General features: G+C 42.8%; 91 protein-coding genes, 1 tRNA gene and 2 pseudogenes (2 of these 94 only partly in view). 49 read left to right on the plus strand and 45 right to left on the minus strand.

Going from position 1 to position 115,343, the window contains the following annotated elements:
• The 22 genes from BC643_RS05475 to BC643_RS05580 form a co-directional block, all read left to right on the plus strand.
• Window positions 1-1,346, plus strand: partial view of an ABC-F family ATP-binding cassette domain-containing protein gene (locus tag BC643_RS05475; protein ID WP_120272136.1) — the 3' portion only. 271 nt of this gene lie to the left of the window's left edge; only the last 1,346 of its 1,617 coding nucleotides appear in the window; its start codon lies beyond the left edge, outside the window; it ends in the stop codon at window positions 1,344-1,346.
• A 205-nt stretch (window positions 1,347-1,551) separates the two neighbouring features.
• Window positions 1,552-2,346: a 3'(2'),5'-bisphosphate nucleotidase CysQ gene (gene cysQ, locus BC643_RS05480; protein ID WP_120272137.1), complete on the plus strand. Its 795-nt coding sequence runs from the start codon at window positions 1,552-1,554 to the stop codon at window positions 2,344-2,346.
• Between the two features lie 11 nt (window positions 2,347-2,357).
• Window positions 2,358-2,966, plus strand: coding sequence for an adenylyl-sulfate kinase (gene cysC, locus BC643_RS05485; protein WP_120272138.1), 609 nt, complete (start codon window positions 2,358-2,360; stop codon window positions 2,964-2,966).
• A gap of 11 nt (window positions 2,967-2,977) precedes the next feature.
• Complete coding sequence (locus BC643_RS05490) at window positions 2,978-3,838, plus strand: sulfotransferase (RefSeq protein WP_120272139.1); 861 nt, start codon at window positions 2,978-2,980, stop codon at window positions 3,836-3,838.
• A 291-nt stretch (window positions 3,839-4,129) separates the two neighbouring features.
• Window positions 4,130-6,547, plus strand: a complete 2,418-nt coding sequence (locus BC643_RS05495; protein ID WP_120272140.1) for an SLBB domain-containing protein — start codon at window positions 4,130-4,132, stop codon at window positions 6,545-6,547.
• Between the two features lie 37 nt (window positions 6,548-6,584).
• Window positions 6,585-7,709 (plus strand): Wzz/FepE/Etk N-terminal domain-containing protein, encoded by a 1,125-nt coding sequence (locus BC643_RS05500; RefSeq protein WP_120272141.1) that lies wholly within the window; start codon window positions 6,585-6,587, stop codon window positions 7,707-7,709.
• 341 nt (window positions 7,710-8,050) lie between these two features.
• The gene (locus BC643_RS05505) at window positions 8,051-9,493 is read left to right on the plus strand and encodes a UDP-glucose 6-dehydrogenase (RefSeq protein ID WP_120272142.1); all 1,443 of its coding nucleotides are present in this window, start codon (window positions 8,051-8,053) and stop codon (window positions 9,491-9,493) included.
• A 481-nt stretch (window positions 9,494-9,974) separates the two neighbouring features.
• Entirely contained in the window at window positions 9,975-11,189 is a 1,215-nt protein-coding gene (locus BC643_RS05510) for a polysaccharide pyruvyl transferase family protein (protein ID WP_120272143.1), read from the plus strand.
• A 7-nt stretch (window positions 11,190-11,196) separates the two neighbouring features.
• Complete coding sequence (locus BC643_RS05515; RefSeq protein ID WP_120272144.1) at window positions 11,197-12,390, plus strand: Coenzyme F420 hydrogenase/dehydrogenase, beta subunit C-terminal domain; 1,194 nt, start codon at window positions 11,197-11,199, stop codon at window positions 12,388-12,390.
• Entirely contained in the window at window positions 12,390-12,983 is a 594-nt protein-coding gene (locus BC643_RS23730) for a CatB-related O-acetyltransferase (RefSeq protein WP_120272145.1), read from the plus strand. The genes BC643_RS05515 and BC643_RS23730 overlap by 1 nt, the downstream gene beginning before the upstream one ends.
• Window positions 12,973-14,481, plus strand: a complete 1,509-nt coding sequence (locus BC643_RS05525) for a lipopolysaccharide biosynthesis protein (RefSeq protein ID WP_120272146.1) — start codon at window positions 12,973-12,975, stop codon at window positions 14,479-14,481. Before BC643_RS23730 ends, BC643_RS05525 begins: the two co-directional genes overlap by 11 nt.
• A 6-nt stretch (window positions 14,482-14,487) precedes the next feature.
• Entirely contained in the window at window positions 14,488-15,384 is an 897-nt protein-coding gene (locus tag BC643_RS05530) for a glycosyltransferase (protein ID WP_120272147.1), read from the plus strand.
• Window positions 15,374-16,570: an oligosaccharide repeat unit polymerase gene (gene wzy, locus BC643_RS05535; RefSeq protein WP_120272148.1), complete on the plus strand. Its 1,197-nt coding sequence runs from the start codon at window positions 15,374-15,376 to the stop codon at window positions 16,568-16,570. Before BC643_RS05530 ends, wzy begins: the two co-directional genes overlap by 11 nt.
• Window positions 16,571-16,594: 24 nt before the next feature.
• Complete coding sequence (locus BC643_RS05540) at window positions 16,595-17,764, plus strand: glycosyltransferase (RefSeq protein WP_120272149.1); 1,170 nt, start codon at window positions 16,595-16,597, stop codon at window positions 17,762-17,764.
• Window positions 17,765-17,926: 162 nt separating this feature from the next.
• A complete protein-coding gene (locus tag BC643_RS05545; RefSeq protein ID WP_170154465.1) occupies window positions 17,927-18,898 on the plus strand; it encodes a glycosyltransferase family 4 protein in 972 nt (323 codons plus the stop codon).
• Window positions 18,899-18,933: 35 nt separating this feature from the next.
• The gene (locus tag BC643_RS05550) at window positions 18,934-19,899 is read left to right on the plus strand and encodes an NAD-dependent epimerase/dehydratase family protein (protein ID WP_120272151.1); all 966 of its coding nucleotides are present in this window, start codon (window positions 18,934-18,936) and stop codon (window positions 19,897-19,899) included.
• The gene (locus BC643_RS05555) at window positions 19,899-20,642 is read left to right on the plus strand and encodes a glycosyltransferase family 2 protein (protein ID WP_120272152.1); all 744 of its coding nucleotides are present in this window, start codon (window positions 19,899-19,901) and stop codon (window positions 20,640-20,642) included. Before BC643_RS05550 ends, BC643_RS05555 begins: the two co-directional genes overlap by 1 nt.
• A 183-nt stretch (window positions 20,643-20,825) precedes the next feature.
• Complete coding sequence (gene rfbB, locus BC643_RS05560; protein WP_120272153.1) at window positions 20,826-21,878, plus strand: dTDP-glucose 4,6-dehydratase; 1,053 nt, start codon at window positions 20,826-20,828, stop codon at window positions 21,876-21,878.
• 149 nt (window positions 21,879-22,027) lie between these two features.
• Window positions 22,028-22,900: a glucose-1-phosphate thymidylyltransferase RfbA gene (gene rfbA / locus BC643_RS05565; protein ID WP_120274162.1), complete on the plus strand. Its 873-nt coding sequence runs from the start codon at window positions 22,028-22,030 to the stop codon at window positions 22,898-22,900.
• 199 nt (window positions 22,901-23,099) lie between these two features.
• Complete coding sequence (rfbC, locus tag BC643_RS05570) at window positions 23,100-23,690, plus strand: dTDP-4-dehydrorhamnose 3,5-epimerase (RefSeq protein WP_120272154.1); 591 nt, start codon at window positions 23,100-23,102, stop codon at window positions 23,688-23,690.
• A gap of 231 nt (window positions 23,691-23,921) precedes the next feature.
• The gene (locus tag BC643_RS05575) at window positions 23,922-24,644 is read left to right on the plus strand and encodes an MraY family glycosyltransferase (RefSeq protein WP_120272155.1); all 723 of its coding nucleotides are present in this window, start codon (window positions 23,922-23,924) and stop codon (window positions 24,642-24,644) included.
• Between the two features lie 240 nt (window positions 24,645-24,884).
• Window positions 24,885-26,276 (plus strand): capsule assembly Wzi family protein, encoded by a 1,392-nt coding sequence (locus BC643_RS05580; protein ID WP_120272156.1) that lies wholly within the window; start codon window positions 24,885-24,887, stop codon window positions 26,274-26,276.
• Window positions 26,277-26,551: 275 nt separating this feature from the next.
• Here the strand turns inward: BC643_RS05580 and thrC are convergent, their stop codons facing one another.
• From thrC to bcp, 5 genes are all read right to left on the minus strand, one after another.
• Window positions 26,552-27,859 (minus strand): threonine synthase, encoded by a 1,308-nt coding sequence (thrC, locus tag BC643_RS05585; RefSeq protein WP_120272157.1) that lies wholly within the window; start codon window positions 27,857-27,859, stop codon window positions 26,552-26,554.
• 117 nt (window positions 27,860-27,976) lie between these two features.
• Window positions 27,977-29,185 (minus strand): cofactor-independent phosphoglycerate mutase, encoded by a 1,209-nt coding sequence (locus tag BC643_RS05590; RefSeq protein WP_120272158.1) that lies wholly within the window; start codon window positions 29,183-29,185, stop codon window positions 27,977-27,979.
• A 129-nt stretch (window positions 29,186-29,314) separates the two neighbouring features.
• The gene (gene thrA, locus BC643_RS05595) at window positions 29,315-31,753 is read right to left on the minus strand and encodes a bifunctional aspartate kinase/homoserine dehydrogenase I (protein WP_245994866.1); all 2,439 of its coding nucleotides are present in this window, start codon (window positions 31,751-31,753) and stop codon (window positions 29,315-29,317) included.
• 382 nt (window positions 31,754-32,135) lie between these two features.
• The gene (recA, locus tag BC643_RS05600; RefSeq protein WP_120272160.1) at window positions 32,136-33,164 is read right to left on the minus strand and encodes a recombinase RecA; all 1,029 of its coding nucleotides are present in this window, start codon (window positions 33,162-33,164) and stop codon (window positions 32,136-32,138) included.
• 3 nt (window positions 33,165-33,167) lie between these two features.
• Complete coding sequence (gene bcp / locus BC643_RS05605; protein ID WP_120272161.1) at window positions 33,168-33,635, minus strand: thioredoxin-dependent thiol peroxidase; 468 nt, start codon at window positions 33,633-33,635, stop codon at window positions 33,168-33,170.
• A gap of 275 nt (window positions 33,636-33,910) precedes the next feature.
• Here bcp and BC643_RS05610 point away from each other — a divergent pair, with 275 nt between their 5' ends.
• From BC643_RS05610 to floA, 4 genes are read left to right on the plus strand one after another with little or no spacing between them, the layout of a single operon-like run.
• Window positions 33,911-35,257: an SPOR domain-containing protein gene (locus BC643_RS05610; RefSeq protein ID WP_120272162.1), complete on the plus strand. Its 1,347-nt coding sequence runs from the start codon at window positions 33,911-33,913 to the stop codon at window positions 35,255-35,257.
• Window positions 35,247-35,528: an ATP-dependent Clp protease adaptor ClpS gene (locus BC643_RS05615; protein WP_120272163.1), complete on the plus strand. Its 282-nt coding sequence runs from the start codon at window positions 35,247-35,249 to the stop codon at window positions 35,526-35,528. Before BC643_RS05610 ends, BC643_RS05615 begins: the two co-directional genes overlap by 11 nt.
• A 12-nt stretch (window positions 35,529-35,540) precedes the next feature.
• Entirely contained in the window at window positions 35,541-36,008 is a 468-nt protein-coding gene (locus BC643_RS05620; protein WP_120272164.1) for an NfeD family protein, read from the plus strand.
• A 5-nt stretch (window positions 36,009-36,013) separates the two neighbouring features.
• Window positions 36,014-37,003, plus strand: a complete 990-nt coding sequence (gene floA / locus BC643_RS05625; protein WP_120272165.1) for a flotillin-like protein FloA — start codon at window positions 36,014-36,016, stop codon at window positions 37,001-37,003.
• A 540-nt stretch (window positions 37,004-37,543) separates the two neighbouring features.
• Here floA and BC643_RS05630 read toward each other — a convergent pair.
• The 8 genes from BC643_RS05630 to BC643_RS05665 form a co-directional block, all read right to left on the minus strand.
• On the minus strand, window positions 37,544-38,956 hold the full coding sequence (locus tag BC643_RS05630; protein WP_120272166.1) for a family 43 glycosylhydrolase: 1,413 nt from the start codon (window positions 38,954-38,956) through the stop codon (window positions 37,544-37,546).
• Window positions 38,957-39,138: 182 nt separating this feature from the next.
• Window positions 39,139-42,129 (minus strand): glycosyl hydrolase 115 family protein, encoded by a 2,991-nt coding sequence (locus tag BC643_RS05635; protein ID WP_120272167.1) that lies wholly within the window; start codon window positions 42,127-42,129, stop codon window positions 39,139-39,141.
• 100 nt (window positions 42,130-42,229) lie between these two features.
• Window positions 42,230-43,372 carry an acyltransferase family protein gene (locus tag BC643_RS05640; protein ID WP_120272168.1) on the minus strand — a complete coding sequence of 381 codons (1,143 nt, stop codon included), beginning with the start codon at window positions 43,370-43,372 and terminating at the stop codon, window positions 42,230-42,232.
• A 2-nt stretch (window positions 43,373-43,374) separates the two neighbouring features.
• Entirely contained in the window at window positions 43,375-45,609 is a 2,235-nt protein-coding gene (locus tag BC643_RS05645) for an alpha-N-acetylglucosaminidase (RefSeq protein WP_120272169.1), read from the minus strand.
• Between the two features lie 25 nt (window positions 45,610-45,634).
• Window positions 45,635-46,621, minus strand: a complete 987-nt coding sequence (locus BC643_RS05650) for a family 43 glycosylhydrolase (RefSeq protein WP_120274163.1) — start codon at window positions 46,619-46,621, stop codon at window positions 45,635-45,637.
• Window positions 46,622-47,304: 683 nt separating this feature from the next.
• Window positions 47,305-48,576 carry a replication-associated recombination protein A gene (locus BC643_RS05655; RefSeq protein WP_120272170.1) on the minus strand — a complete coding sequence of 424 codons (1,272 nt, stop codon included), beginning with the start codon at window positions 48,574-48,576 and terminating at the stop codon, window positions 47,305-47,307.
• Window positions 48,577-48,578: 2 nt separating this feature from the next.
• Complete coding sequence (locus BC643_RS05660; protein ID WP_120272171.1) at window positions 48,579-48,800, minus strand: hypothetical protein; 222 nt, start codon at window positions 48,798-48,800, stop codon at window positions 48,579-48,581.
• Window positions 48,801-48,820: 20 nt separating this feature from the next.
• Window positions 48,821-50,803: a tetratricopeptide repeat protein gene (locus BC643_RS05665; protein ID WP_120272172.1), complete on the minus strand. Its 1,983-nt coding sequence runs from the start codon at window positions 50,801-50,803 to the stop codon at window positions 48,821-48,823.
• 100 nt (window positions 50,804-50,903) lie between these two features.
• Here BC643_RS05665 and BC643_RS05670 point away from each other — a divergent pair, with 100 nt between their 5' ends.
• Window positions 50,904-51,476, plus strand: a complete 573-nt coding sequence (locus BC643_RS05670; protein ID WP_120272173.1) for a DNA-3-methyladenine glycosylase I — start codon at window positions 50,904-50,906, stop codon at window positions 51,474-51,476.
• 54 nt (window positions 51,477-51,530) lie between these two features.
• On the opposite strand, the gene BC643_RS05675 is transcribed toward BC643_RS05670, so the two are convergent.
• The 3 genes from BC643_RS05675 to BC643_RS23585 form a co-directional block, all read right to left on the minus strand.
• The gene (locus BC643_RS05675; protein ID WP_147377146.1) at window positions 51,531-52,160 is read right to left on the minus strand and encodes a hypothetical protein; all 630 of its coding nucleotides are present in this window, start codon (window positions 52,158-52,160) and stop codon (window positions 51,531-51,533) included.
• Between the two features lie 109 nt (window positions 52,161-52,269).
• Window positions 52,270-53,346: a glycoside hydrolase family 43 protein gene (locus BC643_RS05680; RefSeq protein ID WP_120272175.1), complete on the minus strand. Its 1,077-nt coding sequence runs from the start codon at window positions 53,344-53,346 to the stop codon at window positions 52,270-52,272.
• Window positions 53,347-53,983: 637 nt separating this feature from the next.
• Window positions 53,984-55,657 carry an RluA family pseudouridine synthase gene (locus BC643_RS23585; RefSeq protein ID WP_120272176.1) on the minus strand — a complete coding sequence of 558 codons (1,674 nt, stop codon included), beginning with the start codon at window positions 55,655-55,657 and terminating at the stop codon, window positions 53,984-53,986.
• Window positions 55,658-56,253: 596 nt separating this feature from the next.
• Between BC643_RS23585 and BC643_RS05690 the strand changes: the two genes are divergently transcribed.
• The 6 genes from BC643_RS05690 (at window position 56,254) to BC643_RS05715 (ending at window position 63,051) form a co-directional block, all read left to right on the plus strand.
• Window positions 56,254-57,123: a VOC family protein gene (locus BC643_RS05690; protein WP_120272177.1), complete on the plus strand. Its 870-nt coding sequence runs from the start codon at window positions 56,254-56,256 to the stop codon at window positions 57,121-57,123.
• A 9-nt stretch (window positions 57,124-57,132) separates the two neighbouring features.
• Window positions 57,133-57,312, plus strand: coding sequence for a hypothetical protein (locus BC643_RS05695; RefSeq protein WP_120272178.1), 180 nt, complete (start codon window positions 57,133-57,135; stop codon window positions 57,310-57,312).
• An 18-nt stretch (window positions 57,313-57,330) separates the two neighbouring features.
• Window positions 57,331-58,350 (plus strand): META domain-containing protein, encoded by a 1,020-nt coding sequence (locus tag BC643_RS05700; RefSeq protein WP_120272179.1) that lies wholly within the window; start codon window positions 57,331-57,333, stop codon window positions 58,348-58,350.
• Window positions 58,351-58,411: 61 nt separating this feature from the next.
• On the plus strand, window positions 58,412-58,837 hold the full coding sequence (locus tag BC643_RS05705; RefSeq protein WP_120272180.1) for a DUF2541 domain-containing protein: 426 nt from the start codon (window positions 58,412-58,414) through the stop codon (window positions 58,835-58,837).
• Window positions 58,838-59,351: 514 nt separating this feature from the next.
• Window positions 59,352-60,779: a RapZ C-terminal domain-containing protein gene (locus BC643_RS05710; RefSeq protein WP_245994867.1), complete on the plus strand. Its 1,428-nt coding sequence runs from the start codon at window positions 59,352-59,354 to the stop codon at window positions 60,777-60,779.
• A 142-nt stretch (window positions 60,780-60,921) separates the two neighbouring features.
• Entirely contained in the window at window positions 60,922-63,051 is a 2,130-nt protein-coding gene (locus BC643_RS05715; RefSeq protein ID WP_120272181.1) for a TonB-dependent receptor, read from the plus strand.
• Here BC643_RS05715 and BC643_RS05720 read toward each other — a convergent pair.
• From BC643_RS05720 to BC643_RS05760, 9 genes are all read right to left on the minus strand, one after another.
• On the minus strand, window positions 63,025-63,696 hold the full coding sequence (locus tag BC643_RS05720) for a DUF2490 domain-containing protein (RefSeq protein WP_170154466.1): 672 nt from the start codon (window positions 63,694-63,696) through the stop codon (window positions 63,025-63,027). The two genes, BC643_RS05715 and BC643_RS05720, sit on opposite strands and share 27 nt — an antisense overlap.
• 145 nt (window positions 63,697-63,841) lie before the next feature.
• Window positions 63,842-64,687, minus strand: coding sequence for a tetratricopeptide repeat protein (locus BC643_RS05725; protein ID WP_120272183.1), 846 nt, complete (start codon window positions 64,685-64,687; stop codon window positions 63,842-63,844).
• Window positions 64,688-64,887: 200 nt separating this feature from the next.
• The gene (locus BC643_RS05730) at window positions 64,888-65,586 is read right to left on the minus strand and encodes a GIN domain-containing protein (RefSeq protein WP_120272184.1); all 699 of its coding nucleotides are present in this window, start codon (window positions 65,584-65,586) and stop codon (window positions 64,888-64,890) included.
• Between the two features lie 101 nt (window positions 65,587-65,687).
• Window positions 65,688-66,266: a hypothetical protein gene (locus BC643_RS05735; protein WP_120272185.1), complete on the minus strand. Its 579-nt coding sequence runs from the start codon at window positions 66,264-66,266 to the stop codon at window positions 65,688-65,690.
• A gap of 156 nt (window positions 66,267-66,422) precedes the next feature.
• Entirely contained in the window at window positions 66,423-68,075 is a 1,653-nt protein-coding gene (gene recN / locus BC643_RS05740; RefSeq protein WP_120272186.1) for a DNA repair protein RecN, read from the minus strand.
• A 12-nt stretch (window positions 68,076-68,087) separates the two neighbouring features.
• Complete coding sequence (gene porD, locus BC643_RS05745; RefSeq protein WP_120272187.1) at window positions 68,088-69,011, minus strand: type IX secretion system protein PorD; 924 nt, start codon at window positions 69,009-69,011, stop codon at window positions 68,088-68,090.
• A 59-nt stretch (window positions 69,012-69,070) separates the two neighbouring features.
• On the minus strand, window positions 69,071-70,270 hold the full coding sequence (gene coaBC / locus BC643_RS05750; protein ID WP_120272188.1) for a bifunctional phosphopantothenoylcysteine decarboxylase/phosphopantothenate--cysteine ligase CoaBC: 1,200 nt from the start codon (window positions 70,268-70,270) through the stop codon (window positions 69,071-69,073).
• A gap of 18 nt (window positions 70,271-70,288) precedes the next feature.
• Complete coding sequence (locus BC643_RS05755) at window positions 70,289-70,624, minus strand: DNA-directed RNA polymerase subunit omega (RefSeq protein ID WP_120272189.1); 336 nt, start codon at window positions 70,622-70,624, stop codon at window positions 70,289-70,291.
• 8 nt (window positions 70,625-70,632) lie between these two features.
• Entirely contained in the window at window positions 70,633-71,436 is an 804-nt protein-coding gene (locus BC643_RS05760; RefSeq protein ID WP_120272190.1) for an outer membrane protein assembly factor BamD, read from the minus strand.
• Between the two features lie 159 nt (window positions 71,437-71,595).
• Here BC643_RS05760 and BC643_RS05765 point away from each other — a divergent pair, with 159 nt between their 5' ends.
• Entirely contained in the window at window positions 71,596-72,846 is a 1,251-nt protein-coding gene (locus tag BC643_RS05765; protein WP_120272191.1) for an aminotransferase class I/II-fold pyridoxal phosphate-dependent enzyme, read from the plus strand.
• A 77-nt stretch (window positions 72,847-72,923) separates the two neighbouring features.
• Here the strand turns inward: BC643_RS05765 and trxB are convergent, their stop codons facing one another.
• A complete protein-coding gene (trxB, locus tag BC643_RS05770; protein WP_120272192.1) occupies window positions 72,924-73,919 on the minus strand; it encodes a thioredoxin-disulfide reductase in 996 nt (331 codons plus the stop codon).
• Window positions 73,920-74,097: 178 nt separating this feature from the next.
• Here trxB and BC643_RS05775 point away from each other — a divergent pair.
• Together BC643_RS05775 and BC643_RS05780 are read left to right on the plus strand one after the other, a co-directional pair.
• Window positions 74,098-74,171 (plus strand) — tRNA-Pro (locus BC643_RS05775).
• A 283-nt stretch (window positions 74,172-74,454) separates the two neighbouring features.
• Entirely contained in the window at window positions 74,455-75,720 is a 1,266-nt protein-coding gene (locus BC643_RS05780) for a site-specific integrase (protein WP_120272193.1), read from the plus strand.
• Between the two features lie 15 nt (window positions 75,721-75,735).
• On the opposite strand, the gene BC643_RS05785 is transcribed toward BC643_RS05780, so the two are convergent.
• From BC643_RS05785 to BC643_RS05820, 8 genes are all read right to left on the minus strand, one after another.
• On the minus strand, window positions 75,736-76,650 hold the full coding sequence (locus BC643_RS05785) for an ArdC family protein (RefSeq protein WP_120272194.1): 915 nt from the start codon (window positions 76,648-76,650) through the stop codon (window positions 75,736-75,738).
• A 471-nt stretch (window positions 76,651-77,121) separates the two neighbouring features.
• Window positions 77,122-77,370 carry a hypothetical protein gene (locus BC643_RS05790; RefSeq protein WP_147377147.1) on the minus strand — a complete coding sequence of 83 codons (249 nt, stop codon included), beginning with the start codon at window positions 77,368-77,370 and terminating at the stop codon, window positions 77,122-77,124.
• A gap of 154 nt (window positions 77,371-77,524) precedes the next feature.
• A complete protein-coding gene (locus tag BC643_RS05795) occupies window positions 77,525-77,947 on the minus strand; it encodes a DUF2141 domain-containing protein (RefSeq protein WP_120272196.1) in 423 nt (140 codons plus the stop codon).
• A 28-nt stretch (window positions 77,948-77,975) separates the two neighbouring features.
• Window positions 77,976-79,235: a thioredoxin family protein gene (locus tag BC643_RS05800; RefSeq protein WP_120272197.1), complete on the minus strand. Its 1,260-nt coding sequence runs from the start codon at window positions 79,233-79,235 to the stop codon at window positions 77,976-77,978.
• A 48-nt stretch (window positions 79,236-79,283) separates the two neighbouring features.
• The gene (locus BC643_RS05805; RefSeq protein WP_120272198.1) at window positions 79,284-80,411 is read right to left on the minus strand and encodes a TlpA disulfide reductase family protein; all 1,128 of its coding nucleotides are present in this window, start codon (window positions 80,409-80,411) and stop codon (window positions 79,284-79,286) included.
• Window positions 80,412-80,644: 233 nt separating this feature from the next.
• Window positions 80,645-82,021, minus strand: coding sequence for a RagB/SusD family nutrient uptake outer membrane protein (locus tag BC643_RS05810; RefSeq protein ID WP_120272199.1), 1,377 nt, complete (start codon window positions 82,019-82,021; stop codon window positions 80,645-80,647).
• Window positions 82,022-82,038: 17 nt separating this feature from the next.
• Window positions 82,039-85,491, minus strand: a complete 3,453-nt coding sequence (locus tag BC643_RS05815; protein ID WP_170154467.1) for a SusC/RagA family TonB-linked outer membrane protein — start codon at window positions 85,489-85,491, stop codon at window positions 82,039-82,041.
• Window positions 85,492-85,671: 180 nt separating this feature from the next.
• Entirely contained in the window at window positions 85,672-86,844 is a 1,173-nt protein-coding gene (locus tag BC643_RS05820) for a FecR family protein (protein WP_170154468.1), read from the minus strand.
• Between the two features lie 295 nt (window positions 86,845-87,139).
• Here BC643_RS05820 and BC643_RS05825 point away from each other — a divergent pair, with 295 nt between their 5' ends.
• Window positions 87,140-87,718, plus strand: a complete 579-nt coding sequence (locus BC643_RS05825; RefSeq protein ID WP_120272202.1) for an RNA polymerase sigma factor — start codon at window positions 87,140-87,142, stop codon at window positions 87,716-87,718.
• A gap of 461 nt (window positions 87,719-88,179) precedes the next feature.
• Window positions 88,180-89,910, plus strand: coding sequence for a phospholipase D-like domain-containing protein (locus BC643_RS05830; protein WP_120272203.1), 1,731 nt, complete (start codon window positions 88,180-88,182; stop codon window positions 89,908-89,910).
• Between the two features lie 288 nt (window positions 89,911-90,198).
• Here BC643_RS05830 and BC643_RS05835 read toward each other — a convergent pair whose 3' ends face one another.
• Window positions 90,199-91,071: an AraC family transcriptional regulator gene (locus tag BC643_RS05835; protein WP_120272204.1), complete on the minus strand. Its 873-nt coding sequence runs from the start codon at window positions 91,069-91,071 to the stop codon at window positions 90,199-90,201.
• Window positions 91,072-91,183: 112 nt separating this feature from the next.
• On the opposite strand from BC643_RS05835, the gene BC643_RS05840 reads away from it, so the two are divergent.
• Window positions 91,184-92,344 (plus strand): acyltransferase family protein, encoded by a 1,161-nt coding sequence (locus BC643_RS05840; RefSeq protein ID WP_211337994.1) that lies wholly within the window; start codon window positions 91,184-91,186, stop codon window positions 92,342-92,344.
• Window positions 92,345-93,386: 1,042 nt separating this feature from the next.
• Here BC643_RS05840 and BC643_RS23735 read toward each other — a convergent pair.
• Complete coding sequence (locus tag BC643_RS23735) at window positions 93,387-93,572, minus strand: helix-turn-helix domain-containing protein (RefSeq protein WP_120274166.1); 186 nt, start codon at window positions 93,570-93,572, stop codon at window positions 93,387-93,389.
• 938 nt (window positions 93,573-94,510) lie between these two features.
• Between BC643_RS23735 and BC643_RS23740 the strand changes: the two are divergent.
• The 4 genes and pseudogenes from BC643_RS23740 to BC643_RS05860 all read left to right on the plus strand — a co-directional run.
• Window positions 94,511-94,900: pseudogene (locus BC643_RS23740) on the plus strand (TlpA family protein disulfide reductase); the annotation flags it as partial.
• A gap of 87 nt (window positions 94,901-94,987) precedes the next feature.
• A complete protein-coding gene (locus tag BC643_RS23590; RefSeq protein ID WP_245994869.1) occupies window positions 94,988-95,797 on the plus strand; it encodes a DUF3738 domain-containing protein in 810 nt (269 codons plus the stop codon).
• Window positions 95,798-95,884: 87 nt separating this feature from the next.
• A complete protein-coding gene (locus BC643_RS05855; RefSeq protein WP_170154469.1) occupies window positions 95,885-99,037 on the plus strand; it encodes a SusC/RagA family TonB-linked outer membrane protein in 3,153 nt (1,050 codons plus the stop codon).
• A 6-nt stretch (window positions 99,038-99,043) separates the two neighbouring features.
• Window positions 99,044-100,399, plus strand: a complete 1,356-nt coding sequence (locus BC643_RS05860) for a RagB/SusD family nutrient uptake outer membrane protein (RefSeq protein WP_120272207.1) — start codon at window positions 99,044-99,046, stop codon at window positions 100,397-100,399.
• Window positions 100,400-100,477: 78 nt separating this feature from the next.
• Here the strand turns inward: BC643_RS05860 and BC643_RS05865 are convergent, their stop codons facing one another.
• From BC643_RS05865 to BC643_RS05875, 3 genes are all read right to left on the minus strand, one after another.
• The gene (locus BC643_RS05865; protein WP_147377148.1) at window positions 100,478-100,780 is read right to left on the minus strand and encodes a hypothetical protein; all 303 of its coding nucleotides are present in this window, start codon (window positions 100,778-100,780) and stop codon (window positions 100,478-100,480) included.
• Window positions 100,781-101,197: 417 nt separating this feature from the next.
• Window positions 101,198-101,809 (minus strand): Crp/Fnr family transcriptional regulator, encoded by a 612-nt coding sequence (locus tag BC643_RS05870; RefSeq protein WP_147377149.1) that lies wholly within the window; start codon window positions 101,807-101,809, stop codon window positions 101,198-101,200.
• Between the two features lie 22 nt (window positions 101,810-101,831).
• Window positions 101,832-102,404, minus strand: coding sequence for a UpxY family transcription antiterminator (locus BC643_RS05875; protein ID WP_120272210.1), 573 nt, complete (start codon window positions 102,402-102,404; stop codon window positions 101,832-101,834).
• Between the two features lie 552 nt (window positions 102,405-102,956).
• Between BC643_RS05875 and BC643_RS05880 the strand changes: the two genes are divergently transcribed.
• From BC643_RS05880 to BC643_RS05905, 6 genes are all read left to right on the plus strand, one after another.
• Window positions 102,957-103,544, plus strand: a complete 588-nt coding sequence (locus BC643_RS05880; protein ID WP_120272211.1) for a TetR/AcrR family transcriptional regulator — start codon at window positions 102,957-102,959, stop codon at window positions 103,542-103,544.
• Between the two features lie 71 nt (window positions 103,545-103,615).
• Window positions 103,616-104,758 carry a beta-ketoacyl-ACP synthase III gene (locus tag BC643_RS05885; protein ID WP_120272212.1) on the plus strand — a complete coding sequence of 381 codons (1,143 nt, stop codon included), beginning with the start codon at window positions 103,616-103,618 and terminating at the stop codon, window positions 104,756-104,758.
• A gap of 311 nt (window positions 104,759-105,069) precedes the next feature.
• Window positions 105,070-105,780 (plus strand): hypothetical protein, encoded by a 711-nt coding sequence (locus tag BC643_RS05890; protein ID WP_120272213.1) that lies wholly within the window; start codon window positions 105,070-105,072, stop codon window positions 105,778-105,780.
• Between the two features lie 136 nt (window positions 105,781-105,916).
• Window positions 105,917-106,768: a hypothetical protein gene (locus BC643_RS05895; RefSeq protein WP_120272214.1), complete on the plus strand. Its 852-nt coding sequence runs from the start codon at window positions 105,917-105,919 to the stop codon at window positions 106,766-106,768.
• Window positions 106,769-107,100: 332 nt separating this feature from the next.
• On the plus strand, window positions 107,101-109,005 hold the full coding sequence (locus BC643_RS05900) for a hypothetical protein (RefSeq protein WP_120272215.1): 1,905 nt from the start codon (window positions 107,101-107,103) through the stop codon (window positions 109,003-109,005).
• 23 nt (window positions 109,006-109,028) lie between these two features.
• Window positions 109,029-109,739: a hypothetical protein gene (locus BC643_RS05905; protein ID WP_120272216.1), complete on the plus strand. Its 711-nt coding sequence runs from the start codon at window positions 109,029-109,031 to the stop codon at window positions 109,737-109,739.
• 569 nt (window positions 109,740-110,308) lie between these two features.
• Here the strand turns inward: BC643_RS05905 and BC643_RS23595 are convergent.
• The 6 genes and pseudogenes from BC643_RS23595 to BC643_RS05935 all read right to left on the minus strand — a co-directional run.
• Window positions 110,309-110,554, minus strand: a pseudogene (locus BC643_RS23595) (transposase); the annotation flags it as partial.
• Between the two features lie 118 nt (window positions 110,555-110,672).
• Window positions 110,673-111,917: an NAD(P)-dependent oxidoreductase gene (locus BC643_RS05915; protein ID WP_120272218.1), complete on the minus strand. Its 1,245-nt coding sequence runs from the start codon at window positions 111,915-111,917 to the stop codon at window positions 110,673-110,675.
• A gap of 78 nt (window positions 111,918-111,995) precedes the next feature.
• Entirely contained in the window at window positions 111,996-112,550 is a 555-nt protein-coding gene (locus tag BC643_RS05920; RefSeq protein WP_211337995.1) for a Crp/Fnr family transcriptional regulator, read from the minus strand.
• A 296-nt stretch (window positions 112,551-112,846) separates the two neighbouring features.
• Complete coding sequence (locus BC643_RS05925) at window positions 112,847-113,275, minus strand: DUF2141 domain-containing protein (protein ID WP_120272219.1); 429 nt, start codon at window positions 113,273-113,275, stop codon at window positions 112,847-112,849.
• Between the two features lie 222 nt (window positions 113,276-113,497).
• The gene (locus tag BC643_RS05930) at window positions 113,498-113,974 is read right to left on the minus strand and encodes a methylglyoxal synthase (protein WP_120272220.1); all 477 of its coding nucleotides are present in this window, start codon (window positions 113,972-113,974) and stop codon (window positions 113,498-113,500) included.
• A gap of 131 nt (window positions 113,975-114,105) precedes the next feature.
• A protein-coding gene (locus BC643_RS05935) for a family 43 glycosylhydrolase (RefSeq protein WP_120272221.1) crosses the window boundary here: on the minus strand, window positions 114,106-115,343 show its 3' portion. 85 nt of this gene lie beyond the right edge of the window; only the last 1,238 of its 1,323 coding nucleotides appear in the window; the start codon falls outside the window, past its right edge; its stop codon occupies window positions 114,106-114,108.

Below are 115,343 nucleotides of genomic sequence, written 5' to 3' on the forward strand. Positions count from 1 at the left end.
AACTGTGGAGAGTGATGAAAGAAAAAGAAACTCTTTACGCGAAAGCTGATTTTACGGAAGAAGACGGGATGCTGGCCGCCAAACTGGAAGACGAATTTGCAGGCATGGACGGCTGGAATGCCGAAAGTGATGCAGCCATGCTGTTGAGCGGTTTGGGAATCAAGGAAGATTTTCACTATTCGTTAATGGGTGATTTGGATGCCAAAGCAAAAGTTCGTGTTTTGCTGGCACAGGCACTTTTCGGTAACCCCGACAACCTGCTGCTCGATGAGCCGACCAACGACCTTGACCTCGAAACCGTACTTTGGCTGGAAAACTACCTGGCCAATTCACAAAATACCGTGATCGTTGTATCGCACGACCGTCACTTCCTCGACAACGTTTGTACCGACGTAGTGGATATTGATTACGGAAAAATCCGTGCCTTCTCGGGTAACTACACCTTCTGGTACGAATCGAGTCAGTTAGCGCTTCGCCAGCAGGCTGCGGCCAACAAAAAAGCTGAAGAAAAACGAAAAGAATTGCTCGAGTTCATCAGCCGATTCAGTGCCAACGTGGCCAAATCGAAACAGACGACCAGTCGTAAAAAGATGCTCGATAAATTAAATATTGAAGAAATCGAACCGTCAACCCGACGCTATCCGGGAATTATCTTCCAACCGGAGCGCCAGGCCGGAGACCGCATTTTGCGCGTTGAAGGACTATCTTACGAGGTTGATGGTGAAGTTCTGTTTAAAGATGCGACATTCACCATCGAGAAGAATGAAAAAGTTGTTTTCCTCGGAAAAGACAACCGTGTAATGACAGCCTTCTTCCGCATTATCATGGGCGAGCTGCAACCAACTGCCGGTGAGTTCGAATGGGGCGTTACCATTAAAAAAGCTTTCCTGCCGATGGACAATACGGAATATTTCCTGAACAAAGAGACACTTTACGAGTGGCTGGGAAAATATTCGCATGATACGAGTGAATCGTTCCTTCGCGGCTACCTGGGTAAAATGCTGTTCTCGGGCGACGATTTGCAGAAAAACGTACAAGTACTTTCCGGAGGTGAAAAGATGCGCTGCATGATTTCTCGCATGATGCTGGAACACCCGAACGTTGTAATTTTGGATCACCCAACCAACCACCTGGACATGGAATCGATTCAATCTTTCAACAACAACATGAAAGAATACCCGGAACAGGTGCTGATGGCTTCTCACGACCACCAGTTTATTCAGTCGGTTTGTGACCGCGTGATCGATTTGACACCGGATGGAACGATTGATAAATACATGGACTTCGAGGATTACCTGACCGACGACAAGATTAAAGAGAACCGAAAAGCGAAATACGCAAAGTAATTTCGATATCAATCAAAATATTCAGAGGGTGTTGTTTCAAAAACGGCACCCTTCTTTTTTGCCGCAAACGATCAATCTTCCACCCATTTAATTCTCTTCTGCAACTTATGAAATGAAAAGTATGCACAAAAAAAATTAGTTTCAGAAGTAGGGTGTCCTTTCTGAATTTTGGATTTAACTCAAGAAATCAGAAAACACCCTCGTTATGCAAGAGTATTTATCAATATGCCTGGAAGCCGCTATAAAAGCCGGCCAGGAAATCCGTTCGATTTACAATAGTCGTCACCAACGGTTACAAGTTGAATTCAAAGCGAACCTTACGCCGCTAACTAACGCTGACAAAAGGAGTCACGCAACGATTACCGAACTTTTGGAGTCGACCGGCTTACCGGTTTTGAGTGAAGAAGGAGAAAATGTTGACTACGACGTTCGCAAAAACTGGCAAAAATTTTGGCTCATCGATCCCCTGGATGGAACAAAAGAATTTATTAAACGCAACGGCGAATTCACTGTAAATATCGCATTAATTGAAGATTGCCAGGCTAAACTTGGAGTGATTTACGCCCCCATCTCAGGCGAGCTGTACTGGGGTGGCGAGAACATCGGCGCATGGAAAGCAAACTGCTTTGATTGTCCCGATAATTTAAACGATTTCCTTCAGGCGGCGCAACGTCTTCCGCTTAACGAGAAGTCGAAACGCCTTCGGGTCGTTGGAAGTCGCTCGTTCAAAACAGCCGAGACACAGCAATACATCAACGAACTTCGATCAGGAAACCGCAAGATTGAATTCATCACCATGGGCAGCTCACTCAAAATCTGCCTGATTGCAGAAGGAAAAGCGGATGTTTATCCCCGGCTTGGCCCTTCTATGGAATGGGACACCGCTGCAGGACAAGCGATTGTAACGGCAGCCGGCAAAAGCCTGACATTACTCGACCACGCAACTCCTCTCCAATATAACAAACAAGACCTGACAAATCCGTTTTTCATCGTTTCGTAAAAAGCCAGATTATGTTCCTCGAAAATTACAGATATATCTATCCTGTAGCTGAATCTGTGAACAGCCGGCAGCATAAGGAAAACCGCCTCCAGCAAAGGGCAAAGGTTATTTGGTTGACGGGACTCTCCGGATCGGGAAAGACGACATTGTCAACGTTACTGGAACGCGAGTTGTCATCCATGGGTTTTCTCTCGCAAGTGCTCGACGGTGACAATATTCGCAATGGCATTAGCAACAATTTAGGCTTTCAGCACGAAGACCGGGTCGAGAACATTCGCCGGGTAGCCGAGGTTTCCCGCCTTATGCTTCACTGCGGTGTCATCACAATTTGCGCTTGCATCAGTCCGACCGAAGAGATTCGGCAGATGGCTTATGAAATTATCGGCAAAGAAGATGTGATCGAGATTTTCACCAACTCCCCCCTTCAGGTTTGTGAACAACGAGATCCGAAAGGGTTGTACAACAAAGCGAGGATGGGAAAAATTAAAAATTTCACCGGCATCCATGCCCCTTTCGAACACCCTTCGTCACCCGACTTAGTCATTAACACTGATCAAGAGCCAGCAACGGCTTCCCTCAACCGAATGCTTCAAACGATTCTTCCAAGTATCACCATTTAACAAACAGTTCCATGTTCGAGCAACCATCAATCTTCCCGTCTAATTTGAAAATCACGAACCACAAACCATTAATTATCCTGGGCATGCACCGCTCCGGCACGTCGTTACTGGCTCATTGGTTAACAAACTGTGGATTCAACCTCGGTGAAGAAATGATTGGCCCGGGAAACGGTAACGTCAATGGTCATTTTGAGGATCTTCATTTCTATAGACTCCACGAAACAATCTTACGCAGAAACAATAAAAACTACAAACTCAGCGAACCAGTTTCGCTCAACTACCCCCCTAAGCTGCGGAACGAAGCCGTAGCGATTTACAACAGACGAAAAAGTCAGGATTGTTGGGGCTGGAAGGAACCAAGAACATGCTTAACGATGGATTTATGGAAAGAAATTATTCCATCTTACAATTGCCTAATTGTCTACAGAGATTACCACCAGGTCGTTGATTCATTCATCCGCAGAAAGCAGAAAGCAATCCAATCTCTCCAAAACCCATTTGAGAAAGCGATCCAGAAAGCAAAATACCAGTTCTTTCAACAAAATAGTGCCCAGTCTTTTTTGGACGTCTGGATCGAATACAACAGGAGGATCCTCGAAGAAGTCAGCCAACTGGCATCAAAGAATTTCCTGGTCATCAGCGAATCCAAATTACCTCATCTCGACTACATGGTTTTCAACTACCTTCGCCAGGAATGGAATTACAATAACATTGAATTCTCTCCGATCGCTGAAATTCACCGCGCGAATATGCTAACGCGGCAAACTCAAGACTATTCATTCTACCCAGAGCAAATTCGCGTAGCAAACATACTAACCGAAGAACTCAAATCATTGGAACATCAAACGTTTCTGAAATTACACCTCAAGTAGTTCTTTCAATCGCCGCTTTGCAAAACATCCGAAACATCCCCGTTAGCTCGGATCCCGTGAATTAGATCATCGCTGCTAATTCAATTTACCCCCTTCAATTAAAAGGACTGCACATTAATTCAGTAATCGAATTAATTATTTAAATTTGCTCTGCCTTTTGAACAAAATAAACAGATGTTACCAATCGAACACATCGCCGCGGAAAATTCGGTAATTTCAGATAATTTTAACCGGCTCATTCCGTTTTCAAAGGTCAGGATAATTACAGCAGTAAATTGAAAAATAACAAACATGTTTAGATCCTTTGTGATGGCTTCGCTAATTGTTCTCTTAAGCGGAGCACCAATGCTACTCAAGGCGCAAACAGACGTCTCATCAGTAAATGTGGAAAACCTCTCCGACGCACAAGTCACACAAATTGTTCAGGAAATTCAGGACCGCGGGTTGACACCCAATGAAGCAGCTGAACTGGCACGCGCAAGAGGTGCATCACAACAACAGATAGACCAGTTGATGGCGCGGATCCAACAAGTTCAGATGGGAGGATCAAGTTCTAACGTTACCGTATCTGCGGCAAGTAGTGAAACTCCAACCGAGGCCAATTTTTCAAGCTCCCAAACCGGAGCTGGCAAAAGAAATACACCGACCACAACAAAAAACCAACGCATTTTCGGATATCAATTATTCAATCAAAACAAGTTGAGCTTTGAGCCATCAGTAAATATTCCCGTACCGGCCGACTACGTTGTCGGTATTGGCGACGAATTATCAATCAATGTGTGGGGTGCCAGTCAACAAACTTATCTTTTGCAGGTTGATGGCAACGGATCGGTTAACATCCCAGATCTTGGCCCTGTAAAAGTAGCCGGCCAAAACTTCGACAAAGTAAGAGCCAGTCTATTGAAACGGCTTTCTGCTATTTACAGCGGAATGACCGGTGGAAATCCCAATACATTTGCTGAAGTCAGCATCAACAACCTGCGCTCAATCAAAGTAAATGTAGTTGGTGAAGCCATTAATCCAGGCACTTACACGCTCCCGGCTACAGCCTCGGCTTTCAATGCACTCTATCTATCCGGAGGTCCGAACGAAAACGGATCTTTCCGTTCAATCCGCATCATGCGCGACAACAAAGTGGCTGGCGAGATCGATGTTTACGACTATCTGTTGAATAACAACACCGCTAATAACATTGCCCTGCGCGATCAGGATATTATTTTCATTCCTACCTACCACAAACGAGTGGAAGCTATTGGCGCTTTTAAACGCGATGCGATCTTCGAACTAAAAGAAGGTGAAAACATTAACCAACTTCTAAAATACACGGGAGGCTTTACCGATAAAGCATCACAGGCACGCCTGCTGATTACCCGCTTTACAGAAGACGGCTACAAATTAGAGGACGTCAAACGCGATGCTTTTGGATCGTTCACACTACAAAACGGTGACGTCATCCGCGCAGAGGAAGTCATCAATATGTTTGAAAACCGGGTTAGTATTGATGGCGCTGTGTACCGCCCCGGTACTTATGCTTTGGACGACAACATGAAACTGTCTGCGCTTTTGACAAAAGCCGGAGGCCTTGTTCCGAATTATTTTTCTGAGCGTGGATTGATTATTCGCCTCGATAAACAACTCTATCCTACCACTATCCCATTCGATGTGAATGAGGTATTGAGCGGAACAAATGATCCCGTTCTGCAGAAAGAAGACCAAATTATTATTCGCGATATTTTCAGTATTGGTGAACGGAAAACAATCCGCATTTTGGGTGAAGTGATGAAACCGGAAGAATACAGTTTCTATCGCAACATGACATTGAAAGATCTAATCTTTCTGGCTGGTGGTATGAAAGAAGCTGCCAGCGAATCCTACATCGAGGTGGCCCGCCGCAACAGCTACCAGGAAGCAGCCGACATCAACAGCAAAATGGTTAGCCTTTACACGTTCGCCGTTAGCCGCGATTTAAATCTCTCTGATGAAGACGCCGCTTTTATCCTGCAACCATTTGACCAGGTCTATGTGCGTAAAGCTCCTTCATATGATCCTCAACGCACAGTTACAATTCTTGGGGAAGTGAAGTACCCCGGTCAATATAGTATTTCTTCGAAAGATGAGCGTATTTCAGACCTTGTGGAACGTGCAGGTGGATTGACCCCTTATGCGTTCACCGAAGGTGCAAGAATGAGAAGAATGGTAGATGCCGATTTGAAAGCACAGATCAAACTAGCAAATGAAATGCGCTTGAGCAACGACACAACTTTACAGGCACTTCAGGAGCAAAAATTCAAGACGCTGGAACTTCAATTAAGTGATATTTTAAATAAGCCTGGTTCTGACAACGACTATACCTTAAAAATGGGCGACGAAATCTACGTGCCTGTTCGTTCTGAAGAAGTGTGGGTAAATGGCGAGGTAATGAACCCCACCGGCTTATCCTTCAACAGTAAAAAAGCGAAATACTATATCAATGCCAGTGGAGGTTTCACGGGCAATGCTAAGAAAGGCAAAATGTATGTCGTCTACGCAAATGGTACCTCGTCCTCAACCAAGCATTTTATTTTCCGCAAGTATCCAAAAGTTGAACAAGGAAGCCAGATCGTTGTACCGCAAAAGCCTGAAAAACAAAGAGCAGAGGTGACAACTTGGTTAGCAATCGCCAGCACTTTATCGTCGCTCGCGATCGCTATTGCTGCAGTCGTTAAGTAATTTAATACGTATAATTCGTATCCATAGAATTTAAAAAATGAATACTCCAGATACAAAGCCGGCACAAACGGAAAACAAAACCAGCGATGATGAGATTGATTTGATCGCCTTAGCAAAAACGCTGTGGAATGGCCGGCGAACGGTAATCAAATTCATTCTCATAGGCATGGTCTTAGGCTTGGTTTTTGCTCTAATTACCCCAAAAGAGTTTATCGCTAGTACCGTTATGGTTCCACAAACAAGTAGTAGCACCAATAAATTAGGTGGACTCTCCTCTCTTGCCGCAATGGCAGGAGTAAATTTGGGTAGTGGAAGTACAGCTGAGTCTCTGTCTCCGATGATTTACCCGCAAATTATGCAGTCCATTCCATTCCAGCTCGAGCTAATGGACAGCCAATTCAAATGCCCGGATGTGGATCAACCTGTCAGCTTGTTCGACTATTACACCGAATACGAAAAACCGGGTTTACTGGGAACAGTTAAGAAATACACCTTTGGACTTCCCGGCTTAATTCTCAAAGCAGTTAAAGGGAAACCCGACCAGCAACCAGCCTTGGGTGATTCTTCGCGCCTATTGAGTTTAACGGAAGATCAGGATCAAGTTCGCAAAAAAATTTCGGAACAAATTAGTTTAGATATTAACGATAAGGATGGCTATATCACCCTAAGCTCTAGGTTCAATGATCCTTTGCTTGCTGCACAGGTAGCTCAAAAAGCGCAGAGCATGTTGCAGGAATACATCACGAAATACAAATTGGAAAAAGCAGCCGACCAGTTGCGTTTTGTTGAAGCGCGCTTTCAGGAGAAAAAAGCAGAATTTGAGGAAGCCCAAAAGGACCTGGCTCTCTTCCGTGATCGCAACAAAAATGTAAGCTCTGCCATCGCCATGACCGAGCAGGAACAACTCCAGAGTCAATACAACCTCGCCTATTCGGTCTATTCTGAACTGGCCAAGCAAGTCGAACAAGCACAGATACAAGTAAAAGAAGACACACCTATTTTGACTGTTATTGAGCCGGTTCGTGTGCCCTTGGAAAAATCGAAACCAAACCGACCACTCATCCTGATTATTTGGATTTTTCTGGGTGGTATTATCGGCGTCGGGACGGTTTTTGGGCGGGAGTTCTACAGCGCGGTTAAAGAACGCTGGAGTGCAGAGTAAATTACAGATTTCCGGAAATTAGACACCAGATACTAGACGAAAGACTAGATAAGGGATCTACGCTATTGAGGAACCAGCTGAGCCTTCGCCTACAAACAGGCTTAATGCTCCAGCGACGTTTCAAAAAACGAATGACAGTTAAACGATCGAACTCCCGATACTTCGGGATCAACAAATCGACTCCTCAATAAAAGACCAATTGATCCATTGTTAAATAATTAAAAACACACGAGAGATATCAGATCAAAGCGAGTTCCCGATTCAGAACACAGCCTTAACTTACAGAAAAAATAAACAGGACTGTTCGTGAAATTCACACTTTTTGTATAATTCCATTCAATATGATACCATCTAAAATTACCAAAATAGCCTGTATCGGAGCAGGTTATGTCGGAGGCCCGACCATGTCAGTAATCGCACAACAGTGTCCTCATATCCAGGTCACTGTCGTTGATTTAAATGTACAGCGAATTGCAGCCTGGAATGATCCGGACTTATCTAAACTACCGGTATATGAACCGGGACTCGATGAAGTCGTAGGCGAAGCACGTGGCCGAAACCTTTTCTTCTCAACCGATGTGGATAAAGCCATTCATGAGGCACAAATGATCTTTATGGCTGTCAATACCCCCACCAAAACATTTGGAGTGGGACGAGGTATGGCTGCCGACCTGAAATATGTGGAGCTCTGCGCCCGTCAAATTGCCCGGGTAGCCGATGAGGATAAAATCATTGTGGAAAAGTCAACCCTACCTGTACGCACCGCCGAATCCATCAAAACAATTTTAGAGTCAGAAACTAAAGGTATTAAATTCAAAGTACTGTCCAACCCGGAATTCCTGGCGGAAGGAACGGCCATCGAAGACTTATATAAATCGGATCGTGTGCTGATTGGTGGCGATGAAGACGAAGATGGTCAAATCGCGATCCAAGCCTTGGTTGATGTTTATGCTAATTGGATTCCTCGGGAAAAGATTATCACCACTCGCTTGTGGTCTTCTGAGCTATCCAAATTAACGGCCAACGCGTTCCTGGCACAGCGAATTTCAAGTATCAACTCGATTTCTGCTCTGTGTGAACAAACCGGAGCCGACGTAGACGAGGTAGCCCGCGCCATTGGAATGGATACCCGCATTGGTTCGAAGTTCCTAAAATCATCGGTTGGTTTTGGTGGATCTTGTTTTCAAAAGGATATCCTGAACCTCGTGTACCTATGTCACCACTTTAACTTGCCGGAAGTAGCCAACTATTGGGAACAGGTCGTAATCCTAAACGATTACCAGAAACACCGTTTTGCCAAACGGATAATCGACAAACTATTCAATACGGTGTCTGGCAAAAAAATTACTTTCCTCGGCTGGGCATTTAAAAAGGATACCAACGATACACGTGAGTCTGCTGCCATTTATGTAGCTGACGAATTGTTACAGGATCGCGCGGAAATTCATATTTTCGACCCCAAGGTATCCGAAGAACAGGTCCACAGCGACTTGGTTTATCTGCAAAAACATCGCCGCTCACAAGCAACAGCCTACGAATACGAAGAAATTACGTCGGAAGAGATTAAAAAGCTGGTAGTCGTCCATACCGATCCCTACAGCGCCATGGAAAAAGCACATGCCATTGCCGTACTGACGGAATGGGATGAGTTTAAAACCTACGACTGGCAAAAAGTGTATGATACCATGTTGAAACCCGCCTTCGTTTTTGACGGTAGAAATATCCTGGATCGGACTAAATTGACCGAGATCGGATTTAATCTGCATTCTATCGGAAAAGGATAAGAACAGAAGAACAAGATTTTAGATACCATACATTCGATAAGAGCTTGCTTCCGAGGGAAAGCAGGCTCTTATCAATTTCAGCACCCGCATGATTTTAGAAGATTCCCATCATCAATTCCCCAGAACTTCATTCTCTCTTCGAGCAACCGCAGAGAACGCCAGAAAGATACAACGCAAATTTACGCTCAACAAATCAACAGTTCAAATCTCTTCCAACAATTAACCACTTCAACACCTCAACCACTGAACGTTCACCTACAAATGACGACTTAATGACTGTCAATGACCATTATTGATACTCCATGCCCTCTAGCCTCCCCTCTCCTTTGTTTAAAACTTTCCTTAAACTCTAGTTAAAAGGACGCCCTACTAAACTTAAAAGTTTAAATTTGCGAAGCAAAAATTTTCCATGTGTCAATTGCCTCAAATACGGCTTTCTTAAAACAACAGTAGTAAAATTCTGCTGGAAAATAGAACAACGATGAAGAAAACTAAAGTAAAAATCGGAATTACATGGGCGGATCCCTACAATCGTAATCTCGGAGTTGCAGCATTATCTTATTCAACTACTGCAATAATAGTTGATATTTTATCAGAAATGGAACTTCAATATGAATTGGTATTTGTTGGTAGTTCCAAATCGATAGAAGACAAAATCCTAATAAATGATTCTCAGATAAATATTACAAATTCCTTTAGAATCAATTTTCTCGATTGGAAAGCACCAATAAAGTTTTTACTATATCCGTCAAAATTCAAACTTAGAAAACTAGTTGGTTTGGATTTCATAATAGATATTGGCGAAGGTGACAGTTTTTCAGACATATACGGAAACGAAAGATTCAACCGAATTTTAAATTCAAAAAGCTTCTTTACTCTTCTGGGGAAAAAACAATTGTTACTGCCGCAAACCATAGGCCCTTTCAATGACAGTGGCCATGAGAAAAAGGCTTTTAAGGTAATGAAAAAACTCGACTACATCTTTTGTCGAGATAAAACAAGTTTTGATTACACATTTGCGCATCTCCCACAACAGAATATATTCGAGATGGTTGATGTTGCCTTTTTTCTTCCCTATACAAAAAAGAAATTATCACATGAAAAAATAAACGTTGGAATCAACATATCTGGGTTACTCTGGAATGGAGGATATACTCAATCCAATCAATTCAATCTGAAGGTAGACTATCAACAATTGATAAAAGCTGTCTTATCTTATTTTGAATCGATTGAAAATGTGCAGATTCACCTGATACCGCATGTTGTGCCAGATGATTTCCCATTGGAAGATGACCATAAAGTAGCTATGGAAATAAAAAATACGATTTCGCCAAACGCTATTGTTGCTCCTCGTTTTGCGACTCCAATTGAAGCCAAAAGCTATATCAGTGGATTAGACTTTTTCACCGGTGCAAGAATGCACGCCTGTATCGCAGCTTTCTCGGCAACCGTTCCTGTCTTCCCGATGGCATACAGCCGGAAGTTTAACGGCCTTTTTTCTGAGACATTAGACTATTCAACAGGAGGAGATATGCTTAATCAAACTGACGCGATCATATTAGCAGACCTCAAATCGGCCTTTGAAAATAGAAATCAATTAGTGGATATCATTACTAAACGCATGAATACAATTGTGAAAGAACGAGGACAGCTATTAAGACAGAAACTTTCTGATTTTTTCCTCCCAAACAAGTAAATATCTGATGAATAAAATAGAAAAAGTTGTAAAAACAGATTTATGTTTGGGGTGTGGACTATGTGAAGCGATTGCCACTAAAGAGAAATGTTCGATGATTTTGGAAGAAAATGGGTTTTATCGTCCAAGATTCACGCAACCGGTATCTCAAAAAACAATCAAATCTATTGCCAAATGTTGCCCCGGCATATCTGTCCGGAACCATCGGGAGAATAACGATATTTGGGGTAAAGTCGCAGAAATCAAAGATGCTTGGTCTTCAGACCCGACAATAAGAAAAAAGGGATCTTCTGGAGGCATACTCACTGCTTTAGCTGTATTTCTACTTGAAAATAAATTAGTTGATGGCATTTTACAAGTAGGGAAAAGTGCAACTCACTACTTACACAATGAATTAAAAATTTCAAGAACACGGGAAGAGGTAATCGAAAATGCATCTTCCAGATATGCTCCAGCTTTAGTTTTTGATCAGATAAAATTGATACTCGATCAAAATAATGAAAAGTACGCTTTTATAGGTAAGCCATGTGATATTGCTGGAATAAAAAACTTTGTTCGGGAATTTTCGCAATATGAAAATCGAATAATCTACCATTTAGCTATCTTCTGCGCAGGGATGCCAAGTTACAACGGAACGAAAAAGATCATTGAGAACTCCGGAATACAAGATAAGCCAATTAATTTGAAATACAGAGGCGATGGATGGCCGGGATTCTTTGAAGTGAAATTTGAAAAAAGTCCGTCATTTAAGGTATCCTATAACGATAGCTGGGGAAACGTGCTAGGAAAACACCTTGGTATGCGATGTAAAATATGCCCGGATGGAATTGGCCTTTTAGCCGATATTGTAGCAGGAGACTCATGGAATACCAAAGACGGGTATCCTGATTTTACAGAAAGTGACGGTCGAAGCTTTGTATTGATTCGCAATACAAAAGGAACAGAATTGTTTCAAAAAGCTTTAGCAGAAAAAGCAATTATCTCAGAAAGCCTGGAAGAAAGCAAAATCAAAGAGATTCAAAACTATCAATATCTAAGGAGACTATTGGCGGGCTATCGAATTCTCCCCGTCCAAATTTTCACGGGAGGATTACTATCTTTCAAACAACTATCTCTATTTAAGTTGGCTCTAAAAGCCAATTATATCACAGGGCTAAATAATTTGCTGGGAACCATGAAAAGACTGATAAAAGATTTGTAATGAAAAGAGTTATTCATAGAATGAGAATGTTCCTTCTAAACAAGAAAATTGAGCGAGAGGGAGGTGAGGCATTCTCAGAATCGATCAGGAGGTTTTACTCTTCCCACTACAATATTCATGTTGGATATGGGACTTACGGTGGTTGTTTTAACTCCGTCAATATAGCTGGTGGGACCGTATTTGGCAATTATTGTTCGATAGCCCAAAATGTAAAAATATTCAGGGCAAACCATCCACTAAATTACTTCACACTACACCCGCTGTTTTACAATCCATTTTTTGGATATGTAAAAACAGATCAACTAGATAGGCCGACTTTAAAGATTGGACATGATGTATGGATTGGAGAATCCACAATCATTCTACCGTCGGTCAAAACAATTGGAAATGGTGCCGTTATTGGAGCGGGAAGTATTGTTACGAAAGACGTCCCTCCCTACTCTGTAGTTGCAGGAAATCCAGCCAAAGTCATTAAGATCAGATTTTCTGACGAAAAAATAAAAAAATTAGAAGCAACTAAATGGTGGGAATGGAGAAAAAGCGAATTACTCCAGAAAAAAGAGTCCCTTGAAAAAATAGTCAATGAAAAATAAGCAAATAACATATTTTGCCAACTCTTTCATTTGGGGGGTTGTCGCAAAAATTATCGATGCTCTGATTAAATTTGCAACTATTCCCCTGCTATTAAACTACTTTGGCGATGAGAACTATGGTCTTTTAACCTTAGCCATTGCAACAAACGCTTACATACAGCTATTAGATCTAGGGATGAATACTGGAGCTGTCAAATTCTTTTCTCAATGGATTGTCAAAAAGGAATATGATTTGATTGATCGAGTTGCAAGAACAAATTACACCTTCTATTTAATTATAGGTCTCATCAACGCCTCTATCCTTATCTGTTTGGCAACTATAGGTGCTGATATTTTTAAGATATCACTTGACCAGTTTCACATTTTCCAAAAGCTCCTTTTGATTATGGCTCTATTTAGCTTATTCAATTGGGTGACCTTTGTTTTTAACCAACTCCTTATTGCAGACGAAAAAATCGCTTACACTCAAAAGTGGTTATCAATTAAAGCAATCGCTAACTTGATAATTGTCTTCCTAACATTAAAACTAAAATTATCACTGATCCAGTACTTCACATTGTTCTGTTTTATCAATATCATATTATTCTTGCCCTACTATATCACCTGTAAAAAAAATCAACTGCTAAAAAGCTTGATCCCTGGTTTTCATTGGAAAGAATTCTCAGCTGTATTCCGTTACAGTATGGCTATTTTTGCAATGAGTTTATTCCAATTTACAGCTACCCAATCGCGTCCATTGGTATTAGGAATGTTTTCCAAAGAAGGATTATCAATTCTTGCGGAGTATCGCATTATTGAAGTATTCCCTATATTTATCATCTCTATCGGAGGTATATTAATCTCGATTTTATTGCCCAAAACAGCTAAAGCCATCGAAGAAAAAAACAAAAAAGAAGTCGAAAGAATCGCTTATCAAGGAACAAAATATACAAGTATTATCGTAATCCTTCTTTGCTTACCAATTATCCTTAACTCAACAGAAATAATTAGGCTATATGTTGGTGATTCTTATACAAATCTCTCTGTGTGGCTTTCAATATGGGTAGCTACAATTACTCTTTTTCTTCATGGCAGCCCAAGCGCAAGCCTGGTTCTCGCAACAGGTAAGACACGAATGCTGGTCTATAGTTCTGCTATAGCCTGTACCGTCTCAATTATATTGAACGCGCTGTTATGTTCATATTATGGTGTAGGTTCCGCAGTTATCGGGTATCTTGTTTATATTGTCATTCAAATGGCCTTTTATTACTTCTATTTTAATCACAAGATACTGGAATTAAACTCGCTCAAAGTTTTCAAATCATTTGTTATCCCGACTAGCATCGGATTTGCAGCCCTGGGGTGCGTTTGGATGCTAAACATCCAACTTCCGAATTTATACTTGCAAGTTGCCAGTAAAAGTTTAATTTGGTTCGCTGTATTTGCAGCGATACTTCATTTTACGAAAACGCTTCGCGTCGATCAATTAGTGACAATCATAAGCAGAACTAAAGAATAAGAACTCATGCTCGGAATCGTACTTATTAATTACAAGAATGAGGAGGAAATTATCCACTACATCCAACACGAACTGTCCGGTATTGAGTTACCTCACAATATTGTGATCGTTGACAACAGCTGTGATGAAAGTAGCATTTCAAAACTGGAGTCAGAACTAACGATTCGCGAAATTAGTAACGGAATTGATAAAAGTTCGAATTTATTTCTGATTGATGCAAAAGGAAACTTGGGATATGCCAGGGCTAATAACCTTGGAGCTCAGTTTTTAAAGGACAACTTCGAATGCAAATACATTTTGTTTTCAAATTCTGACATTCACTTCGATAAAAAAGATGTGCTTTCCCCGTTAATCGAAAAATTGGGGTTGAATGACCGCATATCTGCGATCAACCCAATGATCATTGATGAAAATTTTAACTATCAAAGCCCCATGATTGAAATATCGATTTGGAAGCTCTATATATCTCGCTTCTTGTTTTACCCAATTACACGAAAGATATCCCCGATAGTAAATAATGCCCCCGAAGGCGAATATGGCAGATTAATGGGATGCTTTCTTTTGGTTAGGGCGTGTGATTTTTTCGAAGTTGATATGTTTGATAACAACACATTCCTTTATGGTGAGGAACTGATTTTGAGCGAAAAATTTAGAAAAATAGGAAAAGTAAGTTACTATTTACCTACTTGTAAAATATATCATCAACAAAGTTCGACGATAAAAAACTTCTTGTCAGAAAAGAAACAAATTGCGATGATGGCTAAAAGTGAGTTTTACTTTTACAAAAAGTATAAAAACGTAAATCAACTAACCGTACTTCTAGCCAGTTTCTCGATGATTGTATATTTGTATTTCTATCTGCCTTTAAAACTATTCTTGAGGTATTTAAAAAATGAATTTTAGCGAATATCCTTTATATAAGCCGGCTAAAGCATTGGTTCTTTTATTTGCGAGTTTTGCTATAATAAGTTATATCTATGCGATCATTACTGGTACATACAACGGTGACTTCATTGGTTTTCCTGTTCACCTCTCGAATTTCCTATTATCAATCAACCTAATTATCAGCCTAATACCATTTTCATTTATCTGGTATATCTATAAAAAATTCAAGAAGAAGAAAGTAAACAAAACTATACCTATAAACTTGAAGTTTATAGAAGCCTTGTTTTATCTCTTTTTTATTTGGCAATTATTCATGATTTTGCTTTTTAAAGTTGGGAAAATGGGTAGTGATGTTTATACCGCGCCTCCTTTTTTAACGCCATTAATCCAAATCACAAACCGAATATCTTTAACGTTTTTGTATGCTGTATTATCACTGTCGTCAAAAAATAACATCAAATATATTTTCATCACCTTTTTGATGATTCTTCTGAGTCTCAGTAAAGCAAGCTTAGGCGGGTTCCTCTTCATTTCGTTAGTCGCATTAATAAAATACTATGATCTGTTCATAAATTTTGCGAAGAAAAACAAATTAGCTGTATTTCTAATTTTCCTAATATTCCCATTTTTCGTTGAGACCGCTTATCAGATTCGTAGTAACTTAAGAGGCACCGGTTTTGACGCCGAAAATAGAAACTTAATGACAGGTGTATTGGTTGGACGTTTATCCAGTTTCCCTAATTCAGCTCAACTATTTGAACAGCCTGGTATCTTTTTGATTGGTCTAAAAGACATCGAACCCTTTTATTTTCAGAAACAAGCATTTGGCGGACTCATTAGTGGTAAATTTCTTCCTAACAAGACTCCCGAAAATATGTTGATTGAAAGTAAGGTGGGTGGGAAAGTATCAAATAGCTCTTATATGACTGGAACTCAAGGAAATCTAATTCTATCTTTCCTAAAATCACCGTCCATATTTTTACTTAATCTCTTGTCCATAGTATTCCTTCTGGTATTAACGTTTAAAACAGTACGATTACTTAAAATTCAAGCAGCAAATGAGATATCCCTACTAATCGCAATATATCCGGTAATGAGTGGAGTCGCAAATGAATATGCTGCCCTATTTTTCACACCATTCTTAATTGGTTTACTATGCCTAATTGTCAATGCGATTGCAAAGCTACAAACGCGAAATATGTAAATCGAATAAGATAAAACAAACGAAATGATTACATTAATCGATTCCTTTCGACACGGCGAAGAGCATGCTCCCTTTAATGCTGCATTTATTGAGGTCATCTCTGAATGCTTTAAAACCGAAGAAATTAAGATCTTTTCCCAGAAAGACCACCTTTCGGCAATCGAAAATATCCAAAAACAGAACAAAGCTAACGAATCAAACAGAAGCTATTGTGAGGTGAAAGGGATAGACAGTAAAACAGGTACATCCAGTCTATTCTTATCATATTTCATTGCAACAATTCAGGATCTGAAACTACTACTAAAGAGTCGCTCTAAAAGCTTCTTCTTCACTACAGTAAATCCGCTGTCATTACCTTTCGTCAAACTATTGACTATTCTTTCCAAGAAAAAAGTATGTGTTGTAATTCATGGAGAATTAGAGTATTTAAATCGTGAAAATGAAAGATCTTTGAAACTCCAAACTCGTTTATTACGCAAATGGTATCGTTTTTTTTTCTGGAAATTCTTGTCGAAAAATTTCTATTACATTTTATTGGGAACCAGCATTAAGGCTAATTTAGAATCACTGGCTCCTGCTCATTTTGCAAAAGCTAACTTTTTAACAATCGATCATCCATACTTTTACAACAATAGAGAGAATACCTTATCATTTTCCAACCCGGTAAGACTGGGAACAGTGGGGCATGCTGCTGTTGTTAAAGGATCGCACAAAATTTTTGAGTTGGCTAAACTAAAGGAGAAGGAAATACTCGCAAACAGCTTTGAATTAAAAATCATCGGACATGTTTCACCCGGCATGCGCGAATTTCAAAATAATCTGGTGGAGACACCCGAAAATAAAGAATTTCTGTCAAGGAACGAATATGAACAAAAAATAATGGCGCTTCACTACATTATTTTCTTCTATCCTTCGTCCATGTATGAATACATTGCCAGCGGTGCCTTTTTTGACGCTATAAAATTTGAAAAACCAATTATTGCCTTAAGAAATAGTTTCTTTGAAAGTTACTTCGAAAAGTATGGTAACCTTGGATTCCTGGCGAAAAACCTGACCGAGATTAGTGACTACCTTCAAAAGGTAGATTCAACCATTTACAACGAACAACTTAGCAATCTTAAAAAAGCGAAACAGGATTTATCCATCAAAAAAATATCTGAACGATTTAAAACTCAGCTGGAAAATAGTTTTTGAAATTAGCCACTTTGCAAATTGAATTGAAAAGAACAGATGAAGAAGAATAGAACTTCCCGAATATTATTTTTCTGTCCGCTACCTCCCCCTATCGGAGGACAAGCTCTGATATCGGAGATTGTTTATATGCTAATTAAACCATCCATATTGATTAACACCAATATGAAAAATAAGTACCTGGATAATTTAAGAGCAATTGCCCAGGTGTTATATTATTTCTTATTCTACAAAATTGATTTAGTATACTTTACCTGTACCAGAAGTAAGGTTGGTGCCGTAAAGGATATCATTCTGCTTTTACTCTGCCGATTAAGAAAGGTAAAAGTGATTAATCATTTACACGGGAATGAAATAATGGATTTGTTTGATAATAGCTTATTTTCAAAAATTATTCTTTATGCCTACCGGCAAATAGACACCACAATTTTCGTTACAAACAGGCAACAAGAGTTGATGCCATCTTCTCTAACGGAAATGAAAAAGTGTGTGATTCCCAACTGCTACGACCCTGTACTGGAAAGTGTAAAACGTCGCATACCAGAAACTGTTGGCGAAATAAACATTTTATTTGTCTCTTTTTTAATGAAGAGTAAAGGTATTCTCGTGGCGTTAGATGTATTTGAACTCATTGCCAATGAATATAGCGACGTTTCATTTCATATAGCGGGCGAACCGCTCGGCGACGAATACATGGCAACCGCTGTAATAAAAGAAGCATTTGAGAAGAGGCTTGAAGTCCTAAAACAAGCATGCCCAGGCAGGTTTATCTACCACGGAGTTGTAAAAGGACAGGAAAAAATAAAACTCTTCGAGAGCTGCGACATATTTCTATTCCCAACCTTCTTCAAAACAGAGTCCTTTGGTTTAGTCAATATCGAAGCGATGAGAACCGGAAATGTCGTCGTAACAACAAATCATAACTTTTTACCTGACATCGTTACGAAAGAAGAAGGTATATTAGTAGAGCCTCAAAATACGGAAGAAACTTATAAGGCGGTCAAACATCTAATCGACAATCCCGAATTGATGCGGGCAATCCAACGTCACAATATGGAACATGCCCAAAATAAATACTCTCCGTCTGCCTTTGAGAGGCGAATTATTGATTTATTTGAAAGCTTTAACCACAATTGAGTCGGTTGATCACCGTTGACTCGAAATGAATAAGTATGGGAACCGAAAAAATTCTTATCACAGGAGCTTCCGGATTTATAGGCTCTAATCTATCAAAATATTACTCCTCTAAAGGTAATAATGTCTTAAATATCGATTTCAAATCACCAGCTGATGCAATAAGTGGAGAAATTGCCTGGAAGAATGCGGATATTACCAATATTGAGCAACTAACTCAAATAATTACTGAATTTCAGCCAGATTACATTCTCCACTTCGCGGCCAGAACAGATTTGGGAGGAAAGACACTGGAAGACTATAACGCCAATACCACTGGTACGGAGAACCTAATCCTGGCAGCCAGAGAGGCCAAAAATTTGAAACGAATCATATTTACCTCTTCCATGTTGGTTTGTGGTCCCGGTCATATCCCCAAACACCCGTTAGAATATGCCCCAACCACTGTTTACGGTGAGAGCAAGGTTGAGATGGAAAAAATCATTCGTAAATACAACCATCCCTATTCTTGGGCAATTGTAAGGCCAACTTCTATTTGGGGGCCTGGTTTTGGCGTACCCTACCGGGATTTCTTTGATCTGGTAATTAAGCATTCTTATTTCCACATCGGCAACAAAGCAAGTACAAAAACATATGGTTACATCGGCAATGTTATTTACCAAGTTGACTCGATATTAAATGCCCCCAAAGAGGATATTCACGAACAAGTGTTTTATCTGGGTGATTATGAACCGACAAACATTCAGATTTGGGCCAATGAAATAGCAGAACAACTTCAATATCAAATCAAAACTATCCCTTATCCCTTGGTAAAATGTGCTGCATTTGCCGGTGACTTTTTAAAACTGGTGGGACTCCCATTTCCAATGTCATCCTTCAGACTAAAGAATATGACAACTAAAAATATTGTGGATTTATCGAATATGAAGCACATTGCTCCCAATCTTCCCTTTAACAGAATTGAGGGAATCAGACAAACGTTAAACTGGTTAAAAAACAACTAATGAAAATCTCCCTCATAACAGCTACCTACAACAGCTACCCAGCCATAAATGATTGTATCGCTAGCATCGCCAATCAAACAGCAAAACCGGAACACCTGGTTATCGATGGCGGTAGTAACGATAAAACACTCGAAACAGTTAAAACAGCCAAAATTATTGCAAAATATATATCGGAGCCAGACAAAGGAATCTATGATGCCTTGAACAAAGGTATTCAAATGGCCAGTGGGGACATTATAGGCGTACTGCATTCAGACGATTTGCTGGCATCAGATACCATTCTGGAAAAAATAGCCCTGACTTTTGAGGAAACCGGTGCAGATGTGCTATATGGCGATTTAGTTTATGTCGACAAAGAAGATACTTCAAAAGTTATCCGTTTCTGGAAGAGCCAGCCATTTAAAACGGAATTATTGAAACGCGGCTGGATGCCCGCTCACCCTACCGTTTTTGCAAAACGTGAAGTTTACCAAAAGCACGGGCTGTTTGACTTGTCCTTTAAAATTGCAGCCGATTACGATCTAATGCTTCGAATTTTTAAAGATTCAAGCTTAAAATATACATATCTGCCTGAAGTCATTACTCGTATGCGGGTTGGTGGCGCTAGTAATAAGAGCGTTAGTAATATTATTCAAAAATCGAAGGAAGATTACAGAGCCATGAAAAAAAACGGACTAGGCTTTCCCGCTTGGACTCTATTCTGTAAAAACTTATCGAAGATTCCACAGTTTTTTAAGCGATAACACAAATTTAAAAGTTACCCTATCAATTTGCATAAAATATCGTTAGTCTGAAAAACTTGTTTCATGATGAAAATGCTAATTTTCAATGTAATATTTTGAATCTTTACAACTAAATACATGTCGTTTCTACTCAACATCATAACTTGTGAGTCGAGTTTATATAGAATAATTAAATTACAATGAATGAAAACAATCCTCATTACCGGCGGCGCCGGATTCATTGGTTCACATGTGGTGCGCCTGTTTGTCAATAAGTACCCTGACTATCAAATCGTCAATCTTGATAAATTGACTTATGCCGGTAACCTGGCGAATTTAAAAGACATCGAAGACAAGCCGAATTACGAGTTTGTAAAAGCTGACATTGTTGACAGCGGCAAAATAATGAGCTTATTTCAACAGTACCAGTTTGATGGCGTGATTCACCTGGCTGCTGAATCGCATGTCGACCGCTCGATTGCCAACCCAACCGAATTTGTGTTTACCAATGTGATCGGTACGGTGAACTTGCTGAATGCGGCGAAAGAAATCTGGAAAGACAATTCGGAGGATAAACTTTTCTATCACATTTCAACCGACGAGGTCTACGGTTCGTTGGGGGCAGAAGGGATGTTTACCGAAACCACGAAATATGATCCTCACAGTCCGTACTCGGCATCCAAAGCCAGTTCCGATCATTTTGTTCGCGCCTATTGCGATACCTTTGGATTACCCGCGCTGGTGTCGAACTGTTCCAACAACTACGGATCGTACCAGTTTCCGGAGAAGTTAATTCCGCTTTTCATCAACAATATTCGTTACAACAAGCCGCTGCCGGTTTACGGCAAGGGCGAAAACATCCGCGACTGGTTGTGGGTCGAGGATCATGCCCGCGCGATTGATGTGATTTTCCACAGCGGGAAAATCGGAGAAACTTACAACATCGGTGGTCACAATGAGTGGACCAATATCAGCCTGATTAAACTGATGTGCTCGATTATGGACCGTAAACTGGGACGCGAAGCTGGCGAATCGGAAAAACTGATCACCTACGTGAAAGACCGCGCCGGTCACGACCTGCGTTATGCCATCGATTCAACCAAATTACAAAAGGAACTGGGATGGGTTCCAAGTCTTCAATTTGAAGAAGGACTGGAGAAAACCATCGATTGGTACCTGACCAACGAAGAATGGATGCTGAATATCACCAGCGGTGATTATCAGCTCTATTACGAAGAACAATACGAGAAACGTTAAAAAGATGTTGAAGAAATATTGAATTGTTGATGTGTTTAATCGTTGAAAAAAATCAACTCTATTCAGCAGTTCAACTTCTTTCAACAGTTAAACAATTCAGCATTCTTTCAACAGTTCAACAATCTTTCAACAGTTCAACAATCCAACATATGAAAGGAATCATACTAGCCGGCGGATCCGGCACACGCCTATACCCGATCACCAAAGGCATCTCGAAACAGTTATTGCCGATCTACGATAAACCGATGATCTATTACCCGCTGTCGGTTTTAATGTTAGCAGGTATTCGCGATATACTCATCATATCGACTCCCGAAGATCTTCCCAACTTCGAAAAGCTATTGGGAAGCGGCAAAGAACTCGGACTAAACTTCAATTACAAAGTGCAACCCAGTCCTGATGGGTTGGCTCAGGCCTTTACCTTAGGAGCCGAATTCATCGGTGATGACGATGTTTGCATGGTTCTTGGAGATAACATCTTCTACGGTCATGGGTTTACAGACTTACTCAAAGAAGCACGTAAAAATGTGGAAGTCGAGAAGAAACCAACAGTATTCGGATACTATGTGAACGATCCGGAACGCTATGGTGTTGCCACTTTCGACGAAAAAGGCAACGTAACTTCAATTGAAGAAAAGCCTGCCAAACCGGCTTCGAATTACGCGGTAATTGGCTTGTATTTCTATACCAATGACGTGGTTAAAGTGGCTTCAGAAATCCAGCCTTCTCCTCGTGGCGAATACGAAATTACGACAGTTAATCAACACTATCTGTCTGAAGGACGATTGAAAGTAGAATTGATGGGCCGTGGTTATGCCTGGCTTGACACCGGTACTCATAAATCGTTCCTGGATGCAAGTACCTTCATCGAAACTGTCGAAAGCCGCCAGGGCCTGAAAATTGCCTGCATCGAAGAAATTGCCTATAAAATGGGCTACATCAACAAAGAGCAACTGCTCCAACTGGCGGAACCGTTAAAGAAAAACGACTACGGTCAATATTTGATTAAGCTGGCGAAATAGAGACATAGAACGAGGTAGAGCGTTACTGCAATATTCCTCTTCGAATAAATGCCATTGCGAACGTAGTGAAGCAATCTCTTTTTAGCTTCGATGAAAATATTGCTTCGTCGTTACTCCTCGCAATGACGAATATATAATGGAGAGTGATAACTCGCTTCACTCGCGAACTACAATTAATTAGCGTACTAAAACGAAAAAAATGAACATCATCCCAACCAATATACCCGATGTCTTAATCTTCGAACCAAAAGTCTTCGGGGATTCGAGAGGTTATTTTTTTGAGTCATTCAGACAAGACGTATTTCAAAAAGCAGTCGGTAAAATCCATTTTGTGCAGGATAACCAATCGAAATCGTCCTATGGTGTTTTACGGGGCTTACATTTTCAACGCCCTCCTTTCACGCAATCAAAACTGGTACGTTGCATGGAAGGCGAAGTTTTGGACGTAGCTGTTGATATTCGGGTTGGTTCACCAACTTACGGTGAGCACGCAGCCGTTCGACTTTCGGCTGAAAACCAGCGGCAGTTATGGGTCCCACAGGGATTTGCACACGGCTTTGTGGTATTAAGCGATACTGCTGTTTTCGCCTACAAATGTGATAACTACTACGCTCCGGAATACGACGGCGGCTTATTGTGGAATGATTCCGAACTTGGAATCGACTGGCTGGTACCAGCTGATGAAATTCGATTATCAGACAAAGATCAGAAACAACCCGTATTTAGCTCAATCAAACATTTCAACTACGACGATTTTAAACAAGAAAAAGTTTATCCAAAGATTGGGTAATTTATTGAAAGGTGTTGAATTATTGAACTGGTTGCTGCTTTCGGCTTGGAACTTAAAACTTGGAATTTGAAACGGTTCAATCTTTTGCGTAGGAATTCAACGAGCTGAGAGCGATTTAACGAATCAACACTTCAACGTCTTTCCATAAAGATATTATCAAATCACTTCTATCCGGATCATAGGAGCCTTTCATCCGGATAGTTTTTCTATTTTTGCGCCAAAACAAATTTAATGTCCGAATATATCGCTGCAAGCATTGCTTTCCTGATCCCGCTCATTGCTGTTTATATTGTTCAGCCATCGGTCGCAAAAGTAGCCCTTGCCAAAAACTTTATTGCAGAGCCCGAAGACAAACTACCAGGCATTCCCTTGTTAAGTTTGGGCGGTGTCTCCATGTTTATCGGGATCAATCTTTCGATTGCCTTGATTAGCAACCGTACAGGCTTCGTTAGCATGCACGACTTACTTGCAGCTCTTATCGTTTTGTTCTTCAGCGGCTTCCTGATGGATACAAATCTGGCTTTCCGATACTTCCGTTTCGCCGTAAAAATGCTTGCTGCAATTTTGGTTGTTGTTCGTTTTCACGAAGGTCCACAGCCTCTATTTTCGATGCTCCCCACATGGATGGATGTTATTCTGCAAATAGGATTTATCGTCGTTTTTATGTTCGCTTTTCATCGCCTAACCAAAGCCAGAAAAACCCTTTTTCTACTTTTGGGATTAGTGAATGCAATTGGGCTTGGCCTTTACTTCGGTACAACAGCTAATGTTCAATATTGGGCAATTCTGGCTTTTAGTTTGGCTGGCAGCCTTGCCGGTATATTAAGCTACAGCCGTTATGCGCTATACCGCCAAAAACCGCTTCCCCTGATTGGACATACAGGTATTTATATATCGGCTTTGATCCTGGCCACACTATGGCTAAACGTCTTGTTTTTGAATCCGATTTTTTAATAAAAGAAAAGCGGCAACATTAATAAGTAATGTGATTTATCTTGTTCAAAAGATACACATCCTTCTTCTTATTTATGTTTCAGGACGGCTTCGTTTAATCTCCATTCTTCAGACCTGCTCCATCGCTCCATCGACAAAAAAAGCTTTCAAAAAAAACAGTTCAATCGTAAATATTTTGTAAAATAATTGCGATCTTCGAACTGCCCTGTGTATCATTGAGAGTAGAGAAGAAAAAAAGCCATGAAAAGAACCTTACCGTTCCTTTTTGTCTTGTCGTTATTTTCATTGACTGCTTTTTCGCAACTCAGCGAAGTTTCGGTTAGTGCGACAACATTAGGAAAAAAAGGAAGTGAAGTGCCGTTCTGGTTTACACACAACCAATTCGGGAAATACGAGCAACAAGTCAGAAGTCAATTTCAAACAGAAGTCGATTATTCCGGCATTTATCCAATCGACCAGAATTTCAATGTTGTAACTGGCGTTGATTGCGCAGTTTCATACGATGCTTATTCAAGCCGTTTTATGATTATTCAAGGCTACGCCGGCCTATCCAATCGCCTTGCAATATTTCGTATCGGGGCATTTGCCAACGACATTGAATTTGACAACCTATCGACGTCAAACGGTGATATTGTGAGTTCAGTCAATTACAGACCAATTCCAAAGATTAGCCTGACCAGCAACGACTTTATACCCTCACCTGTTTGGAAGAAATATTTCTCTTTCAAATTCGCTTACGAAGAAGGTTTTCTTGAAAACGACCGCTATATCCGCAACGCGATGCTTCATCACGACCAGCTGTACATCAGATACCGAGCTTCACAAAAGTTAACCGTAACAGCCGGTGTCAACCGCTACATTTTTTGGGGAGGTACACAACCCGATGGAGAGCAACTCCCAAGCGACTTTAAAAGCTATGTTCGTTATTTAACTGGTCGCAGTGGTGACAGCCAGTTTTTGCAGACCGACCGGGATAACGTTGCCGGAAACCAGCTGGGTAGTTATTTACTAAGCCTGAGACATTCATTTAAAGCTTGGGACGCTGAATTCCGCATGACACATCCCTTTGAAGATCACTCCGGAATGGAATTCGACAATTGGCGGGATAACCTGATCACCTTGTTCATCAACCGAAAAAAGAAAGGGCGTCCTGTTGATGCTCTTCTGTTCGAATTTATGTACACCAAGGACCAAAGTGGAGATCGACACCAATTAACCGGCCCCAGATCCCAACGCATGCGAGGACTGGATAATTACTTCAACCATGGTGTTTATAAAAGTGGTTTCGTGTACAAAGATTACAGCATGGGAACGCCTTTATTTACACCAATTATCTATCCGATGAGTTCGGGAAAAGGCTTTGCCAATAACCGGGTGGTTGCCTGGCATGTTGGGGCTAACGGGTACATTCTAGCCAACCTAAGTTGGAGAACGTTGATAACCTACACACGAAATTTTGGAACCTATTCTCGCCGGCTTGAACCCTACCGCTACCAATGGTATACAATGGGTGAATTGAACTGGTTGATTCCGGAACAAAAATTTACGATCACCGGTTTGGCTGGAATTGATTACGGAGATCTAAGCGGAAAAAAACTCGGACTTGGACTAACTTTAAAGAAAGATTTCTAGAACAAATATTCAGATTACCGGACATCGGATCACCAGTTTTTCAGATGTTGAATCAACAAAAACTAACGAAAGGTACTTGAAGGCTGTAGAAAAAAGATAGTACACTAGCCGGGCAACCCGAATTTGAAAAAAACGATCATGCCCTCAATGCAAAAGATAACTTCGCGCCTCTGCGTCTTTGCGTCTTTGCGTGATAGACTTTCAACAAAAAGACGTTAGATCAAAGCTGTCGAACCTCCGATCTAACGTCTAATATCTCGTGATCAAATGATCGTTTATTTTGCTTCTTGCAGCAGGAACTTTTTGAACGTTTCAAACTCCTTGTCCATCGGGACAGAAAGCTTTTCACCTTTCATAAACTCCGCCAATTTCTCAGGTAGTGCAACATTGCCTTTTCCAATAATCGACTCAACTGTCTCTGTGAATTTTGCGGGGTGTGCTGTCTCCAGGAAGACACCAACTTCACCTTCCGCCAAATCTGTTGCTAACGCTTTATAAGCGCAGGCACCATGCGGATCAAGCAAATATTGCTTTTCTGTGAATACATTAAACAAAACCTCACGAATTTCGTCGTCGCTGTACCGGAATCCCTTCATCACTGACGAAATTACTTCGTGTGAATGATCGTATAGATCCAGAATACGGGCAAAGTTACTCGGATCACCGACATCCATCGCGTTGGCAATGGTTGCTACCGACGCACGAGGCTCGTATTTGCCGGTTTGCAAATATTTGTAGACAATATCGTTTTCGTTGTTGGCAGCGATGAAACGCTTCACCGGCAAGCCCATTTTTTGAGCGAATAAACCAGCTGTCAAGTTACCAAAGTTACCGCTAGGCACCGCGATCACCAATTCATCCTGCAAGCCCTTCTCCTTCAATCTCGCGTAAGCGTTGAAATAATAAAACGCTTGTGGCAGGAAACGAGCGACGTTGATGGAGTTGGCGGAAGTCAGGGTCAAGTTGCTTTTCAATTCTTCGTCAAGGAAAGCCGTTTTCACCAAACGCTGGCAATCGTCGAATGTTCCGGCAATTTCGATCGCCGTAATATTCTGCCCCAGCGTGGTAAATTGTTTTTCCTGGATTTCGCTCACCAAACCTTTCGGATAAAGTACATAAACATGAATGCCTTCGACGCCGAGGAAACCGTTCGCCACGGCACTTCCGGTATCGCCTGATGTCGCAACCAACACATTCACATGCTCGCTGTTTCCTTTCAAAAAGTAGCTCAGCAAACGCGCCATAAAACGGCCACCTACGTCTTTAAAAGCCAGCGTCGGCCCGTGGAAAAGCTCCAGCGAGTAGATGTTGTCCTGAACCGGCACAACCGGGCAATCAAACTGCAAGGTGTCGAAAACCAGCTCTTTCAAATCTGCTTCGGGGATGTCTTCTCCGAAGAAAGCTTTCGCCACTTCGAAGGCGATTTCCTGAAACGACAACTGATTGATCTTTTCAAAGAAAGATGCAGGAAGCGGGTTGATACGCTCCGGCATAAAAAGGCCTTTATCATCCGCCAATCCTTTAGTTACCGCTTCTTTCAGCGATACCTTCGGAACAGATTTATTGGTACTGTAGTATTGCATGTTAGTTTCAAGTTTCAAGTTTTAAGTTTCAAGTCCGTTCCAGCGACATTTGAGTCAACTTTTGCTTCAGACCTCGAAACTACAAACTGAGTTTTATTAATAATTAATCAATAATCACTAATCCTTCAAAAGCGCTTCCATGAACTCAGGTCCGTGCAGCAAACCATAGCTTCCTTTTTTCACGGTGAACTCATCGTAAGCTTCCACTTCATCAGCCACATTGCCGGGCTTGTAAATGATGAAAGGAACCGGATCTTTCGTGTGAACGGTTGTCGCGCAAGGTGTCGGGTGATCCGGTAAGACGGCAATTGCCACCGGCTCGTCCATCTTGGCTGTTTCTTCAACCAGGTATTTCACTACCCGGTGATCCAAATATTCAATGGTTTTCGTTTTCAATTCAACATCACCTTCATGACCGGCTTCGTCGCTGGCCTCAATGTGCAGGTAAACCAAATCACATTCTTTCAGCGCGTCGATCGTTGCCTGTGCTTTTCCTTCGTAGTTGGTATCGTACAAGCCTGTTGCACCTTCAACGTGAATGACCTTCATACCGGCGTAAACACCAATTCCCTGGATCAAATCCACTGCTGAAATCACAGCTGATTTTTCAACGCCATACATTTCTTTTAATGTCGGCATTTCCGGTTTGTAACCGGGCGACCAGGGCCAAATACTATTGGCAACATCCTTACCGGCAGCTTTCCGCTTTTGGTTAACCGGATGTTCCGGGAGAATTTCCATCGATTTCAGAATTAGCTCATTCAGCAATTCTGCAGTCGCTTTGGCTCCTTCTTCTTTTGCTTTTGGTAAATAGTCCTTCCAGGGTTTGCCCGGAACATCGTGCGGAGGTGTACAAGCCATTTGCTTCTTCCCTCCTTTTATCACCAACAAGTGACGATAAGAAACTCCTTTGTGGAAAATCACGCGCTCGCTTCCCAACTTCTCATTCAGGAAGTCGATCAACTCGTGCGCTTCTTCGTTGGAAATGTGTCCTGCCGAGTGGTTTTTAATGTTCTCTCCAGCCAGGCAAATCAGGTTACAACGCAGTGCCAAATCTCCGGGCTCCAACACAACGCCCATGCTTGCTGCTTCCAGCGTTCCGCGACCTTCAAACACTTTCGGAACATCGTAGCCCAAAACGGCCATGTTCGCGATTTCGCTACCCGGGTGCATTCCTTCAGGAACGGTTTGCAACAGACCTGTTCTTCCCAACTTTGCCAACCGGTCGATTTCCGGTATGTCGGCCATTTGCAGCGGTGTTTTTCCTCCGTAATTTTCCAATGGCTCATCAGCCATGCCGTCTCCTAAAACGATTATATATTTCATGGTAAAAATCCCAATTATTTAAATTTCAAACTCCAAATAGTCTTGAGTCCTGAGATCTGAGTTTTAACCGAAAGCCTAAATATTCAGTTCTCTCCACTCGCCTCTCGTTACTCACGACTCACGTCTCCCCTATATATTTGATACCCGAATGATGTCGGCAAATACGCCAGCAGCAGTAACCGCAGCTCCGGCACCATATCCTTTAATGATCATCGGGAACTCGTTGTAACGCTCGCTGGTAAACATCACCAGGTTGTTACTTCCCTGCAGATCGAAAAACGGATGGCCTTGCGCGACTTCCTGCAAACCAACTTCCGAATGTCCATTTTCGTACTTGGCAACAAAACGCCAGCACTTGTTCTCGGCTTCCAATACCTGGCGACGCTTCTCAAAATCAGCATCGACCTTGGAAATGTTAGCCCAGAAATCGTCGATCGATCCATTGAAGTATTCATCCGGGATGAAGGTATTGATCTTCACATCCTCCTTTTCAATTTTATAACCCGACTCACGAACCAGGATCAACAACTTGCGGACCACGTCAATACCGCTCAGGTCAATGCGAGGATCCGGTTCCGAATATCCTTGCTCTTTCGCCAACTGGATTGTTTTGCTCAACGGAACATCTGCAGCAATCGTGTTGAAAATGAAGTTCAATGTTCCCGAGAGAACAGCTTCAATTTTCAAAATTTTGTCGCCCGAGTTGACCAAATCATTCAGGGTATTGATGATTGGCAAACCAGCACCAACATTCGTTTCAAAAAGGAATTTCACGCCTTTTTTCTGAGCGATGCTTTTCAGCTTTTTATAATTGTCGTAGTCAGACGAAGCAGCCACTTTATTAGCCGTTACAATCGACACGTTGGCATTCAGTAAGTCGGCATAAACGATCGGAGAATCGTTGGAAGCCGTACAGTCTACAAAAACCGAGTTGTAAATATTCATATCGATGATGGCGTCCTTGTAAGCCGGCAAACCGGAAGACAAGCCTTCAGCATCCAGTCGCTCCTTAAATCCTTCGATCGAGATACCTTCGCGATCCAACAGCATTTTCCGGGAGTTGGCGACACCAACTAATTTTATTTTCAGGTGATTTTGCTTCAACAGTTTTTCCTGTTGTTGCTGAATTTGATTCAACAGGTTTCCACCCACCAAACCAATTCCCAACAAGAAGACATTGACTTCCACATTTTCAGACAGGAAGAACGACTCGTGTACCACGTTCAAAGTCTTGCGCAGATCGCTGTTTTTCACAACCCACGAAATATTCAACTCGGATGCTCCCTGAGCAATGGCGATAATGTTAACACCATTTTTACCGATGGTATTGAACAGTTTCCCGGCGATACCGGTCGAGTGTTTCATGTTTTCGCCAACGATCGCAACGATAGACAAGTCGCTTTCAACTTCAACTTTATTGATTCTTCCGTTCTGAATTTCACGCTCGAACTCAGCACGAATGGCATGCTCGGCCACCCCGGCTTTCGCAGTATCAACAGCAATCGAGATTGAGTTCTCGGATGATGCCTGAGAAATCAGAATGACGTTGATGTTTTGCAAAGCCAACGCGCTAAAGAGACGCATCGAAATACCGGTCACACCAACCATCCCCAATCCCTGAACAGTGATCAGGCTGATGTTGGAAATTGACGAAATCCCCTTGATAGGATGATCCTTCCCATTTGCCTGGCTACTGGTAATCAACGACCCGGGAGCCTGCGGATTCATCGTATTTTTAATATAAGTCGGAATGCCTTTCTTGTAAACCGGCAATATTGTCGGCGGATAAATTACCTTGGCACCAAAGTGCGACAACTCCATTGCTTCGGCATAGCTCAACGATTCAATCACGTAAGCTTTGCTGATCACGCGTGGATCTGCCGTCATAAAGCCATCCACATCGGTCCAGATTTCCAGCACCGAAACGTCCAGCGCTGCCGCGTAGATAGCCGCCGTGTAATCCGAGCCACCGCGCCCAAGCGTTGTGTACTCGCCTTCGGCATTACTGGCGACGAAACCGGGGGCAATGCAAACACCTTTAAATTCGCCCAGTGCAGCCTTTATCAATGTATTTGTCAGGCTGAAATTGACCTGAGCTTTGCCGTAGTTGCTATCAGTTTTTATAAGTTTTGAAGAATCTATCCAACTGGCTTCTTCAATAAATTCGCTGATGATGTAAGAAGAAAGACGCTCGCCAAATCCACCGATTTTATCGAGGGTTTTATCTGTCAGCTCGCCGATCATGGAAACTCCGATTATCACACGTTCCAGCTCGTCAAGCAGCTGGCTGACTTGTTCCTTCACTTCTTCTTTGCGTTCGCCTTCGAAGAGCTGCTCAACAACTGCCTCGTGACGTTCGCGAATGGCCGTGAGTTCCGTGTTGAAATAATCCGTTCCGAGGATCGCCATTTTGGCTGCATTCAAGATCTTGTCCGTGATTCCGCCTAAAGCAGAAACCACCACGACCGCATCGTCGCTCTGACTCTTTACAATCTCCTTTACCTTTCGGATATTCTCGGCACTTCCCACCGAAGTACCGCCAAATTTCAACACTTTCATTTTAGGCATCAATTAATAAGATTTATTCAAAAAATAGCCGCTTTTCTGAAGTTTGTTACCCGCGCATTCGCAGCATTTTTGAATACCAATTTCTTCAGCTCAAAACCTGACAATGATCAGGTATTTCAACAAGCGGCAAAAATATGCTTATTTATTATTACTTTCTAATTATTAGCTCCAAAATTCAACTTTGCAACCATTGTTTAACTTCAATTTGAAAGAAACTCGCGATTCTTTTTTAATGGTTTTCTTTTACTGAAATTCCATTTTTCAACCTTTTAAAAAATGAAAAAGCAATGATTGACCGATGAACCTGAAGGCTAAAGTTTCACGCAAAAAAAATCCGGATAAGCAGTACGCCTTCCGGATTTTATACTGCACAGAAATATCGTTAACTCACGGTCGTCGTGCCCATGGTTACAGATTCAACAATTTTACCTTCGAGCTCTTGCGCCAACTCGACATTGTCTTTCAACAATGTACGAACCGACTCGCGCCCTTGTCCCAATTTTGTTTCTCCGTAACTAAACCACGAACCGCTCTTTTTAATCACATTGTAGGTTACACCCAAATCGATGATTTCACCGGTTTTGGAAATACCTTCGCCATACATGATATCAAATTCAGCTTTACGGAACGGAGGTGCCACTTTGTTTTTCACCACTTTCACACGAACGTTGTTACCCATCACTTCTTCGCCATCTTTAATCTGGCCGATACGACGGATATCCAAACGAACCGAAGCATAAAACTTCAGCGCGTTACCACCGGTTGTAGTTTCGGGGTTACCGAACATGACACCAATCTTCTCGCGCAACTGGTTGATGAAAATACAGCAGGTTTTTGTTTTGTTAATGTTGGCAGTCAGTTTACGCAACGCCTGCGACATCAAACGTGCCTGCAAACCCATTTTCGAGTCACCCATATCGCCTTCAATCTCCGCTTTCGGAGTCAAAGCAGCTACAGAGTCAATCACAACGATATCCACTGCACCCGAACGAATCAGGTTGTCTGCAATTTCCAAAGCCTGCTCTCCGTTGTCGGGCTGCGAAATCAGCAATTCGTCAGTATCCACGCCCAATTTTTTGGCATAATATGGGTCGAAGGCGTGCTCTGCATCAATGATCGCAGCAATACCTCCTGCCTTTTGAGCTTCAGCAATGGCATGAATAGCCAAGGTTGTTTTACCAGACGATTCAGGTCCGTAAATTTCAATAATACGGCCTTTCGGAAAACCACCAACGCCCAACGCAATGTCAAGCCCGATAGAACCTGTTGAGATAGAAGGAACCTCTTCGGCAACTCTATCGCCCATTTTCATGATGGCGCCTTTACCGTAACTTTTTTCAATTTTATCCATGGTCAGCTGAAGGGCTTTCAGCTTTTCCTTATTCACATTATTTTGTTCTTCTTTTGCCATAGCTTACTTTAAATCTAAAGCTTTGATTATTTGATCTGTATGCTCTTTCGTTTTTACTTTTTCGAAAACTTCGCTGATAACTCCGTTTTCATCTATCACATAAGTGGTACGCAAAACGCCCATGTATTTCTTGCCGTACATATTTTTCTCACCCCAGGCACCGTAAGCCTTCAGAATCTCTTGCTCGGTGTCTGCAATCAGGTTGAATGTCAAACTGTATTTATCAGCAAATTTTTTGTGCGAAGAAACGCCATCCGGACTTACACCAACCACCTCATAGCCTTGTTTCAACCAGTATTCGTAGTTGTCGCTCAAATTACACGATTCAGCAGTACAACCAGGTGTGCTGTCCTTGGGATAAAAGTATAAAATTAACCTCTTCCCTTTGAAATCTTTTAAAGAAATTGTTTCACCGTTTTGATTCAATCCACTGAAATCAGGAGCCTGATCTCCTTTGTTTAATAAAGCCATAACTCTTTATTGTTTAATTACACAAATATACTTGAATAAATCCGAAATGCAGGAGTTTAACGAACAATAAATCAGAATTAACTGGCAGTCAAATTGTTTCATTTTTACTCCTCATAAAATGTATTCGAACTACCTGATCAAACAACTCGCAGCCCAATTGGTTGTATGAAAAAGAGAAACATCAAACAAAAATTAAATACGGCAGGATTGCCCGGTTCATCCCTGTTTCATGGAACATTTTTTGTACTTTTAAGGGCGGTAAACAAACTCGATTTATGCAATCAAAAATCAAAAAACCACTTTTCTCACGTCTGTTTTTTTACCTATTCATCTGCACAAGTTTCCTTTACAACGGAGGTGTCAATGCACAATCCGATCCGGAAACCAAAGCAAAACAACTTTTTGAGAGTAGAAAGTATGAAGAAGCGCTCCCGGTTTTCGAAGACCTGACCCGCTTGTATCCTTCGGATCCAAATCTGAATTATTACTACGGGGCCTGTTTAATTGAAACCGGTCATTTCGATGCATCGGCGCTCAATGCATTGAAGCTAGCGGGTAGCCAGCAAAAATCGGATTGGTACCTGGCTCAATATTATCATGCAAATGACCAGTGGGCGGAAGCGATGACAGCTTACCAGCAATTCAAAGGCAATGCTTCTTCCAAAGAATTGAACACTGTTTCGTCATTGGATGAAATGATGGCGCTGTGTGCTCAGCAAATCAACCCGTATAAAGTGGCTGACGAAGAAAGCCCCGCAGATACAACCCAAATCATTGAGGAGCCTACTGCAATGCCTGCCGCCGTTTCTACAGAAGTCGCTTTCGTTGAGCCAGAACTACAAAATGAAGAAGCGGCGTATGCTGATACCCTGATCTCGTTCCCGGTAAACGCTCAAATAAGCTATTTAAAGGTCAGCCAATTTAAAACGGATGAAGCGCGTCAGGATTTCCTGGATGCTCGTGCGTTGGAGCAGGAACTGAATGAAAAGCTAAAAACAAGCAAGGAACTTCGCGAACGTTATGAAGCTGCAGACGACCTTGTTAAAATGCAACTGGCTGATTCAATTCTGCAGCTGGAACAAGACAGCTATAAACTGAACCAGGAAATTGCACAGAAAGACCAAAGTGCCAATTTGCGAGAGGCCAGTTACTGGAGCTCAGCAAGTATGAATGAAATTGCCCAATTCAGAGCAACGAACCAGCAACTGCAGGACAGCATCGAATCAGCGAGGCGTGAAGCGCAAATCGAGGCGATGCAACAAGCCGAAATCATTGTCGTAGAAGCAAACGACTCGATCGCTATTGATACCCTTCAGGCGGAAATCGAGCCTGTGGATGAGATTATTTACCGGATCCAAATCGGGGCTTACCGCAATGATCCACCCGATTGGGTTCAGCGTCTGTTTAAAAAGTTGTCGGTTTTGAGGCGTATCGATCAATATACAGATGAACAAGGTGTTACGGTTTACACCGTTGGCGAATTAAAAAGCTATGAAGATGCACAACAAATGCTAAAACAAATTAAATTAGAAGGTGTAAGCACTGCTACCATAGCAGCCTATAAAAACAACGAACGCATTCCCGTAACCGAAGCCAGAAAATTGCAGCAAAATGGACTCTAACGAAAATTATAAAAACAAACCGATACAAGAGGAGGATCTCGACACCAAGCAGGAACGTTCCCTGATTCTGCACAACGACGACTACCACTCCTTCGACTATGTAATTGAAGCCCTGATGCTTATTTGCGAACACGAACAGGAACAAGCCGTGCAATGCACATTATTAACGCACTATAAAGGCAAATGTGACGTCAAGAAAGGAAGTTTTAGTTACCTTAGACCAATGAAGCAAGCCCTGATCGCCAAAGATCTGAAGGCTACGATCGATTAACCTTATTCGAATATGACCGTACTAATCATCCTGTTCCTCATCTTCCTGGGTATCGTCTTACTTTTACTCGAGTTTGCAGTTGTACCCGGAATCACGATCGCTGGTATTGGAGGAGTTCTTCTGCTTGGAGCAAGTATCTATCTTGCTTTTAATACCTATGGAATTATTGCCGGCATCATTACTGCAGCATTCGTACTAATCGCCTCTCCCCTGCTTGTGCTCCGTTTCTTCCGGAGCAGAACCGGCAAGAAAATGGTTTTGGAATCTGAAATTTCAGGTCGTGTTGACCAGATTGATGAGAACGACATTCACCCGGGAGATGAAGGTATTACCGTTGGCCGCCTTGCTCCAACCGGCAAAGTGCGAATCAACAATCACACCATGGAAGGCAAAGCAATCACAGGATTCATTGATCAGCAAGTAGCCATCCGCGTGGTCGAAGTCTTGAAAACGCAAGTTATTGTAGAACCTATAAATTAATCAAAATGGAATATTTTGGAACTTTTGGTCTCATTGTAGGAGTTTTTGTCCTCGTAATTATCATCTTATATTTTATCCCTGTTGGACTGTGGTTCTCTGCGCTTGTTTCAGGCGTTCGAATCTCATTGATTCAACTCTTTTTGATGCGTTTCCGTAAAGTTCCGCCATCAATTATTGTGCGCGCACTAATTGAAGGAACAAAGGCCGGTATCAAGCTGGACCGAGATAAACTGGAAGCACACTACCTGGCCGGTGGTAAAGTGGACATGGTTGTTCACGCGCTCGTTTCTGCCGAAAAAGCAAATATCGATCTTGGCTTCAATATGGCAACTGCCATAGACCTGGCCGGACGCGATGTGTTTGAAGCAGTACAAATGTCGGTAAACCCGAAAGTCATCGATACTCCCCCGGTAGCTGCCGTTGCTAAAGATGGTATTCAGCTTATTGCCAAAGCCCGTGTTACCGTTCGTGCCAACATCAAGCAATTGGTTGGTGGTGCCGGAGAAGAAACCATTCTTGCCCGTGTTGGTGAAGGTATTGTATCGTCAATCGGTTCGTCGCATACGCACAAATCCGTATTGGAGAACCCGGATTCAATCTCCAAATTGGTGTTGAATAAAGGTTTGGACGCCGGTACAGCTTTCGAAATTCTGTCCATCGATATCGCCGACATCGACATCGGTAAAAACATCGGTGCCGGTCTGCAAATCGACCAGGCTGATGCGGATAAAAACATCGCCCAGGCGAAAGCAGAAGAACGTCGCGCGATGGCCGTAGCTTTGGAACAGGAAATGCGTGCAAAAGCACAGGAAGCCCGAGCGAAAGTAATCGAAGCTGAAGCGCAAATCCCGCTGGCTATCTCGGAAGCTTTCAGAAGCGGCAATCTCGGAATTATGGATTATATGAAATACAAAAATATTGACGCTGATACGCAAATGCGCTCGTCAATCGCCGGAGAAGATCAAAATCAGAATCGAGGTAAATCGAAAGAGTAATTTCCCGGTGAAAAGTTCTCTTTTCAAGCTTAATAAACTGATTGTAAATAAACTGAAGCCCTGTCTTTTCTCAGATAGGGCTTTTTTACGAGAAAAGAAAAACAACAAATATGCTGCGCAGCACATTTTTTAACATTGGGTTAACAGTTGTTTGTGTTTTTCAGCATATCTTTGTCGTAGATTTTATTTCATAAGTTTAGGTTTGATTAGTTTTATTGGTTTAGTTAGGTTTGAAAAGGGTAGATAGAGATCTACTCTTTTTTTTTGCTCTAAACTGAAGAAAGCTCCAAAATTCAGGTTCTAAATTCCAACGGAAACACCAAAGTTCAAAACACCAAAAAACACGACTATCACCCTGCTGGCATAAGCATGATCTCAATTGTTACTGCCCCTTGAACTTAGCAAAAAGCACTTCTATTTATTTTTCAGCCTTTCAATCACTTTACAGTCAAAACTCGCACGCTGGTATTCAAAAACATTGACATAAAAAAAGGCCACGAAAACTCGCGACCTCATTTTTATTTGGTAAATATTACTTTTCTATTGATACAGCTTGGCTTCCCAGATTCCGGCTTGACCCTCCAAAATCTTTACCCGTAAATACCGGGCTTTGCCAATTTTTTCAACCTTGTGCGGCGAACGAATGGCAAGTTCTTTTTGCTCTTTCACGCTTTCCCAGTTCTCGCCGTCAACCGACTTTTCGCAAATAAACGCATGTCCCAAAGTTGGGTGGACAAAGAAAAGATCCAGGTGATCCAGCTTTTCGACTTTCCCCAAATCCAACTGCCACCATTTCTCGGTATCATCCGGACGAGCCCACCAGCGGGTGTAATTCGAATTATCGATAGCATCTTGCGGATTAAACTCGTGATGGCGGTATACCGGCTCCACCGGCAAGTTATATTTCAATTGTTTCGGGTCGCCCCATTTACGCGCCTCAACTTCCATCGGCGTTTTAGTCGACGAAGCGGTCGCTACCGCCTTCGATAAGTCCATTGGCTTCTCCGTCTTCACCTTGGCCAAAGCGCCAACACCTTTTCGATCCAATTGGATTGGCTTTAACGTGCCGTCGTCGTTAAACTCCATCTTGTTGCAGTACACCTGGCGCGAGGTACCTCCAATTCCGTATTCGAGATAAACGAAATACCAATCGTCAGTTCCTTTCGGTGAAAACGCAAAACCATGGCCAGGCCCCCAAATCTGTTTCTCCAAATCCGAAGAAATGATCACATCATTCTCAGGAGTCACAAATGGCCCGAGCGGCGATTCTTTGCTCATCAAATAACCATTCTGGTAATCGGCATAACCGCCCATGGTATAGAAATAATAGTAAATTCCTTTTCGCTTAATCATGAAAGGACCTTCCGAATAACCGTTCCATTGCGTAGGAATGTCGATCGTCTCCCCTTCCAGCTTGGTCCAGTCGACACTGAGTTTCGAGGCCTTTTTACGGCGCCAGAAAATATAGCCCTGCCCGTCGTCGTCGATAAACGGACAACCGTCGATATCATCAATCACCATCGAAGGTTTTTCTTCTCCCGTATAGTTTTCTGGGCCATTAATAAATTTGAAAGGTCCTTCTGGCGAATCGGCAACCGCCAATTGGGTCACATGATCAACAGTTACAAAGAGGTAATATTTTCCATCGCGCTCCAACACGCGCCCCGGTGCCCAGTATTTGTGCTCGTGCCAGTCGATTCCGGGGAAGCAAATCCCTTCGAAGCTCCAGTTCACAAAGTCTTTCGATTTCCACACGACCGGATTTCCTGAAAAAGCCAGGTCGGTTTCAATATCTCCGACATCACTGGTGGCATAACAGTAAAACGTATCGCCAAACTGAACGATTGTCGGATCGGCCAGGTTGTCCGGAATAAACGGGTTGAAATCGATTTGCTGAGCGGAAACAAGCTCTGCCGCCACTAGCCAAAACAGTACTAAGAAAATTCTCTTCATGGTTTATTTACAGTTTTTTTGAGTAGAACCGCTAAGATAACGAATCACCGATAAATCATAGCCAATCCGTAATCCAGCAATAAGCTCTGCCAAATTATTTAATCAACCAGCTTCGCTCATTAAAAACGCAGCATGACTATGCCATGCTGCGTTTTATGAATATTTGCAATTCACTATTCCAATTACTTTTTTCGGGTTTCAGCCGGGAAAGCATAACTGCCTTTCCAACCTCCCAAATCGATTAAGATCTGATCCAGCATCACACCCGGATCAACCATCCAAACTTTCAATTGATGTTTTCCAGGCTCTTTAATTGTTTGTTTTGTTGATTTCACGGCGGCATTTTTCAGCACATTCTGTTTCCACTCGCTGCTGCGACCAACGGTTTTGAAATCGATAATCACGGGCTCTGCATCGTCAATTGCCACAGCGCAACGCACACTTGCTCCCTCATAAAACGGATGAGTCGGAACAGCCTGAATACGAACATCTGTTTCTCCGGCATTGAACGTATAAAAATCATACGCCAACATCGGGCTTTGCGCTTTGATTTCGGCCGGATTTGTTACGGGTTTAGCATTAAATGGCAAAGCCACTACAACACTACCGCTGTATCCTAAACCACCAAACAGTTCCCATTCTGCTCCTTCACCGACTGTTCGCGATGAGGCATTTTCAGCATTGATCGACACATAGCCATTGCCCTCAACAAAACCTTCAAAATCTTCCAATTCCTTGAACTTCGGATTGTAGGCTGAAACACCGATCGTTATTGTTGTATCCTTTGAACTGAATTCAATCGCTCCATTCACTTTATAGGCAGGTGGTATCAATTGGTAATCGTGACCAAGCGGTGGCTCTATCGTATTTTCACCTTGCGGCACCAGGTTCCAGTCAATGCTTACCCACAAACGTTGCTCCTGCTCTCCGTCCGCTGCAGTCAATTTTCCATGATCTGCAGATAGACGGATCCAGTCTTGCTTCGGTTCAGCTTTCCACGCGACCTCTCCTTCCCCTTTCAGAAACACATCCACAAAAGCCGAATCCTTCAGGTAGGCGTTCAATACCGGCAGCACATCGGCATAGTTGTTTTCGATTTGCTTGTTAGCCTCCATTTCATAACCTTCCAAGGCTAGCCCAAGGCCGGCCTCTCCATCCGTTGCCGGTAGCGCATATGAAGGTTTCGAGAATACCGGCAAGTTACGGGGCGACATGCTCATCATTTGTTTCCACTTGCCGTTTTGAAGTCTATTGTTGAAGTAATCGGTTTCACTTTTAATCTGCTCATAAGCAGCTTTCGACCGGTCAGCAAACTCTTTGGCACTGGCTCTTCCCTGACGTGCAGCCAATTCATTTTTGTAATGATACAGCCATTTTTGATTCATCAGCGAAGCGCCTGTTACCGGATAATATACCAGTTCATAAAAAGCGTCCTGCATGCCCATCGGAATTTCAGCCTTTAGCTTTTCAACCTGCGAGGAGAGAGCTTCCCAAGCATCCAGCCGCATCGTTAACTCGTCGCTGTACAATATCTGATTCAACTCGGTTGCTCCCGGCTTTGTGGTTGGTTCGGTTTGGCTCCAGGCCATAAACTCCGGACGACGCATAAAACACAAGTGATAGTAATCCATCATCAGTTTCGTCATCTCAGGCGCCTTCTCAGCTCCAAACAAGAAACTCAACCAGTCTTCCATGTGTAATTGAACATCCATTGTCCCGGCAAACCTATCAATATCCCAGGCCATATCCATAAACAACTCAATGTTGTATTCCAAGGGTTTAATATCTCCACAGTTCAAAATCCACATATCGTGACAGTTGAACTGGTATGCTTTAAACATCTCTTCCCAGATCAGCATCGGGTTGGTCGAGCTCAGCCACAGGTAGTCGTGCGGGCGTCCCCAGTACGAGGCGTGGTAATAAATTCCACCGCCGCCCGGACGCTTTTGTTCTTCAGGTGTGCTCAACTGACGGATGTACCCGTAATTGTCATCGGTCCACATTAGCGTCACATCCTCCGGAACCTTCAAGCCATTCTGATAATAATCGAGTACTTCTTTGTACGGGATAAAAGCTTGCGGCAGCGATTCCGGCTCCTTTCCGGTTTCCTTTTGCATAATTGCACGCTGATCGGCGATCACCTTTTCCAGTAGTTTAATCTGATCTTCCTTGGTCAGATCCTTGGCATTCATGGGCGAATCGTGCTCACCACGCATGCCAATGGTATAAATACTTTCGAAGTTTGACGTTGCTTTGGTACGGGCCTCAAACAAATCTCGAATCGTCTCAGCATTGTTGTCATAGCGCCACTCACCCATGGAGTTATGATCCCACTCGGCATTTATATTACAAAGCATCGGCTCACAATGCGAAGTTCCTACTACAATCGCATAATCGTTGGCGGTTTGCGCATTGCCTTCAATGGTGTAGAAAGCTTTGGTACAACCATGCATGGCTGGCCAAACGGTGTTTGCGCGAAGACGCAGCATCAGTTCGAAGATTTTGGCGTAGGTTTTCGGGCCAATGTCGCCGGTTTCCGGTTCAAAAGTTTTAGCAGCCCAGGGTTGAAGCCCCCAATCTTCGTCATTTAAAAATAAACCACGGTATTTCACCGAAGGCGATCCGTAGGTTTTTGTTTCGATATCGAGGCTTATTTCCTTCCGTTTGGCGGGTTGAACATCGGCCCACCATTCCCAGGCGGAGACGCCCATCTTATGCGACAACTCCAATATCCCATAGGCCGTTGCCCGACGATCGCTCCCGACAATGATCAAGGCTTTTTTGACGCCGGGGAATGGTTTCGTGAGCACTTGTTGTGACCAGCTTTCCCATTTGCCATCGATGGCGGAAACATCTATTTTTTTATCAGCAATCAACTGATCGATGAGCGCGTTTTTGCCAATCGTCCCGGCAATGATCAGCTCCGAAGCAGCCTCCGGAAGTTTATGAATGATCTGGGGTTGTTGATCCGTGATATTCTTCACATCGCCTGCGTACAATTCAGCAGCTATTGAAACGACTTTCGCCTCATCGGCCGAGATCAAAATGGGTGTAGCGCTTTTGTTTTGTGAAATTGGAAAGGTATTCATCTCCCCCTTCTTCTGGGCATTTACCTGCAATTGTGTAAACAGGCAACCAATTAGAAAAAGGGAACTTAAAAATGTTGTTTTCATGTTGAATAGTTTCTTGGTAATTGTAGAGTAATTGAAAAGCCTGAAAATACACAAACTTTCATCGTGACCGAAATGGATTCTCCCGAAATGGTTTTAAAAACTAGATTTTGATGTAGATCTTTCTTCTGTTCAGCCACCAGCCAAGCGCCCAACAGAGCAAAACGTAGGCAATAGCGGTTACCAGCGAACCAAAAGATCCGGGAAAGGCGCGTTGAAAAACGGCCTCGCTCACCCACTCAAATGCATCCAGATTCCGGATAACCGGGATCATCCGCAGAACCACATAAAACAGTTCTGAAAAGAGGTATATGAAGAGTGGATTTTTGCCAAAGACGTCAAAAAAATTGACTCCAACCCGAATGCTCTTCATTTCAATCCAATAAATCAGCACCGCCATAATCGAAAGATCCAATCCGACGGTATACAATACAAAGGAACTTGTCCACAGCTTCTTAGAGATTGGGAAAACCAAATCCCACCAAAGTGCCAGCGAGCACATGAGGAAGCCAGTCATCAACAGCATCGCGAGTCCCTCAAACGACTTTCCTTTTTTCTGGATGAAAACACCAGCCAAGTAACCCCACAGTACGTTGACAATTGACGGTAGCGTACTCAGCACACCTTCCGGGTCGAAGGGAATGGCATCTTTTTTATAAATATGCCCGATTCCCAGGATTGACAGGTCGAAGCGACTGCCAGCATTGGTCGCCATGTCCAACCAAGCCCCGGGTTCGCCGAATGCGTACAAAATCCCCCAGTAAGCTAATAAGATTACTGCCGAAATAGTAATCGCTGCTCGCTCCGACAAGTATAAAACAATGATGGATGCGAAGAAATAACAGAGGGCGATCCGCTGCAATACGCCCATAATCCGGGTTTCAGCAATCGGTTTCCAAAGGAACGATCCATCAGTGCCGAACTTGAAAAACGGGAACCAATACATCAGGTAGCCTAACAGGAAAATAATGACTGTTCGTTTGATGATCTTCGTCCAAACCTCGCCTGTCGACATGCTTTTCATCTTTTTCATCGAAAAGCTCATCGCGTTTCCTACGGCAAATAAAAAGGACGGGAACACCAGGTCGGCCAGTGTAAAGCCGAGCCATTTTGTGTGGATGAGAAAAGCATAATTGCTGGCGCCGGTTCCGGGTGTGTTCACCAAGATCATCAATACAATGGTGAGCCCCCGAAAAACATCGAGCGACAGAAAACGCCCCGCGGAATATTTGGCTGCATCTTCCATTATCAATAGTTGTAGTTAATTACCGGCAAAGTTTGCGTCATCGGTGCAATCCGATCGCGGTATTTTTGGTAGAACTCCATGGCAACTTCCGTTGAGCTACCTTTTGCTTCTTGTGGGAATTCCTTTTGCGTTGTCACCCAATTCCATTCCCATTGCCTGATTTCTGCATCGAAAGCCTCCTGATCAAAGTTGCCCCAATGCTTGCTCACTTCCGTGAAAAATTGCTCCCACCGTGGCTTATAAAAATCAGTTAGCAGGCCGCTCCACTGGCGGTTACTGTATTCGTGCAAGCGATTGTCAGCTCCGCCCCAAAGGGTAATCAAATCCCGGGCATTCTGCTCGTACAGGGCTTTTTCTTCCGGTGTTGTTCCCCAGCTGCGCGCGTCGGCAATCCAGGGCCCCAACAGGAAATCCTTTCGGGTAGCCAGCAAACGATCCAAATCATCAATAAGCTCCAAAAACTCACGCCTGTATTGGCCGAATTTCTCTTTGTCATTGTTCTTGTAAGCGGCTGTTATCTGTTGCTGAAGCGGCAGCGCGTAATTCGCCAACACCTGTCGGGTCACATCGACCAAATCATATTGGAAACCGTCAGATGTGCCAAAGTCTGAACTCGCCTGAACAAACAAATCCCAGGCTGACAAAAGATCCACCGGAGCATAATTTAGTTTGGTGCGTGCCCAACGTCGATAGCCCTCAAAGGTTGGACGGGAAACAATGATTGACTCGGCTCCATCACGGATCACCTGCCCGTTGTATACGGTTTGCACTAAAATATCCCAGGCTTTTTCGATATCGGCATTCGTACTGCCATAGCGGTTTCGGATGTATTTCTGCAACCACTCCTTCAAATCAATTGGAGTATCGCGCCAGGTATTGTCGGTCATCAACTCGTAAAGAACGGGCGTTTGCTCAACCGCTTCCATCGTCAAACCGATTCCTTTTAGCTGGCCTGAAGTTGAATCCTTCAGCGCTTCTGCAGGATGTTCGGCCACATTCTCAATCCGTCCAAACAGGCTGATATTACCACCGAAATTATGCAACATACACCAAATCCATTCTTTGCCGTAGAAGGCCTCGGTGCGTTTCCAAACCGGTTCAATTTCAGCAGCCAGGTCCAGAATAATCATCCGGTCGTTGGGAACAGCGCCCAACAAGCCTTGAATTTGCGGGGCTTTCCAGAAATCGCGGTGACTGTAGAACAACCAGCCTTGCATTACCCAAACCGCATCGGGATCGGCCGACTTCATTCCTTCAAAAACCTTGGCACTTAATTCCGACAGGTATTGCGGATCGTCCGAAGGAGGTTCATTCTCATTAAAGGTATCGGCTGAATACAAATGATCGGTCCCGTAAATTTCTTGTTGAACTTCCAGGAATTTCTTGCCGATTTCGGCAAACAACGGATCATCGGCATCCAAAATGTAGGTATCGTCAAAATCGTTGCCCCAGTTCGTCTGTTTCAAGTTCGCATCAGGAAAATATTTTTTGAAGGAAGCCGGAACATGCCCGGTGAACGCTGGTAAAACGGACTTCATTCCCAACTCGCGTTCGCGCTGTAAGATCTTTTTCTGCAACTCGCGGTGGCTGTCTTTCCAGCTTTTGGGCAACTGTCCTCCCCAGCCATCGAGGTTGCCCATCCAAAACCAACCAAAATAGGCAGGTCCGCTGAAAAACGGATCCAGATCATCGTCGGTAAACCCGTACGAACGGTACACTTCATCCCAAATCGACTCTTCTCCCGTAATGGCCAGCGGCATGTTGATGCCATGCAACGCCATCCAGTCAATTTCCTTCTCCCAGCGCTCCCAATCCCACCAACTCATGGTGTAGTTGAAGGTGCAGTAATTCAAATAATAGCGATATTCGTAAGGACTGTCTTTGTGTACTTTTTCTGGAATAACCGGCAATGTTTCCGGTAAATTCAAATTCGTGCCGTTCCAGGTAATCTGACAATGACAATATTCCGTCAGGTAAAAATACAAAGCCGAAGCAACTGAAACTCCGTTGTTTCCTCGAAGCACGATTTTGCCCCCTTTCGATTCCAACTCAAACCAGTCGGTAGAGTCGGAAGCAAGAATCTCAACTTCAAATTCATTGGCCCGACCCGGAATAATGCGTTGGATCAACTCTCGCTCGGGACTGGATTCGTTTACCTCCGCCTTCTGCGTTTGGCACCCAACATACAAAAGGGCGACTACTCCAATTAATAAAATCTTTCTTAAGCTTTCACGCATGTTTTTAAGATTATATGGTGTGAAATCAGAAGTTTGCAACGCCGCTTGGCCGTACTTTCAAGATGTTGAGATTTACATCAAAATTCAGGCTGTCGACACACAACTGACGCAAAACATAGGCTGAATCCTGCGGGAAAATCCGGTGATACAACATGTAATCCTGATTGCCCTCGCGAAATACAGAATGGTGACCGGGGCCGTATGTTGTGCTATCGGCTGAAGTCTCCAAAATGGGGCTGTTGACGCCCGTTTCAAATGGTCCCAAAGGCAAATTTCCAACAGCATAGCCGACTTTGTAAGTCGCATCAATGGCTTTTCCCGACGAATACATCAGGTAATATTTTCCGAAGCGTTTAATCATATAAGGCGCTTCAAAATAGTCCGGTGGCGTAACGTCAATCGGTTCCTCCCGAAAAGTTATCATATCGGGATTCAGCTTTGCCGCCATACAAATACCATTGATCCAATGAAAGCCTGATCCCCAGTAGAGATAGGCCTGACCATCGTCGTCGATAAAGCAATCTGCATCGATGTTGTGCACTTTGGGAAAATCTGCGGCAGCCACCAACGGAGAGTCATCTTCTTTGGCATTCTTCCAGGGTCCCAGCGGAGAATCACTCACACCCGCCCAAATTTCGCTACCAACCGAAACGTACATGTAGTATTTGCCATTGGCCGCTTTTCGGACAGAAGGCGCCCAAACCATCGAACTATTGGAACTCGGACTTGTACAAGCCGTCTTCGTTGGCCAGTTTAAATGATGCCGATCGAAAGTCAGAAAGTCTTTGGTTGAAAAAACGGCCAGTTCATCGCCGCCCCAGGGATCGATTGTCGCATAAATATAAAAGGTATCTCCATCCTTGATGACGCAGGGATCAGCAAAATAGCCATCGATAATTGGATTGGTGATTAACTGCGGCTGTTCGGAATTTTGCTTTTTTGGCGATCCTGTACAAGCAGTCAATCCGATTGCCACAAACAGAAATAAAATGTGTGCTCTTATCTTTTTCATAAATATTGGTTTTATCGTCAGTTTCATGGTTATTTCGAATGGGAATTTGAGCGAACAAGTTCCTCGTTGCAGAGATAAATCTTCCGACTAATATTCCCTGCCATTAAAGCTGTTCTACTTTGTCGATAGTTCACAATCATTCAAATGGCTGGAAAAACAAGGATTAAAACTTGTGCGCAATACGCGCCAACTGTGCAAAGTCATAATAGCCCTTCATTTCTATAACGACACATCAATTACGAAGAAATCTGCCCTAGAACAAGTCCTTATTTCTGACGTTGTCATTCCAGCACTTAACAAAGATCGCGAATCATCAATTCAAATAACGATGCTCGATATTATTACGAAGAAGTTGACATTCTCCCCCAAAGGAAAATCAGAAAAAATTTAAATTTTGTGCGAATTGCCGCTTCGATGAAAGAAGAATTGAGAAAACAAAGAGACACCTAAACTTACAGTGTCTAATTTTTAGGTACAGTTTTCAAGAATATTTTGCCCGGAACCGGGTGCTTCGACTTAACAACAGAATCTCATCGTGTTTCAATCTGCACTCCTTGTCAATTCAAGATATTCCCCACCACAAAAAAACTATGCAAAATATAATGTACCGAAGCCATAGTGATTTCACAGGAACAGGTGTTCTAAGGCCTGCAAAACAGAATACAGTTAACGAAACGAAAACGCTAATAACGCTTTTTCCACCAATTCTTTAAACGCTCTAATATCTTCAATTCGGAAGCGTTATTCTGCGGAATATAAAAGCGCTCTTTCTTCATTTGCTCGGGCAGAAAGTCCTGCTCGGCGAAATTGCCGTCGTAAGCGTGGGCATATTTGTATTCTTTGCCGTAGCCCAGTTCTTTCATCAATTTGGTTGGCGCATTGCGAATGTGCAGCGGCACCGGCAAATCACCAGTACGTTGCACCGTTGCCAGCGCTTTGTTGATAGCTTCGTAGGCCGAATTACTCTTGGGCGACGTTGCCAGGTAGATGGTACATTCCGATAAAATAATCCGCGATTCGGGATGACCAATCTGGTGCACGGCATCGAAGGTGCTTTGAGCTAAAAGCAGGGCGTTCGGATTAGCCAGTCCAACGTCTTCGGCTGCCAAAATCAATAACCGTCGGGCGATGAACTTGACGTCTTCACCACCATCAATCATGCGCGCCAGCCAATACACAGCCGCATCCGGATCGCTTCCGCGGATACTTTTGATAAAAGCCGAAATGATGTCGTAGTGCATTTCGCCATTCTTATCGTAAGTGCGCAGGTTGTTTTGAAGTCGCTTGGTTACTTTATCGTTAGTGATTTCAATCGTATCGCTTTCTTCGGCATTTACAACAAGCTCCAATACATTCAGCAACTTACGGGCATCACCTCCTGAGAAACGGAGCAATGCTTCGTATTCCTTCAGGTCGATTTGCTTGTTCTTCAGCTCCACATCTTTCTCGAAAGCATTCTCGAGCAGTCGCAGCAAATCATCTTTCTCCAAGTGTTTGAGAATATAAACCTGGCAGCGCGACAGCAATGGCGAAATCACTTCGAACGAGGGATTTTCGGTTGTCGCACCAATCAAGGTCACGACGCCCTGTTCAACAGCCCCAAGTAATGAATCCTGCTGTGCTTTACTAAAGCGGTGAATCTCGTCGATAAATAAAATCGGGTTGGCACGACTGAAGAACTGTTGTTTTTGAGCCTTATCAATCACATCGCGTACGTCCTTCACCCCCGAGCTAATCGCGCTCAAAATATGAAAAGGCCGATCGAGCGTGTTGGCAATAATTTTGGCCAAAGTGGTTTTTCCCACACCTGGAGGTCCCCATAAAATGAGTGAAGAAATATTACCGGAGTCGATCATCTTGCGCAAAACAGCTCCCTGTCCGACAAGGTGCTCCTGCCCGATGTAATCGTCCAGTTTTTTCGGACGTAACCGCTCTGCCAAAGGCTGTAAACTCATGCTTAAAGGTGACGACGTTGAATTTCGTTATGATACTTGTAAAACTTTCGGGCAACAAAAATAAACGGAATACCGACAACCAAAATATAAGCAAAATGCAGTTTGTAGGTAATGATTATCGCCATTCCGGCAAATACAGCAAGAACCCCGAAAAAAGCAATCGGCCGGAACTTGGCCATTTTATCCAGCAAATCCGAATTACTCAGTTTTTTTACGTCTTCCATAGGTCAAAATATAGTTCAAATTAATTACAGTAGCGTTTAATGATGTTGTAAGCGTCTTCAATTCCAAGTTCCCCTGCTTTACTCAAGTCCATCGCTCCCCCCTCAACATCGTCCAGGTAAATCTTTGTTAACCCGCGGTTGAAGTAAGCCTCCGCAAAATCGGGTTGCAGCTCAATGGCTTTGTCCAGGTTGCTCATCGCTTCATCATATTTATCCAGCTTACACAAAACATACGCTTTGTTGTAGTAAACAAACGGGAATGCCGGATTGATTTTAATACAGCGCTCGTAGTCTGCCAAAATCTCTTTGTAATCGTTCAGATTTTCTTTCTTCACCGTCTGATTATTCGGCGAGTCCGCTCCAATCGAGATCGTCATATCCTGCGACAGATCCGGTACAGCCTCCAGAATTTCAACCATCTTAATCCGGCAATTGGCTCGACTGTAGAAGGCAATCAGGTTTTTGCTGTCCAGCTTCAAACTTTTATTAAAATCCTCGATGGCGTCGTTATACTGATTGGTCAGGAATTTGAAGATCCCCCGGCTCAAATAGTTTTCCGACGACTCGTTTGTTTTTATTTTTTCGTTGAAATACAGAATATTATTCTTGAAACTATCCGCAAAGTCGGCAGTTTCATGGTTTGTAATAGTCATCTGCGGACTGTAGTTGTTGTATTTATTCAGCTCTTCCAGCGCCAGGTTGTAATACTGCAAACGCTCGTAATTCACCGAGTTCTCGCTGAATGATGCAATCCGGAAGATCGGTTGCAGCTCGATAATCACGTTTTTATTCTGGATTCGTCCGTCTTCTACGTCCTCTTCGTAATTCGGCAATTCGCGGGTATCCGCCAACGACAGGCGGAAGCGTCGGCGATCCTTCTCGGCTTGCTCATCTTTCGCTTTTTGATCGTCATCCTTCTCTTGATCGTTCGCTTTTTGTTGCTGTGTATTCTGAGCCAATGCCTGTCCTTGCCCCTGAGCTTGAGACTGTGTTTGTGCTTGTCCCTGGTTCTGGTTCTGGCTCTGAGTTTGCGACTGCCCACCTTGTTGTTGTTGTTGTTGTTGTTGCTGTTGTTGTTTTTGCAGCTGAGCGTAGTATTCCTCTTCGGTTGGGCGCCGTTTGACATCCAGCTTCGGATCCAGTTTGGCCGCTATGCGGTAATCTTCCTCGAAACCGGGTAAGCCTAACACTTCCTTGGCAATTCCCCGGTTAAAATAAGCATTCGGCATCGTCGGGTCCAGTTGCAGTGCCAGGTCGTAATCCATGATCGCACCCTGAAAATCCTCCAACCGTTGTTTGACAATCCCGCGGTTATTGTAAGCGTAGGCATTTTGCGGATCGAGCTTGATGGTTTGATCGAAATCACGCAATGCCGAAGCAAAATCATTCATTTCAAAGCGGGCCAATCCGCGCAGCAAGTATGCACTGGCAAAGTGTGGCCGAATAATAATCGCCTTGTTCAAGTCACGGATTGCCTCTGTTAAATCTCCTTTGACAATATTCGCATTACTGCGATTGATGTAGGCATTCACAAAATTAGGGTTGGCCTCCAGTGCGGCGTCGTAATCGGCAATCGCTCCGTCAACATCTTTCATCGAGATTTTCGCAATCCCCCGGTTATTGTAGATGGCTGCGTTTCGGGGCGAAAGTTCCAACGCTTTATCGTAGTCGGCAATAGCATTGGCATATTCGTGCAGCGACAAATGCGCGAGGCCCCGGTTCATGTAAGCATCCGGGTAATAGGGCTTAATTTCGATCGCTTTATCGTAATCGGCAATGGCACCCCTGTAGTCATCCAACTGGTGCTTGGCAAGTCCCCGCAAGAAATAGGGCTCCGGAAGTTGAGGCTTAAATTTGATGACAATATTAAAATTCTCAATCGCCCCAACATAATTCGCAGTCGAAATCCGGGTTTGCCCAACACGGATATAATGATTGATATTGAGCTGTGCCGAAGCAACCGAACTCAACAAAACAAGTATGATAAACAATCTGAATTTCATAGGGTGGCCAATTTACGAAGAGCAAAAATAATATTTTAGCCCGGTATCACCTGTTTTAAGTATTTTTATCTTGATTTCAATTTTTTAACAACTCAATACAATGGAGAATCGATGTGATTGGTGTTTGAAAGATGATTTGTACCGTGACTACCACGACCAGGAATGGGGAGTTCCCGTTTACGATGATAAAATTCTGTTTGAATTTTTAATTCTAGAGGGCGTGCAAGCCGGTCTCAGCTGGCATACCGTGTTAAAGAAACGAGAAAACTACCGCAAAGCCTACGATGACTTTGATTACAAGAAAGTAGCCACTTACGACGAAGTTAAAGTGGCAGAGCTTTTACTAAATAAGGGACTCGTCAGAAACAAACTGAAGATTGCGGCCAGCATTACCAATGCCCAACAGTTTCTGAAAGTCCAGGAAGAATTCGGCTCCTTCTCGAACTACATTTGGGGATTCGTCGATCACAAACCAATCATTAATCACTTCCAAAGCCTGAAAGAAGTCCCGGCAACAACGGCTATTTCAGATGCAATAAGCAAAGACATGAAAAAGCGGGGATTTAAATTTGTCGGATCCACGATTGTTTATGCGCACATGCAGGCCACCGGAATGGTCAACGATCATTTGGTGGGTTGTTTCCGGCATAAGGAAGTAATGTGTAATGAGTAATGAGACGCGATTGTGCTGTTTTCTGTTTCTCGCCGTTTGGCAAGCAGATTTGCTCTAATTCATTAATTCCTTCAATTCGGAGACGGTGTAATTGCCAGAAATGCCAGGCTGAGCAGCAAGATAAGTGGCAATCTCCTCGTTTCCGAATTTGTAGGTTTCTTTCAAGCCTTTAATGATAGTTCGCAAGTATGCATGCCCGGGCTTCCTCAGTAGTTGTTCATCCTTTTCAAAAGTAAAGGTGAAGATCGGAAAGCCATCGTGCCGGCCCAAACAGAGAATGCGGCCATACCAGGCGTTTTCTTTCAACAAGTCACTCCCCTTGGTTTCGATCCGATCAAAATCAATCCGAATTTTCTCGTCAGTGTCCATTTCCTGCGCCATTACTTCACAAAACTGTCCTTCAGTAATCAGGAACATTCGGCCGTAAGTTTTGGAAGAGCCATTTGTCGGTTTCCCGATAAAGGCAACACCGCCTCCAGCCCAGGTTTGCGACTCTCGTGCAAAATACAACTGACGATTGATGTCAACGGGTTTACTACTCAATGGCAACGACCGATCGGAGCATCCTCGACAAGATCTCAGGGCACCTTCCGGACGTCCACCAAGCAGGTAACACCTGAATCGACTTTCCAATAAATTGGAGCCATAACTGGCATACCAAACGTATTGCTTTTCGTTACTCATTCTTCGAAGCCGGATTTTTTGTTTTTTATGGCGGGTATCCCAAAACTACAAAAAAAACTTCTCCCTGCCCTCGTCTGTGCAATGCAGAAACGAGGGCAGAAAGTAGAATCTAGTTGATAGTCAATGTTCGCTGTTCCACTCCTTCATTGGTCATTTTAACCGGGTTAATGAAACCATCTTTATCAAAGGTCATCTTGTCGATACAAGTTTCGCGATGATATGGAATTGTGGTATCCAAAGGCCGACGGTGATAAACGATGTAATAATCGTCGGTATTGGGAATGTGAATCACGGAATGATGGCCCGCGCCGGTTGCAATGGTCGAATCCTGTTGCAATATCTTGGAAATTCGTTTAAAGGGGCCTGTCGGCGAATCAGCGATCGCATAAGCTACACTGTAATCAGGCCCCATCCATCCACCTTCCGACCACATGAAATAGTATTTGCCATTTCGTTTAAACATGAACGAACCTTCGACATAATGCTCCGGGGTAATCTCCTTGAAACGTTCGCCATCGGCAAACGACTCAATATGCAACAAATCCTGGCTGAGTTTAGCAACGTTGCAATGTCCCCAGCCACCGAAATAAAGGTAATGCTGTCCGTCGTCGTCGCGGAAAATAAACTGGTCGATAGGCTGAGCTCCATTTTTAATTTCATTGATCAGCGGCTTACCAATTGCATCGTGGAAAGGTCCGGCAGGACTATCGGCTACAGCAACCCCGATACCTCCTAGCTGATCTTCATTCTGGATGTCGTTGGCCCCAAAGAAAAGGTAATATTGGTTGTTCTCGTGGATTATCGATGGCGCCCACAAGGCATACGATGCCCAATCCACATCTTTAATATCCAGTACATGCGGATGCTTCTCCCAGGTGATCAAATCTTTCGACGAAAAAGCATTAAAGAAAGTCGGGACAAAATAATGTTTGTTGATAGCATTTTTTCGCATCGCCAACTGTGCATCCGAAACAAAGGTTGAAGTATCAGGTGTTCCGTAATGATCGGAATAAGTCGGGTAAATCCAGTACTCATCGCCAAAGATGGCTCCTTCCGGATCGGCATACCACCCCGGCAAGATTGGATTCCCGGAATAAATCTTTTTCCTCGCCTGCTCCTTTTTCGACTGACAGGAACTGACAATTAAAACGAAAAGGCCAAAAGCCGTTAGCACATGCATTTTCATGAGATCTCTTTTTTTGAAATTAAGGTGTATAAAAAAGGCCGGTAGGCAGTGGTAGTTTAGCGATATTCAGAAAAACGGAGGACTTGGTTGAGCCCAGATCGTACAAGCTTCGATCTGCTAGTTACTATTTTTCCGCTGTTATACTACAAATCTCAGGAGCTAAAAGAAAGGATTTAACATTTCGGGGAAACGAGATTAGCGTACATTCGAACCGGAACGTTTCTGAATAATCACCATGGGAAAGTGAAGTTTGGGATCAATTGGTGTCGATTTCGTTCAGTTTAGAGAAAAAAAAAGAGTAGATCTCTATCTACCCTTTTCAAACCTAACTAAACCAATAAAACTAATCAAACCTAAACTTATGAAATAAAATCTACGACAAAGATATGCTCAAAAACATATGTCGGCGTTAACTGAAGATTAAGGAAACTTTAAAGAAATTGTTATCCGGACAAAAACCTTTTATTTTCAGCCCATGAAACAATCAAACAAAGCACTAATAATCTGATATTTAAAACAGAAATTGCCAATTGGAAATTCTTCGATCTAAAAAAATGCCAAAATTAGCTTACACAATTGCTAAAGTTGAAATAGAGAATTACACGATTACCTGTTGATGGAGGAATTCTCAATCCCTTCAAAAAGGCAGTGGCGCAGTAAAGCCAATTTTCTCGCCGGTTTGAGGATGGACAATCTCAAGATACTCGGCATGGAGGTATAAACGATCGGCCGCGGTTCCATACAACTCGTCTCCCACAATTGGGGTGTTCAATCCTTCGGGATGAGCCGCATGAACACGCAACTGGTGTGTACGCCCGGTAACGGGATAAAAAGCAACGCGCGTTCTGTCGTTCTTGCGGTCAATGACTTCCCACCGGGTACGGGCCGATTTTCCATGTTCGAAACAAACCAACTGCTGCGGTCGGTTATCCAAGTCAACGCGTAGCGGCAAATCAATCGCACCCCCGTCCTCTTGCAACAAACCATCCAAAACAGCCACATAGCGCTTCAGGGTTGCTCGTTTGATAAACTGACTTTGCAATTCCTTGTGTGTCACCGGGTCTTTGGCAATCAACAACACCCCGGAAGTAGCCATGTCCAGTCTATGTACTAACAAAGGACCTTCAGCCTCGGGATGCATTTGTCTGATTCGTTGTTGAACCGAGTCGACTACTTCCTTACCGGGAACCGACAGAAACTGTGCGGGCTTGTTGACCACCATCAGCCATTCGTCTTCAAACAGAATTTCCAACTCCACAGGTGTTTTCATTTTCTCTGCTAACGGATCGGCCTCCATATCCAAATACTTCAGCATATGCGTCATTATAGGAGCACACTTACTGCGGCAAGGCGGGTAAAACTGCTTATGCTTGCGAACCTCCGACTTTGGTGAAACGCCCCACCAAAACTCGGCCAGGGCAATGGGTTTTAAATTCTGCTGAAAAGCGTACTGCAATAACTTGGGGCCGGCACAATCGCCCGCACCTGCAGGTGGCACCTCTTGTCCCAGCGCCCGAAAGATCTCAGGAACAGTTTTCACCTCCCCTTTTAAATTCAGTAACCGAAATTGATCGAAGATTTCCAACTGCAAACGTGCCGATTGTTCTTTGCGTTGTTGCTTTAATGTCAAAATAGGATTTAACAGGCCATCCAGTAGTTCTTTTGCCTGATCAACGTTCTTTGCTTGTGCTGACACCGCTTTTTTATAGTCTATTTTCTCCAGCTGACTATTTCGGTTTAGTTCCTCCAACCGAGCTTCCAAATCTTTACCAGTGAGTGTTGCCTCGGCTCTAGTCCGTTGCTCTTTTCGTTCTTTCTTACCCACTTTCATCCTATCCTTCCAATCTGTGAGCACCAACCGCATTTCGTCCTCCAGTAACCTAACCTTATCCGTGGCCTCTTCCAGTTCTTTGCTTTTCTCCAACTTCCGAATTGCAGTATTTAATTCATTCAGTTGTTGCTCTCCAACTTTGAAAAAACCTTGCGGATTTAACAAGTCAAAAACCGGGGGCACAAAACCGGGAAACTCATTTCGTCCGTCGATGGCCCCGGAAAAACCTGCCAAATAGCCTAACTTTCCATCTTCAGCCTGTACCACCAAAACACCAAACATTTTGCCAACACCTCCTCCCTGTCCATCTAAGCCAAAGATGCTATTCCATCCTGCCTGCTCGCTGATGGTTTTCTGTAGCTCGTCGGCAGCAATACGGCACAACAAATGCGGTTCGCTGTTGAATACAAACGGAAATCGCCCTGGTACAGTAACAGAACTAATATTGGACTTGAAAGCTGCAAAATGATTTGGATACACTGTTCTGGCTTGTTTCTCGGTCGCAAATGTAAAAATTAAAAATCACTGGTTGCCTGCTATGAACTGTGAGCCTGGAAATTTAGTAAGCAAAAAGTAACGGATAACAGGGAATTGAGATTGAGTCGACATCGCGACAGGCCCAAAGGAAATTAGAGTGGGCTTTTTGTTTGAAACTTGAAACCTTGGATTTAGAGCAAAAAAAAAAGAGTAGATCTCTATCTACCCTTTTCAAACCTAACTAAACCAATAAAACTAATCAAACCTAAACTTATGAAATAAAATCTACGACAAAGGTAATGTCGAACGTACACGTGTGCGTTAACTGAAGATTAAACAAACATTAAAGAAAAACAAACGCGTATTTAACCGGCGCGCACAAGATCTCACAATCGATTAAAAATAAACGGATTAAATCAAATCCCGACAAAGATCATATCATTTCGAAAATGAAAAAAGCCTTGAAATAAAAAGCCCGGAACGCTTGGTTTTGTGGCAAATACGACTTATATTGTTAACAAGAGAAAGATAAACCAAACCCTATCGGTTACTGGGGAAACCATTCGTTCATTCAAATACCAAATAATTCAAATAATGTGATGAAACGAAACCTCAAAACTTTCTCTACGGTTATTGTTTTAACATTAATCGTAACGGCCTGCACCACAGGCATCGAATTTCCGTCCGTAACACAAAGTCCGACAGGTCTTCACAACACCGGTCAGTTTGTCTGGCACGACCTGGCAACCTACGATCCATCTACAGCCAAAGCATTCTATTCTAAAGTCTTCGGATGGGAGTTTGAAACCTTAGGCTCCGGCGACAATCTGTACTATGTCATTAAAAACAATGGCGTGCCAATTGGTGGCCTCTTCAAACTCGCCGACAAGTATGGTAAAGCGGCTGAATGGATTGGTTCCATGTCTGTTTCCGATCTGGATGCTGCCATTCGCTACAATGAAGCTTCGGGCGGCAACACCATCTTTAAAAAGGCAGCCTTCGCCGGACGTGGTGAAACCGTCATGTTAAAAGATCCACAAGGAGCCTTTATCGCTCTGTTGACCTCCGAAAGCGGCGACCCCTTGCCAAAGCGTCCGGGAGATATCGCTATGAATTCCTGGCTCTGGAATGAGCTTTGGACAACCAGCCTGACGGAATCGGTTGATTTTTACAAAGGGCTGATTGGCTACGAATCGGATGCAGTTACAGGCGCAAAAGCACCCTACATTATTTTCAAAAGTGAAAACAAGGTTTATTCCGGGGCTATCGGCAACCCGGTGGAAGGTGCCAGGAGTTCCTGGATGCCGTACATTAAGGTGAAAGATGTTAACGAAACCCTGGAACTGGCAAAGGCGGCAGGCGCGCATGTGATGATGGAGCCCTCCCCTTCGATCAGAAAAGGCACTGTAGCTGTCCTCACCGACCCAACCGGCGGTCAATTCACAATACAACAATGGATCTTAAAATAAATCAGCGACATGAAAAACAAGATAAAAGCAACAATCTTTTTGTTTGTCCTGGCTGCAGGACTGGCTTTGAGCGCCTGTTCCAATTTACGTTGGGGAGCCGATGCTGGTGTTGATGTTCGTTTCGGCCCCAATGGTCCCAAACTCGACCCGCATGTTGGCGTCGATCTCTACAGTGGCGGAAGATTCTAAAACTTCAATCTGTAAACGATGAAACACACATTTTTATACGGTTTGATCCTGATTTTTGCCGCATGCTACGGTTCCAATCACGAATCCATTTACTGGGTAAACAGCTATCGCGTGGACTGCGTTGGTGTTGGCCCCATGAAATGCATGTTAATCAAAAAAGGAGCTGATTTAAACGAGGGAGAATGGCTAAATTTCTATTCCAGGATAGAAGGATTTGAGTACGAACCCGGCTTTATTTATAAGTTGAAAGTAAAGGAGGAACAGCTAAAGAATGTCCCCGCCGACGCTTCATCCATCAAATACAGCCTGATCGAAATACTGGAGAAGGAAGCAGATCCGAAAGTCGCGCTAACCGGAGACTGGGAATTGGTGAAAATGAACGGTGAGCCGTTTGATCTGCCCGAATTTCGTGGCACAGTAGCCATTCTTCCGAAAATCCATATCGATTACCTCGATATGCAGATTAGCGGGGTGGACGGCTGCAACAACTTCTCCGGCAAAATCAAGTCAATCGATGATTCTTCCGTCGAATGGGGTCCGTTGGCAGCTACCGGCAAAATGTGTCCGGACATGACTCTTGCGAACGCTTTTAGCCGAACATTTAACGAAGTGAAACAGTATCGGCTGGAAGGTGACAAACTCAGCTTCCTTGACGAGACTGCAACAGAACTACTCGAATTTACCCGGGCTGCAGAAGCAAATGTTTTGCTGAACGACATTTGGGTAGCTGAATTCATCGACGGTACAGACGTCAAAGACAAAACAAACGCGCCCCGACTGGAGATCAACAGCTCTCAAATGATAGCGATGGGTACCGATGGATGCAACAATTTCACCGGCAAAATAACCAAACTGACCAATTCCGAGCTCACTTTTGGCCCCCTGGCCGGAACCCGAAAAGTGTGTCCCGATATGGAAATTCCGGAAAAATTCAACCAGATTCTTCCGCTTGTCAGGGCTTATAAACTTGCCAACTTAAAACTCACCCTGCTCGATGAGCAAAATAAAACGCTGATAATTTTAAAAAAGACAGATTAAAAACCCGATTGAAGCGGAAATTGCGATTCGACCAACTGCTTCATTCACATCAATTAAATTCATGAAAAATATACTACTCTTGGGATGCCTTATTTTGGCCTTCAGTCTGCAATTAGCTGCGCAGTCTGACGAAGACGGCTGGGTACGACTGGCTGAAAAGACCGTTTCGTACAAAGCAGAAACGGACAACGTTAGCCTGATTGGCAAAAAAACAAACTTGTCTAAAATTAAGCTGACTTGTGTACAGGGAACTGTAAAATTGAAACACATTCGGGTAGAAATGTCCGACGGAACCAAAAAAGAATACGATCCGAAAGGAACCGGTGTGTTCTCTAAAGGAATGTCGTCGTTCGCATTTGAATTGCCCGGGAAAGACACCAAACTGAAAGACCTTGAAATAGAATATGACTCGGTTGGAGCAGTAGCCGTGACGAAACGTGCCAAAGTTGAAGTGTGGGGCAAGGAACGTAAAGAAAAGGACGAGTAAAAACGATTTAAAGTCGATATTGTGAAGCTTGTAATTTTAAACTTACCCGTTTGAAATTATAAGCTTTTACTTTGAAAATCAATGACTAATGAATTCCAAAGTTGAATCAATGGAACACCAAATAGTTCAGTTTAGAGCAAAAAAAAAGAGTAGATCTCTATCTACCCTTTTCAAACCTAACTAAACCAATAAAACTAATCAAACCTAAACTTATGAAATAAAATCTACGACAAAGATATGCTGAAAAACACAAACCACTGTTACCTCAATGTTAAAAAACATGCTGAGCAGCATATTTTTCAATTTTGATCTTTGAAATCGACTAATCTCAATCAAAATTCTAAAAACAACCGAAAATACAAGTACATCGCATCGCTCAAACATTCTCTCGACTCGGCTCGGAAAATCTGTTATCTTTGCTTTCCTCAGTCAAAATCAGAGTTTCTATCGATTTTCGCTGGATTTTAAGCAACTGAATTTCATAACGGGTCACCGACCATAAAACCCTGTCCGCGTGGATTTAAAGATTAAAGAAGATATTATTCGCTTGTACGAAAAGCATTTTCAGGAAGAAATGACTGTTTTTGAACTCTTGCCGGCGTCGGGCTCCTACCGCGAATATTGCCGGATAAAAAGCGCCAACTTTCAGGCTATTGGAGCTCACAATGCCGATATCAAAGAGAACCAGGCTTTCATTTCGTTCACCAATCACTTTTTTGCGGAAGGGATGCCGGTTCCCGAGATTTACGCGGTCAATCCGGAGGAGACCTGCTATATCCAGGAGGACCTGGGTGACCTCACCCTTTTTGATTACTTGAGTAGAACGCGCGAACGGGAAGGTTTTTCGAATAAGATTGTTCAGGTTTACAAGCGGGTTTTACGCGAACTGCCTAAACTGCAAATTACGGCGGGACAAGGAATCGACTACTCGTTTTGCTACCCACGCGCGGCATTCGACAAGCAGTCGATGATGTGGGATTTGAACTACTTCAAATACTACTTTTTAAAGCTGGCCAAAATTCCATTTGACGAGCAAGCTTTGGAAGACGATTTCAAGACCTTCACCAAATACTTGTTGCAAGCGGAAAGCGATTACTTTTTGTACCGTGATTTCCAGTCACGCAATATCATGCTCCGCGACAACAAAGTCGCTTTTATCGACTACCAGGGAGGCCGGAAAGGGCCGCTGCAATACGACCTTGCATCCTTGTTATACGATGCTAAGGCCGACATCCCACAGGCAATCCGAAATGAGTTGCTCGAGTTCTACCTCGATGAACTGGAGAAATACAAAGAAGTTAACCGCGATCGTTTCAAAGCTTTCTTTTCCGGCTATGTTCTCATCCGGATTATGCAAGCGATGGGTGCTTACGGCTTCCGCGGATTCTACGAGAAAAAAGAGCATTTCCTAAAGAGTATTCCGTTTGCACTGGATAACCTGGCGTACCTGATCGAAAATCACACGATCCCCGTTCAGTTGAATGAGCTGTTTAAAGTGCTGAGATCGGTTTCAGAATCGGAGTACCTGCGCGAGATAGGCAAGCAAAGCGAAGAACTGACCGTTCGTGTCACCAGCTTCTCCTACAAAAAGGGAATTCCGCACGACCCTTCGGGAAATGGCGGCGGTTTTGTGTTCGATTGCCGGGCAATTCACAATCCCGGCCGTTACGATGAATACAAGCAGTTAACGGGCAAAGATCCTGAAGTAATCGAATTTCTGGAAACCCGTTCTGAAATGGCAGAATTCCTGAAGAACGTAACCGGTTTGGTCGATCAATCGGTGAATACTTATTTGAGAAGGGGCTTTACCAATTTAAGCGTCAACTTTGGTTGTACAGGCGGACAGCACCGATCGGTTTATGCTGCCGAACACATGGCTAAACATTTGAAAAACAATTTCAAGGTAAACGTTGTTCTTACACACCGGGAACAGGATTTCTAATCCTTCCGTAAAGAGATTATGATGGCGCTGTTCGGAGTGAACCGACCGCCGCGTTAAAGATTTGAATAAAAGAAATGGGAAAAACAGCTTGTAAAAAGGACGACTACAAAGAACCGGAAAACCCCAAATATTACTGTAAAAAGTGTGGAAGCAAAGCCAAAAAAGAAGACAAACTCTGCAAACCCAAAAAGCTGAAAGATTAGTTTGGAAAACACTAATTATTCTTAGCCTTGGGCTCTCGCTGATTTTTGCCCCACCCCTGCTTCAGGCACAGCCTGCAAACAACCACTTTCAAACAGATTCACTTGTTGCTGAATACAGTATCCCGATTGAAGAAATCAGGGTGCAGGCGTTTCGTTATGCCCAAGATCTGGTTAAAGCCCCCGGAGCTATTGCAATTATTCCGGCCAACCAACTGGAGGAAGTACCGGCTCAGCAAATCGATTTTACACTTAACCAGGTTGCAGGTGTTTACATGCAAAGTGGCAGCCTGAATACCAGCCGCCTCACCATTCGAGGTATCGGAGGACGCTCGCCCTACGCATCAAATAAAGTGAGAGCCTATTTCGAAGATATTCCACTGACCAACGGAACCGGCGAAACAAGCCTGGAAGATCTCGACCAACAACTCATTGATAATATTGAAGTCATTAAAGGGCCTGCCTCGGGTTTCTATGGTTCAGGACTTGGCGGAACACTTTTACTGCACGCGCCACCGGTTAACCGAAACGCTTTTGGCGCCGAGACGAGTTTTGCCAGTTACAATCAACGAAATTACCGGGCCAATATTCAACTCACTGCGGGAGAATGGAGCAATGGTCTGTATGTAAATAGACTGAAGTCGGACGGCTATCGGGAAAACAACGAAACAAACCGAACCAATTTAAGCTACGCTGGCCAATACGATGCAGGCAACCACCAGTTCAACCTGATCTTAATACAAACGGATATGAAAGCCTACATACCCAGTTCGCTCGATTGGGAGGATTTCCAAAACAATCCACGCCAGGCAGCAGCCAATTGGGCCGAAGTTAGGGGCTATGAAGACTATCAAAAGCAAATGGCCGGCCTTTCGGTTCAATCTGACTGGGGCAATAACTACAGTAGCCGGATCAGTATTTTCGGGCAGCGCAAGGCGGCTGAAGAACTTCGCCCTTTCAATTTTTTGGAAGAAGACACCAATTACAAAGGATTCCGCCTTATCGCGGAGAAAAAATGGTACTTCCCCAAAAGTGAATTTGGCCTTAGCTTCGGCAACGAAAGCTTTTGGGAGAACTACGACTGGCAAACTTCGGAGACTGATGATCACAACTTCCAACTATCCGATAACGCGGAAAAAAGAAAATACTTCAATTTCTTTAGTCAACTAAACTACACCAGTAATAAACTAAGGGTTTCAACAGGAATCAACCTGAACCAAACAAAATACGACTACCGCGACCACTTCCTGTCGGATGGAAATCAATCGGCAGACCACCGTTTTAACCCGATTGTTTCACCGCGGCTGGCTCTTAGTTACTCGTTAACAGGCCATGCATCATTGTACGGAAACATCAGCCATGGCTTTTCGCCCCCGAGCCTGGAAGAAACCCTGACACCGGATGGCCAGCGCAATACCGACATAAAACCCGAAACGGGATGGAATACTGAAATCGGAAGTCGCGGAACAATTGCCTACCGGCTCTTTTACGACTTGTCCTTCTACTACATGGAAATTAAAAACCTGCTCGTTGCCCGACGAACTGCAGAAGACGCTTATATGGGTGTCAACGCGGGGAAAACACGACACCCGGGCGTTGAACTGGCATTGAATTACCGATGGCTCAATCAGGCCAGATTGATGTCTGCATTTCGATTTGCAGGGAATTACAGCCCCTACAAGTTCAATGAATTTATTGATGGTGAAAATGACTACAGTGGCAACGATTTAACCGGGAGTCCAAAAACCAGGCTGAATATTGTATCAGACACCCATTTTCGCAACCTGCAGCTGTTAGTTCAGTTCCAATATACCGGTGAAATTCCCTTACGTGACGACAACTCAATTTATACCGACGCCTACCAATTGGTAAATCTGACTTTGAGCTACCAAAAACGGTGGGATAATTTGGAGCTGAATGTGACAACATCAGCACTGAACCTCACGGACGAGCATTACGCCTCCATGGTACTAATCAACGCAAGTTCGTTCGGAAACCAGTCTCCACGCTATTACTACCCGGGACTGCCACGCAACTTTGCCGGCTCAATCCGACTTAAATACCTTTTTTGAATTCAAGCGAAGTCGCAAATCCAGACTCAGAATATCATCCGGATACCAACTTCCCAAAACTTTTGTTGTTTGACGAACATAGAACAGATTTACGTTCCACTGCGGGGCTTCGTAGATCTGAGCCCCCAGGTAAAGACGAGCCCGATGAAGCCCCTCACTGGTTAACTTCCAAAAACTTTCTTCACCTACAATGGGCTGTAACCAACGTTCATTCAATGCCGGGAACCGAACGAAAAACTGCTGTACAATGCGTTGATGATTTGTTCCTTTATTAAACCAACGTTGCTCGATACGCACCATTCCCAAATAATTCAAACGACCTTTCCCCCAAGTAAAGAAACTCGCAATCTGCGGCCGGTATTCATAAATATCAGTTCCCAGCACCGGCTTCTGCGCATACCGAAAAGCGAGTGCAAAGCGATACCAATCGTTCACCCTATGCTGGAAGGACAAGTCAAAATAGGTTAGTTCGCGAAAGGAATCATCTGTACGGTAATCGGTCCTCGTGCTAAAAACCATGTCATTCGTTTGAGTTAACTTCACATCGAAGGCAACCTTAGCCCACAGATAAAAGTCACGTCTTTCCTGTGCTGAAAGACTTTTCAGCAGAAGTAAATAAGCAGACAGGAATAAGAGTTTCTTCATGACCAACATCCGTTCAATAGTAATGCACAGGAAAACCAGAATTTCAGGAACGAAATTCTTAATTGAATATGGTATCTCTAAAGTTATGAAAATAAAAAAGGGTAGACTCAATGCCTACCCTCAACTATTTGTTAAGAATTTTTACTTACAAAACAGTCTTACAAGCTTCGATCAACTTTTGTGCGTTTGCATTTCCTGCATCCAACGCAGCCGCTTTTTGAAGCACATCGTAAGCAGCCTGGAACTCAACTTTTGAATCAGCTACTGCTTTTGTGTAAGCATCATCAGTTGTTTTAATTGTTCCGGCTTGAACTTGTTGGTTTGCACCGTTCAGGATTTTCACACCTTTTTTGTACAATACATTTCCTTCCGACACATAAACGTTAGCCAAAGCACCGGTAATTTTGTCGTTGCTTGGGAATTTCTCAGCACCAGCCACCAAAACCGCTTTGTACTCATCGTCTTTGTCTATTTTTTTCAATGACATAGCCTGATAAAAAATTGCGTTTTCGCTGTTGTAGCCAGCTGCATCTGCAGCAGCAAAAAATTCAGCAGCTGATGCATACTCTTTACCTTTGTAAGCAACGATACCTGCATTGTAATTCAAGGCACCCGGATCTTCAGCAACAGCAATAGCATCTTTGTAGGCTGCAATCGCTTCATCTGTCTTATCCAATTTTGCCAAAGCATTCGCTTTGTACTCTTTGGCTGAAGCCGTGTTTGCATCGGCAGCAATAGCCTTGTCAAAATACTTCACGGCAGCATCATACTTCTCTGCTTGGAAAGCTGCAAAGCCAATGTTAAAATTGATTGCATCATCCACTTGTACCTCGCCAAGGTTATTCATTGCTTTGTCATACAATTCGAAAGCTTTTGCATACTCCTTTGCGGTTAATGCTTCATTCCCCTGGTTAATCAATTCGGCTGCATCCTGCGCAAATCCAGCGATAGTCCCCAACAAGAATGCAACTCCTAATAAAATACGCTTCATAAACAATTCTTTTTTAGATATTTAAGATTACTTTATTTATTAATATTTTTTGTTTTTTGAGCTTGATTCCCAAAAATAGCAATAATGATTTAAAAATCTAAGTTAAAAATTGTTCCGCGGGGCATTTTAGGGCACAAAAAAGGGAGATTTCCCATATGAAAACCTCCCCTTGAAAAAACTATTTAACGTAAATCAACTGCCTATTCCCGACTAATCTTCCCCAGTCCTTCAATCGATTGATCCACTTCCGGATCACCCTGATAACTGATTTTTCCCATGCCCTGCATATCTGCCTTCAACAGCTTATTCACCTTTAACGACGCGACTCCCAGACCTTCGATGCGCACCACTGCGGTATCCGTTTCCAATGCCGAAGCCTTCAAATAAGCGACCCCGAACAATTCAGAATCCAACCTGTTAGCCACCCCCTCGATATCGTAAACAACTCCCCCTTCACCTCTGAGGTGAATCGTTTCAGCTTTCAATTTTAAATTAATGTTAGCGCCACCTTCAACCCGAATGTCCAAATCCTCCATATCGAGAAATCCATCGGAGTGAATGCTTGCACCGCCTTCAATTCGTACCCGGCTGAGATCGTTGAAGCCAATAACCAAATTGGGGCTGCTCATGCTAAACTTGTCGCGTGACAGCTCCAACCAACCGGTCACCGGGTCCGTTTTTACGTTAACACTTTCCAGTGTTTCGGGCAAGCCTCTCATCTGCAGAAAAGGTTCATTACGTTGCTCTAGCAGAATGCTGAAGTTGCCCCTCACATAGATTTTGTCGAAACTTTCGACCGGGACTTCTCGCTGTTCCTCTTCTGCAACTTTAGAATAGTGGCAAGCCACGAAGGAATAGCAAACCAGTGAAATAATAATGATGTAAACAATACGTCGCATAAGCTTATCAATTACACGTCAAATTTAAGCGAATGCAACGGCTGATTGTTCAGTCAATCGATGAATGAAGGAAATTAAAAGGTAAATGGCGGGATTCGGAATCACGATTTTCTCGACATGTAGTCGCGAACAAGAATTTTGAAGTACAACAATGTGTATACAAGCACAACGAAAGCAATCCCCCAAATGGTCCAATCCACTGTTTTCATGTCGACCGGCAATCCCGCGGTGATGTAACGCAGCACCATCACAAAAACAAGCAACAAAAACATAAGCAGAACCATCTGATGTCGTTTACGGCGCACGGTAAGCATGGCCAAAACTCCCCAAACCACTGCAATTCCGCCGTATGCTAAAGCCAGAGTTGGATAACCATCGGTGTAACTCAGAGCACCGGCAATCAAAGGAATCAAGGCTACGAAATACAGAATACGTTGCAGGCTCTTAATCAATTTCAGGGCATTTTCCGGCTTCGAGAGACGTGGGAAGAATGCAAATCCAGCTTTGGGGCTGTCGGCGGGCACCTCCGCCCATTCAAGTCCCCGCTCAAACGCCACCTCCCGGGCCGCATCAACAGCCGCTTCCTGGTAATCTTTGGGGTGCTGCAAAACTGCCAGCAATTCTTCGTCTGAGTAGTTCTTATAGCGAGTTACCAATTCTTCTTTCTCTGGGAAATCCATAATCTTCGTTTTGTGGTAAAATTAACGGTTTCAACTGTATTAACGGTGTGTTTGCTGATTTTGTTGAGCCTCCACAAGAAATCGGGAGCCTAACAAAAACAAGAGCGGAGAAGATATTGATTCTTCACCGCTCTTGTTTTTATTCTGGTTGAAATCTTATTCCAATAACTCTCGCGCCGTTTTACGGGCTGTTTCCGAAGCGTTGGACCCGCTCAGCATTTGAGCCAGTTCGTCGATCCGTTCGTCAACTCCCAATTGGCGAATTGACGTGTAGGTGCGGTCTGCTTCATCGTATTTATACACCTTAAAGTGATGCTCTCCTTTACCGGCAATCTGCGGCAAGTGGGTAATATTGATAATTTGCACATTGGACGCCATTTGCTTCAGGATGACACCCATTTTCAACGCCACCTCTCCGGAAATTCCGGTGTCGATTTCATCAAAAATAATTGTCGGTAGTGCCTTGCTGTCGGTAATCAAGGTTTTCAGAGCCAACATCACCCGCGAGATTTCACCACCCGAGGCTATTTTGGCGATGTCCTGCGGTTGCCCGTTTTTATTGGCGGAGAATGTAAAGCACAAATCGTCGGTTCCAGACGGGCCAGCCTGCGGCATGGTTTCAAAGCTCAACCGGAACACAGCATTGGGCATTCCCAGCTTTTGCAACACATCTTCCACCGATTCAGTAATCCGTCCTGCCACCGCCTGACGACGTTCGCTCAACTCTGCAGCCTTCGTGTTGACGTCTTCCTGAAGCGCTACCAGCTTTTGCTCTGCCGCTTCAATCTCGTCGTCAAACGACGCTATTTGATTTATCTTTTGATCGTAGTCTTCTTTCAGCGCCAACAACTCCTCCACTGAACCAACCCTGAATTTTTGCTGCAAATTATACAACAGATCCAGGCGTTCTGAAACCAATTGAATGCGATCCGGATCGTGCTCTGTACGCTCTGCAACATCAGAACAATCAGCCACCAGGTCTTTTAGTTCCAAATAGCACGACTCCAGCCGCTCAGCCACTTCTTTCGCTTTTGGCACAACTCCGCCCAACTTGCTAAATTGGCTCACATTGTCTTTTAGCTTCACCAACAAGCCCAATTCCTCACCATCCAAATCTTCGGCAAATTGCCCGAAGGTCATTTTAATATCCTCGGCATGCTCCAGTGTTGACTGCTCTGCTTCCAGATCCTGCTGCTCGTTTTCCTTCAGCTTGGCCTCATCCAGTTGCTGAAACTGGAACTGGAAATAATCCAAATCCGCTTTCGCCTTTTCGGCTTCTTCCTGCAAATCCCGCAACACCTTTGCCTGTTTCTGGCTCGCCCTGAAACTTTTCGCGTATTCAACCAACAACGTTTTATTATCAGCAACCAGGTCTACCAAATTCAACTGAAACGACTGGTTTCCCAACTCCAGATTCTGGTGTTGCGAGTGGATGTCAATCAAGCGCAATGCTAAATCCTGCATCACTTTCAGATTCACTGGCGTGTCGTTGATAAATGCGCGCGACTTACCGGCAGGGCTAATCTCGCGACGCAAAATTGTTTGGTCGTCGTAATCCAGCTCCTCTCGTTCAAAGAAGTCCTGAAGTCTGTAATCTTTTATATTGAAAATACTCTCTACAGTACATTTGCGCTCCTTGTCCTGCAACACGTTCAGGTCGGCACGCTGCCCCATCACCAGTCCCAAAGCGCCCAACACGATCGATTTACCGGCGCCGGTTTCACCTGTGATAATATTGAAGCCCTTGTAAAACTGAATATTCAGTTCGTCGATAAGAGCATAGTTAGAAATATGCAGTTCTAAAAGCACGGGGTGTTTATTTTATTCGTTATTTAAATTGAAGGTATTGTCCTCCTTAATCTTCTCATACTTCGTTCCGTTCGAAGGATCAATCTCATTCAGGATGGCCAGCACACGGTTCTTTTCATCCGGATAAGAACCGGAGAAAATATTCACCAACTCATCCGCTTTGGCATCAAAGAAAATCGGAAAAATATAAAGGTTTGGCCGATTGCGGAACAAACGTTGCAGCAAGCGCAATGACTCCGCAATTTCACTTCTTCCTTCTTCCAACCGATCGCCCATTTTGTCCAGGCCGAGGCGGTGATAGCGGTAAATACACTGACGGAAACCGGAATAAGAACGATTCAGTATATTCTCGATCAACCAGTAACGGTTGCGCTCACTTTCATAAGCTTTCCAGCCCTCGTAAATGCTGTTTTGCGAATTATTCACAATTTGCTGAGCCTTCTGAAAATACTCAGTGCCACCTTCCGGCGCAAACGAGTCGTAATCCATACCCAAAATAATGTAGGCATAGTATGCCATCAAACTGGTCAGGTTGTCACTGTTCGATGTTTCGTTGAATTCCATGGGTTGAAACTCGACATAGCGAACGTGAAAATCCTTATCCTTAATATTCAGTAGTGTCGTTTCGTAGGAAGCACCATAGACTGGCCGGCGCAACTGCACAGTCATCGAACCTTTAAACTCGTCCGACGAAACTTGCTCGTCCAGTTGAATGAAGATGTTGCATTCGATCCGCTCATCAATGTCATAAACATGATCCGTCCATTTGCGGTTGTTCATGAACTCGTACAAATCAGCCTGCATTGTTCTGAAAACATTGCGGTTTGCGCCCTGAATTTTGGACGACGAAATGCTGATATTGCAGCGCAGTTCCTGGGCCGAAACATCAGAAATACCGATTAAAAACACAACAAGCAGACAACTCAAATTCTTCATAGCAGAATATTAAGGCGATGAAGTAAAATTAAAATAAAAACCGGAAGTCGTAAAGCTTTTTACAAGCTGGCTGTAATTTGCGCTACAATGTCACGAGCCACTTCCGTCTTCATCTTTAACTGAAAATCAACGGCTTTATTGTCTTTTGTGAGGATGGTAATTTTGTTGGTGTCCACGCCAAAACCAGCTCCTTTATCCTGAAGCGAATTCAACACGATAAAGTCCAGATTTTTGCGTTTCATTTTATCCAGCGCGTTCGACTTTTCATCCTGGGTTTCCAAAGCGAAACCAACAAGCAACTGGTTTTCAGTCTTCAGTTTTCCAAGGCAGGCAGCAATATCGTCGTTTGCTTCCAACTCAATGGTCATGTCGGCGGCCGTACGTTTTATTTTCTGATCGGCTGGATATTTGGGTCGGTAATCGGCCACGGCAGCGCACATCACGGCGCCGTCAACTTCAGAAAAAACATCCAATGCAGCCTGCTTCATTTCTTCGGCTGACACCACATCAACACGCTTGATATTCGGATGATAACACTTCAAGCTAACCGGTCCGCTAACCAAGGTTACTTTTGCGCCTTGTTCGGCCAATTCTTCGGCCAAAGCAAAACCCATTTTGCCTGAAGAGTAGTTACCGATAAACCGAACCGGGTCGATTTTCTCGTGCGTAGGCCCGGCAGTCACCAGGAAATGTTTATTCAGAAGTTTTTTTTTTCCGTTGAAGAAAGTGACAACTTCTTCAACGATCTGTTCGGGCTCCTGCATCCTCCCCTTTCCGTGAAGGCCACTGGCAAGCTCACCTTCCCCGGGTTCGAGAATAATGTTACCGAACGATTGCAGTTTTTCGAGGTTCTGCAAAGTCGAAGGATGTTGAAACATATCCAGGTCCATAGCAGGAGCAATCATTACCGGGCACTTGGCCGACATGTAGGTTGTTACCAACAAGTTGTCGGCAATACCAGTCACCATTTTGCCCATGGTTGCTGCCGTTACCGGTGCAATGAGCATCAAATCGGCCCACTGTCCCATATCGACATGCGAATGCCAGGTACCGTCGTTTGCAGCGAAAAATTCCGATGCAACAGGTCTGGTCGACAAGGCACTCATCGTAACCGGGGTAATAAATTCTTTGGCTGCAGGTGTCATCACAACCTGCACCTCTGCTCCTTCTTTCACTAGTAACCTTAAAAGATAAGCTGCCTTGTAGGCAGCTATACTTCCGGTCACACCTAAAATGATATGTTTTCCTTCAAGCCTCATAAAGGCTGTGTATTTTAATTATAATCCTTTGCGGTTTTCTTTGGCAGGATTACGGTGATAAATTTGTTTTTGTTTGTATTCTTCGCAAGCTATCAAAGTTGGCTTAGGCAAGCGCTCGTAGTACTTTGAAATTTCAATTTGCTCACGGTTTTCAAATACCTCTTCCAAATTATCAGAGTACGATGCAAACTCTTGCAACTTTTGGCTCAGCTCTTCTTTCATTTCAGAAGAAATCTGATTCGCGCGTTTTGCAAGAATCATAACAGTTTCATAAACGTTTCCGGTTTGAGCTTCCAATTCTGTCAAGTCTCTTGGAACGGTCGTACCTTCAGCTTTGATTTTTTTGAAATCCATATTCTAATTTAATTAATATCCTCGTTGTAATGTAACTCTTCAGCCAAGGTTTCATAGAACTTTTCGGCTTCCTTCCGGTACTTACTGCCCGGGTATTCGTCGACAAAGGTAAAATATTCATCTAAAGCATCACTCAAACGAAGCTCTTTTTTATCTTCTACCGATCTGATTGCCAGATAATATTTTGCACGAAGCAGCATAAACATCAGGTCTTCCCGGTATTTTGTATCCGGAAAATCCTTCAATGAGTTAGTCAAAGCCACTGTTGCAGCTTTGTAGTTTTCCAGGTCATAATACAATTTACCAGTCAGGTATGACTTGTAAACCAACTTATCACGCATCTCAATAATCAAACGGTTGGCCTCTTCAACTTTATCGCTGTTCGGGTAAAGGTTGATGAAAAGCTGCAACGCGTCAATCGCTTTTTGAGTTACCTGCTGATCCAAACGTGGTTTCGGCGATTCTTCGTAAAAACAATATCCAATCAGATACTGAGCTTCTTCACCGTATTTACTTCTCGGAAATTCGTTGATCAATGTGCGGAACCAGTGTCCTGCCATCATGTAATCACCCATTCCGAAATAACTTTTCGCATAGTAATAATAAATTTCATCAGCCTTGCTGGTACCACGATAGATGTTTACCAGTTCCTTCAACAAGGTTGATGAACGTACGTACTCACCATCTTCATAATACTCGAGTGCTTTCTTGTATTTGAACTCATAGTCAGTACTTTTCACGATTTTATTGAAATCGCTGCATGCCGTTGTTAACAGAATTAACAACAGCCCAATAGGTCCGTATTTCCTCATACTTTTTAGCATGGCTGCAAAGATACATTTTTATTCATAACTGAGTTGTAAATTAAATAAGAAAAGTCGTTGATTCGAAAGCTTTAGTATATTTTAACAGATTTGGAGAGTGTTCAAAAAAAGCTACATTTGTAGCCACTAATTTTAAAGCATTCAGAAGTGGATATTTTTGATAAAATTAAAGCCAATCAAGGAGAAATCGGTAAGTATATGAAGCAGGCACACGGTTACTTCGCTTTCCCAAAACTGGAAGGTGAAATCGGGCCTCGCATGAGATTCCAGGGCAAAGAAGTCTTGAACTGGAGTTTGAACAACTATATCGGCTTGGCCAACCATCCTGAAGTCCGTGAAGCTGACGCTAAAGCAGCAGCTGACTGGGGGCTTGCCTATCCGATGGGTGCTCGTATGATGTCGGGACAAACCAACCAGCACGAACAATTAGAACGCGACTTGGCTGCCTTTGTCGGCAAAGAAGATGCCTTCCTGTTAAACTTCGGTTACCAGGGAATGGTGTCAATCATCGACGCGCTCTGTGGACGTAATGACGTGATTGTTTACGACAGTGAAGCTCACGCTTGTATTTTGGACGGTGTTCGTTTGCACATGGGTAAACGTTTCGTCTTCCAACACAACGATATGGACGGACTGCGCAAACAATTGGAACGCGCTACTAAATTGGCCGCAAAACAAGGCGGTGGTATTTTAGTGATCACTGAAGGTGTATTCGGTATGTCAGGCGACATGGGTAAACTGGACGAAATCGCAGCTATGAAAGACGAATTTGAATTCCGTCTGTTGGTTGACGATGCGCACGGTTTCGGAACCATGGGTGCTACAGGTGCCGGTTCAGCAGAACACTTCGGCGTGATGGACAAAGTAGACGTCCTGTTCAACACATTCGCAAAATCAATGGCGCTGATCGGTGCTTTTGTGGCTTGCGAACGCGACATTTGCAACTACCTGCGTTACAACATGCGTTCACAAACTTTCGCCAAATCGTTGCCAATGCCATTGGTTATTGGTGCAATGAAGCGTTTGGAGTTGTTGAAAAATACGCCTGCATTGCGTGAGCAATTGTGGACTGTTGTAAATGCACTGCAAGGTGGTTTGAAAGAAGCCGGTTTCGATATTGGCCGCACAAACACCCCTGTAACTCCGGTTTACATGAAAGGTGGCGTTGTTGAAGCAACCAACGTTGTTGTCGACCTGCGCGAAAATCACGGTTTATTCTGCTCAGTGGTGGTTTACCCGGTAATCCCGAAAGGTGAAATCATCCTGCGTTTGATCCCAACAGCTATGCACACTGTCGAGGATGTTGCCTACACAATCGAAGCGTTCAAAACCATTCGCGAAAAACTGGCTAACGGTGAATACCGTGGCGAAGCGATTCAGCAAATGGGTGCTCTGTAATTCGAAACAGAATTATTACCTCATAAAAAAAGCATCTGCCATTTGGCAGATGCTTTTTTGTTTGTGCTCTGTCGAGCTTATGCATTTTTTTCCGACAAATAGCGTTCTGCATCAATAGCAGCCATACAACCAGAACCAGCAGCAGTCACCGCCTGGCGATAGTGCGGATCCTGAACATCACCACAGGCAAATACACCAGCCACGTTGGTTTTTGAAGTACCCGGATTGGTTTTGATATAACCAACCTCATCTGTATCGATATATTCAGCCACAAAATCAGAGTTTGGTTTATGTCCGATTGCCAGGAAGAATCCGTCAATTTTAATCGTTACTTCCTCTTCATCTGCTTCACCTTTGTTTTTCCACAGTGTAGCACCTTCAACAACGCCGTTACCAGTTAAACCTTTTGTCTGGTGTTTCCAAAGGATCTCAACATTTGGCGTTTTCGCCACGCGATCAGCCATTACTTTCGAAGCACGCAACTCATCGCGACGAACGATCAAATATACTTTGTTACAAAGACCTGCCAGGTACATTGCCTCTTCAGCAGCAGTGTCGCCACCTCCAACTACCGCAACATCTTTTCCGCGATAGAAGAAACCGTCGCAGGTTGCACAAGCCGAAACACCACCACCGGCATATTTTTGTTCGTCTTCAAGTCCAAGATACTTCGCTGTAGCTCCGGTAGCCAAAATCACCGTTTCCGCCTCAATCAATTTTTTACCGTCAATCCATACTTTATGGATCTCACCCGAAAAATCAACTTTTGTTGCCAAACCGAAACGAATGTCTGTTCCAAATCGAGCTGCCTGACTTTTCAAATCTTCCATCATTTCCGGCCCAGTGATACCGTTCGGATAGCCCGGGAAGTTTTCAACTTCAGTGGTTGTAGTTAATTGTCCTCCCGGCTGCAGACCTTCATACATTACCGGGCTCAAATTAGCACGTGCTGCATATATCGCAGCAGTATAGCCTGCTGGTCCTGAACCAACGATTAAACACTTCACCTTTTCCGCATCCCCTTCCGGAGTATTCGATTTCTCGCTGCCGCTAAGATCTAATGATTTGAACATGACTTGTATATTTTTATTTTCTGATGCAAAAATACACTTCAATTAGCTATTTACAATATCGAGTTATTCAATAATACTAACATGTCCATAGATTTTGGTTATCAAAAAATGAAGCCATCTATTTTTGTTTTTTATTTTGAAGTCATGTTCGGAATGTTTATTTTCGCAGCACTTTAATCGGGATGTAGCGCAGCCTGGTAGCGCACTCGTCTGGGGGGCGAGGGGTCGCAAGTTCAAATCTTGTCATCCCGACAGATTGAAAGATCAAAAAACACTAAATGCCTATAAATCAAATGATTTATAGGCATTTTCTATTTTACATAGGTCAATATAACCCATAAAAAACCAATGTAAATGTGAACAAAACGGTGAACCAAAAAAAAATTTAGATTTGGTTCACCAGAAACATACTAACACTCTGTACTACTGCAATATACAGAAATAGTTTTTGGTTCGATTTGGTTCATTTTGAAGACGTTTTGAGCAGGTTTCTGTGAACAAAAAGGTGAACATGAATTAAATAAACTTAAAAGCTATGAACAAGATCAACACTTTTGGTATCCAATTCGTCATTCGAAAACATCGGATCAAAGACGGGAAAGCCCCTATTTATGCGCGTATCACGGTGAATACAAGCCGTTGTGAGCTGTCAGTCAAAAGAAGAGTCAACATAGACAATTGGAGCAACGGTAAAGGCATGGCCAAGGGCAAAGATCCCGACATTGCCCGGCTTAATTCTTATTTGGAGCAAGTACGTTCCCATCTTACAAACCACTATCAAGACCTGATAGCCAGTAAGCAAGAAGTCACCGCCGAGACAATTAAAAATAGATTTATGGGAATTAGTGACTCCGAAAAAACATTGAAAGAGCTAGTAGAATACCATAACTCCTACCAGGATGAGAACCTAAAATGGGGAACGCTAAAAAACTATTTCACAACCGCCAAGTATATCGATGCCTTTCTGAAGAAGAAATACAACAAGGACGATATTTACCTCTCCGACCTTAATTACAAATTTATCGTTGATTTCGAATACTACCTGAGAAAGAATAAACCGACAGATCATCAACGACCGATGGAGAACAATGGAGTAATGAAGCATCTTGAGCGATTTCGAAAGATGATTAACCTGGCGATCCGAATGGAATGGCTAGACCATAATCCCTTTGCAGCACACAAACTTCGCTTCAAAAAAGTTGAACGCGAATTTTTAACAGAGCTCGAGTTAAAATCAATCGAAGAAAAACTGTTCCGGATTGAACGACTGGCACAAGTGAAAGATATTTTTCTATTCAGTTGTTACACCGGACTAGCTTATATCGATGTAATGAAATTAGGTCCCAGTCACATCCATCCGAGCACCGACGGCATGAACTGGATATTCACTCAAAGAGAGAAAACGCTAAACCCGGTAAGAATACCAATTCTAAAACAAGCTGAAAGATTGATCGACAAATACAAAGACGATCCTAAAGCAATATCCAAAGGCACTTTATTTCCGATGATATCCAACCAAAAGCTCAACAGTTATTTAAAGGAGATTGCGGATCTGTGTGGAATAACAAAAAACCTTACATTTCATGTAGCCCGACACACATTTGCGACAACCGTCACTTTATCCAACGGGGTTCCTATTGAATCTGTCAGTAAAATGCTAGGACACTCAGATCTTAGAACTACTCAGATTTATGCCAAGGTCGTGGAAAAGAAAATCAGCAATGATATGACTATGCTTCAAGAAAGATTGACAAATAACCAACGAGAAAAAAATCCGAAGCAAATAGGCACTAAAGCATGATTAAAAAAACGGAGGCTAATCAGCCTCCGTTAATTGGTTACCTGTTCGTGTTTTTATCCAACTATTCTCGCCAGATTGATGTTCCAAAATGTAATCGACAGCTTTCTGAGCCATGGAGGACGCAATCAACAGCATCTTCTTATCTTCCCTAAACTTGCGAATCCAGCTTTTGATGTATGCAGCACTGTTATCTATCGTAGCATTTTGGATACCTGTCAGGTAACATAGAAAGGACGCTCCCATCTCGGCTACAAGTTCTTCCTGGCTGTAGCCCTTGGAATTGAATCGATGATCGGGTAGTTTTTCATGTCTTCCGGTTCGGTTGATATGCCCCGTTGCGTGGCAACATTCATGGTATAGAACGGCGTAATACTGTTCATCCTTAAAAAAGGTTCGTGGATTGGGCATTCCAATATAATCCCCGGAAGGTGAATAGAAAGCATGTGACTGGTCAAACCTGATTTCAGGACAATCAGTCCAACACTCGATAACTTGTTCTGCCTGCTCAATCGGGTCAAAATCATGGTCATGAGCTTCTGATGACGGTATCTTACTTTCGTCAATACCTCCGGTCTGCTTCAGGTTGAAAACGGTGTAATACCTTAGAAACGGAACTTGGTCAATACTCCCATCTTTTTCTTCTTTTTCCAATATTTTCCAGAAAACAACAGGGAAGCCCTTCTCCCCTTTCAAAATATGACCTCCAAGTTCTTTGACCTGGTTAAAGGTTAGGAAATACGGTGATCCGAATTTGTCTGCGACGGTCAGTAATAGCCAGAAGTTGAATCCCCGGTAAAGTTTACGGTGAATCATATTCTGCGGTAAACCGTTGTCTACCTTCCATGGCATCTGCCAAGGAATAACACCTTTTTCCAAACGTTCAATAATCAGGTTGGTAACCATTTCATAAATATCAAATGAAGATTTCATAGGAAAGCGCCGATGCCCTTCGGACTTATTTTGGCACCCTCTTGAACCAAGGGAATCTCTGGCACGCCATTAAACTTAAATTTTTGGCGTACCTCAATTGAGCTGTCCCGGATTAGGTCAACGGGGTGCATGTCATTCCGATAATTATCGGAATGAACGCATCCGAAGGAAACGAGCCACGAAAAGCCTGCCCGGCTTGCGCGGTCAGACGGGCGAGTTCCCCTTTACCGTTCCGGGAAGCGTAAATAACTTTGTCAGAAATTTGAGTGTAATAAACCAACAAGAAGAATACCTATGAAAAACAGCGTCTTTGACTTTCACAAAATCATGGAAAGAACTTAACGAAAAAACGAAAGCTGGGAATCATTGTCATTAAATCGAAAATCATCTGCCAGGCAACTAACGCCCTAAAAAATCATTCTCCAACTAGTTGTAAAATACGAATAAAAAAAGGGGAAATTCCCCTTTCACTCAATCTTCCCCTGGCAGCATGATAAAAATTGCTGGAGCTGGATTATCAATATCATGGGCTGAAACAACAGCCTTCAACGTAACCAACCGGGTTTCAGGCTCCGGTTGGAGTTCCCGTTTCTCATTATCCAGCCAACTCATTCCTGCCGGAAGCTGGAACAGTACCTTGAAAAACAATAATGCTCCGCCTTTTGATTTTCGAGCCTGAACGGCGAACATAAACAACAAATCCCGCAACCTTCCATCCAAATCCTGATGATTCTTTCCAACACAAAATTCAACAGCTCAATCCCCAAAGAGCTCTTGTCCTCACCGATTGTGAAATCTTTATTGACCAACCAAGACCTACTATATTTATATCATTTGGTATCAGGAATAGACAGATCGAAAATATTAAAAGCTATTAATAAAGTAACTTTATTTTCTCCTTCCTATCTTGATCCAAATGAATTTTACATTCTTCAAATGAGGGTCTGGATAATGTTGGACGAATATTATTAGAGAAGCCGTATGGCTCTTTTGGAATGCCTAAAAAATTCAAATTACACTCACCGTCGGAGTCTTCATCATGAAACAAACAGACAGCATACTCACCGGATGTCATATTGGTAAAGACAAAAACAACAGTATCACCCTCCACATTTTTAGTATCAACTTTAAATTCACGCCCCTTTTCCAAAAAGAACCGGGCACCGTCAAACACTCCAACACGAATTTGGCCTTGGTGTTTTTTAATATTGGTTACTTCAATGGTTAGCTCATAGCTACTTGCCCAAACTGTGAAACTTAGCAGCATCCCCATTAGTAGCCAGAAAATCCTTTTCATCCGCTCAAATCATTTTTAGACACTTTTCCTATTTCTCATTAGCCAGCCCCAAGCGTTCGCGCAACTGCCGTTTCGTTTCTTCCAATTGCTTTTGGTAAGCCTGCTCTTTGGTTTGTAGAACCTGCATTAGTCTCAACTCAGTTTCGGTCTGACTAAACTCCTCTCCCTTTTCGGGCAAACGTCTTAAAACAGTCATCTTATCGGTCCAATAAGGTATTAAAACATCAACAGTATTCGTTAATCGTTTGTCGAACGCCAGGTCGATCCATCGAACAGTACTCTCCAAAACAACCGGGTCGATACAATTGCTATCAACAACCGGCTTAAACCAAAGGAAAAGGTCTTGTGCGCTTATACGTTCCACAGGAGCTCTTTCGATGTATGCATCAATTTTTCGCGCATATTCATGCCAATCTTCTTGTTGCCTCAGCGCACTTATTCGCAGCTTCTCCACATACAGTTCGGGTGAATCAAATGTAATCTCCTCCATCTGCTGTTGCAACGTTAAAAGCACATGTTCATCGATACCACTCCCTGGATTCACATCGCTTAATAATTTATTGGAATATCGGAAATAGATGTTTTTGAACGCCCGGTCTACTTCTGGCTGCCCAAACTTCTGTATATATGAAGTCTTGTTTTCAACCAAATATTCAACAGCAGGTAAGAACGGATCGTCCACCTCGCTTTGAAGCAGACGAAACACTTCGGGACTCTCGTATTCGCTTTCTGGCAGAAGAGATAAATATTGTCGGGCCACCTCTTTGGAGCGCGAATCTGCGGTTTGTATTAAGTAGTCAAGAAAAGCCTTTGCGGCTTTGGAATTGGTTTTATCGTTCTGGTAGTTTTTTTCCAATTCCTTGTTGAAGTTGCCGCCACTTAACGCTTCTTTGGCTTCTGCCATCAATTTTTCAGCTGTGCGAAAACCGACCACCCGATGAACCAATCGATCTTTGGCATCGATCCAAAGTAAACTGGGATAGGCACCAACATGATACTGCTTGGCCAAATCAATTCCTTCTCCTTTTTCACAATCAATTTTGATAGCGACAAAATTATCGTTAAAGAAATCGGCAACGTCCTGTTGGGTAAATATTTCGGATGATAAACGTTTACAGGGGCCGCACCAAACCGTGTAGCAATCTATAAAAATGAGCTTCTTTTCTTTCTTTGCCTTCGCTTTCGCATCAGCCAACGTTCCATGGATGAATGCAATGCCATCATTGCTCTGCGCAAACGAGCAAAGCTGGCTTGCGACAAGAATAACAATAATCAGGATTTTCTTCATTTCTTAAGTACTTTCGTATTCAACTATCTACTGTATTACTACGTCCGATCAATCAAAAATCTCTTTCAATTTGGCCTGCAACTCTTCCCCCCTGAGATTCTTACCTATAATTTGCCCTCTGGGATCAACTAAAAAATTCTGCGGAATTGACTTAATGTTATAGCGGGCAGCCACTTCGTTTTGCCAACCTTTCAGATCTGACACCTGCGTCCATGGCAGCTGATCATCTTTAATCGCTTTCATCCACTTTTCTTTGTCGTTGTCTAGAGACACTCCCAGGATTTCCAATCCTCTGGGATGATAGATACTGTAGGCTTCACGCACGTTCGGGTTCTCACGACGACATGGCCCACACCACGATGCCCAAAAATCAACGAGCACATAATTTCCACGAAAATCAGAAAGACTAACCGGTTGTCCATTCACATCACTCTGAGTAAAATCCTTTGCAACACTATTCAAACTGGCACTTTTCAATTTTTCGAGCAGCGTTGCATAGTTTTTTCCTTCGGGGCTATTTTTTATCTCCGATGATAATCCCGCATATAAGGGCGCAACTTCTCCATACTCAGGAATCTCACCACCAAAAGTCGTCAAAGCATCAAGGCTTATGATACTACTGGGATTCTCACGAATAAATTGAGCCAGTATTTTTTTCTGTTTGGCAAAGTTCTCTTCATCCTCTTGGTCAATAGCAGCTACTGCGGCATCTTCCTGTTGCTTGTCACGAGGCAAAGCATCGTATCTGGCATGAAACTTCTCTTTCTGGTCGATCAGTGGTTTCAACTGTTTTTTCAATCTGTCATAATCCATGGTTGCTTGGGCACCGCTTACCGCCGCCTGAGAGATTGAATCTGTCAGACTAACAACTTCCGTTGTTCCCGGCATCAAATAAATTTCCAGTTGATCTGCGTTTTTCGGGTTAATCCCTTTTCCTTCTTTATCGACAAATAAGTTTACTTTGACTGCCTTCTCCAAGTCACCGGAAAATTCAAAAGCCCCCTTATCGAGTCCAAGCGACTGAAAAACAATCTTACTATCGGGACTTAGGTAGAACAAGTGCACTTTCGCTGGCGCAGACAGCATTCCAACTTTTCCAACAATCTTATATGATCCGCCCTGCACTGAAAGGTTAAAAAAGACAGCTAAAAACATCAATGGAATGAAACTCTTCATTTAGTTTGATTTGAAAATTAATATTTGCTTCCCTGCCCAACTCCCACGATTCATGTATCTTCCTTCGGTTAAGAAGAAACAGATAGAATTGCTGAGTGAAAAGATTCACCCAGCAATTCGAGAAAGGGAAGGGAGAAACTCTTACTATAATCCGGAGATTCAGAATTCAATCCACCGGAAAATTTAAGTTCCCGAGGGATAATAAATTCCACAAAACCCGGGACTATTTCATGTTATGGATTTTGCGTCCAACCGGGATTGAACGATAGAATTTGATTCGGGACCTGCAAAACGTAGCGATCACCAGTTGGTTCCAGGGTACTGATGAGTTCTTCGGCTGCGTTGTAGCGATAGACTGTTTCCATCCGTCCTTCGGCAGCCATCCGTCTCATGTCAAACCAGCGCAGACCGCTAAACGGGAACTCCAATTCGCGCTCAAGTAAGACCTTCTCAAGCACTTCTTCCTGATCAACTGATTCGAAAGCGACAAAATCGTCTGCTTCAAAACGTTTCTCGCGCACGGTATTTAAATTATCGCAAGCTTCAGTCAGTTTGTTATTTCGTGCATCAGCTTCAGCAATAATCAAATACATTTCAGCAACATCAATCCCCCAATTGGAATAGAAGTTAACCCCGGTCTCAACTCCTAATGGGTCGTAGCTAACTTGTCCCCGAGTTGTGAAGGAGTAATCACTATAGCCTTCATATCGAAATGATAAGCGTAAATCAGTTGTATCATAGGCCTGTAACAAGCTAAGAGAGGGCGTGATTCCAGTCGCTGAGGACGACGCATTCTTGGGTCTTCTGGATAAAATGGCATCCCTTCTCCGCAACAGATCGGATATATTCCCCTCATCAAGCACATAGATTTCATTCGGGCCATTGTCTAAAGCCAGTTGAGCATTTTCTTCGGCCAACGTATAATTTCCCATATACAAATACGTGCGAGCTAACAAGGCATAGCCCGCTGCAGTGCTTCCCCGATATCGATTGGTACTGTTGTCATCCGGCAAACCGGGCAACGCATCCGTTATGTCGGTTAAAATATGATCATACATCTTTTGAACCGTACTTCGATCAGGAGTAGCTTCCGTTACATCAACTGACGTAACAAACGGCACTGCCAGATCTTCACTCGCAGTTTCTTCATTGTACACTTTCCCGTAGAGGTTGGTTAAATCCAGATAAATCAAAGCCCTCCCCAGCAAAGCCTCTGCTTTGAGTGATTCTCTTTCGGCATCCGTCCCTTCGGTTGCATCATCCACATCTTGGATTACGGCATTGTAATAGTAAATTTTACTATAGGCCTCCGACCAAATAGGCGATGAATTTGTATTGTCTGTCAACTGATCAGCCCAAACATAGGCTCGCTCATAAATTGTATTGATATCATCATCAATATCATAATAGTCCCGATGATCAGCGAAATAAGATAGCTCAATAATTCCCGAAAAATGGAGGGTTTCGTTATCTAACCACAAATCATAGTCTTCAACGGTTTCCAATAACTGCTGTCCCTTTGGTTCAATATCTAAATACTTGTCGCAAGATGACAACAGAAAAACAAGGAAAACGGCTGGCACAATAGCCATATACTTATTCTTTTTCATTGTTTTAATTTTTACTGTTAGAAACTAAAGTTTAAGGCAAATGTGTAAGTCGGGGTAATATACTTTTTGGCATAGCTCCCCATTGCCTTGCTATAATTCTGATCATTCAAAGCAAACGTATAAACGTTGTGTGCCTGCGCCCGCAGTTCAAGGCTTGAGACTCCAAGTTTGCGAACAAATTCAGAGCCTGATAAGCTATAACTTGCAGTAAGGTCGCCCAACGTGAAATAAGCTCCGTTTACCGTATACCGATCGGTTGCGGCATAGTAGCTATCATGCCCTGCGTTGTATGCCGGAAGCATATCCGGATCCAGTTCATCACCTGTCTCGCGCCAAAAATTAAAGGCACCAGCCAAAGGTCTGGTTCCTCCTGGGGTTGGAACCGGGATTTTGGTTACAAAGCCACCATAGAAACGACACATCGCATAGAAATAGAAATTACCAACATCAACCCGGTTACTTAAACCAATGTTGTATTTAGGGATAGTCGTACCCCGATATACGACATCACTTTTCCCCTTGTCGTTTTCATCAAAATGCTTTGTATTTCCATCTGCATCGTAAATCAGCACTGTTCCATCTTCGCTGTCTAAGCCTGCATACCGGTAATTAAAGACAGACCCGATGGCGTAACCTTTTAAATAATTGGTATTCCCCATCGCGTAGGTATAAGATTTACTAGTCGACGTAATCTCATTATCATACACTTCCAATATCTTACTGGTGTTATAAGAAAACACGAAGCCAGTATTCCAGTTAAAGCGCTTTCTTGTAATCCAGTCTGCGTGGAGCATGATCTCAAAACCATTATTGCGCAAAGAACTTTCATTGACAATCGCTGTACTCACACCTCTTGTTGGGTCAATTTTGTTATTCGCTAAAACATCCGTACTCTTCTTGATATAGTATTCCAGACTTCCTGAGATATTTTTGAAGATACTGAAGTCCAATCCGTAATTGATATTCAGGGTTTGTTCCCAACGTAACTTGCTGTTGGCAGGAGCCGAAAGATCCAACGTTTCCATATCCGCATAATCACTGTTGTATGAGCTTGAAGCAATAATCTGAGGCAAAGAGTTTTTAGCCACGTTCCCATTAAAACCAACGGCGGCTCTTAGTTTCAAGGATTTAATCCAGTCAAGATCCTGCATGAAAGTTTCGCGATGAATATTCCACGCCGTACCAACCGACCACAATGGCTTGTATTTATACTTTGGATTTGTACCAAACAGGTTTGACTGGTCAACTCGAATACTTCCGGTTAATGAATATTTGCTTTTAAAGGAGTACACCAGATTCGAATAGAATGATAAGAACCGATTCTCTGTATAGGCCTGGTTAAATAATGTACTTAAACTCAGAGTCGGGTTTGCATTAGCATATTCCGTCGGAAAATCGGTCAGTAAAGAGTAAAAATCAACCGCTTGCAACAACAGGGTCTGATCATTGTACCCCATATAAGATGCCAAGCTGGATTCAGAAACTTGCTTCCTTATTTCTCCCCCCATGATCATATTGATGGTATGGTTTTCAACAACCTCTTTATTAAGGTTTACTTGCCCTCGTAATGTAAATCCGTTGGTCGAAGCTTTGTTCTCCTGTAAGAAACTGCCTTTTGGGAAATTGTAAACCAAGAGACCATCGTTATCGGTTGTTGTATATCGATTGACATATTCGCGCACTTCTGACGAATTTTCATTCGCCAAATGCCTGGTATCGGTTTTTGATGCTTCGAAAACACCGCCGATATTCAAACTGACTGCATCTGATATCTTATAATTCAATGTTGCATTAATCCGCTGGCTTAAAGCACTGGTGTTATCAGAAATATCTTTCATATCCTCGAGCGGATAATACATATTGTCCATCAATCCTTTCCCCAGCAGATAGTCATTGTAGTAGGGATTAGCCAAAGAGCCGGAATAAGTAGCCAGAGCGTTCCCATCTTCATCTTCAAATCGCTCGTAGGGATAGAACGTAGAAATATCAGGGACTGGATGCGATATTGCACTGCTTTTTGAGAATGTATTATCCACTAAAAGCGAGAGACGATCGGACAAGTTGAAAGTTGCCCTTCCCGAAAGGCTAAAACGTTCGTTGCTGTTTGTAACCGACTCCAAATCACTTTTGGCGTAATTAGCTGTCAGGTAATAGAGCGTTTTCTTGTTACCGCCCGAGATATTCAAATTATATGTCTGGGTAACCGCATTTTGCAAAAACAAACGACTGTAATCATCAGTATTGTTATATGATTTTAGTGCATTCAGTTTTTCTTCTGCTTCTTCAGCCGTGATAGCACCACCCGCTTTTTGAGCCAGAATCACCATGGGTTCAGGATAAGTTACCTGAGCTGACAACGCAGGAAAGTTCATGGAGAACCAATAACCGGCAGCCAAAGATCCTCTTGTCTCTTCCATAAAATCGATAATATTGGCAGAGGCATCATCATCCCAACGATAGCGAGAGTAATTGGTCTTCGGTTTTACGCTCAGTGTTGATCGAAAATCAACCCGAACTTCTCCAGGTTTGGCATTTTTCCGCTCAATAACGATTACGCCGTTAGATGCTCTTACCCCATAAATAGAGGCTGCTGCAGCATCCTTTAAAACGGTAACGGACTCAATCTCATTCGGATTAATGGACTCAAGCGAAAGCTCTGTAGGGTAGCCGTCAATTACAATTAACGGGTCTTTGTTTCCATTGATGGTCGAGATTCCCCGAATTTGGAAAAGGCTATTGCCTTCAAAAGTCACATCGTCATTTATCAACAGACCAGGTATCTTATCCTGCAAACCATCTAAAAAATCTACCGTGTTTATCCGGCTGTCATATTCTTTCATCTGAATTGCGGCAACACTACCGGTACTATGTTCCGGCCTGATTTTTTGGTATCCAGTACTGATGACATCAATATTGCCTAGCTCCGAAACTTCCTGTTCCATCACAATTTTAACATCCATCGGCTTATCGCCAATTGTTATCTCGTGATTTTTCATGCCAACGAAACGAAAAACAAGTGTTTTGCCAACAAGTACATTCAAAGCAAAGCGTCCTTGTCCATCTGTGGTTATCCCCCTGGATGTTCCTTTGATTAAAATATTGACACCGGGAAGGGCCAGACCTTCGCTATCCATAACCACTCCGCTTACTCTTACATCCGACGACACCTGCGGTTGCTCTTCAATCTTTCGGATGTAGATAATGTCGCGATCGACCTGATACTGATAACCGGTATTTTCGAGGCAACGCTCAAGTGCCGTCTCAATGGTGGCATTTGTGAGGTCAACACTAATTCGGTTTGCACCCTCAAAAAAAGCTTCATCATAGACAATCGAAAGCCCGGTCTCACGAGACAATCGATTAAGCGCCTCCTGTACAGTTACATTCTCTACTCTAAGCGTCACGCTCTGTGCCAATGATGAAGCACTAAGTTGAAACGACAGAACTATCAATACGAAAGATAGTTTCATACTCACTAAAATTTTCAGCCAACGGCAATAATTCTTCTTTTTTAAATGCATAACTTTGCATGGTTTTGGTTAATAATCATCTGAAATTCAACTAAAACAAGATTTATGTCGGGATAGGGTCGCATCTATCCCGACAGTTTTTTTCGTTATTTTCTATAATTTGCTGATCCGAGCCCCTGGCTAGAGGGTCTCTTTTCGGACTCGTTTAATCACTAAAACGCTGTCATTTTTCTCGTAGTAAATTCCACTTCCCCCCAAAAGGTCCAACAAGCGAGTTAAACTTAAGCGGTTACTGATCCGGCCTCCAAAACGCTTGTCCAAAACGCCTTCTTCTACCCGAATATCAACGTCATACCATCGGCTGATTTGCTTAACTATTTCAGGCAAAGTGGCATTGGTGAACTCAAAAAATCCTTGTTGCCAAGCCAATACCTGGTTGACATCAACTTGCGAAACTTTAATTTCCGATTGCAAATTGCCAATCGAAGCCTGTTCTCCAGGAATAATACGCACCGAATGGGCCTGATTATAAACCTGCACAGAACCTTCAACCAGTGTCGTTTTTATGAACTGGTCATCGTTATAAGCCGAAATGTTGAAATGAGTTCCGAGGACCTTAACGTCAACCCCACGAGCAGTCACGACAAAAGGTTGATTCGGATTCTTGGCAACTTCGAAAAAAGCTTCTCCCGTTAATTCGACTTTACGAATAACGCCATCGAATCGCGCAGGATAAGTAATTGATGACTCCGAGTTTAACCAGACTTTCGTACCATCAACCAGTGTCAATTGGAACTGATTTCCCCGATTCGTATAAATTGTATTAAAATCAACGAGCCCTTTCTCAGGTGGCATAGCATCGGTGACTTGATAATTGATGGTCGTCCCGGCTTTACTAATCAATACGTTACTTTGAGCCAACACACCACCACTACTCATTGTATCCAGTTCGACCTTCATCCCATTTCCTAAAATTAGCGTTGCCGCTTGCCTTCCTGGTGGAATATCAATCACTGCTTCAGTCACAACTTGTGAGTCAGGAATCGACTTCCTATTGTCCAGCAAAAACCATAAGCCTAAAGCAATAATCAGCACTGCAGCTGCCGAGGCATATTTATAAACTCCAATTAAGGATTTCTTAGCCTTTTTCGTCACATCATTCTTTCGGTTGGTGCTGATGATGTTCCCCAACAACCGTTCTCTTAGCGCGTCAGAATCAAGATCCTTGGTCCATTCAATTGCTTTTTGTGGATTTTGATTATACCAGTCTTCGAGCTCTTCTCTTTCGTGCGGAGAAATTGTATTATTCTTCCACTTGTATGCGAGTTGTTGTATTTCCCTTTTAGTTTTCATATGAACCTTCATGTATTGAATACAACTAATAGCGTGCAAAACTTAGATAATCCCTTACTCGCCTTCCCACTTTTTTTAAAAAAAATTTCGTTGGCTATAAATCGTTACAGATAGACCACTATAGGAGAGCACTTTGCGACAACGAAGACTCCAAATTCGAATAATCATTCAGACAGTCGATTGTCGAAAATCTTAACATTTTAATCAGAACAATCACACTTGTCAATCGTTATGTCACTCAATCCGTGGAAAAATATTTCCTTTGTGATTTAGTATTTCTTTGGGGGAGGGAATTATGGTTATTCGAAGAAACTATGAACACGATACAGATAAGGTACTCTTCGACCTTTTCAATAAAAAGGATGATTCTGAAGCTTACACTGAACTCTTTAATCGTTATTGGGAAAAATTAATTTTTATCGCTGTGCAACGGCTGGAATCAGAAGAAGAAGCAGAAGAAATTGTTCAGGAAGTGTTTATCCGCTTGTGGGAAAGAAGAGGAAAGATTGAATTGAAAAATTCATTCCATACCTACATTGCGTCTTGTATCAAATATGAAATCTATTCCAAATTGGCTTCAAAACAGAAAGAGCTTCATCTGAACCTGGAGTCGGCTGCCCTATTTGCATCATCTGGAAATACGACGGAAGAATGGCTCAACTTTCATCAGGTTAGGCAGGCTATTGAAGAATCTGTAAAAACCCTACCGGAGAAATGTCAATTGGTCTTTAACCTGAGTCGAAATGAGGGATATTCCCAAAAGCAAATCGCAAGTGAGCTAAACATTTCAACAAAAACAGTTGAATCACATATATCTAAAGCATTACGTACAATTAAGCTATCCATCCAAAATTTTCTATTTACACTATTCTAAATCAATTAAAGCTGAAAACTTCTACGGAATCGGGACAAAAGCGAACCACAGAAAATCAAGACATCCTTGGTTATTTTTCGATATGACTTTAGACTATCTGCACACCTGAAATTATGTCCCGGAAGGGGAATTATGATTTGCCTCCAGCCAATCCAGAACTTTCGACCAGTTTGAATATTAACAACCACGAAGATCTCTGCCAATCATTCGATGCTAGGCTCTTAACGCCCTCCGATTAATAAAATATTAAATACAAAAGAAGCACGTCAAATACTAAAATTATTTCATATATTACACTATATGTGAATACGATACAGCAAATTTATTTTTAATAAGTTCATTCCCTAACCGAAAATCATTTACACCTCTGCACTTTTTTCCGGCACTAAATTAGAATACAATACATTGACAGATTTTAATTCAAGAGATACACTTGAAATCACCGAATAAAACTATCATCAATGGGAAACACTAGCACAACAGACTGCCAAGTGAAAGCTGACAACCCGCATGCTCTTTTTACGTTGGTTGCTTACCGGGGAGAAGGTATGCTCTTATTGGCAATGAACTGGAAAGCTGGAGAACCTCCGAAAGATTTTGTTGGATTCTCAATTGAATACAAAGAACCAAATGGTTATAAGTATTACGCTTTAAAAAACCGACTTTCATTTCTGGAGGAAAACGGAAAGCCTTCGAAAGAAAGTATTTCCTCACTTCTTGCCCCTTTTCAAAAGTTTCGTTGGATTCATTTCCCCAGGAACGCAAATATGAAAGGTAACTTTACATACAGGGTGAGCCCTGTCTTCATGAACATCAACAATGAATTAAGCTATGGTGAACCGCAGATTGTTTCTATTTCTCTGAGTAATGAAACATATCCCAACAAACTTAACGTGACCTTTACAAGAGGATTTGTATCATCTCAAGCTTTTGTCAACAGATATGAGTCTGAAGGCGGAATTCCGGCACTGCTTCCGACTTCTTCTAAAATTGGGCTTGATTTCACACCAACACACCCAAAAGCGCAACAAGCATTAGCTTGGATGGGATTTGAAGCAACAGAAGAAATACTTAAGCTTCTGGACGATGCGATTGATGATGAAGATGCAGAAGTGAGAGTCGTAGCTTACGATATCAATCAACCAGATGTACTAAAAAGATTAATCCAACTGGGGCCAAGATTAAAAATCATTATTGATAACAGTGGAGAGCACGGCAAAGATGATTCTGCAGAAACAAAAGCGATGACCGTTCTGATGGAGTCTGCTCATGCCGAGGTAAAAAGACATCATATGAGCGGTCTTCAACACAATAAGACCATTGTCATTGACGGACCAAAAGTGAAAGCTGTGATTTGCGGCTCCACTAACTTTACATGGAGAGGCTTCTATGTACAAGCAAACAACGCTGTAATCATGCGGGGAGCCAAAGCGATTAAACCTTTTATGGAAGCCTTCGAATACTATTGGCAATATGACAAAGCAAAAAACTTTGGGCAAACTCAGTCAGCGCAGTGGACAGATATTGCTTTAAATAACGTGGACGTGAAAGTTTCCTTCTCTCCTCATTCGAAAGACAATGCCTTATTGGACGAAATTGCCCATGACATCGAGCACAATACAAACTCCAGCTTATTTTATTCGCTCGCATTTCTATATCAAACATCAGGTTCCATCAGAAATGCCGTGACACAACTAACAAACAGCGGAGAGACCTTTATTTATGGAGTCTCGGACAAAGAAGTCGGTGGGCTGGACCTTCAAAAGCCTGACGGCAGTGTATTACCTGTTTATCCGTCTGTATTATCTAAAAACCTGCCTGAGCCATTTAAATCAGAACCGACTGGCGGACGTGGCACCAGAATGCATCACAAGTTTGTGGTTATAGACTTTGACAGACCTACGGCAAGAGTCTATTTTGGTTCTTATAATTTTTCCCCTACAGCTGATACTAAGAACGGAGAAAATCTCTTATTGATAAAAGATCAGCGAATAGCTGTATCATACATGATCGAAGCATTGAGGATATTTGATCACTACCACTTTAGGGTTGCTGCAAAAGAATCACAAAAATCTGGAAATATCTTATTCTTGCAAAAGCCTCCTAAAGTTGAAAACGAAAAAGCATGGTGGGAGGAATATTATACTGACAAAAAGAAGATAAAAGATCGTTTACTATTCTCTGCAAAATAACATATTTGTAAGAAATGAAAGCAGACATCGATCGAATAACTATTCAGACTTACAAAGAATCACGATACCGCAACTTAATCTACATTGAAACCTAGACATATTCATTTGTTGCTTACTCTTATTGAATAGATTGCAAGGGGAACGTGGCAGCGGGATTCTTATACCCTACCTGATCCGAGAAGCGATCAATAACTTTCGATAAATTGAGGAATAATTATTCGCCATTCTCACGCCTTAATTACGCCCTACTTTCGGCTAGAAAAAGTTGAGTCCTGGAATATACCAAGGCTAGGTAACACTTGGGCTCATTCTCAACCGGTAATTTTTGGGGCTTTCACCTTTAAATCGTTTAAACGTACGATTAAAGTGAGGGATATCATTAAAACCAACAGCAAAGCAAATATCGGCGACCGTGATATCTGTTTGCCGAAGCATCAGGCACGAGCAATCAATCCTGTATTCTGTCAAATCTGTAAAAAACGACCTTCCTTTCGCTCGCTTATAAAAACTGCAAAACGAGGAACGGTTCATGCCAACAAAACTGGCGACATCGTCTAGAGAAATGCTTCGATGGTAGTTGTGCACCATGTAGCGGGTCACTTCATGCAGCTTTTGTTTGCTTTTAGTATTCTTATCCATCAAACCGACAACCCGGGGCTGGTCTTCTGCACCAATGAGCTGAAAAATAGACAGCAAGGAGCCCAGCTGCTCGATGTCATTTTGCCGAGTCATTAGGGTCATTAATTGCTGCACATTTGATAAAGTATCACCTTCGAAGCTAAGTCCGCGGTCAATTTGTTGCAACTTACGCACCATCTCTGAAATTTCCGGAAAAGCAAGGGCACAGCGTTCCAATAAGTTGGTTGGAAAGATGATGGTAATATTTTCTATTTTCCCCGTTTCGTCATGGTCAAATTGATCGAAAAACCAACCGTGTGGTAAATCAGGCGGAATCAAAATAACCTCCCCCCTGCTAAATACCTCTAGGGTATCTCCAATCAACCGCGTACCGCTACCGGTGATGACATACGACAGTTCCCAGGTGTCACTTCGGTGGAAGCCAATCTGCTCATCCCACGAAATACGCACATGATCAAAGTAAAATGACTTTCCATCATTAAACGAAACATGACAATATTTTACATCTTTATCGATATCCATGCTCTCTTTTAGCTGAAAATATAAATATCCGACAATAAAAACCAAAAATAGGACAAATAAACAATTACTGCTTAATGTATTTTTGACACATAAACTAAACAACCTAATGATTATGAGTTTTCTGAATTTAAACAACTTTTCCGATACAAAGAAACACTACCAGATTCTGGATGGATTACGTGGTGTTGCAGCGATCATCGTGGTGTTGTTTCACATCCTCGAAACCTTTACCGGCGGCGACCACACCAAACAAATCATTAACCATGGTTACCTGGCTGTCGATTTCTTCTTTGTGCTCTCCGGCTTCGTTATCGGCTATGCCTATGACGACCGTTGGGGGAAAATGAGCCTGAGGGATTTCTTTAAGCGACGTTTAGTCCGCCTGCACCCGATGATTATTGTGGGTATGCTCATTGGTGCGGCAACGTTCTATCTGCAAGATTCCTATTTTTTCCCTGCGATCGCTCAAACGCCAGTTTGGAAAATGTTACTGGTTATGGTAATCGGTTTTACCTTAATTCCAGTTGGTCATTCGTTGGATATACGAGGCTGGACTGAAATGCACCCTCTGGATGGCCCAGCCTGGTCACTGTTTTTTGAGTACATCGGAAACATTCTGTATGCGCTGTTCATTCGCAAACTGTCAAATACATTTTTGGCAATCCTGGTATTCATCGCCGGAGCAGCACTTATTCATCTTGCTGTAACCAGTCCTCATGGAGACGTAATAGGCGGCTGGTCCATCGATCCTGTTCAATTGAGAATCGGCTTTACCCGACTGCTCTATCCGTTTCTTGCCGGTCTATTACTGTCGCGCATTGCAAAACCGGGGCAAATCAAAAATGCGTTTACATGGGCCAGCTTAGTCCTGTTTGTCTTTTTGGCAATCCCAAGAATTGGGACACACGAGACAGTCTGGATGAATGGACTTTATGATTCAGTGACGATTATCTTGATTTTTCCCCTTATCGTATACATTGGTGCTAGCGGGGAATTGAAAACAAAACTGGCATCTAAGCTGAGTCGTTTCCTTGGCGACATTTCCTACCCGCTGTATATCATTCATTACCCTTTCATCTATATCTATATGGCATGGATTGCTAAGAACCAAGAGTTTATAAATACTTCACCTTACGCTAAAACAACCTTAGTTTTGATATCTGCAGCTTTGCTCCTTGTGACCGTTGCTCTGGCACATGGACTTTTTAAATTCTATGATGTTCCGGTTCGGAAATGGCTGTCGAAGAAATTCATGTCAAAGGCAGCTAAATAAAAAGGCTATGCACCGATTCACATTGGCCTGGCTTCTGTTGCTACGGTGGGGTGCTCCATGCTCGCCGGTTAAACTCAAATTTTGAGTTTTTACCATTGAGCTGTCGCGGATTAAGGCAAGGGGAACGCGAGAGCGGGATTCATATACCCTTGTCTGTTCCGGGAAGCGATCAATAACTTTCGGCAAATTTGAGGAGTAACCATACTTCCACTTAATCTTCACTGACGATAGTGAGCCCGCGAGTAATTTTGACTAAAAATACAGAGCATGGAAAGGTTCGAGATCTCATTTACCTCACTTGCACCAATAATGGAGCGCAAGATTAGAGTAGCAAGCGCGTAATTATCAATTGTCTTTTCCATCGAGTATCTCAAAAACACAAGAGTGGTATGTGCAGATTTTGCACAAACCATTTTTTTCAAGTTCACCTTCTTTGACAATGATGTTAACAACTTTAGGCGAACTTGAAATGTAAACCTACTCTATAATTTACCTTCTTTCCGAACTACCGCGGAAACCTCGGTAGTTCGATAACCGCGAAGTTCTCCTGGTTCTTGTATATTTCTCAAACGCGCTCCAGGAATATCTCAAGAAACCAATCAAGCTGCGGTTGTAATCTACCTTCAAGGGATACCCTCTGTCAAATATACGATTCTTCCCAAGCATATCATTGATTGTATTAATGTGCCGAATTTGAATCTCGGGACTCTCCCCTACTTTGGTGACATTCCCGAGAACGTGAATAAACTCCAATTTACTAGTGTAAAACGTAGGATGCATCCAGCCATTATTAGGCACGGAGCATTATTCATGAAATATGAATGAATCGAAGAATTGAGTTAAAACAAATCAACGGGGCGAACAGAAGAAGAAGTTGAAATGCAAGTGATAAAAAAAAGCCCGATACGACGCAACCATCGACACAGGCCTTCTTTACCATTTGAGACGAACGACAAAGGTAAGAAAACCAGCTTAGTGGTCAAAAGAAACAGATAGTAGCAAACGGCAGTGATAAATTGTTACAAAATTATCAGATCGTTGATTAAGAGATCGGGGCATCTGGCCAAAAGTCTTTGGGCGAACAATTAAAAGTTTTGGCTATCTCATTAAGGTGGTTAATATTATACTTAGCTCTTCTTTTGGAAGACTCAACATGAGACACAAAACTACTACTCATGCCTATCTTCTGGGATAAAGCCATTTGCGAGAGTCCTTTGCTCAACCTCATCTCTCGCACTCTATCAATTATATATTCTTCAATTTTTGTCGCCAACAGCAAGACTATTTAACTACAAATTGGAAGATTTTTTCATTTTCCATCAACGGTACATGTACCATTAAATATTTTTTAGTACCTTCGCTCCTAAATATTACATTTGCGACTTCTTCAATAGTTGAAAAATATTAGAAGCATTCGCTTAGAATCTCGGACTGAAAACTGGTAATTTTTAATGTACACGAGATAATAAGTTAGAAAGGCTCACGACCCGGGCGTGGGCTCTCTTATTCGTGTACAGGTATACCAGTACCTCAGTTCGGTAAGTTGAGTCCGCGCCCTTCTTATTTCAGGCGCTTTCAATTTAAATGTCTCTACTTACCGGCTTACATCATACCTGTGAATAGGTTTGATGATAATTGTATATACTTTAAACTATAAAAAGTGTTGCCTATGGCGATTTATTCTTAATCAAACAGGATAAAAGCAAAAGCCCGCTACAACTGTTTGGCGACGTGTAGCAGGCCTGATCGTTAATCATTTTCTCAAATCAATTAACACCCCAAGTATATGAAAAACTTTTCATTTTTCATGGGGCTGCGACCTGCATGCCCTGCTCTAATGGAGAACAGCCGTCAAAACGGTTCGCCCCTTCTCGTACTACGACACCACCATTTATGCGTTAAACATCCGATAAAATGAGAGATCATGCTCCGACTCGATAGCTTTAACTCATATATTTTTGTTCTGCCCCGACAAGGTTTAATCTTACGTTTGGAATATTTCGGGCCTTTTAAATGCTGGGACGTGTATTCCCTTCGTCACCGTCAGATCCTGTACACTAAAAAGATTAAGTCGCCTGAGTGAGTTGGTTGGCTTGCCACTAACAACAGCTGGTAACAGCTGAAAAATACATTCACTTAATCCGTAATACTTAATTCCATAATTCTATGAAATTAACCAAATACCTGGCAGGCATAGCTATATGTGTCCTGTCCCTGCAATTCTATTTCCAAACCCAGGCTCAACAACTCGAAATCGGCGACCCGATTCCGGATCTTTTACTGGACCATATCGTTAATTACCCCGGCGGTTCTGCCAGGCTTTCCGACTTTGACGGAAAGCTTGTCATCATCGACTTCTGGGAAACCTGGTGCGCACCATGCGTCAAAAGCCTGCCACATATGCAGCAGTTACAACAAGAGTTTGACGGGAAGCTGCAAGTACTGCTGGTAAGTACCCAAAAAGAGGCTACCATCGATGCCTTTCTTCAGAAAAACAACATCTCTCTCCCCTCGGTCACCGAAAGTGAATATCTCAACAAGCTCTTCCCGCACAAGAGCGTCCCCTACCAGGTCTGGATCAAAGACCGTAGGGTTTTTGCCCTTACTGCGCACCAGGCAGCAACATCTGAAAACATACGGGGCGTGCTCTCTGGTAAGCTCAGCTCTCTGGCTGAAAAGAAGTTCGACTTTAGTTATGACCCTGCCAAACCCTTACTACTGGAAGGTAACGGGGGCCAAGCATCAGACCTGCAATACCGATCTCTGATTACCGGCTATATAGACGGCATCGGTGCCGGCGGAGTCAGTACAGACAGCCTGGGACGATACAAACTAAGGGCGCTCAATGCCAATGTGAGGCAGCTGTATACTTCGGTCTTCCGCCTGGGAGGATTTGATCCGCTGGCCCGTGCTAATCGTTGCATCCTTGAGCTGGACACTGCCAAAGTACTTCCGCCGGGGACGATCCCGGCTTACGCGCCAGAGGTGCGCGACAAGTATTTCAGCTATGAGCTGATTGTGCCTCCCACCCTAAAAGACCGTGCCAACGAGCTGATGCTCCAAGACCTGAACCGCTTTTTCGGGGCGCTGTACCATATCCGCGGAACCGTTGAGAAACGCACCGTCGAATGTTGGGTACTCCGAAAAAAGCCGGGAGCTGAGAAAAAGCTGGCATCCCATAGCCCGGAACCAGAGAATTCACTCGATAAGTCCGGCATTCGCACCTGCCGAAAGCTGGCTTTTGATGACTTTGTCCGGTCTGTGAGCTACCTCTACCACAAGCTCCCCTTTCCGGTGGTTGACCAAACGGGTATCAGCGGAGAGATTGACATCAGTTATCCGACTAAAGAGGAAGATATCAGCCGATTCTCTGACTACATCGAACGCTACGGGCTGTACCTGCAACGCGAGCCTTGTACGATTGATATGCTGGTGATCAAACAAATTGAATAGTAAACCCAATCCATAACCCCTATTATGCATCAAAAAATCATTTTTACCACTATACTTATCATTGCTATAGGATTTACGTCCAAATTGATGGCCCAGTACAGGCAGCTATCGGGCACTGTACTTAACACTGAAGAGCTGGCCCTTCCAGGTGTGTACATTACCACCACCAACTTGAAGGCGTCCGCGATTACCGACAGTCTGGGACATTTTCAAATAACTGTTCCTGACCAGACAGTCGTTCTGCAGGTCTCCCATATAGGCTATGCCCGCAAAACAGTTCATGTCCCCGATGATGACGCTCCGCTGACCATCCACCTGGAGCAGGAAACAGTGACCATTGGAGAGGTGGTGGTCTCGACCGGCTATCAGACCCTCTCGAAAGACAAAACACCGGGATCCTACTCGGTTGTTGACAACCAGTTGTTAAACCGCTCAGTAAGTACAGACATTCTAAGCCGACTGGAAGATATCGCGCCCTCCCTGCTCTTTGACCGGCGCTTTGACGGCTCTCCTTCACTGAGTATCCGCGGACAAAGCACCATCAGCTCGGATGAAAGTCCGTTGATTGTGGTCGATAACTTTCCGTATGAGGGCGATATCGACAATATCAACCCCAACGACATCGAGAGCATCACCCTTTTAAAAGATGCGGCAGCCGCATCGATCTGGGGCGTACGGGCTGGTAACGGGGTAATTGTTATTACCACCAAACGAGGACGAGAGGGACACGCACCAACCATTGGGTTTAATGCCAATGTCACGGTGGGCGAAAAGCCCGATTTATTCTACAGCCCGCAATTTCTAAACTCATCTGACTTTATTGATGTGGAACAGTCGCTGTTTGAACAGGGCTATTACAGCTGGATGGAAGGTTATTACACCCAGCCGGCTATGTCACCTGTCGTACAGCTGCTAATTGCTCAAAGAGACGGGTTAATCAATTATGAAGAAGCTGAAGCGCAGCTGGATGAATACAGAAGCCGTGACGTGCGCCGCGACTTTGATAAATATTTCTACCGAACGAGTGTTAACAGGCAATACTCGTTATCGCTGACAGGTGGTGCCACCAATATGGACTACTACCTGAGTGCCGGTCTGGACCGCAACGATGACGCTCTGGTGCGCAACGGACTAACCCGGGTGACCATCAATTCCATGATGAATTACCGCCTGGCAAGATCACTGGAGCTGTCAACCGGCATCAGTTATGCCCACAGCAAGCAATCATGGAACAACAGTGGTATGTCCTCAGTAACCAGTGGTGGAACCTACGGGCTGTACCCCTATGCCCGGCTGGCCGATGATAACGGGAATCCCCTGGCGATCGTTCGGGATTACAATGCGGACTTTGTCAGTCAGGCAGAAGATAATGGTTTGTTGGACTGGTCGTACCGTCCCTTGCAGGATCTGGAGGCGAACGACTATACTTCTGCCACAGATGCTTTACGAATCAACTCGGGCTTGAAATACCAGCTGACTGATTGGCTGAACGTAGAAGGACGCTATCAATACGAGCGCGAGAACAACCACATCCACCACCTTCAGAGCACAGAGATGTACTATACGCGTGACCTGATCAACAGCTTCGCCTACACGGATGACGATGGTTTCATCCAATTTCCGGTCCCTGAAGGAGGGATACTGGATAACAGTGATACTGCTATTGATTCGCATTCGGGCCGAATTCAGCTTAATGTGGATAAAACATGGAACGGCGGTCACCAACTGACTGTACTGGCCGGAACTGAAATCCGGCAGGCACGCACAACTGGGATCTCAAGCCGGGTTTACGGGTACAACAAGGAGCTGATGACTTTTAGTTCAGTGGATTATGTCAGTCAATTCCTTCTCAATCCGGATGGCTATACCGACAGAGTTCCAGACGGCAATTCTCTCAGCGAACTAACCGACCGTAACCGGTCGTACTATGGAAATCTATCGTACACCTTCCGCGAACGCTATATGCTTTCGGGTAGTGCCCGAAAGGATGAATCGAACCTGTTCGGGGTCGATGCCAACAACAAAGGTGTTCCACTCTGGTCTGCCGGTGCGGGCTGGTTACTGAGTTCGGAAGAGTTTTACCCTTTCGCTTCGTGGCTCCCGGTTCTCAAACTCAGGGCCACTTACGGATACTCCGGAAACGTGAACAAATCGCTGACGGCCTATGCTACCGGCTATTATTACTCCAATAGTGAAACCGACCTTCCCTATGTGCAGATCCTCACTCCCCCAAACCCGAACCTGAGATGGGAAAAGGTCAGGATGGTTAATTTCGGAATCGATTTTGCAAGCAAAGACCGGGTTTTCTCGGGTAGCATCGAGTATTACCGAAAGCGGGGCTTTGATTTGATCGGCCGATCACCACTTGACCCAACCATTGGTTTTGCGGTCGGTGGTCGCAATGAGTTCACAGGTAATAACTCTGCCCTAAAAGGACAAGGTCTGGATATTCAACTGACCCTAAATAAAACCTTCGGCTCCTTCAACTGGACTAGCCGACTCCTCTACAGCCACCAGACCAACCGGATCACCCGCTATGACTATGAAAGTAGTAGTATATCAGCTTACTTCACCTCTGTTCCTGTCCCTGTTCCCGGTAATCCCCGTTACAGTATCTACAGCCTTAGGTGGGCCGGGCTGAACCCGGAGAACGGCGATCCGCAGATTTACATGGGAGGAGAGATCACCAGTGATTACAGTGACATTGCGTCCAACCTCACGCTGGATGACCTGGTTTGTGAAGGTTCGGCCCTGCCAACAAGCTACGGCTCCCTGCGCCAGGATTTTCGACTTGGTGATTTCTCTATCGGTGTGAACATCAGCTATAAGTTTGGATACTATTTTCGCAGGCCTTCGCTGAGTTATTCCGCCCTTTACAACTCCTGGACAGGACACGAAGAATTCAGCAGACGGTGGCTGTCTCCGGGTGACGAGCAACATACCAATGTCCCGTCTATGCCCGTGGTTGGCACCAACTCCTACCGAGATAATGTGTATGCCAACGCTGATGTCAACGTAGAAAAAGGGGACCATGTCCGGTTACGTGATATCAACCTTTCTTATGACCTGATCCGCTCCAAACACCCCTGGCTACCGTTTGCCAAAGTTTCCTTGTATGGCTATATCAACAACATCGGGATCATCTGGCGGGCAAACAAGTCCGGTCTCGATCCGGATTATATCTATCAAAGTTACCCGGCTTCAAGAACTTATTCACTGGGTATTCACCTAACACTGTAAACAGCTATGAAACATTACACATCGATATTACTGTTATTCCTTTTAGCCCTTACAGCTTGCAACGAAGACTTTCTGGAAACCAAACCGGATACAAAACTCGTGGTACCGTCCACACTGGAAGATCTGCAAGCCTTGATTGACTACTACAACATCCATAATGCCAGTCTACCCGGCATGGGCGAACTATCTTCTGACGACTACTATATTTTATACGACCGCTGGAATGCTTTGTCTTCAGCTTACCAAAAAAATGCCTATGTCTGGGCCAAAGAAATCTGGGAAGGAAACAACTCACTGGATTGGAACAACCGCTACCAACAGGTATTTTATGCCAACTATGTACTTGAAGGACTGGAAGAAATAAACCGGGCGGAAGACCCCGAATGGTGGGATCAGCTTGAAGGCAGCGGCTTGTTTCATCGGGCGCATGCTTTCTATCAGCTGGCCCAGCTTTTCTGTCCGCCTTATGACTCAGATTCAGACAACGACGGCTACGGACTGCCGCTGCGAACAACTTCTGATCTGAATGTTCACTTCGATCGCGCGACAGTTGAGGAAACCTACCAGCGGATTCTGGCCGACCTGGAGCAAGCGGTCCGGGTACTTCCCGAGTCGGATAGCTACAAAACACGACCGGTAAAGGCTGCAGCCTATGCGCTGTTATCACGAACTTACCTGGTGATGCAGGATTACGACAACGCGCTGGCATTTGCCGACTCGACAATAGCTTTCAATTACGAATTGATTGATTTTAACGCTCTAAATACTTCGGCATCGTATCCCATGGAGAGGTACAACAGTGAAGTCATTTTCCATAGCCAGATGACCCGCTACACGCCCCTTAACAGCTCCCGGCTGATTATCGACTCAACATTGTACGATTCGTACCTCAATGATGATATCCGTAAAGAAGCCTGGTTTAGAACAGTCAGTGGAAATTATACCTTCAAAGGTAGTTATGATGGTTCAACGCAAATATTTAACGGTCTGGCCATTGACGAATGTTACCTCACAAAGGCAGAATGTCTGGCACGTAATGGTTCTCTACCGGAGGCTCTCAACACCTTGAACCAATTGCTTGTCACCCGCTTTAGGGAGGGTACATTCAGCCCCGTCACACTGACTGATCAGCAGCAGCTTTTACAGGAGATCTTACTGGAACGACGAAAGGAACTTCTGTTCCGGGGTATTCGATGGGCCGATCTTAGGCGTTTAAACCTTGATCCGTCAACAGCCAAAACACTTTACCGGTATCTGGACGGAACTATTTACTCCCTGGAGCCAAACAGTCCGAACTACACCTTACCTATTGCCGATGATGTCCTTCAACTCTCCAATCTTCCCCAGAACACACGACAGTAGCGTAAACAAAACCCGGGAACAGGTTTCCCGGGTCTAATTAAACAGCTGAGAAGGTGCCCGCTTAACGGGCATCTTTCTTTACTCATCTTTAGATAGATAGTCGATGAAATTATCAACTTCCGCAGATTTTACCTGGCGTATGCCACCAACAATTTCGGTTTGGCTTTCCAGGTATTGCCGGGCACAGTCCGGTTCATCCAACCTCTCCGTACAGGACGAAGGTTGGCTTTGGGAAGAGATGTTTGTCAGGTTTTCACCTGATTCATCCATCAAAAACCAGTAGGTTGCCTGTTGTTGCGAACTGCTTTGATTGGCAACGACAAAAGCACTGGTGCTCATCACCAGAACTACAGCTACGAGAATTAATGCATACTTTTTCATACGTGTATTCTTTTTTGTTTTTAAATCGGGGTTAATTTTCCGCTTTGGCGGGAAAGGCCTGCGACGGTCATTCATCTGACCAACCGTCACAAACAGGAAAGATTAGCAGCGGGAATCCCCGCCGGAACAATGCCTGTTGCCAAATGCTCGGGTTACCAGTATTTATTTGAGGGAAATACCATGGCTTAATCTGACATTTCAGCACATACCGGCTACTTACAACAAGTAATTTGAAATAATGTAAGATGGTTGATGCACTGTCCATAACTTTACAGATTTGATCATTTGTAAAATTATGGAAGTAGCCTCCCCTTTTTGTTGTCCTGAATTCAGAACAACCTGATCCTAAGTTTCATATTAATTTATCTTAGGATAAAGATTTCATAATCACCAGATAATTCAACTAAAGAGACCAGTTCATGGATGACCATTCTCCCGTACCATCCGACTGAGTGATTGCGGCGTGATATTCAGATAGGAAGCAATGATCTCTTTTGTAAGCCTCAATTCGATTCCCGGATAAGTCTTCAACAAATGCAAATACCTTTCCCAGGCAGACCAATCGGATAATTGCCGGTTTCGCTGCATGAAATAATACACATACTGGAGCGAAATACAACGGGAAAAGACTTCTGCTTCCGGGAAGGCTGTAAAAATCTCACGAAGGTGACTGTAGGAGATTGATAACAGACGGCTGTCCGGCATCACTTCAATATTCACATCTGAGGCTTTACGTTGAAAAAAGCTCACCGGATCGCAGACAATGGCCCGCTGCGTCCAAATAATCGACGTGACTTCCCTTCCAGTGCTTTCTCCAATATGAAAGCAACGAACAGTTCCCTGCTCAACAAAATACATGTAATCTGATATGTGACCGCTGTTCAGTAGTAGATAGCGATGGCGATGGCGGGTTACGACTAAACACTCATTCACAGCATCAATAAGCTGACTGGCGTAAGTCTTATCAGTCAATTTTTCAGGCATTGGTCTTAGCCGAAAAATGACATCAAACAAACTGTGATTTTTCAAAACGGGGGTCTATTTTAAAGGTTCATAATTTCCGGTCAATTTTCTCCAAGGTGGAAACATCGATATCTACAAAAGCAGTTTGACTGATCGATTTTAAGGCGATTCCAAACCTGTTTTTGCCATTCTTTCGGGTCAGGATTCCTTCATGGCCAGACAACGGTCCGGAGATAATTCGTACATGCTCACCCTGACTGAACTTCGCTTCCACTGTAATTTCCTGCTCCAATTCTATCATCTGCTTAATTCCTGCTAACTCTTTCTCCGAAACAATTGCTGGTTTTCCGTCCAGGGCAACAAGATTCACCACTCTTGGTAAGGATTTAATCGTATGCAGTTCATACTCGTAGGTATAAACGAAGATATAGTTTGGGAAAAGCGGCTGCTCAACCACTTTCTTCTGCCTGTTTTTCCATACCCTAAGTGAGCTGAAGGTTGGACAGTAAACGTCGTAGCCTCGTCTTTCTAACTCAACGCACACTGACTTCTCTGCTCTCGAACGCAAGTAAAACAGGTACCACCGTTTGGGGACAGAACCAACAGGAGCAATAACACCATTCTTATTTCGCTTCGGGGATATTGTCTTTCTTCCACTCATACGCTGAATTGTTTGATTCAATTCAGGTCCGGATATACCAACACCAGTCAGGTAAACTGCTCCAAGCTATTTACCAGTTAACTGGATTGACAGATGAACAGGAAAAAATAAAGGACACCTGTTTTCACCGGGCCATGAAACATCCCCTTTTCACCGGCCAAGTGTGAGACTGCCATCGGCGCTCCCAGTCCTAAGAAAGCATGCCGAAGGCACATCAGTTAGCAAATTCAACCGAAAACCGTACATACGGTATTCTAAATTAAACTATTATTACACAAATTGCAATTTTATTTAACTTTTAAAATCTTTTTGATCTCAAAATCACTAATTTTTGAAACATATGTTAGTTTTACTCATACACAACATGCTGAAAAACAATTTACAGACTGGTAAAGAAATGATCACAAACAACAAAGTAAACTACACGAAGACATTGGGAAAGAATCGATTATCAGATCAAGTTTAAAAATGGATTATTTATAATACATAATACAACCCAGTAAAAATCATCGTTTTTGCTTAAGTTTGTAATATAAGCATCAACAACAAAAAATGAACACCAAAGACCGAATCATCCTTGAGGCCTTCAAATTATTTCTCAATAACAACTTTGAAAAAGTCAGCATCGCTGATCTAGAGCAGGCTGTTGGGAAAACAAGAGGAGCTATATTTTATTTCTTTCAGAATAAAGAAGAAATTTTTAACCAGGTAATCGATACCTATATTATCAAAACCCAAAATCCCCATCAAAAATTCAACTATTGCGATGGTATCTCGCTTGAACAATTCATCTATCGCTACGTCAACGGGATCAACGAGACCATGTCGAAAATGCTATCTCTCTCCGTCATAAATATTTACAAGAACTACTTTGCTTTATACCTGCAGGCTGCGCGCATCTATCCTAACTTTGCGGAAATCATGACCCAAAACTCCATTCAGGAACTCGCAATGTGGGAGACGGTGCTATTGAACGCTGTTCGATCCAAAGAAATAAAAAAGATAGATACCAATCGGTATGCCATTTTATTTCGAAGTTGTTTTCTTGGCTTAGCTTTTGATCGATGCCTTACCCATGGCCTTAACACGGAAGAATTACTTCAACTATACCTAGACATTTACAAGCAAATTAAACTTTAATTAACAATTTAACCGTGCATTGTTAAGTAATTTTGTATACTTTTACATACCAATTAGTATGTTTTATTGTTATGTATCCACCCGTTTATATTACTTCCAGCAGCAAATTTTTGCCGAACGCTCCGGTCTGTAACGAGGACATGGAACGATATTTAGGTCTTGTTAACGGAAAACCATCCCGGGTTCGTCGAATAGTCCTGAAACAAAACGGTATCAAATGCCGGTACTATGCGCTGAATAAAAACCAACAGACAACGCATACAAACGCGGAACTTGCCTTAGAATCCATTAAAGGCCTTTTCCCTGATGGAAAAATCCAGAGCGATATCGATGTACTTGCCTGTGCGACCGGAAATCCGGATCAGTTGTTACCGTCACATGCGTCAATGGTTCACGGGCTAATGAAAAACAGGCCTATGGAGATCTACAGTAGTGCCGGAGTATGCCTGACCTGTCTGCAGGCGCTGAAGCTTGCCTACATGAGTATTCTGTCCGGACAAGCTCACAAAGCGATCTGCTCCACCTCAGAACTGGCATCTCCTACCCTTCTTTCTAAGAACTACGAGGAAGAATACGAATATTGTACTAAAGTTGGAACAGATCCTTACATGGCGTTTGAGAAAGATTTTTTACGCTTTATGCTCAGCGATGGAGCCAGCGCGGTATTACTCTCGGATAAGAAAAATGAGAATGGTCTTTCTTTAAAAGTAGAATGGATTGAAATGACTTCCTATGCCAACGAGCTACCTACCTGCATGTTTATGGGCGCAGAATTACGAAATGACGGTGAATTAAAAAGCTGGAAGGAATTTGAAAGTCAGGAATTAATTAATCGCTCAGTCTTTACTGTCAAACAAGATATTCGCCTTTTGAAACCCAATATCATCCGTTATTGGGTTGACCATATTGAAGAATGTTTGCAAAAACACAACGTTGACAGCTCTGAAATTAACTACGTCATTCCGCATGTTTCATCCATGTTTTTCTACGGGAAGTTAGCAGAGGAAATTGAAGCCAGAAATCTCGATCTTGGAACCGGGAAGTGGTTCACGAACCTGACGGAGATCGGAAATATTGCGTCGGCGTCAATCTTTGCCGCCTTGGATGATTTACTGCAAGCCGGACAACTGAAGATCAACGATAAAATTTTGCTTTTGGTGCCGGAAAGCGGACGGTTTTCGTATGGCACAGCGTTATTAACTGTCGTGTATTAAACAAATTTCAGAATTAGCCGCATGCAAGTGGACTGACAGCGATACACTTGCAAAATTCAGCTCCGAATTGATAGCTGAGGTATTCATATCATTTACACCCCATGAAAAGGGGTTAGTTGACTAAAACATTACTACTTATTTCTCTGATTTATAATTCGAAAGTCAACGTTCGTCAACCGTGTATCTCTATTTACACATACTTAAACGAAGAAGCCAACACAGATTGATTTCAAAAATTACACTCTTCACATATCACTAGATAGACATTAAAATACGATGTAAAATTTTATCAATTTAATTAATGAAACACCATGAAAAAAACAACCTCAATTTTTGCTGCTGTTCTTGCAGCTTTTGTAATGTACTCCTGCTCTGAAAGCAACGAACAGGTAATACAGGAGGGCCAAGAATCTACTTACGTCGGCCTAATATCAGGAGTAGATTCAGAACCTTACATTTCGGAAGAAATGAGAAGCATCATTGCAATGCTTGATACGTCGTCTTCAGATTCACCAATACCAATTGACAATTTAATTCCGGGGTTTGAAAATATTTCTATTTCAGTGTCGGATTCTTCTATTGAATTACAAACAAAATCAACAACAACTAGCACGGAAGACGCCTATACTGTAGTTACCGGGTATACAACGTATTCTACACTCTACTCCGGGGTTTACGCAAGCATTAATGCGACCCAGGCATCAAATTTTAACTTTACCGCAGGCAATTATTACATTACCTGCAAAGCAATAACAGCAACCATTTCAACAGGCGGCTTTGATGTTTATCCCGAAATTTTGAATACAGATGTAATGGGAGCAAGTCCCGATGATACAGACCAAAGAGGATATCATGTGGATACCATCGTTTCGAATTCCCTGTATAAATTCACAACTTATATCTACGGTATTGCTTACACAACCAATAATGATATTGTTTATTGGATCCCTGCAATACCGACTACTTTTAATTACGATGCTGACTACAGGAATAACATGCAATGGAGATTCTATGCAATATAGAAACTAGGTAAATTTCCTTAAGAATACTGCCTTTAAGACTAAGACAGTATTCTCTTATTTTAGAGACTCTTAACTTTTTCAACATAACAGGGTTCTCAAGATCTCTACTTTCTGTTAACTCTTTAAACGAAAAGCCATGAACAATTTTCTCAAAATTCTCCCATTTATTTTAGTCTCAGCATTTACGTCGAGCTGCAATAAAAGCACGGATGAACCGGACGATCCGGAAGATGACACCAATACCGTCCAACTGTACTACTCTACTGATGGAATAAGCGGAGAAGCGCTTACAGATTTAGACACGATTACGATTAACCTGGCAGATACCTTTCAATTCTATGTCGATATTTCAGACACTTCTAAAGTATTGGACTATTCATTAGACTATTCCGTAGATAAATCGGAGACAGGGATCGACCCTTTCAATTTCGAAGATAAAGGAGAATATCAATACCTGTTTTCAACGAATAAGTCCGGTATCTTTGGCATTGGGGTATTTGTAAGTTTCCGAAGAGACGATTACAATTACAGTGCTGATTTAGACTATTATCTTGCGGGAATTTACATCAACGTCCCAACAATAGACTACACAATTATTTCACTTGAAACTCCAACATACACCATTGATGTAGACGATGATGCTCTGAAAAATGAAATTACCGACGAATTAGAAACAAAGTATACACTAAGCTTGCGACCGTTAACGCTGGCAAGTAGCACGCTAACTAGTGGAACATACCAATTAAAAGATACATCCGGAGAAATATACAGTGGAAATTTCACTTCAACAGACACCTATAGCCTGACTGATTTGTCTTTCATATACAATGACATAACATTCAATTACAACTTGATCGAGGAAGAAGACGGAAATGGGAAATATTTCCTTTTTACTCAAGATTTAACTGACATCTACCAATCCAAATATCCGGAACATACCATCGATAAAGTTGCATTAACGTTTAGGGGATTTAGAAATCAAGACTAAAAACGAAAAGACAAGGCTCTATGTGATTCGCTAGAGTTTTAGCTGTGAACAACTGGAGTTCTCATAACGAAAGAGATCTCCAGTTGTCTTTTTATCGAAAACACTCATTTCTCTTTTAGTTAATCGAATTTATTTTATTCCATGTATTGTAGCCTTTTACATTTGTTCCGGGAAGCGATCAATATCTTGCGGTAAATTTGAGGAGTAACCGTAACCCACTCCAGCAGAGAACTCTGCTAGCTTTCAATCGCCAAAAACGAAAAATTCAAAAAGACGACAATCAATCAAAATTTATTATATTTACTCTTGCTAAACCAGAGATCAACCAACCTATGAAAAGGAATATCGCTGCGCTAATTCTTCTTTTAGCTCTATTCGCATGTGAATTTTCGCCTTCTGAAGTTCCACTATCCGATATTGAAGAACCGCCTGAAATCGCTCCAGAGATCTTCTTCGAGCTCAACCCTGAAATGGATACGCTAAAGCTTTCTGAAAATACCTGGATAAGCTACGAAGTTGAAACCGGCGACAGGGAATTGTATCAAATTAAGGTTGCACTAGACAATACCGAAATCGGCAATGTGAACTATGAATCCAATCAAAAAGTGAGAGCCTATATTCCGGCTACTTCCCTGTCCGACGGGATTCACCAGTTAAAAATTACCACGTATACCTCAACGAATTCGGGAAGTATTGCTGATAAAATCGGCAGCGAAGCCTATGGGTACGAATTGATCTGGCCGGTAATCATCAATAAAGAAGCCAAACGGGAATTTGCATTCACAACTGTTGAAGCTATTCCGGAAGGAATCAAAATAAACTGGACGGCATACCCGTATGCAGATTTTGATCATTATGAATTAAGTATCTCAAATTATGGATCATCCGGACAAATAGTAAACATCGAAGATCCGGCGATAAACTACTACATAGACTCGAATTATATTGAGGGAATTTATTCGAATTACACCATCAAACTTATTGATAAGAATTCCGGATTCAACATTGATTTTGCCGGCTTCAACATGCCAATTGAGCCACCAGTAGTGCAGGTTAATCCGGATTGCACCGTTGACCTGCAGTGGAACCGCTCAAAAAACGAATCTTTTGTCAGCCAATACTGTATCATGACATCTGTCCCCAACTACGGGACGAAAGAAGAATATGATCTGGAAGATTTGAATGACACAACAATCACGTTGGATCAAAAGATAGGTTTTGCCGGAGACTACCAGGCTCAACTTCGCTATATCCCCAAAGGCTATGATAATTATCACTCCGTTCTGAACACCTCAGGAGGAGTAGTTACTTTCGCTTTGGGAGATTCCATTCCCAGATTTGAAGAAGCTTTCCGGGTTGTTGCTGATAATTCCCTCATCCTCTACAAAAACAAAACCATCTTTAAATATGCGCTTGAAACTGGTGAAAGTTCAGAACCAATCACAATCAATCTTGAGGGAAATGGCTACACGGGGATGATTTATGGTTCTCCTGATGGCAATTGCTTTGGATACCTGGAGAATCACAAGTTGGTTATTCGTCAAAGCTCCGACTTTTCGATTCTAAGTGAAACTGCGATTGATGGATTTGACGGGTACAATCTCCAGTTAAACGGAATCTCTATATCCAACAATGGATTAATTGGAACGACCGATTATTTCAAACACTTTTGCCTTTACGATGCTTCAACAGGACAAAAACTATTGGAGAAGGAATATGGCTCTGATCTTTATCCCCGAAAAGTTCTTATTTCTGGCGATGGAAAAAATCTAGCTGTCATGGCTAATGTTTACAGTAAATACACCACAGATTTAATCTACTACCAATTCGATGGCACCCAATTAACCGAATTAGGAAGTGTATCCGGGGTACTGGAAGACAGCTGGGAAGTACAGATGTATGGCCCTGCGGAGACCAACCAACTGGTTGTATCGCACTGGAACAACATGTACGATTACCTGATTGAAATCAGAGATTCCCGGACATTTGAGTTGATCTATTCTGCAAGTGTTCCCACGCATTTTGTTCCGGTTGCTTATGATTTTACTACGGAACGTGCTATTACTCAATATCACGCATTTCCAGTTCAAAAGTATTCCTATTTGTTCGACCTCAAAACAGGTCAAAAAACCAAAGCTGTATTCTTTAGCGGCAGAGAACCATTACTCTTCCACAACGGGACTGTATTTGCCGGCAACGGGAGATCAATACCTATTGACGAGTATTTATCTGAATAGAGCTATTTACAAGACACAATTCCATGAAAAAGATAAAACTTATATTCATACTGTCCTTGGTTGCCGTCAGCCAATTATCAGCACAAACGTTAGCTGAAAACCTGAAGTTTGGTATAATGGGCGGCTATGACTTTTTCGCCCAGGATGAACTGAAAGCAGTCAACACCAGCGTAATGAATTCGTTGCCGTTCGAGAGTAAGGTTATCAATGATTATAAACCATCATTTTATTTCGGCACCTATCTTCAATACCAGCTTTTTAATCACTTCGACATTGGTCCTTCCTATGAATATCACTACTCCGGCTCAAGAGTTGGAAGTCGCGATTATTCAGGGCAATTCATTTTCGACCAGTATATTCATACTCATCAGATCGCATTGAAAATAGACTATGCACTAGTTTCTTCCGATAGGATTGAGGCTTGTATACAATTAAATAGCGGCGTTAACCTCAGCTCTTGGAAAATGGACACTGATTTCGAGTTGGGAGATAACGGACAATACGAAAATCAACAAAGTACTGATGAATTCAAAGGACTCAGCTGGCACGTCTCCCCTGCAATCAAATGTGCTTACCAACTTGGTCCCAAGATTTCACTGACCGCGGCTGCTGCATATGCTTTTGATCTGGATCCAAAGTATCATTACAAAGACAACAAAGATTGGAAAGCAACCCAATATCCAAAGTGGAGTGGATTGAATTTTTCGATAGGACTCGAATTTCATTTCAAATAAGGTTACTTCGTAATAACAGTTGCTTTCGACCACCACGACAGTCAGATCATTAATTTACGAATTCCCAGTAAATCAATTCTCGGTATCAATCCGAATAGTAAGAATTCGCTAATTCCAAAACTCAGCCAAAGCCTCGGCTTGTTGTAAAACTGTATAGGTTGTGACAAGTTACAACGAAAGCTCATTTCAATTCCTGTATGGTACGATTGTGAGTATGGACAAGGGGTCGAATCCCGGCATCTCCACTTTTAAGAAATGTATCAACCTAAAAGCGAGAAACTTGAATAGCTCGCTTTTTTTTCTTTGGCTAACCAAACAGAAAATAATAATGAAATTTATCGTTTAATGAAATTTTCTTTCCGCCACTGAGCCTATCTTATTATTTCATCAGTCGGCCTACCCTCTCTTTGGGCTTTTGGAACTGCTACATTTGACTGGACGGTAGGTTAAGTAGAATCTATTTACCTACATTATGTCTTAATAGAATGATGTTTGACAAAGGATATGAGAAGAAACTAGTAGAACTGTCCTATGTGAAGGGATACACCAATGAGATCGCTGATGAACTAGTCTTTTAGCATGACGTTATCCAGACTCAGATCCGCATACATCTGCTTGAGTTTGCGATTCTCTTCTTCCAACTCTTTTAAACGCCTGAGTTGTGAAGAATCCATACCTGCATACTTCTTGCGCCAGTTGTAAAATATGGCTTTCTAGACGCCATATTCTCTGCACAGCACTTGGGTATCAATGCCGCTTTCAAACTCCTTTAAGACCTTGGAGATCTGACTTTCTGTAAATCTGACTTTTTTCATCTTGATTTTCGACTGCTTAAAATTACTAATTTGTCTAATTTTAAACTGTCCTATTTTCAGCTAAGGCTACAGAGTGAAATTACGCCCAAAAATACGACAATCATTCTCTTTTTCTTGTCTATATATTCGTAAATACAGACCAATCACAATGTTCATTGCCCGACTCGATAGCTTGCTCCATTTTAGAAATGATGATGGGAGCATAGTCCAAAGAACAAGACGTTGCGTTCGATGCTTTAAGCATCAGTTTTACATCCTTAAGCCCTCCCGAAAGTTCAAAACCAACATTTTCCTGATATTCACGATCCATAATCTTTTGCGCATAAAATTTGAGTATCGGGTTTGAATAACTGGATTCAAATATTTGCTTGTAAAATGCCCGACCGATGCCTGTTGCATCCCCCATAGCATATAATTGCCCCATCAACTCCATATTAGATACGGCAAAATAGTTAACTGATAATTTCGCATAGTTCGCAAGCCAAGGGTCATTTCCAATCACAAGTGTTGCAGCTGAATACGCTGAAGATACCTCCCTACATTGATCAATACATTCTTTTTCACCTGCCATTAAAGTAAGCAGTTCTCCGGATTCTGCAGCATCTGGTCTTCCAACGACTGCCCCCATAACAAAATGGCTGCCATGCTTACGATGGATTTCCTCCAATTCCCTGGATAGTTCCGGCGATATAGTCGTTGCGCAAAGGTGAATTCCTCCTTTTGCTAAACCCGCCAGGATACCATCTTTTGCATTGACAATATTCCGAACCGATTCATCGTCCATCAGAGAGGTGACAACTATATTTGCAAGACTGGCCGCCTCAGACGGCGTTTTTGCCAATATGGCTCCCTTTTCTACAAAAGGTATGGCTTTATTGCTCGTACGATTATAAACCACCAGCTCAAATCCTGCTGCTTGAATATTAGCGGCTATACCTTTCCCCATTTTACCGAGCCCAATCATGGCTACTCTTGGGGATTTCTCGTCCCTTGCTTTCGTTTCACCGGCTTTAAGTGCCTTAATTAACAAGCTAAACCACTGTGCTACTGACAAATCCCCCACCATATTTACGTCTCCATTATCCATTGCCCTGAATAATGCTTGCGGATCGCTACTGGTCATGGTTTTGAAAGCGACGTTAACATCTTTCCACACCATTTGCACATCTGCATCTCCGAACCTTTCTGCTTTAGTGAATATGTGCCCTTTGCTAAATGTAAACAGTCGTCCGACGCTACGATCAGCCGTTCTAATTAGTATTGATCCGGTTCTGGTTTTTAGTCGTTGACGAAAAAGATCATTGTTCTTATTTGCCATTTTCATCTTTATCGACAAACCCAATAGTAATAACGATAGTTTCATAATGCTGTTATTTTAAAAATTACAGCACAAAGATCAGTTCCCCAAAAAATTTGGACGATAACAATTGTTAAGAAGTCATTATCGTCTGTTTCTTATTCGACTCAGTGATACCGAAGTAATTCCTAAATAAGATGCTATATAATGTTGGGGAATGCGTCTGATTATTTCTGGATGCGTTTTAATCAACTCCTCATATCGTTCAGTTGGAGAATCTTTTATCCTTGAAAGGAAAAGTTGTCCATAGTCACTGAATCGTTGAAAAATAAACTCTTGAAACCTGTCTTTAAAATCCGGGGATGCAACCAACAGTTTATTAAACTCTTTCTGTTCTAATGAAATAAGGGTCGATGGTTCAATGCTTTCAATTGTAAACAGGCTAGGCTTTTGGTTGACAAAACTGTCAATGGATGCAACGGGCTTTCCTTCGAAAAAGAACTGGAAGGTGATATCTTTCCCATCTTTATTAAACCATTCTCGAAGACAGCCTTCTTTGACGATATAAATCTCATTAGCAATGTCTCCTTCATGTAACAAAACTGTTTTCGGAGGCACCTTTTTTTCAACAAGTATATTTTGCAACCGATCCCGCATCGATCTATCTTCGCTTATCGAATTTAGAAGCTTATCGAACATTATCCAGATTTTTTCATCATTTGTAAAGAATCAAAAATAGAACATATCAATTTCATTTTCACCTCTGAACACGACCAATATGTGAAAAGTTAACACCTCCTCACAAAGCTAAATGGAAGATCAAATTTCGGACGACAAAATAAGAAGCCCTTTACTCAAAACTAAAAATAGAAATAGGCTGATATCGGATGAATCAAAACGTCATCGCCAGATAGATCCCCAAACCATTTGACGAAATAACAAAGGAAAAAAAAGAGATCCAAAAGAAATGGAGCACACTGTAAAGACATTACCAATCAATATAACAGTTCAATTTCTATTTTCGTGTCTTTGACTAAGGAAAAACAACAATCCCGAAAATCGGGAGCTGAAAGATGAGGTTTGATGTTGTTTGAAAAACCGTATCCCTCTTTCGGTATCCCCAGGAATGAACGATCCAGATCCTTATTGCTATTTTTATCGTGGAATATTATCATTGCATATTCCCCTTGAGGTAAATCATCAATTGTGAATACGTCACTGTCTTTCTCTACTTTAAACCTATAAATCCGGTATTCTTCTTTTTCTTTCAAAAAAGTTTTGTCGTTATTAAAAATACTAACCTGCAAATCCCCCTGTGCTGATTCGACATTGGGAACGATAAGCTTCAACACAGGTGATTGAGCATAGTTACTCAAAGCCAGCAAAATAAAACAAAAACAGAAAAGGTATTTTATTATTTTCATTTAAAGAAGTTTTGATTTGATATTCGTGATTCGTGATTTTAGAATCCGCCATCTCTCCCTTTACATCGGTGAAATATTTGCGACACAATCCTAGTTAAGCGTGTTAATGCCGTTGTGTCACTAGCGTAGCATTCTTATTTTTATCTGTAGCAAAATGAAGTTCGGCACTGCATCCGGTTGCACCTTCCAGAATACAATCAAGAAGGTGCTAAGTCATCTTCACTAACTAATGACTCGTTTTATATAAGCGGAGTAATCTTTAACCAATGGTTTATATTCCTGGTGAAACAATTCACTAGAAATAACAAAATCCGCTGTCGATCTGTTGGTTGCTGTTACAATATTGTACAGTGCGCAAATACGAAGGAGTGCTTTTACATCAACATCGTGAGGCTGAGGCTGCATCGGATCCCACAAGAAAATCAGGATGTCTACCTTTTGCTCACATATTAATGCTCCAAGTTGTTGGTCTCCACCGAGTGGACCCGATTTTAACCGAGTTACTTGGGGAGGCACTGTATTCGCCAGCATGCAATTCTCCTGTAGTACTTTTTCAACCATCGCTCCTGTAGTACCGGTGCAGACAAGGTCATGGAATATCAGTTCTTTCCAGTTGTAATCGACCCAATCTACCAAATCCGCCTTGCGGTTGTCATGTGCAACCAAAGCAATTGTTTTCTTTTTTTTGTTCTTGTTCATATAAATCAGTTAGTGCGCAACATCGCAGTCAAGACAATGCCCCTCGCGCTTATTTTGTGTATAAGATTATTGCGACGAAAAAGGGTCATAGAAGCAAAGCATCTGTATCTTATACAACCAGATACGAATACTCAATGCTTATTAAATACTAGCCAGTCAAGATCCATCAATTGAGTATCTTCCCCGTAAAACCCGAGCCAAATAGCATGTACTCCACTAGTACCTTTCATTTTTGATGTAATTGTTTGCCATTGGCCATCAAGTTCTCCGGGCACTTTAACCATCCCGATTATCGGCCCCCAAGGTTGATCGGAACGCACAATAACAGTTCCCCCGTTTTTTAAAGGTTTAACCCGAAGTGTTATTTCATCAGCTCCATCTTGAAAATCAACATATTTGTACGCTACATTGTCCGTGTTGTGTATTTCCGCTAATTTTTCGTTACCCGGTTCAAACAGCTGAATACGTACATTTCCATACAACAAACAAGCTCTTTCTGAATCAATCTGTTCAAATGCACTAAGGGGGGCCCCTGCTCCCTGCGAAGTCATTTCTACCTCATTGATACTCCCGTCCGTGTTGAATCCGATGGGCTCGACACAGGCTTTTCTCATCATACGACTGTTGTGGGTAGATCGGTGATAAAAGACATACCATTGCCCTCCAAATTGGACCACTGAACCGTGATTGTTCCACGTTGCCGGGTCACAATGATCGTTATCAATAATTACGCCACCATATTTAAATGGCCCCATTGGAGATCTGCTTGTTGAATAGCCAAGGCATGTTGGGCGATTACCACGGCTCATATCTGTATAAACCATGTAATAGATTCCATTTCTCTTAAACATGAAATTGCCTTCGTGAAAATGATGCTCCTTTTCGGTCAATACATTCTCGACAATGGTCGATGTATCAATTTCCATCATATTATCTTTCAGTTTGGCAATTTTTGCCTCAAATTGTCCCCACATGTAATAGGCTTGTCCATCATCATCAATGAAAACTGCCGGGTCAATCTGTTCAATTCCGTTCAAATCCATCTTATTCCCATCCACAAAAGGGCCGGTCGGAGAATCACTCACAGCTACCCCCTCTGCTCCCTTTCTATCCGGTTGGCAATAATAGAGATAGTAGTTTCCATTTTGATGCGCGCAGTCAGGTGCATATAACTCTTTGTCCGAATAGGAAACCTGGTCGCTATCGCCACGAGAATTAAAAACGTCAGGTGTCATCTCCCAATTCTCCATATCTGAAGTTGACAGCACGTGATACTTATAGGAACAATAATATGTCGTACTTTCATCCAAAGAGCCATAGACATACAATTTACCGTCCTTCCAAACCCGCGCAGAGGGATCAGCAATAT

The organism is Mangrovibacterium diazotrophicum (assembly GCF_003610535.1).
Lineage (GTDB): Bacteria > Bacteroidota > Bacteroidia > Bacteroidales > Prolixibacteraceae > Mangrovibacterium > Mangrovibacterium diazotrophicum.

Excerpts from the sequence above, each read along its gene's own strand:
- BC643_RS05500 (WP_120272141.1), top strand. The coding sequence starts at position 6,585 with ATGAATACTCCAGATACAAAGCCGGCACAAACGGAAAACAAAACCAGC.
- BC643_RS05640 (WP_120272168.1), bottom strand. The coding sequence starts at position 43,372 with ATGGAAGATGCAGCCAAATATTCCGCGGGGCGTTTTCTGTCGCTCGAT.
- BC643_RS05550 (WP_120272151.1), top strand. The coding sequence starts at position 18,934 with ATGGGAACCGAAAAAATTCTTATCACAGGAGCTTCCGGATTTATAGGC.
- BC643_RS05720 (WP_170154466.1), bottom strand. The coding sequence starts at position 63,696 with ATGAAGAAACTCTTATTCCTGTCTGCTTATTTACTTCTGCTGAAAAGT.
- BC643_RS05795 (WP_120272196.1), bottom strand. The coding sequence starts at position 77,947 with ATGAAAAGGATTTTCTGGCTACTAATGGGGATGCTGCTAAGTTTCACA.
- cysQ (WP_120272137.1), top strand. The coding sequence starts at position 1,552 with ATGCAAGAGTATTTATCAATATGCCTGGAAGCCGCTATAAAAGCCGGC.
- BC643_RS05495 (WP_120272140.1), top strand. The coding sequence starts at position 4,130 with ATGTTTAGATCCTTTGTGATGGCTTCGCTAATTGTTCTCTTAAGCGGA.
- BC643_RS05615 (WP_120272163.1), top strand. The coding sequence starts at position 35,247 with ATGGACTCTAACGAAAATTATAAAAACAAACCGATACAAGAGGAGGAT.
- BC643_RS05755 (WP_120272189.1), bottom strand. The coding sequence starts at position 70,624 with ATGGATTTCAAAAAAATCAAAGCTGAAGGTACGACCGTTCCAAGAGAC.
- BC643_RS05515 (WP_120272144.1), top strand. The coding sequence starts at position 11,197 with ATGAATAAAATAGAAAAAGTTGTAAAAACAGATTTATGTTTGGGGTGT.
- BC643_RS05530 (WP_120272147.1), top strand. The coding sequence starts at position 14,488 with ATGCTCGGAATCGTACTTATTAATTACAAGAATGAGGAGGAAATTATC.
- BC643_RS05830 (WP_120272203.1), top strand. The coding sequence starts at position 88,180 with ATGGGAAACACTAGCACAACAGACTGCCAAGTGAAAGCTGACAACCCG.
- BC643_RS05905 (WP_120272216.1), top strand. The coding sequence starts at position 109,029 with ATGAAAAAGATAAAACTTATATTCATACTGTCCTTGGTTGCCGTCAGC.
- BC643_RS05805 (WP_120272198.1), bottom strand. The coding sequence starts at position 80,411 with ATGAAGAGTTTCATTCCATTGATGTTTTTAGCTGTCTTTTTTAACCTT.
- BC643_RS05575 (WP_120272155.1), top strand. The coding sequence starts at position 23,922 with ATGTCCGAATATATCGCTGCAAGCATTGCTTTCCTGATCCCGCTCATT.
- BC643_RS23730 (WP_120272145.1), top strand. The coding sequence starts at position 12,390 with ATGAAAAGAGTTATTCATAGAATGAGAATGTTCCTTCTAAACAAGAAA.
- BC643_RS05865 (WP_147377148.1), bottom strand. The coding sequence starts at position 100,780 with ATGAAAAAGTATGCATTAATTCTCGTAGCTGTAGTTCTGGTGATGAGC.
- BC643_RS05540 (WP_120272149.1), top strand. The coding sequence starts at position 16,595 with ATGATTACATTAATCGATTCCTTTCGACACGGCGAAGAGCATGCTCCC.
- BC643_RS05780 (WP_120272193.1), top strand. The coding sequence starts at position 74,455 with ATGAACAAGATCAACACTTTTGGTATCCAATTCGTCATTCGAAAACAT.
- BC643_RS05760 (WP_120272190.1), bottom strand. The coding sequence starts at position 71,436 with ATGAGGAAATACGGACCTATTGGGCTGTTGTTAATTCTGTTAACAACG.
- BC643_RS05690 (WP_120272177.1), top strand. The coding sequence starts at position 56,254 with ATGAAACGAAACCTCAAAACTTTCTCTACGGTTATTGTTTTAACATTA.
- BC643_RS05885 (WP_120272212.1), top strand. The coding sequence starts at position 103,616 with ATGTATCCACCCGTTTATATTACTTCCAGCAGCAAATTTTTGCCGAAC.
- BC643_RS05785 (WP_120272194.1), bottom strand. The coding sequence starts at position 76,650 with ATGAAATCTTCATTTGATATTTATGAAATGGTTACCAACCTGATTATT.
- BC643_RS05635 (WP_120272167.1), bottom strand. The coding sequence starts at position 42,129 with ATGAAAACAACATTTTTAAGTTCCCTTTTTCTAATTGGTTGCCTGTTT.
- BC643_RS05930 (WP_120272220.1), bottom strand. The coding sequence starts at position 113,974 with ATGAACAAGAACAAAAAAAAGAAAACAATTGCTTTGGTTGCACATGAC.
- wzy (WP_120272148.1), top strand. The coding sequence starts at position 15,374 with ATGAATTTTAGCGAATATCCTTTATATAAGCCGGCTAAAGCATTGGTT.
- BC643_RS05920 (WP_211337995.1), bottom strand. The coding sequence starts at position 112,550 with ATGTTCGATAAGCTTCTAAATTCGATAAGCGAAGATAGATCGATGCGG.
- cysC (WP_120272138.1), top strand. The coding sequence starts at position 2,358 with ATGTTCCTCGAAAATTACAGATATATCTATCCTGTAGCTGAATCTGTG.
- BC643_RS05810 (WP_120272199.1), bottom strand. The coding sequence starts at position 82,021 with ATGAAAAAGAATAAGTATATGGCTATTGTGCCAGCCGTTTTCCTTGTT.
- BC643_RS05680 (WP_120272175.1), bottom strand. The coding sequence starts at position 53,346 with ATGAAAATGCATGTGCTAACGGCTTTTGGCCTTTTCGTTTTAATTGTC.
- rfbB (WP_120272153.1), top strand. The coding sequence starts at position 20,826 with ATGAAAACAATCCTCATTACCGGCGGCGCCGGATTCATTGGTTCACAT.
- BC643_RS05490 (WP_120272139.1), top strand. The coding sequence starts at position 2,978 with ATGTTCGAGCAACCATCAATCTTCCCGTCTAATTTGAAAATCACGAAC.
- BC643_RS05735 (WP_120272185.1), bottom strand. The coding sequence starts at position 66,266 with ATGGATTTCCCAGAGAAAGAAGAATTGGTAACTCGCTATAAGAACTAC.
- BC643_RS05860 (WP_120272207.1), top strand. The coding sequence starts at position 99,044 with ATGAAACATTACACATCGATATTACTGTTATTCCTTTTAGCCCTTACA.
- BC643_RS05705 (WP_120272180.1), top strand. The coding sequence starts at position 58,412 with ATGAAAAATATACTACTCTTGGGATGCCTTATTTTGGCCTTCAGTCTG.
- BC643_RS05820 (WP_170154468.1), bottom strand. The coding sequence starts at position 86,844 with ATGAAAACTAAAAGGGAAATACAACAACTCGCATACAAGTGGAAGAAT.
- BC643_RS05900 (WP_120272215.1), top strand. The coding sequence starts at position 107,101 with ATGAAAAGGAATATCGCTGCGCTAATTCTTCTTTTAGCTCTATTCGCA.
- BC643_RS05875 (WP_120272210.1), bottom strand. The coding sequence starts at position 102,404 with ATGAGTGGAAGAAAGACAATATCCCCGAAGCGAAATAAGAATGGTGTT.
- BC643_RS05695 (WP_120272178.1), top strand. The coding sequence starts at position 57,133 with ATGAAAAACAAGATAAAAGCAACAATCTTTTTGTTTGTCCTGGCTGCA.
- rfbA (WP_120274162.1), top strand. The coding sequence starts at position 22,028 with ATGAAAGGAATCATACTAGCCGGCGGATCCGGCACACGCCTATACCCG.
- BC643_RS05880 (WP_120272211.1), top strand. The coding sequence starts at position 102,957 with ATGAACACCAAAGACCGAATCATCCTTGAGGCCTTCAAATTATTTCTC.
- thrA (WP_245994866.1), bottom strand. The coding sequence starts at position 31,753 with ATGCCTAAAATGAAAGTGTTGAAATTTGGCGGTACTTCGGTGGGAAGT.
- thrC (WP_120272157.1), bottom strand. The coding sequence starts at position 27,859 with ATGCAATACTACAGTACCAATAAATCTGTTCCGAAGGTATCGCTGAAA.
- BC643_RS23735 (WP_120274166.1), bottom strand. The coding sequence starts at position 93,572 with ATGAGGTTGAGCAAAGGACTCTCGCAAATGGCTTTATCCCAGAAGATA.
- BC643_RS05645 (WP_120272169.1), bottom strand. The coding sequence starts at position 45,609 with ATGCGTGAAAGCTTAAGAAAGATTTTATTAATTGGAGTAGTCGCCCTT.
- BC643_RS05650 (WP_120274163.1), bottom strand. The coding sequence starts at position 46,621 with ATGAAAAAGATAAGAGCACACATTTTATTTCTGTTTGTGGCAATCGGA.
- BC643_RS05665 (WP_120272172.1), bottom strand. The coding sequence starts at position 50,803 with ATGAAATTCAGATTGTTTATCATACTTGTTTTGTTGAGTTCGGTTGCT.
- BC643_RS05660 (WP_120272171.1), bottom strand. The coding sequence starts at position 48,800 with ATGGAAGACGTAAAAAAACTGAGTAATTCGGATTTGCTGGATAAAATG.
- trxB (WP_120272192.1), bottom strand. The coding sequence starts at position 73,919 with ATGTTCAAATCATTAGATCTTAGCGGCAGCGAGAAATCGAATACTCCG.
- rfbC (WP_120272154.1), top strand. The coding sequence starts at position 23,100 with ATGAACATCATCCCAACCAATATACCCGATGTCTTAATCTTCGAACCA.
- BC643_RS05840 (WP_211337994.1), top strand. The coding sequence starts at position 91,184 with ATGAGTTTTCTGAATTTAAACAACTTTTCCGATACAAAGAAACACTAC.
- BC643_RS05835 (WP_120272204.1), bottom strand. The coding sequence starts at position 91,071 with ATGGATATCGATAAAGATGTAAAATATTGTCATGTTTCGTTTAATGAT.
- BC643_RS05510 (WP_120272143.1), top strand. The coding sequence starts at position 9,975 with ATGAAGAAAACTAAAGTAAAAATCGGAATTACATGGGCGGATCCCTAC.
- BC643_RS05895 (WP_120272214.1), top strand. The coding sequence starts at position 105,917 with ATGAACAATTTTCTCAAAATTCTCCCATTTATTTTAGTCTCAGCATTT.
- BC643_RS05825 (WP_120272202.1), top strand. The coding sequence starts at position 87,140 with ATGGTTATTCGAAGAAACTATGAACACGATACAGATAAGGTACTCTTC.
- BC643_RS05815 (WP_170154467.1), bottom strand. The coding sequence starts at position 85,491 with ATGAAACTATCTTTCGTATTGATAGTTCTGTCGTTTCAACTTAGTGCT.
- BC643_RS05725 (WP_120272183.1), bottom strand. The coding sequence starts at position 64,687 with ATGAAGCGTATTTTATTAGGAGTTGCATTCTTGTTGGGGACTATCGCT.
- BC643_RS05525 (WP_120272146.1), top strand. The coding sequence starts at position 12,973 with ATGAAAAATAAGCAAATAACATATTTTGCCAACTCTTTCATTTGGGGG.
- BC643_RS05675 (WP_147377146.1), bottom strand. The coding sequence starts at position 52,160 with ATGAGTAACGAAAAGCAATACGTTTGGTATGCCAGTTATGGCTCCAAT.
- BC643_RS05555 (WP_120272152.1), top strand. The coding sequence starts at position 19,899 with ATGAAAATCTCCCTCATAACAGCTACCTACAACAGCTACCCAGCCATA.
- bcp (WP_120272161.1), bottom strand. The coding sequence starts at position 33,635 with ATGGCTTTATTAAACAAAGGAGATCAGGCTCCTGATTTCAGTGGATTG.
- floA (WP_120272165.1), top strand. The coding sequence starts at position 36,014 with ATGGAATATTTTGGAACTTTTGGTCTCATTGTAGGAGTTTTTGTCCTC.
- BC643_RS05655 (WP_120272170.1), bottom strand. The coding sequence starts at position 48,576 with ATGAGTTTACAGCCTTTGGCAGAGCGGTTACGTCCGAAAAAACTGGAC.
- BC643_RS05855 (WP_170154469.1), top strand. The coding sequence starts at position 95,885 with ATGGCCCAGTACAGGCAGCTATCGGGCACTGTACTTAACACTGAAGAG.
- BC643_RS05925 (WP_120272219.1), bottom strand. The coding sequence starts at position 113,275 with ATGAAAATAATAAAATACCTTTTCTGTTTTTGTTTTATTTTGCTGGCT.
- BC643_RS05890 (WP_120272213.1), top strand. The coding sequence starts at position 105,070 with ATGAAAAAAACAACCTCAATTTTTGCTGCTGTTCTTGCAGCTTTTGTA.
- BC643_RS05610 (WP_120272162.1), top strand. The coding sequence starts at position 33,911 with ATGCAATCAAAAATCAAAAAACCACTTTTCTCACGTCTGTTTTTTTAC.
- BC643_RS05700 (WP_120272179.1), top strand. The coding sequence starts at position 57,331 with ATGAAACACACATTTTTATACGGTTTGATCCTGATTTTTGCCGCATGC.
- porD (WP_120272187.1), bottom strand. The coding sequence starts at position 69,011 with ATGAAGAATTTGAGTTGTCTGCTTGTTGTGTTTTTAATCGGTATTTCT.
- recA (WP_120272160.1), bottom strand. The coding sequence starts at position 33,164 with ATGGCAAAAGAAGAACAAAATAATGTGAATAAGGAAAAGCTGAAAGCC.
- BC643_RS05580 (WP_120272156.1), top strand. The coding sequence starts at position 24,885 with ATGAAAAGAACCTTACCGTTCCTTTTTGTCTTGTCGTTATTTTCATTG.
- coaBC (WP_120272188.1), bottom strand. The coding sequence starts at position 70,270 with ATGAGGCTTGAAGGAAAACATATCATTTTAGGTGTGACCGGAAGTATA.
- BC643_RS05670 (WP_120272173.1), top strand. The coding sequence starts at position 50,904 with ATGGAGAATCGATGTGATTGGTGTTTGAAAGATGATTTGTACCGTGAC.
- BC643_RS05590 (WP_120272158.1), bottom strand. The coding sequence starts at position 29,185 with ATGAAATATATAATCGTTTTAGGAGACGGCATGGCTGATGAGCCATTG.
- BC643_RS05620 (WP_120272164.1), top strand. The coding sequence starts at position 35,541 with ATGACCGTACTAATCATCCTGTTCCTCATCTTCCTGGGTATCGTCTTA.
- BC643_RS05545 (WP_170154465.1), top strand. The coding sequence starts at position 17,927 with ATGAAAAATAAGTACCTGGATAATTTAAGAGCAATTGCCCAGGTGTTA.
- BC643_RS05730 (WP_120272184.1), bottom strand. The coding sequence starts at position 65,586 with ATGCGACGTATTGTTTACATCATTATTATTTCACTGGTTTGCTATTCC.
- BC643_RS05915 (WP_120272218.1), bottom strand. The coding sequence starts at position 111,917 with ATGAAACTATCGTTATTACTATTGGGTTTGTCGATAAAGATGAAAATG.
- BC643_RS05505 (WP_120272142.1), top strand. The coding sequence starts at position 8,051 with ATGATACCATCTAAAATTACCAAAATAGCCTGTATCGGAGCAGGTTAT.
- BC643_RS05630 (WP_120272166.1), bottom strand. The coding sequence starts at position 38,956 with ATGAAGAGAATTTTCTTAGTACTGTTTTGGCTAGTGGCGGCAGAGCTT.
- BC643_RS05800 (WP_120272197.1), bottom strand. The coding sequence starts at position 79,235 with ATGAAGAAAATCCTGATTATTGTTATTCTTGTCGCAAGCCAGCTTTGC.